This window comes from Sphingomonas sp. (assembly GCF_019635515.1).
Classification (GTDB): Bacteria; Pseudomonadota; Alphaproteobacteria; order Sphingomonadales; family Sphingomonadaceae; genus Sphingomonas.
Window position 1 is genome coordinate 666,975 of record NZ_JAHBZI010000002.1, and the last position, 83,026, is coordinate 750,000.

At 66.7% G+C, this 83,026-nt stretch carries 85 protein-coding genes and 1 tRNA gene (1 of these 86 running past the window's edge); 40 read left to right on the forward strand and 46 right to left on the reverse strand.

The annotated features are described in order from the left end of the window. The 4 genes from tsaB to KF730_RS15565 all read right to left on the reverse strand — a co-directional run. Nucleotides 1-21: the start of a tRNA (adenosine(37)-N6)-threonylcarbamoyltransferase complex dimerization subunit type 1 TsaB gene (gene tsaB, locus KF730_RS15550; RefSeq protein WP_294099912.1), read on the reverse strand. Its footprint begins 615 nt before the window's first position; only the first 21 of its 636 coding nucleotides appear in the window; the start codon lies at nt 19-21; its stop codon lies off the left edge, out of view. 1 nt (nt 22) lies between these two features. Next, nucleotides 23-616, reverse strand: coding sequence for a malonic semialdehyde reductase (locus tag KF730_RS15555; RefSeq protein WP_294098859.1), 594 nt, complete (start codon nt 614-616; stop codon nt 23-25). Next, complete coding sequence (locus KF730_RS15560; RefSeq protein ID WP_294098861.1) at nt 616-1,188, reverse strand: NifU family protein; 573 nt, start codon at nt 1,186-1,188, stop codon at nt 616-618. The genes KF730_RS15555 and KF730_RS15560 overlap by 1 nt, the downstream gene beginning before the upstream one ends. Nucleotides 1,189-1,298: 110 nt before the next feature. Next, the gene (locus KF730_RS15565; protein ID WP_294098863.1) at nt 1,299-2,876 is read right to left on the reverse strand and encodes a CpaF family protein; all 1,578 of its coding nucleotides are present in this window, start codon (nt 2,874-2,876) and stop codon (nt 1,299-1,301) included. A 117-nt stretch (nt 2,877-2,993) separates the two neighbouring features. On the opposite strand from KF730_RS15565, the gene xth reads away from it, so the two are divergent. Together xth and KF730_RS15575 are read left to right on the forward strand one after the other, a co-directional pair. After that, on the forward strand, nt 2,994-3,764 hold the full coding sequence (xth, locus tag KF730_RS15570; RefSeq protein ID WP_294098865.1) for an exodeoxyribonuclease III: 771 nt from the start codon (nt 2,994-2,996) through the stop codon (nt 3,762-3,764). 115 nt (nt 3,765-3,879) lie between these two features. Continuing rightward, the gene (locus tag KF730_RS15575) at nt 3,880-4,851 is read left to right on the forward strand and encodes a hypothetical protein (RefSeq protein WP_294098867.1); all 972 of its coding nucleotides are present in this window, start codon (nt 3,880-3,882) and stop codon (nt 4,849-4,851) included. A gap of 1 nt (nt 4,852) precedes the next feature. Here KF730_RS15575 and KF730_RS15580 read toward each other — a convergent pair whose 3' ends face one another. Next, nucleotides 4,853-5,386 carry a hypothetical protein gene (locus KF730_RS15580; RefSeq protein WP_294098869.1) on the reverse strand — a complete coding sequence of 178 codons (534 nt, stop codon included), beginning with the start codon at nt 5,384-5,386 and terminating at the stop codon, nt 4,853-4,855. Nucleotides 5,387-5,511: 125 nt separating this feature from the next. Here KF730_RS15580 and KF730_RS15585 point away from each other — a divergent pair, with 125 nt between their 5' ends. Beyond that, complete coding sequence (locus KF730_RS15585) at nt 5,512-5,937, forward strand: OmpA family protein (RefSeq protein ID WP_294098871.1); 426 nt, start codon at nt 5,512-5,514, stop codon at nt 5,935-5,937. On the opposite strand, the gene KF730_RS15590 is transcribed toward KF730_RS15585, so the two are convergent. Then, nucleotides 5,909-6,598, reverse strand: a complete 690-nt coding sequence (locus KF730_RS15590; RefSeq protein WP_294098873.1) for a hypothetical protein — start codon at nt 6,596-6,598, stop codon at nt 5,909-5,911. The genes KF730_RS15585 and KF730_RS15590 overlap by 29 nt on opposite strands. Before the next feature lie 148 nt (nt 6,599-6,746). Between KF730_RS15590 and KF730_RS15595 the strand changes: the two genes are divergently transcribed. Continuing rightward, the gene (locus tag KF730_RS15595; protein ID WP_294098875.1) at nt 6,747-7,448 is read left to right on the forward strand and encodes a BglII/BstYI family type II restriction endonuclease; all 702 of its coding nucleotides are present in this window, start codon (nt 6,747-6,749) and stop codon (nt 7,446-7,448) included. Between the two features lie 19 nt (nt 7,449-7,467). On the opposite strand, the gene KF730_RS15600 is transcribed toward KF730_RS15595, so the two are convergent. The 6 genes from KF730_RS15600 to KF730_RS15625 all read right to left on the reverse strand — a co-directional run bounded on the left by KF730_RS15600 (nt 7,468) and on the right by KF730_RS15625 (nt 10,417). Further along, nucleotides 7,468-8,121 (reverse strand): MT-A70 family methyltransferase, encoded by a 654-nt coding sequence (locus KF730_RS15600; RefSeq protein WP_294098877.1) that lies wholly within the window; start codon nt 8,119-8,121, stop codon nt 7,468-7,470. Between the two features lie 158 nt (nt 8,122-8,279). Further along, nucleotides 8,280-9,335, reverse strand: coding sequence for a ribonucleotide-diphosphate reductase subunit beta (locus KF730_RS15605; RefSeq protein WP_294098879.1), 1,056 nt, complete (start codon nt 9,333-9,335; stop codon nt 8,280-8,282). A 5-nt stretch (nt 9,336-9,340) separates the two neighbouring features. Further along, complete coding sequence (locus tag KF730_RS15610; RefSeq protein ID WP_294098881.1) at nt 9,341-9,547, reverse strand: hypothetical protein; 207 nt, start codon at nt 9,545-9,547, stop codon at nt 9,341-9,343. Continuing rightward, a complete protein-coding gene (locus KF730_RS15615) occupies nt 9,544-9,762 on the reverse strand; it encodes a hypothetical protein (protein ID WP_294098883.1) in 219 nt (72 codons plus the stop codon). The genes KF730_RS15610 and KF730_RS15615 overlap by 4 nt, the downstream gene beginning before the upstream one ends. Beyond that, complete coding sequence (locus tag KF730_RS15620; protein ID WP_294098885.1) at nt 9,759-10,094, reverse strand: hypothetical protein; 336 nt, start codon at nt 10,092-10,094, stop codon at nt 9,759-9,761. Before KF730_RS15620 ends, KF730_RS15615 begins: the two co-directional genes overlap by 4 nt. Beyond that, a complete protein-coding gene (locus tag KF730_RS15625; protein ID WP_294098887.1) occupies nt 10,091-10,417 on the reverse strand; it encodes a hypothetical protein in 327 nt (108 codons plus the stop codon). The genes KF730_RS15620 and KF730_RS15625 overlap by 4 nt, the downstream gene beginning before the upstream one ends. Before the next feature lie 56 nt (nt 10,418-10,473). On the opposite strand from KF730_RS15625, the gene KF730_RS15630 reads away from it, so the two are divergent. Next, complete coding sequence (locus KF730_RS15630) at nt 10,474-10,734, forward strand: DUF2171 domain-containing protein (protein WP_294098888.1); 261 nt, start codon at nt 10,474-10,476, stop codon at nt 10,732-10,734. Nucleotides 10,735-10,802: 68 nt separating this feature from the next. Here the strand turns inward: KF730_RS15630 and KF730_RS15635 are convergent, their stop codons facing one another. Together KF730_RS15635 and KF730_RS15640 are read right to left on the reverse strand one after the other, a co-directional pair. After that, nucleotides 10,803-11,270 (reverse strand): membrane protease subunit, encoded by a 468-nt coding sequence (locus tag KF730_RS15635; RefSeq protein ID WP_294098889.1) that lies wholly within the window; start codon nt 11,268-11,270, stop codon nt 10,803-10,805. Between the two features lie 69 nt (nt 11,271-11,339). Next, entirely contained in the window at nt 11,340-13,286 is a 1,947-nt protein-coding gene (locus tag KF730_RS15640; protein WP_294098891.1) for a ribonucleoside-diphosphate reductase subunit alpha, read from the reverse strand. A 518-nt stretch (nt 13,287-13,804) separates the two neighbouring features. Here KF730_RS15640 and KF730_RS15645 point away from each other — a divergent pair. Continuing rightward, nucleotides 13,805-15,391 carry an amidase gene (locus tag KF730_RS15645; protein WP_294098893.1) on the forward strand — a complete coding sequence of 529 codons (1,587 nt, stop codon included), beginning with the start codon at nt 13,805-13,807 and terminating at the stop codon, nt 15,389-15,391. Here KF730_RS15645 and KF730_RS15650 read toward each other — a convergent pair. Genes KF730_RS15650 through KF730_RS15660 form a run of 3 tightly spaced genes read right to left on the reverse strand, consistent with a single transcriptional unit; the run spans nt 15,384 to nt 17,129 of the window. After that, nucleotides 15,384-15,782 carry a DUF4345 domain-containing protein gene (locus tag KF730_RS15650; RefSeq protein ID WP_294098895.1) on the reverse strand — a complete coding sequence of 133 codons (399 nt, stop codon included), beginning with the start codon at nt 15,780-15,782 and terminating at the stop codon, nt 15,384-15,386. The genes KF730_RS15645 and KF730_RS15650 overlap by 8 nt on opposite strands. Next, complete coding sequence (locus KF730_RS15655) at nt 15,779-16,240, reverse strand: DUF2721 domain-containing protein (protein WP_294098897.1); 462 nt, start codon at nt 16,238-16,240, stop codon at nt 15,779-15,781. Before KF730_RS15655 ends, KF730_RS15650 begins: the two co-directional genes overlap by 4 nt. A gap of 4 nt (nt 16,241-16,244) precedes the next feature. Then, nucleotides 16,245-17,129, reverse strand: a complete 885-nt coding sequence (locus tag KF730_RS15660) for a hypothetical protein (protein ID WP_294098900.1) — start codon at nt 17,127-17,129, stop codon at nt 16,245-16,247. A 102-nt stretch (nt 17,130-17,231) separates the two neighbouring features. Here KF730_RS15660 and KF730_RS15665 point away from each other — a divergent pair, with 102 nt between their 5' ends. Continuing rightward, nucleotides 17,232-18,323, forward strand: a complete 1,092-nt coding sequence (locus KF730_RS15665) for a GNAT family N-acetyltransferase (RefSeq protein ID WP_294098902.1) — start codon at nt 17,232-17,234, stop codon at nt 18,321-18,323. 3 nt (nt 18,324-18,326) lie between these two features. On the opposite strand, the gene KF730_RS15670 is transcribed toward KF730_RS15665, so the two are convergent. Beyond that, nucleotides 18,327-18,728, reverse strand: coding sequence for a hypothetical protein (locus KF730_RS15670; RefSeq protein ID WP_294098903.1), 402 nt, complete (start codon nt 18,726-18,728; stop codon nt 18,327-18,329). Between the two features lie 173 nt (nt 18,729-18,901). Here KF730_RS15670 and KF730_RS15675 point away from each other — a divergent pair, with 173 nt between their 5' ends. Next, on the forward strand, nt 18,902-19,525 hold the full coding sequence (locus KF730_RS15675; RefSeq protein ID WP_294098904.1) for a hypothetical protein: 624 nt from the start codon (nt 18,902-18,904) through the stop codon (nt 19,523-19,525). Here the strand turns inward: KF730_RS15675 and KF730_RS17805 are convergent. Then, nucleotides 19,522-19,938 carry a helix-turn-helix domain-containing protein gene (locus tag KF730_RS17805; protein WP_365973946.1) on the reverse strand — a complete coding sequence of 139 codons (417 nt, stop codon included), beginning with the start codon at nt 19,936-19,938 and terminating at the stop codon, nt 19,522-19,524. The genes KF730_RS15675 and KF730_RS17805 overlap by 4 nt on opposite strands. Before the next feature lie 140 nt (nt 19,939-20,078). On the opposite strand from KF730_RS17805, the gene KF730_RS15685 reads away from it, so the two are divergent. Continuing rightward, the gene (locus KF730_RS15685; protein WP_294098908.1) at nt 20,079-20,537 is read left to right on the forward strand and encodes a DUF6265 family protein; all 459 of its coding nucleotides are present in this window, start codon (nt 20,079-20,081) and stop codon (nt 20,535-20,537) included. A gap of 45 nt (nt 20,538-20,582) precedes the next feature. Here the strand turns inward: KF730_RS15685 and KF730_RS15690 are convergent, their stop codons facing one another. The 6 genes from KF730_RS15690 to KF730_RS15715 all read right to left on the reverse strand — a co-directional run bounded on the left by KF730_RS15690 (nt 20,583) and on the right by KF730_RS15715 (nt 26,001). After that, nucleotides 20,583-20,840: an ATP synthase F1 subunit epsilon gene (locus tag KF730_RS15690; protein ID WP_294098910.1), complete on the reverse strand. Its 258-nt coding sequence runs from the start codon at nt 20,838-20,840 to the stop codon at nt 20,583-20,585. 1 nt (nt 20,841) lies between these two features. Next, a complete protein-coding gene (locus KF730_RS15695) occupies nt 20,842-21,366 on the reverse strand; it encodes a hypothetical protein (protein WP_294098915.1) in 525 nt (174 codons plus the stop codon). A 5-nt stretch (nt 21,367-21,371) separates the two neighbouring features. Continuing rightward, complete coding sequence (gene atpD, locus KF730_RS15700) at nt 21,372-22,907, reverse strand: F0F1 ATP synthase subunit beta (RefSeq protein ID WP_294098916.1); 1,536 nt, start codon at nt 22,905-22,907, stop codon at nt 21,372-21,374. A gap of 20 nt (nt 22,908-22,927) precedes the next feature. After that, nucleotides 22,928-23,818 (reverse strand): F0F1 ATP synthase subunit gamma, encoded by an 891-nt coding sequence (locus KF730_RS15705; RefSeq protein ID WP_294098920.1) that lies wholly within the window; start codon nt 23,816-23,818, stop codon nt 22,928-22,930. Between the two features lie 96 nt (nt 23,819-23,914). Then, the gene (gene atpA / locus KF730_RS15710) at nt 23,915-25,444 is read right to left on the reverse strand and encodes a F0F1 ATP synthase subunit alpha (protein WP_294098923.1); all 1,530 of its coding nucleotides are present in this window, start codon (nt 25,442-25,444) and stop codon (nt 23,915-23,917) included. 2 nt (nt 25,445-25,446) lie between these two features. After that, nucleotides 25,447-26,001, reverse strand: a complete 555-nt coding sequence (locus tag KF730_RS15715; RefSeq protein ID WP_294098925.1) for a F0F1 ATP synthase subunit delta — start codon at nt 25,999-26,001, stop codon at nt 25,447-25,449. Between the two features lie 220 nt (nt 26,002-26,221). Between KF730_RS15715 and KF730_RS15720 the strand changes: the two genes are divergently transcribed. The 3 genes from KF730_RS15720 to KF730_RS15730 are packed head-to-tail and all read left to right on the forward strand — an operon-like array spanning nt 26,222 to nt 28,050. Beyond that, the gene (locus KF730_RS15720) at nt 26,222-27,130 is read left to right on the forward strand and encodes a hypothetical protein (RefSeq protein WP_294098927.1); all 909 of its coding nucleotides are present in this window, start codon (nt 26,222-26,224) and stop codon (nt 27,128-27,130) included. A 10-nt stretch (nt 27,131-27,140) separates the two neighbouring features. Continuing rightward, complete coding sequence (locus KF730_RS15725) at nt 27,141-27,446, forward strand: hypothetical protein (protein WP_294098931.1); 306 nt, start codon at nt 27,141-27,143, stop codon at nt 27,444-27,446. Between the two features lie 22 nt (nt 27,447-27,468). Continuing rightward, a complete protein-coding gene (locus KF730_RS15730; RefSeq protein WP_294098933.1) occupies nt 27,469-28,050 on the forward strand; it encodes a hypothetical protein in 582 nt (193 codons plus the stop codon). A gap of 77 nt (nt 28,051-28,127) precedes the next feature. Here KF730_RS15730 and KF730_RS15735 read toward each other — a convergent pair whose 3' ends face one another. The 5 genes from KF730_RS15735 to KF730_RS15755 form a co-directional block, all read right to left on the reverse strand. After that, entirely contained in the window at nt 28,128-29,603 is a 1,476-nt protein-coding gene (locus tag KF730_RS15735) for a DEAD/DEAH box helicase (RefSeq protein WP_294098935.1), read from the reverse strand. Nucleotides 29,604-29,805: 202 nt separating this feature from the next. Beyond that, a complete protein-coding gene (locus tag KF730_RS15740; protein ID WP_294098936.1) occupies nt 29,806-30,312 on the reverse strand; it encodes a hypothetical protein in 507 nt (168 codons plus the stop codon). Then, nucleotides 30,309-30,710: a cupin domain-containing protein gene (locus KF730_RS15745; RefSeq protein WP_294098939.1), complete on the reverse strand. Its 402-nt coding sequence runs from the start codon at nt 30,708-30,710 to the stop codon at nt 30,309-30,311. Before KF730_RS15745 ends, KF730_RS15740 begins: the two co-directional genes overlap by 4 nt. A gap of 57 nt (nt 30,711-30,767) precedes the next feature. Beyond that, nucleotides 30,768-32,360, reverse strand: coding sequence for a glycoside hydrolase family 43 protein (locus KF730_RS15750; RefSeq protein ID WP_294098940.1), 1,593 nt, complete (start codon nt 32,358-32,360; stop codon nt 30,768-30,770). Continuing rightward, entirely contained in the window at nt 32,357-33,787 is a 1,431-nt protein-coding gene (locus tag KF730_RS15755) for an MFS transporter (RefSeq protein WP_294098941.1), read from the reverse strand. The genes KF730_RS15750 and KF730_RS15755 overlap by 4 nt, the downstream gene beginning before the upstream one ends. 451 nt (nt 33,788-34,238) lie before the next feature. On the opposite strand from KF730_RS15755, the gene ada reads away from it, so the two are divergent. Beyond that, on the forward strand, nt 34,239-35,276 hold the full coding sequence (gene ada / locus KF730_RS15760; RefSeq protein ID WP_294098943.1) for a bifunctional DNA-binding transcriptional regulator/O6-methylguanine-DNA methyltransferase Ada: 1,038 nt from the start codon (nt 34,239-34,241) through the stop codon (nt 35,274-35,276). 133 nt (nt 35,277-35,409) lie between these two features. Here the strand turns inward: ada and KF730_RS15765 are convergent, their stop codons facing one another. The 4 genes from KF730_RS15765 to KF730_RS15780 all read right to left on the reverse strand — a co-directional run bounded on the left by KF730_RS15765 (nt 35,410) and on the right by KF730_RS15780 (nt 42,426). Next, complete coding sequence (locus tag KF730_RS15765) at nt 35,410-36,942, reverse strand: serine protease (protein ID WP_294098945.1); 1,533 nt, start codon at nt 36,940-36,942, stop codon at nt 35,410-35,412. 79 nt (nt 36,943-37,021) lie between these two features. Beyond that, complete coding sequence (locus KF730_RS15770) at nt 37,022-38,584, reverse strand: hypothetical protein (RefSeq protein WP_294098948.1); 1,563 nt, start codon at nt 38,582-38,584, stop codon at nt 37,022-37,024. Between the two features lie 75 nt (nt 38,585-38,659). Further along, nucleotides 38,660-40,165, reverse strand: a complete 1,506-nt coding sequence (locus tag KF730_RS15775) for a hypothetical protein (RefSeq protein WP_294098950.1) — start codon at nt 40,163-40,165, stop codon at nt 38,660-38,662. 92 nt (nt 40,166-40,257) lie between these two features. Continuing rightward, nucleotides 40,258-42,426, reverse strand: a complete 2,169-nt coding sequence (locus KF730_RS15780) for a primosomal protein N' (RefSeq protein WP_294098952.1) — start codon at nt 42,424-42,426, stop codon at nt 40,258-40,260. Nucleotides 42,427-42,492: 66 nt separating this feature from the next. Between KF730_RS15780 and KF730_RS15785 the strand changes: the two genes are divergently transcribed. Beyond that, complete coding sequence (locus tag KF730_RS15785) at nt 42,493-42,927, forward strand: hypothetical protein (protein WP_294098954.1); 435 nt, start codon at nt 42,493-42,495, stop codon at nt 42,925-42,927. A gap of 293 nt (nt 42,928-43,220) precedes the next feature. On the opposite strand, the gene KF730_RS15790 is transcribed toward KF730_RS15785, so the two are convergent. Then, nucleotides 43,221-43,898, reverse strand: a complete 678-nt coding sequence (locus KF730_RS15790; protein WP_294098955.1) for a DUF2490 domain-containing protein — start codon at nt 43,896-43,898, stop codon at nt 43,221-43,223. Nucleotides 43,899-43,990: 92 nt separating this feature from the next. On the opposite strand from KF730_RS15790, the gene KF730_RS15795 reads away from it, so the two are divergent. The 3 genes from KF730_RS15795 to KF730_RS15805 are packed head-to-tail and all read left to right on the forward strand — an operon-like array spanning nt 43,991 to nt 45,976. Beyond that, on the forward strand, nt 43,991-44,392 hold the full coding sequence (locus tag KF730_RS15795) for a hypothetical protein (RefSeq protein ID WP_294098957.1): 402 nt from the start codon (nt 43,991-43,993) through the stop codon (nt 44,390-44,392). 38 nt (nt 44,393-44,430) lie between these two features. Continuing rightward, nucleotides 44,431-45,084, forward strand: coding sequence for a fructose-6-phosphate aldolase (gene fsa / locus KF730_RS15800; RefSeq protein WP_294098959.1), 654 nt, complete (start codon nt 44,431-44,433; stop codon nt 45,082-45,084). 4 nt (nt 45,085-45,088) lie between these two features. After that, on the forward strand, nt 45,089-45,976 hold the full coding sequence (locus tag KF730_RS15805; RefSeq protein WP_294099913.1) for a tyrosine recombinase XerC: 888 nt from the start codon (nt 45,089-45,091) through the stop codon (nt 45,974-45,976). Nucleotides 45,977-45,980: 4 nt separating this feature from the next. Here KF730_RS15805 and KF730_RS15810 read toward each other — a convergent pair whose 3' ends face one another. The 4 genes from KF730_RS15810 to rsmI are packed head-to-tail and all read right to left on the reverse strand — an operon-like array spanning nt 45,981 to nt 48,762. Continuing rightward, a complete protein-coding gene (locus KF730_RS15810; protein WP_294098960.1) occupies nt 45,981-46,565 on the reverse strand; it encodes a DedA family protein in 585 nt (194 codons plus the stop codon). 9 nt (nt 46,566-46,574) lie between these two features. Then, a complete protein-coding gene (gene gshB, locus KF730_RS15815; protein ID WP_294098962.1) occupies nt 46,575-47,531 on the reverse strand; it encodes a glutathione synthase in 957 nt (318 codons plus the stop codon). 44 nt (nt 47,532-47,575) lie between these two features. After that, a complete protein-coding gene (locus KF730_RS15820) occupies nt 47,576-47,929 on the reverse strand; it encodes a YraN family protein (protein WP_294098963.1) in 354 nt (117 codons plus the stop codon). Further along, on the reverse strand, nt 47,926-48,762 hold the full coding sequence (gene rsmI, locus KF730_RS15825; protein WP_294098965.1) for a 16S rRNA (cytidine(1402)-2'-O)-methyltransferase: 837 nt from the start codon (nt 48,760-48,762) through the stop codon (nt 47,926-47,928). The genes KF730_RS15820 and rsmI overlap by 4 nt, the downstream gene beginning before the upstream one ends. Nucleotides 48,763-48,773: 11 nt before the next feature. Here rsmI and KF730_RS15830 point away from each other — a divergent pair, with 11 nt between their 5' ends. Further along, nucleotides 48,774-49,982 (forward strand): penicillin-binding protein activator, encoded by a 1,209-nt coding sequence (locus KF730_RS15830; RefSeq protein WP_294098967.1) that lies wholly within the window; start codon nt 48,774-48,776, stop codon nt 49,980-49,982. Nucleotides 49,983-50,273: 291 nt separating this feature from the next. Here the strand turns inward: KF730_RS15830 and hemW are convergent, their stop codons facing one another. Continuing rightward, nucleotides 50,274-51,404: a radical SAM family heme chaperone HemW gene (gene hemW, locus KF730_RS15835; RefSeq protein WP_294098968.1), complete on the reverse strand. Its 1,131-nt coding sequence runs from the start codon at nt 51,402-51,404 to the stop codon at nt 50,274-50,276. Between the two features lie 158 nt (nt 51,405-51,562). After that, nucleotides 51,563-51,636 (reverse strand) — tRNA-Gly (locus KF730_RS15840). 347 nt (nt 51,637-51,983) lie between these two features. Between KF730_RS15840 and trxB the strand changes: the two genes are divergently transcribed. The 3 genes from trxB to KF730_RS15855 are packed head-to-tail and all read left to right on the forward strand — an operon-like array spanning nt 51,984 to nt 55,152. Next, nucleotides 51,984-52,937, forward strand: a complete 954-nt coding sequence (gene trxB, locus KF730_RS15845) for a thioredoxin-disulfide reductase (RefSeq protein WP_294098970.1) — start codon at nt 51,984-51,986, stop codon at nt 52,935-52,937. 38 nt (nt 52,938-52,975) lie between these two features. Further along, nucleotides 52,976-54,325, forward strand: coding sequence for an NCS2 family permease (locus KF730_RS15850; protein ID WP_294098972.1), 1,350 nt, complete (start codon nt 52,976-52,978; stop codon nt 54,323-54,325). After that, nucleotides 54,322-55,152: a 5'-methylthioadenosine/S-adenosylhomocysteine nucleosidase gene (locus KF730_RS15855; RefSeq protein WP_294098974.1), complete on the forward strand. Its 831-nt coding sequence runs from the start codon at nt 54,322-54,324 to the stop codon at nt 55,150-55,152. Before KF730_RS15850 ends, KF730_RS15855 begins: the two co-directional genes overlap by 4 nt. Nucleotides 55,153-55,246: 94 nt before the next feature. Here KF730_RS15855 and KF730_RS15860 read toward each other — a convergent pair whose 3' ends face one another. Then, entirely contained in the window at nt 55,247-55,738 is a 492-nt protein-coding gene (locus KF730_RS15860) for an ureidoglycolate lyase (RefSeq protein WP_294098976.1), read from the reverse strand. Nucleotides 55,739-55,811: 73 nt separating this feature from the next. Here KF730_RS15860 and puuE point away from each other — a divergent pair, with 73 nt between their 5' ends. Genes puuE through guaD form a run of 10 tightly spaced genes read left to right on the forward strand, consistent with a single transcriptional unit; the run spans nt 55,812 to nt 66,325 of the window. Further along, on the forward strand, nt 55,812-56,729 hold the full coding sequence (puuE, locus tag KF730_RS15865; RefSeq protein ID WP_294098979.1) for an allantoinase PuuE: 918 nt from the start codon (nt 55,812-55,814) through the stop codon (nt 56,727-56,729). Then, nucleotides 56,726-57,721 (forward strand): allantoicase, encoded by a 996-nt coding sequence (gene alc, locus KF730_RS15870; protein WP_294098981.1) that lies wholly within the window; start codon nt 56,726-56,728, stop codon nt 57,719-57,721. The genes puuE and alc overlap by 4 nt, the downstream gene beginning before the upstream one ends. Next, a complete protein-coding gene (gene uraD, locus KF730_RS15875) occupies nt 57,718-58,143 on the forward strand; it encodes a 2-oxo-4-hydroxy-4-carboxy-5-ureidoimidazoline decarboxylase (protein ID WP_294098983.1) in 426 nt (141 codons plus the stop codon). Before alc ends, uraD begins: the two co-directional genes overlap by 4 nt. Further along, entirely contained in the window at nt 58,140-59,072 is a 933-nt protein-coding gene (locus tag KF730_RS15880; RefSeq protein WP_294098985.1) for a GIY-YIG nuclease family protein, read from the forward strand. Before uraD ends, KF730_RS15880 begins: the two co-directional genes overlap by 4 nt. Beyond that, on the forward strand, nt 59,069-59,404 hold the full coding sequence (uraH, locus tag KF730_RS15885; protein ID WP_294098988.1) for a hydroxyisourate hydrolase: 336 nt from the start codon (nt 59,069-59,071) through the stop codon (nt 59,402-59,404). Before KF730_RS15880 ends, uraH begins: the two co-directional genes overlap by 4 nt. Then, nucleotides 59,404-60,582, forward strand: coding sequence for a urate hydroxylase PuuD (locus tag KF730_RS15890; RefSeq protein WP_294098991.1), 1,179 nt, complete (start codon nt 59,404-59,406; stop codon nt 60,580-60,582). The genes uraH and KF730_RS15890 overlap by 1 nt, the downstream gene beginning before the upstream one ends. Continuing rightward, nucleotides 60,579-61,898: an FAD binding domain-containing protein gene (locus tag KF730_RS15895; RefSeq protein WP_294098994.1), complete on the forward strand. Its 1,320-nt coding sequence runs from the start codon at nt 60,579-60,581 to the stop codon at nt 61,896-61,898. The genes KF730_RS15890 and KF730_RS15895 overlap by 4 nt, the downstream gene beginning before the upstream one ends. Beyond that, nucleotides 61,891-64,164, forward strand: coding sequence for a xanthine dehydrogenase molybdopterin binding subunit (gene xdhB / locus KF730_RS15900; protein ID WP_294098996.1), 2,274 nt, complete (start codon nt 61,891-61,893; stop codon nt 64,162-64,164). Before KF730_RS15895 ends, xdhB begins: the two co-directional genes overlap by 8 nt. Further along, nucleotides 64,161-65,084: a xanthine dehydrogenase accessory protein XdhC gene (gene xdhC, locus KF730_RS15905; protein ID WP_294098997.1), complete on the forward strand. Its 924-nt coding sequence runs from the start codon at nt 64,161-64,163 to the stop codon at nt 65,082-65,084. Before xdhB ends, xdhC begins: the two co-directional genes overlap by 4 nt. Beyond that, the gene (gene guaD / locus KF730_RS15910; RefSeq protein ID WP_294099002.1) at nt 65,081-66,325 is read left to right on the forward strand and encodes a guanine deaminase; all 1,245 of its coding nucleotides are present in this window, start codon (nt 65,081-65,083) and stop codon (nt 66,323-66,325) included. Before xdhC ends, guaD begins: the two co-directional genes overlap by 4 nt. Here guaD and KF730_RS15915 read toward each other — a convergent pair. From KF730_RS15915 to KF730_RS15930, 4 genes are all read right to left on the reverse strand, one after another. Further along, nucleotides 66,322-67,014 carry an HAD family hydrolase gene (locus KF730_RS15915; protein WP_294099005.1) on the reverse strand — a complete coding sequence of 231 codons (693 nt, stop codon included), beginning with the start codon at nt 67,012-67,014 and terminating at the stop codon, nt 66,322-66,324. The two genes, guaD and KF730_RS15915, sit on opposite strands and share 4 nt — an antisense overlap. Before the next feature lie 190 nt (nt 67,015-67,204). Then, on the reverse strand, nt 67,205-67,798 hold the full coding sequence (locus KF730_RS15920) for a porin family protein (protein WP_294099010.1): 594 nt from the start codon (nt 67,796-67,798) through the stop codon (nt 67,205-67,207). A 379-nt stretch (nt 67,799-68,177) separates the two neighbouring features. Next, nucleotides 68,178-68,993, reverse strand: a complete 816-nt coding sequence (locus tag KF730_RS15925) for a response regulator (protein WP_294099013.1) — start codon at nt 68,991-68,993, stop codon at nt 68,178-68,180. Then, nucleotides 68,990-73,486, reverse strand: a complete 4,497-nt coding sequence (locus KF730_RS15930) for a GAF domain-containing protein (protein WP_294099016.1) — start codon at nt 73,484-73,486, stop codon at nt 68,990-68,992. The genes KF730_RS15925 and KF730_RS15930 overlap by 4 nt, the downstream gene beginning before the upstream one ends. Before the next feature lie 158 nt (nt 73,487-73,644). Between KF730_RS15930 and KF730_RS15935 the strand changes: the two genes are divergently transcribed. The 9 genes from KF730_RS15935 to KF730_RS15975 all read left to right on the forward strand — a co-directional run bounded on the left by KF730_RS15935 (nt 73,645) and on the right by KF730_RS15975 (nt 82,999). Further along, nucleotides 73,645-74,307, forward strand: coding sequence for a LysR family substrate-binding domain-containing protein (locus KF730_RS15935; RefSeq protein ID WP_294099019.1), 663 nt, complete (start codon nt 73,645-73,647; stop codon nt 74,305-74,307). Nucleotides 74,308-74,347: 40 nt separating this feature from the next. Beyond that, the gene (locus KF730_RS15940; protein WP_294099022.1) at nt 74,348-74,941 is read left to right on the forward strand and encodes an NAD(P)H-dependent oxidoreductase; all 594 of its coding nucleotides are present in this window, start codon (nt 74,348-74,350) and stop codon (nt 74,939-74,941) included. Further along, nucleotides 74,938-75,765 carry a CoA ester lyase gene (locus KF730_RS15945; protein ID WP_294099023.1) on the forward strand — a complete coding sequence of 276 codons (828 nt, stop codon included), beginning with the start codon at nt 74,938-74,940 and terminating at the stop codon, nt 75,763-75,765. Before KF730_RS15940 ends, KF730_RS15945 begins: the two co-directional genes overlap by 4 nt. A gap of 51 nt (nt 75,766-75,816) precedes the next feature. Then, nucleotides 75,817-77,037 carry a histidine--tRNA ligase gene (gene hisS / locus KF730_RS15950; RefSeq protein ID WP_294099024.1) on the forward strand — a complete coding sequence of 407 codons (1,221 nt, stop codon included), beginning with the start codon at nt 75,817-75,819 and terminating at the stop codon, nt 77,035-77,037. Then, the gene (gene prfA, locus KF730_RS15955) at nt 77,034-78,104 is read left to right on the forward strand and encodes a peptide chain release factor 1 (RefSeq protein WP_294099025.1); all 1,071 of its coding nucleotides are present in this window, start codon (nt 77,034-77,036) and stop codon (nt 78,102-78,104) included. Before hisS ends, prfA begins: the two co-directional genes overlap by 4 nt. Beyond that, nucleotides 78,101-78,913 carry a peptide chain release factor N(5)-glutamine methyltransferase gene (gene prmC / locus KF730_RS15960; protein WP_294099028.1) on the forward strand — a complete coding sequence of 271 codons (813 nt, stop codon included), beginning with the start codon at nt 78,101-78,103 and terminating at the stop codon, nt 78,911-78,913. The genes prfA and prmC overlap by 4 nt, the downstream gene beginning before the upstream one ends. A 265-nt stretch (nt 78,914-79,178) precedes the next feature. Beyond that, on the forward strand, nt 79,179-79,979 hold the full coding sequence (locus tag KF730_RS15965) for a DUF4167 domain-containing protein (RefSeq protein WP_294099032.1): 801 nt from the start codon (nt 79,179-79,181) through the stop codon (nt 79,977-79,979). 72 nt (nt 79,980-80,051) lie between these two features. Beyond that, complete coding sequence (locus KF730_RS15970; protein WP_294099035.1) at nt 80,052-81,455, forward strand: DUF4139 domain-containing protein; 1,404 nt, start codon at nt 80,052-80,054, stop codon at nt 81,453-81,455. A 5-nt stretch (nt 81,456-81,460) separates the two neighbouring features. Further along, nucleotides 81,461-82,999, forward strand: a complete 1,539-nt coding sequence (locus tag KF730_RS15975; RefSeq protein ID WP_294099038.1) for a hypothetical protein — start codon at nt 81,461-81,463, stop codon at nt 82,997-82,999. Nucleotides 83,000-83,026 lie beyond the last annotated feature (27 nt).

Here is an 83,026-nt window from a genome sequence, read left to right on the forward strand (position 1 = left end):
GATGACGAGCGTGCGGGACAGTTCAGAGGACCCGGTTGAACTGCTCGAATTCGGGACGGGGAAGCCGCTCGAAGATGGTGCCAGGATCGGCGTGCCCGATCGTCGAAATGAAGTTCGACCGGACATTGGGCTGATCGGCGAAGAAGGCCGCGTCGACCTTGGCGTTGTCGAAGCCCGACATCGGGCCGGTATCGAAGCCCAGCGCGCGGGCGGCCATGATGAAATAAGCGCCCTGGAGCGAGGAATTGCGGAAAGCGTGGGTGTAACGGATCTCTTCGGTCGGGAACCAGTCCTTGGCGGTCGGCGCATGCGGGAAGAGCCAGGGAAGCTGCTCGTTGAAGGCGAGGTCCATGCCGATGATCACGGCGGCGGGCGCCTTGCGGATCTTGGCGCCGTTGGTGCCGCTCGACAGCTCGGCGAGCCTGTCCTTGCCCTCCTCGCTGGTGATCCAGATGAAACGCGCCGGCTGCTGGTTGGCCGAGGTCGGCCCCATCTTGAGCAGGTCATAGATCGCGCGGATATCGGCCTCGGTGACCGGGTCGTCGGTATAGCCATTGGCGGTGCGCGCGGTGCGGAACAGCCGGTCGAGGGCTTCGTCGTTGAGGGGCGTCGCCATTATACTGCTCTCACTTCGGTTACTTCGGGAACATAGTGCTTGAGCAGCTGCTCGATGCCGTTCTTGAGCGTCGCGCTCGACGACGGGCACCCGGCGCAGGCGCCCTGCATCTGCAGATAGACCTTGCCCTGGTCGAAGCCGCGATAGACGATGTCGCCGCCATCATTGGCGACCGCCGGACGGATGCGCGTCTCGATCAGTTCCTTGATCTGCTCGACGATCTCGGCGTCCTCCGGATTGTCGCCGAAATCCTGATCCTCGCCGGGCACGGTGAAGCCGGCGGCGGGGGCATGGAACAGCGGCATGTTGGCGCTGAAATGATCGAGCAATAGCCCAAGCACATCGGGCTTAAGGCCCTGCCATTCGACGCCGGGCGCGGCGGTGACCGAAATGAAATCGCGCCCGAAGAACACGCCGGTGACGTCGCCGAGGCCGAACAGGGCATTGGCGAGCGGCGATGCCTCGGCCTCCTCGGGGGTCGCGAAGTCGCGCGTCCCGGCATCCATCACGGTGCGGCCGGGAAGGAATTTGAGCGTCGCCGGATTGGGCGTGGGTTCGGTCTCGATCAGCATGTGCGCCATGTGGCGCTTGGGAGGCCGCGGATCAAGCGGCGGGCATGGTTTGATCCATATCGTGGGAGCGGGCTGGCGCCGTCACCAGTTCAGCGAAGCGGAATCCGGCTCTAGAGACATGCCTCGAGCATCGCCTGATCGAAGCCATATTGCTTGGCCTTGTCGAGCGTATAGGGGCGCAGACCCATCGAACGATATTCGCCGATGATCTTGCCGTCGGAGGATTCGTCGAGATATTCGAACTTGAACAGCTCCTGCGTCACGATGACGGGGCCTTCCATGCCGATGACTTCGGTGATGTTGGTGATGCGGCGCGAGCCGTCGCGCAGGCGCTTGACCTGGATGATCAGATCGACCGAATCGGCGATCTGCCGCGAGATCGCTTCCTTGGGCACCTTGATGTCCGACATCATCACCATGTTCTCCATACGCGCCAGCGCCTCGCGCGGCGAATTGGAGTGGAGCGTGCACATCGAGCCATCGTGACCGGTGTTCATCGCCGAGAGCATGTCGAAGCACTCGGCGCCGCGGATTTCGCCGAGGATGATGCGGTCCGGGCGCATACGCAGCGCGTTCTTGACGAGGTCGCGGATGGTGATCTCGCCCTGCCCTTCGAGGTTGGGCGGGCGGGTTTCGAGCGGCAGCCAGTGCGGCTGCTGCAGGCGAAGTTCGGCGGCGTCCTCGATCGTCAGCACGCGCTCGCCCGGGTCGATCATCTTCGACAAGGCGTTGAGCATCGTGGTCTTGCCCGAGCCGGTACCGCCCGAGATGACGATGTTGAAGCGGCTGGCGCCAGCGATCTTGAGCATCGTCGCCATCTTGACCGACATCGATCCGCCCGAGGCCATCATGTCGAGCGTGATCGGCTTGGCCGAGAATTTACGAATCGAGATCGCGGTGCCGCGCAGCGACAGCGGCGGCACGATGACGTTGACGCGGGAACCGTCCTTGAGGCGGGCATCGGCCAGCGGCGTGGTCTGATCGACGCGGCGGCCGACCGAGTTGCAGATGCGCTGCGCGATCTGGAACAGATGCTCCTCGTCGCGGAACGAGATGTTGGCGAGTTCGAGCTTGCCCTTGCGTTCGATGAAGGTCTGCTCGGGGCCGTTGACCATGATGTCCGAGATCGCCGGATCGCTGAGCAGCTCTTCCAAGGGTCCGAGTCCGAGCAGCTCGTCGACCAGCACCTTTTCGAGCGCGAACTGTTCGCGGCGGTTGAGGGTCAGCTTCAGCTCGGCAAGGACTTCGCCGATGATCGGGCGGAATTCCTCGGCCAGCTCATCCTTGCTGAGCGTGGCGGCGGCCTCGGGGTCGACGCGTTCGAGCAGGCGCGGCAGCACCTGTTCCTTGATGCGGTGAATCGAGGCTTCGAAGCCTTCGACGCGGCTGTTGCCGGCGTCGCCGGAAGTCGCCTGCCGCTCGGCGAGGCGCTGGAGCGCGTCGCTGGCGGCGAGGCTGCCGCCGGCGGGATCGCGCTCGGCCATCATCGGATCGGCCGGAGGCGGCGGGCTGGCGCCACCACCGGGAAGCGGCACGCTGCCGATCGGCGGGAATTGCTCGCCGCCCGAGGGCATGGGATCGGTCGGACGCGGCGCGGAACCGCTGCTCTGCATCGGGCGCGCGACGCCGAACGCCGGGCGTCCGCCCGTACCGCCTCCCAATCCGCTGCGTCGTCCGAAAGCGCTCACGTAAGACCTTGCCTATCCCTGGTGAACGAAAGGGTTAGCGGCCAAGCCTTGAGAATTGCCTAACCACATCCGCAAATCATTTCCGGAACCTAATCGAGCGCCAGAGCATCAACCGGCGTGAAGATCGCGACCTATAATGTGAACGGCGTCAACGGGCGGTTGCCGGTGCTGCTGCGCTGGCTGGCCGAGGCGCGGCCCGATGTGGTGTGCCTGCAGGAGCTGAAGGCGCCTGAGGAGAAATTCCCCGAGGCGGCGATCCGCGACGCCGGCTATGGCGCGGTGTGGCACGGCCAGAAGAGCTGGAACGGCGTCGCGATCCTCGCGCGCGGCTGCGATCCGGTCGAGACGCGGCGCGGGCTGCCCGGCGATCCCGAGGATCTGCACAGCCGCTATATCGAAGCGGCGGTGAACGGCGTGCTGGTCGGCGGGCTGTACCTGCCCAACGGCAATCCCCGGCCAGGGCCGAAATTCGACTACAAGCTGCGCTGGATGGAGCGGCTGATCCTCCATGCCGAAGGGCTGATCGGCATGGACGCGCCGGTGGTGCTGGCGGGCGACTATAATGTGATGCCGACCGATCTCGACGTCTACAAACCCGAACGCTGGCGCGACGATGCGTTGTTCGCGCCCGAAGCGCGCGCGGCCTGGTTCCGGCTGCTTGATCAGGGCTGGTGCGATGCGCTCCGCCACCTTCATCCCGGCGAGACGATATACACCTTCTGGGACTATTTCCGGAACGCCTTCGCCCGCGATGCCGGGCTGCGCATCGATCACCTGTTGCTCAACGCGCCGGCGGCCAAGCGGCTGAGGGACGCCCAGGTCGACCGCTTCGCGCGCGGCTGGGAAAAGACCAGCGACCACGCGCCGGTATGGATCGCGCTCGACTAACCGCCCGCTCCCGTTGGCGGCCGCGCGTCAACCGTTCATCGGCGGTTCGGCGACGAGGCGGCAGACATGCGGCGCTCGGGCGGCAAGCCAGAGCGGGCGTCGAAGGAATGAACCAATGCGCGACTGCATGAAACGGCGGATGCTCTACGCGGCATCGCAGACCTATCAGCCCCGGATGGAAGTGGAGCAGCGCCGCGTCGGCTGGATCGAGCAGCCGGTGGTGATCGCCCGCGGCATCGATCTGGCGCTGGTCGGCCGCGTCAACGAAGGCGTGGTCGTCGCCTTTCGCGGATCGCTGCCGCCCTTCTTCGGCACCGGCAATGATGACTGGAACGTGGTGCTCGACTGGCTCAACGACTCGCTGTCGCTGTGCGTCGAGGATCCGTTATATGGCGGTGGGGTCCATCTCGGCTTTTCGGACTCGCTGCGGCGGCTGTGGGGCGACCTCGACGGCAAGCCCGGCGTGCACACCGCGGTGCAGGCGATGCTCGACCAGAATTTGCTCGACCGGCGCTCGCGGCGGCATTTGTTCGTGACCGGGCACAGCAAGGGCGGCGCGCTCGCCAACCTGTTCGCGGTGCGCGCGGCGCGGCAGACGCGGTGGGACGATCTGCAGATCAGCGTCGCGACGATCGCCGCCGCCAAGGCGGGCAATTCGCGGTTCGCCAAAGCCTATGCCGAGAGCCGGATCGCCTGCCTGCGCTACGAGCTCGACGGCGATCCGGTGCCGCACCTGCCGCCGGGGCCGCAGGCGCCGGGCTTCGTCCGCAGCCTTGCCCGGGCGCTGTTTCCCAAGCTCGCCACCGCCGATTATCAGCCGGTCGGCGAGCGCGTCACCACCGGTTCGGTGCGGCGCGAGCTCCAGGCACATCGTCCTTGGGCCGGGGCGCGCAAGACGCGGCGGCTGGCGGGGCTGCTGCGCCCGCGCGGCTTCAGCCTCTATGGGCTGCTGCCGGCGCCGGTGGCGGCACATGCGATCTGCCCGGGCAGCGGCTACGACCGGCTGATCTGCCATGGCGAAGCCGCGTGCGATCATGGCCGCGTCCGCGAGATCCGCGTGACCGGCGGGCTCAAGCTGCGCGCTTAGCCTATTTGGCGCCGGCCAGCGCCTTCAGGTGCGCATCGGATTCGATGAACTGGGCATAGGCGACGAACCAGTTGCCGGCGGTGTTCACGTCCTCAGGCGTGAGCTTCTCGGCGGCGAGGATCGCGCCGATGCGCTGGCCGAGCGCGGCATGGCGCGCCGCATCGAGCTTCGGTCCGCCCTCCAGCGTCAGCCCCATCTGATCGTCCTGGCTGAGCTTGCCGAACAGCGCCTCGAGCCGGGCGCCGTCATAGGGCTTGGGCAGCTGCGCCTCGAGCGTCACCATCGCCGCATAGGTGGCGTTGTGGACGATGTGCCAGTCGCGCGCCTCGTCGCTCCATTTCCATCTGGCGGCGCATGCGGCGGCAGGCGCTTGGGCGATCGCCTGCACCGCCTGCATTTCGCCGGTGATGAAGCGCTCGGCGAGATCGATGCGCTTGTCCGGCGCCAGCGCCTCGATGACGCAGCCGCGCTCGGCGGCGGCGGGATCCTGCGCGGTCTGGAGAAGCGCGGCGGCGAGCGTTAGCGTAAGCGGCATCGCGCGAACCTAGCCGAGGCGCGGGCGGCGCGGAAGGTGGGCGGGTTTCCCGGCGGCTGCGCGCGATTGACTCCCGCAGGCCCCGCCATCACCCATGCGCGGCAACGAAACGATCGGGAGGGCATATGTGCAAGTTCCTGGGACTGGCGGCGATCGCCGCGGGCACGCTCGCCCTTGCGCAGCCGGCGGCGGCGCAGGACTGCAAGGCGGGGCCATTCACGATCTATTTCGAGTTCGACAGGAATTCGATCACGCCGGCGGGCGCGGCGATCCTCGACCAGGCCGCCGCTGCGTACAAGGCGTGCGGCCGGGCCGAGATCACCATCGCCGGGCATACCGACCGCAGGGGCGACGAAAGCTATAATATCGGCGTGTCGCAGCGCATGGCCAGCAATGTCCGCGCCTATCTGGCGGGGCGCGGCGTGCCGGACGGGGCGATGACCACCGCAGCCTATGGCGAGAGCCGCCGCGCGGTGGAGACCACCGACGGCGTCAGCGAACCGCGCAACCGCCGCGTGGAGGTCAGCTTCGGGCCGGGAAGCGGCTGGTAAGCGCATCGCCGCCACCCGCTCCAGCCGCGAGCTGGGGATCGGCGGCATCCTTGCGCTGTTCCCACGGGGCGGCGAAGCGGCGCGGATCGAGCCGGGCGAGCAGCCATGTCAGCAATTTGTCGCTGGGCAGGCGCTTCTCGACCATCAGCTCGCCGCGATGCCAGACCTGTTCGGTGCGGCCATTGATCGCGCGATCGAAGGCGAGCGCGGAAAGCCGCCCGACGGCAAGCTGATCCGCCGTATCCCAGGCGGCGGCGAATTCGGGCGAGCGCATCCGCAGGCGATAGGCCGAGCGCGCCGAGAGGCGCGCATCGGCGGCGGCGAGATGGACCGAACCGGTTTCGGCGAGGCTGGCGAGGAACAGCCGCTGGCGCTCCGCGCTCCAGCCGGCGAGGCGCTTGCGGCTGCTGGTGAGGGGGACGCCGTCGAACGGCTCCGCGGCGATTGCCGGTTCGGCATCGTCGACAAGGGTGCCGGCGGCGGCGGCGGGCGGCAACAGGTCGGCTGGATAAGGGGATGGGCGATCGGCGGTGACGACCAGCGACAGGCTTGGCCCGCCCTCCTCGTCCGCGACCTCCGCGATCGCGTCCTGCCGGTCGCTCGCGGCGGTCCAGGCGTCGAGCTCCTCGTTCGTCATTTCCTTGGAGGAATAATAGGGCATGGGATCTGCTCCTGTCGGTGGAAGGAGCGGGGCCAGTTATAGGGGTTTCGCGGTGTAGGACAGCGGGAATTTGCGGGGCGATGTGCTTGAAGGGAGTGCGTCAACGATAGGTCTTGGACTTCATTGGGCGATCCTACATAAACCGGCCATGTTCGAGACTTTTACCTATGATCTTCCGACTGTCCTTCCTCCAGAGGCAAGAGACCATTGGGCCTTCATGGAATCGAATTCTGCAGCGGCAGTGATGCAGGCCGTGTGTCCGCAGGAATGGGCAGATATCGTCAGTGTTCTCTCAACCTATCGTCTTGATCCAGGCTCTTGGCTCAAAGCTGGTGGCAACCGGGGCGACATTGCCGAGCAGATCGATGAGCAATTCGCCCAACGAGGTTGGTGTGAGACGAGGCTGGATCTTGAGACCAAGGGCATTTTATATCTTAAAGGCGGCGAAAAACTTGGAGAGCTGCCACCGGTTTACCAAGAGGGTTACTTGGTAGATAACTTTAAGAACCGCATCGTTTTAGATGTCGAATGGAATGCAAAAGATGGTAATCTCGATAGAGATCTTGCGTCTTATCGATCGTGGTACGAAGCTGGCGTTATTTCCGCTGGCGTGATCATTACGAAAGATCGGCCAGCACTCCTTAAATTGGCACGAAAACTTTGGTCGGACTATCAGGCGACGCTCGATAAAGAAGCTCAAAACCCCAGGCTGCCGATCGACCTGACGACCTCTACAGTGACAGCGTTCGACAAAGCGAAATTGAGAGTTCGTAGAGGTGTGATGGGTTCATGCCCGGTATTAATCGTCGCCGCGACTGAGGCGACCTGGAACGGCCAACCTTATATCTAATCGGAAGTACGGCAGTCGCTTACTCTGCGGCGATATCTGCTGCGCTGTTATAGCCATAGGTATCCCAAGTTGGCCTATAGCTCTCGTCGGCTTGGTTGCCCCACACTGTCCAGCCTTTGCGCGCGCCCCGGCTAAACATTTCGAGGCGAGGCCCCCAACTACAATCTTCGATAAGTTTGTACTGTTCGTCGGGCTTGCGGCTGTGTTCGCGCTTACGAGTCTGGAGCATGTTGACCTGACTGCGACCGGGAGCAAGCGTGCGCGCGTTCTTGCCGCGAACGCCGAACAGCAAGAGTTCGGTGACGTTACGGAAATAGAAGCCTACTCCGCGCCCGTCTGATCCGCCGTCCTTGCGTATCTTATGCCAGACAATATTCGAAATGTAACGGAAGCCCCAAGCCTCCATCACCTTCATGCCTTCAGGTAAAAGGGCGTTTGGTACCCAGAGATATAAATGTGACGGATCGGCTGCGACCTCCGCGACGGGGAGCGCACAGATTTCATCAAGCGTCATCGTACCGTAGCGATTGAGTCGCTTGTGCTCGGGAGCCACTTTCCCAGTGCGGTTTTGAAACTGCCAAGGCGGATCGGCGAGGATGGTGCCGAATTTCTGATCTTGGCCGAGGCTCAGCAGATCGATGTTCGGCGACACATGTCCGATAGGATCCAGCATAACCGTTTCCTCGCAAAGCGCAGGTGAGAACAAAACAGGATCCTTATGTGGCGACTCAACAGCCGTCAAGTAACTAACTTGACGGCCGCTAGCGCCCTTCGACCTGATGGCAAGGCGGGCGTTGCGAGCGGTCAGTCTGGGCGCTCGCGGTAACCGCCTCACTCCGCCGCAATCCCCGCCTTTGCGAACATATCCGTGCCCTCGGCGACGTCCTCATTCGCCACCGGCCCGGCCTTGGCCTTTTGCCGCTTGTCGAACGAATCCCACACCTCGTTCCAGTTCCCCCGCGTCGCGCCCTTCGAATATTCGGTCGCGCGCTGTTCGAAGAAGTTGGCGTGCTCGACGCCGTTGAGCAGCGGGGCGAGCCAGGGCAGCGGGTGTTCGTCGATCATGTAGATCGGCTTGAAGCCGAGCTGGCCGAGGCGCCAATCGGCGATGTAGCGGATATACTTCTTGATCTCCTTCGGCGTCATGCCGGGGACCGGGCCCTGCTCGAAGGCGAGGTCGATGAACGCGTCCTCAAGGCGGACGGTGGTCTGGCAGACGTCCATGATGTCCTCGCGCACCGCCTTGGTCAGGCAGTCGCGCTCCTTCACGAAGGTGTGGAACAGCTTGATGATGCCTTCGCAGTGGAGGCTCTCGTCGCGGACCGACCACGAGACGATCTGGCCCATGCCCTTCATCTTGTTGAAGCGCGGGAAGTTCATCAGCATCGCGAAGCTGGCGAAGAGCTGGAGTCCCTCGGTGAAGCCGCCGAACATGGCGAGGGTGCGGGCGATATCCTCGTCGGTATCGACGGTGAAGCGCTGCAGATAGTCGTGCTTGTCCTTCATTTCGGCATATTCGAGGAACATGCCATATTCGCTCTCGGGCATGCCGATCGTGTCGAGCAGGTGGCTGTAGGCGGCGATGTGCACCGTCTCCATGTTGGAGAAGGCGGCGAGCATCATCTTGATCTCGGTCGGCTTGAAGACGCGGCCATATTTCTCGTGGTAGCAATCCTGCACCTCGACATCGGCCTGGGTGAAGAAGCGGAAGATCTGGGTGAGCAGATTGCGCTCCTGATCGGTGAGCTTCTGCGCCCAGTCGCGGCAATCCTCGCCGAGCGGCACTTCCTCCGGCATCCAGTGGATCTGCTGCTGGCGCTTCCAGAACTCATAGGCCCAGGGATATTCGAACGGCTTGTATTGCTTGCGGGCTTCGGTGAGGGACATTGGGGCTACTCCGAGACGAACTGGGTGAGGTTTAGGACGGCGATCGAGACGCCGAGAACGATGAGGAAGGCGCCGAATCCGCGAATGACGCGCGGATCGGTGACAGGGGCAGTGCCCTTGCCGAGATAGATTTGGGGACGCAGCATTATATGCGCGCCCCATGCGATGCAGGCGCAGATGCCGAGCAACGCGAGTGCGGCGCCGGTGCTCATGCCGCGCTCGCCATCGTCGCGACCGCCGCGAAGCCGCCGAGAAACAGGCCCAGCGCGAACAGCATCATGCCGGCGATGCGCAGCGCATAGGTGGTCGCCTCCGCGTCGGGCAGGCGCAGGGCGCGGCGGGTCAACGACGGGCGGACCAATGTGGTCAGGCCGGCAATCCCGGCGGCGGTGGCGACACCGGCCATCAAGGCGAGGCTGCGGGTCACCGGGCGAGCCAGTGCAGCAGCGGCACACCGACCGAAACCGCGATCAGCAGCAGGATATTGTGGCGAAGCGCCCGGATGAAGTGGCGGGCGATTTCCGGCGGCGACGACGGTGTGTCGGTGTAGAGCGCGTCGAGCCGTGACACTTCCGCCTGATATTGCGGGGAGTCGATGCCGAAAGCGGTGGCGGCGCGCCGGGCGAGGCGGTGGCGGCGCTGCTGGAGCAGCCGCGGCGCGACGGCGCGGTCGAGCAGCACCCACGCCGCCAGCAAGCCGGCCCAGACGGCGGCGGAGGCGAGCGCGCTGGCCAGGATCAAGGCGAAGCGGTCGCTCATTCGTGATCGATGGTCCGGCCGCGCGGCTCGCGCACCACGCGCTCGCGATAGATCACCTTGCGCCCGCGATTGGCGCCGACGCCGAACACGCAGATGCCGAGAAAATAGCCGAAATCATACCAGCCGCCATTATTGGGCACGGCATAGACCGCGATATCCGGCACGATCAGCGACAAGCCCCAGGCGACCGGGAAGATGAAGCCGTGCCACAGCCCGAACAGGAAGCCGGGCGCGCCGGGCTGGACGGCCTCTGGGCTCTGGGTGGCGCAGGCGGCGAGCACGAGCAGCGCGGCGACAGCGAGAAGGGCGCGGGCGCGGCTCATGCAGCGATTCCGGTGGCTGCGCGTTGAGCGGCCGGACCCCAGACAGGAGATTTGAGATGGCCGATACCAGCAACATCCGCGAGCATATGGAAGTCATCGGCGCCGACGGCGTCCATGTCGGCACCGTCGACAAGATCGAGGGCGACCGCATCAAGCTCACCAAGAAGGACAGCGGCGCCGATATCGAAGGTGCGGAGGGCCGCCATGCCGGGCACCACCACTACATCTCGACCGGCCTGATCGCTGGTGTCGAGGGCGACAAGGTGCGGCTCAGCGCCAACGCCGATGTCGCGGTGACTTTCGAGGAGGAAGCCTGAGCACGCCATTTCCCGACCGGATGCGGTTTCCGCGTCCGGTCCGAGGCGATCGGGATGGCATGCGTGCATCATTCCGCCGCCGGCTTTACAGGTACGAGACGACGGGATTCGGTGACGGGTAGACCGGCCTCGGTGGGTACGTAAATCAACGATGCCCGGCTCGATTCAAGCGCCTGAATCTGCAGGTAGCGCAAATAGCCTTCGGGGCCGCCGAGGCTGTTCTGCAATATCGCGTTGGCCTGCGCGGCGCCCTTCGCGCGAATAACCTCGGCCTCCGCCAGCTGGATCGCGCTTTCCTTCTTGGCGCGCGCCTCCAATATCGCCACCTGTCTCGACGACTGGGCTTCGGCGAGCGCCGCTTCGCCCGCCAACCGCTGCGAATAGACACGGTATTGCGGATAGCCGAACAGCGCGATGACCAAGGCAACCGCGCCAACGACGATCGCTATCAGCGTGCATCCCGTCCTTTGATCCATGCTTCCATCCTCGCCGCCCAGCGGCGGCTTCGACCGCTGCTCCTTCAGCCACACCGTCATGCCTGGTGGCTTCATTACCCAAGCCGCCCGCTATGACGCATCCCCGGATTGCTCAGCCGAGCCACCACCTCACTGGCATGCCAGACATTCGTCGTAATCGCGCGATTCCACCTCGAACCTGGGCGCGTCGATGGTGTTGTCGGCTTCGACCCCGCCCGCGAAGCCGGCGCGCTGCACCGATTTGCTCCGGAGATAATAGAGCGACTTGATGCCCAGTTCCCAGGCGCGGAAGTGGAGCATCAGCAGGTCCCACTTCTCGACATCGGCGGGGATGAACAGGTTCAGCGACTGGGCCTGATCGATATAGGGCGTGCGATCGCCGGCCAGCTCGAGGATCCAGCGCTGGTCGATCTCGAAGCTGGTCTTGAAGCAGTCCTTTTCCTCCTGGCTGAGGAAATCGAGATGCTGGACCGAGCCGCCCTGCTCGAGGATCGAGTTCCAGACATTGTCCGAATCCTTCGACTTCTCCTGCAGCAGCTTCTGGAGATACGGGTTCTTGACCGACCACGAGCCGCTCAGCGTCTTGTGGGTGTAGATGTTGGCGGGGATCGGCTCGATACAGGCCGAGGCGCCACCGCAGATGATGCTGATCGACGCGGTCGGCGCGATCGCCATCTTGCAGCTGAAGCGCTCCATCACGCCCATCTCGGCGGCGTCGGGGCAGGGGCCGCGCTCGATCGCGAGCTGCATCGAGGCTTCGTCGACCTGGGCGCGGATGTGACGGAACATGCGCAGATTGGCGCTCTTGGCCATCGCCCCTTCGAACGGCAGCCCGCGCGCCTGGAGATAGGAGTGGAAGCCCATCACGCCGAGGCCGACGCTGCGCTCGCGCATCGCCGAATAGGCGGCCTTCTCCATGCCGGGCTCGGCGCGGTCGATATAATCCTGGAGGACATTGTCGAGGAAGCGCATCACGTCCTCGATAAAGCCCTTCTCGTCCTTCCACTGGTCCCAGGTCTCGAAGTTGAGCGACGACAGGCAGCAGACCGCGGTGCGCTCGTTGCCGAGATGGTCCTTGCCGGTCGGCAGGGTGATTTCCGAGCAGAGGTTCGAGGTCGAAACCTTGAGGCCCAGATCGCGGTGATGCTTGGGCATGTTGTCGTTCACGTGATCGGCGAAGACGATGTACGGCTCGCCGGTGGCGAGGCGGGTCTCGACCAGCTTCTGGAACAGGGCGCGGGCATCGACCTTGCCGCGCTCCGAACCGTCCTTGGGCGAGCGCAGCGTCCATTCGGCGCCGTCGCGCACCGCGTGCATGAAGGCGTCGGGGATCAGCACGCCATGGTGCAGATTGAGCGCCTTGCGGTTGAAGTCGCCCGAGGGTTTGCGGATTTCGAGGAACTCCTCGATCTCGGGGTGCGAGATGTCGAGATAGCAGGCGGCCGAACCGCGGCGCAGCGAACCCTGCGAGATCGCGAGCGTCAGGCTGTCCATCACCCGGACGAAGGGGATGATGCCGCTGGTCTTGCCGTTGAGGCCGACCGGCTCGCCGATGCCGCGGACATTGCCCCAATAGGTGCCGATGCCGCCGCCGCGCGAGGCGAGCCAGACATTCTCGTTCCAGGTGTCGACGATGCCATTCAGGCTGTCGGGCACCGAATTGAGGAAGCATGAGATCGGCAGGCCGCGCCCGGTGCCGCCATTCGAGAGAACCGGCGTGGCGGGCATGAACCACAGCTTGGAGATATAATCGTAGAGGCGCTGGGCGTGCGCCTGATCGTCGGCATAGGCCGAGGCGACGCGGACGAAGAGGTCCTGATAGGTTTCGCCCGGAAGCAGATAGCGATCGTTCAGCGTATCCTTGCCGAAATCGGTGAGCAGCGCATCGCGCGAATGATCGACCTCGACCGCGAACAGCTGGACATCGACGGTCTTCGAATCCTTCTTCGCCTTGGCCGGCTTCGCCGCCTGGGCGGCGTCTTCGGGAGCCTTCGCGGCCTGATTCAGCTCCGCCTTGGCGGCGGCTGGCGCTTCGGTGACGCTTTCACTCACGCTTTCGGTGTCCCTGAATTCCATCTCGTACAAGCCCCTACTGCCCTTCACGCGCCTCCATCACGGGGAAGCTCCGGCCGACTCGGGGGCGGGCGCCAAATCTAGCATCGGCGCGATGATCAAACGAGAACAAAAGATGTCCACGCTTACGAAGCCAGGCACAGCATGACCCGTTCCGCATATAGCTATGCGGCGCTGGTTATACCAGTGCTTGAGCTTGCCCCTCAGTGCAACCACTACAGATTGTGCCAAAGCGGGTCCGGGCACAAGATGGTAAATGGTTAATGACGGACTCAACTCGTCGCTAAAATGACTCGTCTCATGGTGCCCGAAATCGTGCTGCGATGCCGCGACGCGTGGACCTTCCTAGGGTTCTTGAAAGGCAAGAGGGGAAATGCGGAACCGAAAATATTTTCCGTCGATGTGAATCCTGTGGACACAATTTGTGGGGTTCGGCTGCGGCGCCGAACATCGCGGCGGATGCGACCATTGTGGGTATCGAGTACGGGCCCTAGCCTCGCTCCGAACGGATGGAGGCGGGGATGCGGCGATTGATCTTGGCGGTGGCGCTGATGGCGGGCACGCCGGTGGCGGCACAGGATGCGCGGCAAGTTAAGGGCGACGCGATCTGGGTGTTCGAGAAGTCGATCGATCAACTGCGCGCCAGGCTCGATGCCGGTGATATGACCAGCGAGCGGCTGGTGCGCGGCTATCTTTACCGGATCGACGAGATCGACCCCAGGCTGCACGCGGTGATCGCGGTCAGCCCCGATGCGATCGCGGCCGCGCGGGCGAGCGACGCGCGGCGCAAGGCGGGCAAGCCGCTCGGGCCGCTCGACGGCGTGCCGGTGCTGATCAAGGACAATATCGAGACGCGCGAATTGCCGACCACGGCGGGGAGCCTCGCGCTCAAGGACAATATGACCAGGCGGGACGCGCCGGTGGTGGCGCTGCTGCGCGCGCAGGGTGCGGTGATCCTCGGCAAGACCAATCTGAGCGAATGGGCCAATATCCGCTCGAACAATTCGATGAGCGGGTGGAGCGCGGTCGGCGGGCTGGTGCGCAACGCCTATGTCCATGATCGGAGCGCGTGCGGATCGTCGAGCGGATCGGGCGCCGCGGTGGCGCAGGGCCTTGCCGCGGTCGCGCTCGGGACCGAGACCGATGGTTCGGTGGTGTGCCCGTCCGCGATGAACGGGCTGGTGGGATTGAAGCCGACGCTCGGGCTGGTCAGCCGCACGCATGTCGTGCCGATCAGCCATAGCCAGGATACGCCGGGGCCGATGGCACGCACGGTAAAGGATACCGCGTTGCTATTTTCCGCGATGATCAGCAGCGACCCCGCCGATGCCGCGACCAAGGACGCGGACAAATATCGCCGTGACTATGCCGCGGGGCTTTCCGCCGACGCGCTCAGGGGCATGCGGGTCGGCTATTGGAAGCCGGAGATGGCGGCGGACCTCGCCAGGCGATTCGACCAGGCGCTCGATGAACTGCGCGCGGCGGGAGCGGTGCTGGTCGAAGTGAAGATGCCCAAGCTGGACGGGATCGGCGAGGCCGAGAGCCTGGTGCTCTATACCGAGCTCAAGGCCGATCTCGCGACCTATCTGGCGACCACCCCGGCGACGGTGAAGGTGCGCACGCTGGCCGATGTGATCGCGTTCAACCTCGCCAATGCCGAGGCCGAGATGCCGTTTTTCGGGCAGGAGACGTTCCTGAAGGCCGAGCAGACCAAGGGGCTCGACGATCCCGAATATAAAGCGGCGCGCGCCAAATCCCTGCGGCAGGCGCGCGCCGAGGGGATCGACGCGATGCTCAAGGCGGGGAATGTCCAGCTGCTGGTCTCGCCGACCTATGGCACGCCGTGGCTCAACGATCCCGCGCATGGCGACCAGTTCCAGGGGCCTTCGGCGAGCGAGCTGCCCGCGATCTCGGGCTATCCGCATCTGACCGTGCCGATGGGGCTGGTGAGCGGGCTGCCCGCCGGGCTCTCCTTTATCGGACCGGCATATTCGGACGGGCTGCTGCTGAGCGCCGGCTATGCCTATGAGCAGGCGACGCATGCCCGGCGGATGCCGCTGGGGCTGGAGACGCTGCAGGTCGATCTGGGGCCGCGCTCGATCAAGTGAAGCGGCGAGCGAGGCGCGCCTGCCAGAGGACGACCAGCGGCACCACGCCGAGCTCGATGCCGAGGCCGATCTTGTGGCCGAGCGTAGGCGCCCCCACGATCCCCCAGGAAAGCGCGCGCATCAGCCCGCCGGTGATGACCAGGATGCTCAGCAGGCGGAGCCTTGCGCCGTTGCGCTCGATACCGGGAATGCAGCTGGCATAGCAGCAGAGCATGGCGAGGAAGATGCCGTTCAAATACCGGAAATGGCTGTCGAGATCGCGGGTCGGCACGCTCTCATGATCGAGGAATCCGGGTCCTGATACGGCCCCCGAAAATGCCGCGAACAAAGGCAAAGCCAGCATGATCGACATCACCGCCTGAAGCAGCTGCTTCTCACGGTGGTGGCTCACTTCTCGTCGAGCTCGAGCAATTCCTCGCGGATGTGGATCGCGCCCAGCGAGATGCGCACCTCGATCAGGAAATAGATCAGCCCGGCCATCAGCAGCAGCATCGACAGGATGAAGGTCGCCGCGACCCACAGCCCGACATGGAGATTGGCGAGGCGCGAGACGAACATCAGCGCGACGACGACGCAGATCACCAATGCGCTCATCGTGCACAGGAAGATCGCGTTGTTGATCACCGAGATGCGCCGGTCGATGATTCGCAGCTCCCAGACGTGGCGGTCATGCTCGGGACCGGTCGAGCGCGGATGGAGCTGTTCGATCTGGCGGGCGCGATCGACGATGCGCGACAGCCGCCCGACCATGACGTTGAGGAAGGCGCCGATGCCCGCGAGCAGGAAAACCGGCGCGATCGCCGCCTGGATCGTCTCGGAGACGGTGGAGAGATAGGGGCTGGGGAACATGGCCCTAGCGGATATAGCCGGTGTCGCGCAGGAACCAGCGCAAAGCGGATTCGAAATCGGGGAAGACGATCTCCTGGCCGTCGGGACATTCGCCATCGACCGGCGCGACCTTGCACGATCGCGGCAGGAAAAATTCCTGCGGCGGGGCGGCCATCGCCACCGCCTCCTTGATCGCCGCATCGAACCGGCCGAGCCGGGCGGAGGCGGCGACATAGGTGGCGCAGGCGCCGTTGCGGTCGTCATTCTCCTTGTCGGCGCAGATCTTGCGCGTTTCCTCGGCGGTCTCCTCGAACAGGCCGGTGAAGCCGTCGCGCCCCGAAACATCGACTATCTTGCCGCCGGTCACATTGAAGATCTGGGGCGGCGCATAGCTGCCGGCATAGGATGAGAAGGCATAGTTGAAGCGATCGTCCTTGAAGACGAAATCGACGATATCGTCGCCGTCCTGATCCTCCGGAAAGGCGCGGATGCCTTCGCCGTCGAGCAGCGGGAACTTGACCAGCTGGAGCTGGCCTCCGAAGGGCACCGCCGCCCAGAGCTGGGCGCAGCAATGCGCGCCGCCCGTATAGGTCTGGAACAGGACCGAAGGCGCGGGATCGCCGCTGGCGAGCTTGCCGATCGCGACTTGGCGATCGAAGACGATGTTGGCGAAATCCTCCTCGCTGAGCGTGAACGGCGCATAGCCGGGCATGCGGATCGCGGCGCTGACCGTGACGAGGCCGGCATCGTCGGCCTGCGGCTTGGCGGTGAGCGTCACCTGGACATCGTCGTCGCTGATGCGGTGGGTGAGCTTGTCCGCCGCGAAGCCGATATTGGCGAAGGTCTGCGCGAATGCCGGCGCGGCGAGCGACAGAGAGGCCGCGAGGCCGATGGCGAATGTTCGGATCAAGTCGGTTCTCCCTTGCCGCCCACGCTCGCGTGTCCGCCCCGGTCTGGCAAGCCGATTCGGGCCTCCACCGCTTGGTAACGCCTTTTCGTTACACTGGCGGCCATGTCGAAACCGATGCCGCTCGATCAGTTCACGCGCCTGCCGCCGGCGCACGCCGTCGATTGTGTCGATGGATTGGCCGGGGCGATCGACGCCGTCGCCGGCCGCGCGGCGCCGACCCACCGCTTCCTGCGCTATGGCTGGTTCGCCGCCGCGTTGAAGGCCTATGGCGGCTCGGCGCGGACGCTGATGGTGTCGCGCGAGGGCGAGCCGGTGGCCGCCTTGCCGCTGGTGCCGAAGGGGCCGGACTGGCTGGGGCTGGCCGAAGTGCCGGGCTGCTATTGGCCGTTCCGCAGCTTTCCGGTGCGCGAGGATGCCGGGGCGGAGGCGGTGGAGGCGCTGCTGCCGCGGCTCGGCCGTGAGGTTCGCGCGCTGCGGGTCGGGCCGGTCTATGACGGCGATCCCGGGCTGGAGATTTTGAAAGAGGCCGCGCGGGCCAAAGGCTGGGCGGTGCTCGACCGGTTCGTGGCGGATTCCTATCTGCTCGATATGAAGGCGGCGCAAAGCGAGGAAGGCGGCTGGCCGCGCAACTCGACGCTGCGCAAGAACCGGTTTCACGAGAAGCATCTCGGCGGGCATGGCGCGCTCGACTGGGATTTCGTGACCGGCGAAGCCTGGAGCGAGGCCGCGTTCGACGCGCTGGCGGCGGTCGAGGAGAAAAGCTGGATCGCGGCGCGGACCGATGGCTCGGACGCCAAGTTCACCCAGACCGGCCACGGCGCCTTCTGGCGCGCGGCGGCGGCCGACCCGGTCATCGCGGATATGATGTGGGCGGCGGTGCTGCGCGTCGAGGGCGCGCCGGCGGCGTTTTCGTTCGATATCAATGCGGGCGCGTTGAAATACGCGATCGCCAACAGCTACGATCCGGCTTTCGCCAAGCATTCGCCGGGGAAATTGCTCTATTACCGCAACCTCGTCCGCGCGCTCGAGGACTGCATCACCCAGGTCGATTGGGGCGCGGGGGACAGCGGCTACAAGGGCGTGATCGGAGCCGCCAAGGGCCCGGCGATCCGCGACTGGCTGTTCGTGCGGCCGGGCCTCTCGGCGGCGGCGGCGAAGCTGTTTGGGGGCGTGTGGCGCAAGAGCGGGCAGTGACGCTCAGATCTTGTAGAAATTGACCTTCATGCGGCGCCCGGTGTTGCCGATCGCCATGGAGCCGCCCCAACTGCTGCTGTTGGTCCGATCGAGCTTGAACTCGTCGGGATAATAGCCCGGGGTGCCCGTCGTGACCGTGCAGCTTATGCTGAGTGCGGTTCCGGTCTGCTGGCCGGTGCACTTCTGCCGTGCCGAAAAGGGTTGGATCACCTCCCCGGGCTTCCAGTGCGGCTCGACCGCGACGATGCTGATCGTATAGGCGCCGCCGCCGATATGCTTGGCGCTGGCGACGCCGTGGACGTAATAATAGCCGCCCCCGTTGCGGGCCATGACCTCTCCGCCGAGGGTCCAGGTTCCGGCGAAGTCGCCAGGGCCGGAGGCCGGCGCCGGCGTGGTCTGAGCCAAGGCCGTTTCCGCCGCCAGAACCAACGTCAGTGCAACCGCTAAATCAGCCACGCGCATCATCTGTCTCCCAGGCTACAGGTTAACCCAAGCGCAGTGCCGCAGCAAATTGCGGGCGTTTGGCGCAAGCGCCGACAATAGGATAGACTAGCCGCTTCTCTGAGGGAGGCCGTATCATGGACCGCCGCAACCTGATCGCCGCATTCACCGGAACCGCGGCCTTGGCGGCATGCCGGGCAAGCGCGCTGGCGCCCGATGTGCGCGCCGACCTCTATGATTGCGAAGGGTGCGAGGGCGCGCGCGAGCGGCCGGCGGCTGCGATGGCGGCGACGGCGCGGATCGATCGCCCCGGCGAACCGGGCGAGCGGCTCGACGTGACCGGGCGCGTGCTCGGGCTGGACGGCAAGCCGGGGCGTGGCGTGGTCCTCTATGCCTATCATACCAATGCCGAGGGGCTGTATGCGGGCGGGACGCCGGAGACCGAATGGAGTCGCCGCCACGGACGGCTGCGCGGCTGGGTCAAGACCGGGCCGGACGGCGTCTATCGTTTCGAGACGATCAAGCCCGCGCCCTACCCCGATCGTTCGCTGCCCGCGCATATTCACCTGACCGTGCTCGAGCCGGGCCGGCGGGCCTATTGGATCGACGATATCGTGTTCGACGACGATCCCCTGGTCGATGCGAAATACCGCGCCGCGCGGGAGAATCGCGGCGGCACCGGCATCGTTCGCCTGGGACGGACGGCAGCGGGGCGGCTGCTGGCAACCCGCCACATCCTGCTCGAACCGCACCCGGCCTAGATAAACGGCCCCCTGGCACGGCGGCGGGCGCCGCTGGGCGGGACACCCGCGAGCGCGCGGAAGTCGCGGGCCATATGCGCCTGATCGGCATAGCCCTGCGCGGCGGCGGCATCGGCGGGCGAATCTTTGCCATGGATCGCGCCGATCGCGTCGCGGAAGCGCAGCAGCCGCAGATAGGAGCGCGGGGGCAGCCCGATATGCGCGGCGAACCAGCGCTGGAGCTGGCGGTGCGACAGGCCCGCGGCTTCGCGATCCGGGCGACGCTGGTGCCGCTGAGGATGGCGCGGGCGATGGGCGGTGGCGGCTTGCTCGCCAGCGCGGCTTCGAGATTGGCGGCGATATCCCCCCTGGTGAGCGCGGCGAATTCGGGTGGCGCTTCGATCCAGTCGGCGGCATTGGCCGACAAGGTCCAGATCGCGGCGATCAGCCCGTCCAGAGCGGGCGGCACGGGATGCTCGGCATAATCCACATGCGCGGGATTGGCATGTCGCGTCGGTTCAAGCCAGCTTCATGCGAAGGCGGATATCCCAGCTCAAATCAGGGGAGGAACGACATGACCACGACCCGCATCGCCTTCGCATTCGCCTGCTTCGTGTTCGCGGCGCCCGCTTCGGCGCAGGATGCCGGGCTGGGCTGGCTGGCCGGCAATTGGTGTACCGAGAGGCAGGAAGGCACCGGCGTTCAGCAGACGTGCGAGGAATGGAAGCCGATGGCCGATGGCGTGATGCAGGGCCGGACCGTCTATTGGCACGAGCGCTTCTTCAACGCCGAGCGGATGCGGATCACCGTCGAACCGGCGCGGCTGGTCTATCATGCCGAACCCGCCAAGCAGGCGCCGGCGGATTTCTATGCGGTGAAGGTGGAGGGGCAGTCGGTGCGCTTCGAGAATCGCGCGCACGATTATCCGCAAGTGGTGCGCTACTGGCGGGAGGGCGATGTGCTGATGGCGGAGATTTCGCTGGCGGATGGCAGCAAGCCGAACCGCTGGACGTATCGGCGCAAGGCGAAATGAGCGTTTTCCGTCATCCCGGCTTTCGCCGGGATGACGGTATCCGGATTACTCGGCGCGCTCGGCCAGCACGGTCAGGCCGCGCTCGTTGACCTCGGCGAAGCCGCCTTCGACACGGATCGTCTCGGGGGTCTCGTTCATCGAGGTCCGGTAGATCTCGATATTGCCGTCGCGGACGGTGCTCATCAGCGGGGCATGGCCCTGGAGTACGCCGAAATCGCCTTCGCTGCCGGGGACGACGACCATGTGGACGTCTTCCGAGCGGACCAGCTTCTCCGGGGTGACGAGTTCGAAGTGCAGAGCCATCTTATTGATCCATCACGAAAATTTGCGCCATGACCATCGGCGTCGGCGCGACATCGGCCTCGACGAGCTGGACATAGATGAACTGGCCTTCGACCGGCGCCTTGTAGGTCTCGACCTTGGCGCCGTTCTTGGGGCCGGTATTGGCGGGATCGGGCTTCAGATCGAAGCCCGCAAACGCCATGTTCTTGTGCAGCATGTCCCAAGCCGCGGCGCGGTTCGGGCCCATTACCATAACCTGGCAAATCTGGCCCTCGATCCCGCCGAACCCGAGCTCGCCATCGCCGCGCTTGGCGCCGACGACCTTGATCTCCCCGCGGGCATGCTGCCGCGTATCGATCGTCTCGGTGAAGCCGAAGTCCTTGAGAACCGGATTGCCGGTGATCGCGAACTGCCCGGCCAGATAGAGCGGGCAATAGCCGAACGCCAGATCGGCGGCGACCTCGGCGATCGGCTTGTCCGCGTTCTGCGCCGACACGGCTGGCGAGGCCAGCAGCGCGGCGGCGGCGAGAACGAGACGGCCGATCATGAGGCTCAGGCTTCCTCGGCCAGCTTGGCGGCCTTGGCGATGGCGCCGTCGATGCCGCCGACCATGTAGAAGGCCGCTTCCGGCAGGTGATCATATTCGCCGTTCACCACCGCCTTGAACGACTTGATGGTGTCTTCGATCTGGACGAACTCGCCCGAGATGCCGGTGAAGACCTCGGCGACGTGGAACGGCTGACTGAGGAAACGCTGGATCTTGCGCGCGCGCGAGACGGTCAGCTTATCCTCTTCCGAAAGCTCGTCCATGCCGAGGATGGCGATGATGTCCTGCAGCGACTTGTACTTCTGCAGCGTCGCCTGAACGGCGCGGGCAGTGTCGTAATGCTCCTGGCCGACGACGCGCGGTTCGAGCACGCGCGAGGTCGAATCGAGCGGATCGACGGCCGGATAGATGCCCAGCTCCGAGATGGCGCGGTTGAGCACGGTCGTCGCGTCCAGGTGGGCGAACGACGTGGCCGGCGCCGGATCGGTAAGATCGTCGGCGGGAACGTAGACGGCCTGCACCGAGGTGATCGAACCCTTGTTGGTCGAGGTGATGCGCTCCTGCAGCGCGCCCATGTCAGTGCTGAGCGTCGGCTGATAGCCCACGGCCGAAGGAATACGGCCGAGCAGCGCCGACACCTCGGCGCCCGCCTGGGTGAAGCGGAAGATGTTGTCGACGAAGAACAGCACGTCCTGACCTTCGACGTCGCGGAAATATTCGGCGATGGTCAGGCCCGACAGCGCGACGCGGGCGCGGGCCCCCGGCGGCTCGTTCATCTGGCCGTATACGAGCGCGACCTTCGAGCCCTCGGAGATGGCGTTGCCGTCCTTGTCCTTGGCGATAACACCGGCGTCGAGGAACTCGTGATAGAGATCGTTGCCCTCACGGGTACGCTCGCCGACGCCCGCGAACACCGAGGTGCCGCCATGGCCCTTGGCGATGTTGTTGATCAGCTCCTGGATAAGCACGGTCTTGCCGACGCCGGCGCCGCCGAACAGGCCGATCTTGCCGCCCTTGGCGTAGGGCGCGAGCAGATCGATGACCTTGATGCCGGTGACGAGGATCGAGCTCTCGGTCGACTGATCGACGAACAGCGGGGCCTCGGCGTGGATCGGGGCGCTGGTCTCGGCGCCTACGGGTCCGCGCTCGTCGATCGGCTCGCCGACGACGTTGAGGATGCGGCCGAGCGTCTTGGGGCCGACGGGGACGCGGATCTGCGAGCCGGTGTCGGTGACGCTCTGGCCGCGGGTCAGGCCCTCGGTCGAATCCATCGCGATGGTGCGGACGGTGTTCTCGCCGAGATGCTGGGCGACCTCGAGGACGAGGCGGTTGCCGTTATTGTCGGTCTCGAGCGCCGAGAGAATGGCGGGCAGGACGCCGCCATCGAACGACACGTCGACGACCGCGCCGATGACCTGGCTGATGCGGCCGACATTGTTGGTCGTGGCCGGGGCGGCCGAGGTCGGCGCCTTGGTGGCGGCGGGCGCCTTGGGCGCGCGCTTGGCGGCGGGCTTCTTGGTCGTCGGGGCTGCGGATGCCATCGGTTCTTCCTCGCTTCGGATTACTTGAGCGCTTCGGCGCCGGAGATGATTTCAACCAGCTCGGTCGTGATCGCGGCCTGGCGCTGGCGGTTGTAGACGGTGTTGAGTCGCTTGATCAGATCGCCCGCGTTGCGCGTGGCGTTGTCCATCGCGGTCATCTTGCTGCCCTGCTCCGACGCGGCGTTCTCGCGCATCGCGCGGTAGAGCTGCACGGCGACGTTGCTGGGGAGCAGGTCGGCGAGAATCGATTCCTCGTCGGGCTCATAGGTGATCGCCGCACCCGAGGACGTGACGTCACCAGTGGCGCCGGCCACGGGTGGCGCGACGGGGATGATCTGCTGCGCGGTCGGCTCCTGCGTCAGGACCGACTTGAAGTGCGAATAGAACAAGGTCGCGACATCGAACTCGCCAGCATCGAAGCGGGCGATGATATCGTCGGCGTAGCCGCGGGCATCGGCGAAGGTCAGCTTGCCGAGATCGTTGGGCTCGATGCCGTGGATCATGTTGGCGCGGAATTCGCGGTTGAGCACGGCCCGGCCCTTGCGGCCGATCGTGTAGATCTTGACCGTCTTGCCGGTGGCGGCGAGGTCGCGGGCATGCTTGCGGGCGAGGCGGGCGATATTGGTGTTGAACGCGCCGGCCAGACCCTTGTCACTGGTCGCGACGACGAGCAGGTGGACCTGATCCTTGCCGGTGCCGGCGAGCAGCTTGGGGCTGCTCTCGCTGACGGTCACCTTGCTGGCGAGCGACGCCACGACGCTTTCGAGGCGCTGGGCATAGGGACGGCCAGCCTCCGCCGCTTCCTGCGCACGGCGCAGCTTGGCGGCGGCGACCATCTTCATCGCCTTGGTGATCTTCTGGGTCGACTTGACCGAGTTGATCCGGACCTTGAGTGCCTTGAGAGAGGCCATCTTCTTCCTTCTCGTGCTCCTGCGAAAGCAGGAGCCCAGGGTTATCCAGCGAGCCGCCTGCGGCTCTGGGCCCCTGCTTTCGCAGGGGCACTGAAATTACGCGAACGTCTTGGCGAACGCTTCGAGCGCGTCCTTGAGCTCGGCGCGGGTGTCGTCCTTGAGGTCCTTGCTCTCGCGGATCGCGCTGAGGATGCCGGCGTGGTTGGCGCGCATATCGGCGAGCATCGCCGCTTCGTAACGCACCACATCCTGCACCGCGACCGCGTCGAGGAAGCCCTGCGTGCCGGCGAAGATCGACACCGTCTGCTCCTCGAAGGGCAGCGGGCTGAACTGCGGCTGCTTGAGCAGCTCGGTCAGGCGGGCGCCGCGGTTGAGCAGGCGCTGGGTCGAGGCGTCGAGATCCGAACCGAACTGCGCGAACGCCGCCATCTCGCGATACTGGGCGAGGTCGAGCTTGATCGAGCCCGAGACCTTCTTCATCGCCTTGGTCTGCGCGGCCGAGCCGACGCGGCTGACCGACAGGCCGACGTTGATCGCCGGACGGATGCCGGCGTTGAACAGGTCGGTCTCGAGGAAGATCTGGCCGTCGGTGATCGAGATCACGTTGGTCGGGATATAGGCCGACACGTCGCCCGCCTGCGTCTCGATGATCGGCAGCGCGGTCAGCGAGCCGCCACCCATCGCGTCCGACATCTTGGCGGCGCGCTCGAGCAGGCGGCTGTGGAGATAGAAGACGTCGCCGGGATAGGCTTCGCGGCCCGGCGGACGGCGCAGCAGCAGCGACATCTGGCGATAGGCGACCGCCTGCTTCGAAAGATCGTCGAACACGATCAGCGCGTGCATGCCGTTGTCACGGAAATATTCGCCCATCGCGGTGCCGGTATAGGGCGCGAGGAACTGCAGCGGCGCTGGCTCCGACGCGGTCGCGGCGACGACGATCGAATATTCCATCGCGCCATTCTCTTCGAGCGTGCGCACCAGCTGGGCGACGGTCGAGCGCTTCTGGCCGACGGCGACATAGACGCAGTAGAGCTTCTTCGACTCGTCCTTGCCGGCGTTGACGCCCTTCTGGTTGATGAAGGTGTCGATGGCGACGGCCGACTTGCCGGTCTGGCGATCGCCGATGATCAGCTCGCGCTGGCCGCGGCCGACGGGGACGAGCGCGTCGATGGCCTTGAGGCCCGACTGCATCGGCTCCGAGACCGACTGGCGCGGGATGATGCCCGGCGCCTTGACCTCGACGCGGCTGCGCTGGTCGGTGACGATCGGGCCCTTGCCGTCGATCGGGTTGCCGAGACCGTCGACAACGCGGCCGAGCAGGCCCTTGCCGACGGGAACGTCGACGATGGTGCCGGTGCGCTTGACGGTGTCGCCTTCCTTGATCTCGGCGTCCGAGCCGAAGATCACGACGCCGACATTGTCGGCCTCGAGGTTGAGCGCCATGCCCTGGATGCCGTTGGCGAACTCGACCATCTCGCCGGCCTGGACATTGTCCAGCCCGTGGATGCGCGCGATGCCGTCACCGACGCTGAGCACCTGGCCGGTCTCCGAGACCTGGGCCTCGGTGCCGAAATTGGCGATCTGGTCCTTGATGACCTTCGAGATTTCTGCGGCGCGGATGTCCATTTTCAGCCTTTCATCGCATTCGCGAGGGAGTTCAGTCGGGTTTTGATCGACGAATCGATCATCTGGCTGCCGATCTTCACGACCAGCCCGCCAAGGAGCGAGGGATCGACCGAGAGGTCGACCGAAACGTCACGGCCGATGCGGGTGCGCAGCTGTGCTTTCAGCGCGTCGACCTGATCGGTGGTGAGGGGGTGCGCCGAAATGACCTGCGCGCTGGTCTCGCCGCGATGCGCGGCGGCCAGCTGGCCGAACGCGCGGATGATCGCGGGAAGCTGGCTCAGCCGACGATTGTCGGCGAGGACGCCGAGGAACTTGGCGGTGGTCGCGTCGAGCTTGAGGCTGGCGGCGACGGCGGCAACCGCCCTGGCGGCGGCGCCGCGCGCGACGAGCGGGCTCGCCGTCAGCGCCTTGAAATCCGCCGATTCGTCGAGCGCCTGGCGGACCGCGCCAAGGCTGGCCTCCACCTGGGGCAGCGATTTCGAATCGCGTGCCAGCTCGAACAGAGCGGTAGCGTAGCGTCCGCTTAGGCTGGCCTGAATACCGCCGGAATTCTCCACGCGATCGAGTTCCTCTTGGAGGGGTCTGAAATGTCGTCCCATACGAAAAAGGGGCACGCCCGAGAGGCAGCCCCGATGGGTCGCGGCGCGGTTAGCATTGCGGATGCTGCGATGCAACCCGACTCCTTGGGGAACCGGGCGCCGCCCAGGAAACACGCGGCTGGACATTGCGGCGGCGTAATGTTTGTGTGCGTGCCGAAACCAGACGGGGGGCGATCCGATGGCAAATCGAAAGATGTGGGCGGTGGCGGCGTTGGCCATCGCGGTGGCGGCGGGCGTGGCCCAGGCCGAGGTGCTGCGGGTGACGGGCGAATTCCCGGCGCGATTCCGCGAGGCGAGCCTGCTCCATTCGCTGTCGATCGACCGTTTCGACGGGCAGGATGGCATCGCCCTGGCCAATGCCATCGAACGGCGGATGGGCAGCACCCATTTCGAGCTGATGGGCGGGCGCGCCGGGCGCCACAATGCCGATGCGTCGCTTTCCGGCGCGGTGACGACGGGCGTCGAGGAGAATCCCTTCAAGAAGAAGGAGAAGCGCTGCGTCGAGAAGGACAAGGACGACAAGTGCCTCAAGGAGGCCGAGGTCGATGTGCGGTGCCGCAGCCGCATCATCAACCTGCGCGCCGATCTGCGGATGGTGCGCAACGAGGATGGCCGCGTGGTCTATTCGGAGAGCAAGCCGTTTCGCGAGGAGACCAGCTGGTGCGAGGGGCAGAATCCGTTCCGCAGCGTCGAGGACAGCGTCATCGCGGGGATCCAGCAGATCGCCAACGACGTGCGCTACGATATCGCGCCGAGCGTCCAGACCTATGACATCCGCGTGCGCGAGAGCACCAAGGGGCTGTCGAAGGACGCGGCCAAGCGCTTCAAGGATCTGGTCAAGCTGACCAAGCGCGATCCGCGCGGCGCGTGCGCGGGCTGGGAAGCGATGCTGGCCGAGGGGCCGCATCCCTCGATATTGTTCAATGTCGGGCTCTGCGCCGAGCAGCGCGGCGATTACGACGGCGCGGTGGCGCTGTACCGCCAGTCGTCGCAATATGGCGCGAGCGAGGGCGGCGAGGGGGCGAGCCGGGCGTCGCGGCTGATCGCCGGCCGCGAGGATGCGACGGCCCGCGCGCGGCGGAATTGAGGGGTCCGACATGATTGCGATGACCTTGGCGCTGGCCGCCATGCCCGCGCAGCAATGCCCGAAGATCGAGATCCACGCCTCGCATTTCGGCGGCACCTCGGGATACATGATCCTGGAAGTGTCGGCGGTGCCCGATCCGCAAAATGTCGAGATGATCCTGTGGGAGGTTTCGGCGGGCAGGGTCACCAAACAGGAGGGGCTGGGAGCGACGATCGAGGCGCCCAAGGGCACTCGGATCACGGCCAAAGTCGAGCTGGCCGGGATGACGCCCGAAAGTTGCGACCCGACCGCCTCAACCACGTTCGAGATGCCATAGGCCAGTTGCCGGGAGAGACGCGATGTTCGGAATCATGCTTTTGTTCGCCACGCCGGCGATCGCGCCGGCGCAGGACCAGTGCCCGCATGTCGTGGTCAGTTCGGGTGCGCAGCCGGGCGGCAGGATCACCTATACCGGCATGGTCGATGGCGGCGATCCCGATGCCTCGGCGACCTTCAACTGGACGATCTCGGCCGGCACCATCGTGTCGGGCCAGGGCACGCCGGCGATCGAGGTGGAGGCCGAGCCTAATGAATTCGTGACCGCGACGCTGGATGTCGGCGGCTATGACCGGTCCTGCGCGACCTCGCAGAGCGCGACCGAGGAAGCGCAGCCCGCCGACACATCGGATTGTCCGTTGCTGATGCTGGTGACCGATTCGCCGGCGCGCGGAAAGGGTATCTTCGGCGCGCAATTGTTTCCCGAATTCTCCGGCGCAAAATGGAGGTGGAGCATTTCCGAAGGGAAGATCGTGCGGGGGCAGGGCACCGGCCGGATCGATATCGAAGCCGCGCCGGGCAGGACCGTGACCGGCACCATCACGGTGGAAGGCGCACCCGCGCAGTGCAAGCTTGCGGAGACGCAGGCGCTGCGGATCAAATAGCCGCCCCGCGCCGGGCAACCAGACGAAAAGGCCGGAGCTTTCGCCCCGGCCTTTTCTGTCTTCACGATGCGCGAGCCTTAGCGCGGGCGGTTGCCGCCCTGGCCGGCGCGCGCCGGGCGGGCATGCCACTTGCTTTTCGGGCGCGCGTAATTGCGAGGCTTTTCGCCCTGCGGCGCGCCGTCGCGGCGTTCGAAGCTGCCCCCGTCGCGGCGTTCGAAATTGCCGCCCTCACGCCGCGGCTGATCCGCGCGCGGGCCGCCTTCGCGGCGGGGCTGATCGCCGCGTGCCGGATTGGGGCGCGGACCGCGCTGCGAGGCATGCTGCCCATTCGGCTTCTGGAAGGCGCGGCCGTTGCGGCCGTTCTGCTCGTCGCGGCTCATCGGCACCGGCGAGCGGCTCGCCTTGATCCTGGCCGATTCCGCCAGGAAGCCCTCGGGAAGCGGCACGACGGTGATCTTCTGACGGGTCAGCTTCTCGATATCGCGCAGATAGGGCTTCTCGTCATCGGCGCAGAAGCTGATGGCGAGGCCGGTGGCGCCGGCGCGCGCGGTGCGGCCGATGCGATGGACATATTGGTCCGGCACGTTCGGCAGCTCGAAATTGAAGACATGGCTGACGCCCGACACGTCGATGCCGCGCGCGGCGATGTCGGTGGCGACGAGGATCTTGACCTTGCCGGCCTTGAACTCGCCGAGCGCGCGCTCGCGCTGCGGCTGCGACTTGTTGCCGTGGATCGCGTTCGAGGCGATGCCGCTGCCGGCGAGCAGCTTCACGACGCGGTCGGCGCCATGCTTGGTGCGGGTGAAGATCAGGGCGCGGTCGATCGCGGGATCGCGCAGCATGATCGTCAGCAGCGACTGCTTCTCGGCCTGCTGGACGTGCGTCACGCGCTGCTCGACGCGTTCGGCGGTGGTCGCCTCGGGCGTGACCTTCACTTCGACGGGGTTCTTGATGAACTGGCCGGCGAGTTCGCGGATCGTCTTGGGCATCGTCGCCGAGAAGAACAGGGTCTGGCGCTTGGCCGGCAGCTCGCGGACGATCCGCTTGAGCGCGTGGATGAAGCCCAGATCCATCATCTGATCGGCCTCGTCGAGAACGAGGATCTCGATGCCGAGCATGATCGCATAGCATTGGTCGAGCAGATCGACGAGGCGGCCGGGCGTTGCGACGAGGATATCGACGCCGCGGGCGAGATCGGTCTTGTTCTTGTGGACGGAGGTGCCGCCGAAGCAGGTCATCACGCTGAGGCGCGTGCCCTTCGCGTAATGGCGGGCGCTCTCGGCGATCTGGCTGGCGAGCTCACGCGTCGGCGCGAGGACGAGCATCCGGCAGCCGCGCGGCTGGGCGCGCTTGCCCGACGCGACGAGACGGTCGATCGAGGGCAGCATGAACGCGGCGGTCTTGCCGGTGCCGGTCTGGGCGATGCCGAGCAGGTCGCGGCCTTCGAGCAGCGACGGGATCGACTGTTCCTGGATCGGGGTGGCCTTGCTGTAGCCCTTGGCTTCAAGCGCGGCGAGAACGGTCTGCGAGAGACCGAGCTGGTTGAATTGCATTATGAACCTTCATGAATCGGCTCGGCGCGCAGCATGACGGGCGCGCGAAAGCGGGGTCAAAAAATGACGACCCGCGTGATAAGGGAAGCCGGAGAATATGGACCGAGGCAGAGCCGGAGCTTGGCCGCTCCATCACGCTGCATGATGCCTCGATGCCGGGGATATGGCAGGAAAGCTTACTTATGTCAAGGTTAGGGGCCGCTCAGCCGCCGCAGCCGGACGACTTGGCCGAGCCGGCGGCTTGTCGGCCATTGGCAAAACGCAACGAGAGCTCCTTCAGCGCGCGTCCTGCAATTTCGTCGTTCCGCGTTGCTGAGATTTGGCCGTACAGTGTCTCCGCCTCCGAAAATTCGGTTGGCGAGCAAAAGGCGTCTTCCCCCACATAAGGGATATAGCGGGCACCATATCCCAAGGTTACGCACGTGCCGCTTTCGGTGCAGCGCTTGCGCGGGGTCAGACCTGCGCAGGCATATGCAAACTCCTGACCGAAACCATTTTCCGCCGCTTGTTTTTCGAAATCACTCCAGCATGCCTTGGCGCCCGATCCTGCGGTTTTCCGTGCGCAGTTGCACGATTTCTCGGCGAGGCGCTGCAGCTTGGGGATGTTCGGCCTCGCTACATAAAAGCGCACTGCCGCCATTGGGAGCGCGATCGCGGCGACCGCGATCAGGCAGACTATCGCCGTCAGCGCGGGCGAGAGTTCCTTCACGGCAATGGTTTCCCATCCTCGCCGACCGGCACGCGGAGTGGCTTGCCCTGATCGATGACGAAGGCGCTGACGACGCGCGCGGTCTCCGGGCCGACGCTCCTGGCCGCGTGCGGGGTGCCGCGCGGGATCAGCGTGCTGTCTCCGGCGTGCTTGATCATGACCTGATCGCCGATGCGGAATTCGATACTGCCCTGGACGATATAGGCCATCTCGACGCCGGGATGGACATGGAGCGGCACGCCTTCGCCGGGCTTGTAGATGCCGCCACGCAACTGGACCTGGGTGGGGCCGGCGCCGGCGAGGATGTCGTATCTGAGGTCAGGCGGCGGAGGGAGGCTGTCCTGCCCGAGCAACGGCGTGGCGGCGAGCAGGAGCGGGGTGGGGAGGAGGATGCGCATGGGGCGAGGGTGGCTTGGTTACGTTACGCACACAACCATTCTTCGCCGGGATGACGGTTAGGGGGTAAATTCCCGCTCGCGATAGTCGAACCAGTCGAAATCGGCGTGGCGGCCGGCGCCGCTCATGTCCTGGCAGGCGATGCCGATGAACGCGCCGGTGAAATTGGGCTGGCCCGGCGCGCTGGCTTCGTCGGAGAGGATCGAGGCGTCGAACTGTCCGGGGAGCCAGCGCCATTCGCCGTCCGTGCGCCAGGCGAAGCGGAGGCGTTCGTAATCGACCTCGCAGCGCAATTCGATGCGGCCTGTGGGGATCGCGACGGGCGTGGTGAAGGCGTCGGCCTGCGGGCTGTCGGGGAGGGCGGACATCACGCGGAGGTGGCGGCCGATCTCTTCGTCATGGCTGACATGGAGGTAGTGGAATTTGGCGGCGTTGTAATAGGCGACGAGGCCGGCGGCCTGCTGGAAATGCAGCGGTTCGAAGTCCATCGCGGTGGTCGCGGTATAGCAGAACGCCTGTTGGCGACGGGCGACCAGCGACTGGACGAACAGGCTGCCGATCGTCTCGCGGCCATGGAGGCGGAGATGGCCGGGGCGGGCGGACAGGCTGAAGATCCGGCCGGGCTCGGGGGTGCGGAGCCATTGGAAATCGATCGGCAGCTCCGGCCGGTCGAACTCGTCGCGCTGGTGGGTATCGGCCTTGGGTGCGGCTTCGACGCTAGGCAGCCCCGAGCCGTCGAGGGTGTAGAGCCAGCCGTCATCATCCCAGCGCATGCGCTGGAGCGCGGTCTCGCGGCCCAGCACGCAGCGGCCGCGATTGGGCAGCGGTCGGCCGCATAGATAGGCCAGATAGGGTGTCCCGTCGGGTGTCTCGACCAGATCGGCATGGCCGGCGCGCTGGAGGGGCGCGTCGGGGCGGGTCCGCGCGCTGAGGATATAGGTGTCGGGATGGAGCTCGTAGGGGCCGGTCAGCGCACGCGCGCGGGCCATGGTCACGGCGTGGTTCCAGCCGGTGCCGCCCTCGGCGGTGAGCAGGTAATAATAGCCGCCGCGCCGATAGAGGTGCGGGGCCTCGGTGAGCCCGAGCGGCGTGCCGGGGAAGATGTTGACGCGCTCGCCGATCAGCTTTTGCTCGGCGGGGCTGTATTCCTGGAGGACGATGCCGGCGAAGCGGTTGCGGCCGGGGCGGTGGTCCCAGAGCTGGTTGACCAGATATTTGCGGCCGTCTTCGTCATGGAATAGCGAGGGATCGAAGCCCGAGCTGTTGAGGTGGATCGGATCGGACCAGTCGCCGTCCACGGTGTCGCAGGTGACGAGGTAATTGTGGAAGTCGCGGAGTGATGCCCCCGATGCGCCGCCGGTGGTGGTGCGGCCATAGCGCTTCACATCGGTGTAGATGAGGTGGAAGCGCTCGCCGTCATGGCTCAGGCACGGCGCCCATACCCCGCAGCTATCGGGGTCGCCGCGCATGTCGAGCTGGCTGGCGCGGTTGAGGGGTCTTGCGATCAGCGTCCAGTTCTCGAGATCGCGGCTGTGATGGATCTGGACGCCGGGAAACCATTCGAAGGTCGAAGTGGCGATGTAATAATCCTCGCCGACGCGCACGATCGAGGGATCGGGATTGAAGCCGGGAAGGATCGGATTGCGGATCATGCGGCTTTCCGGGCGCGAAGTTCGATGGCCAGGCCCAGCACGAGCAGCAGCAATCCGAAGCCGAAGCCGACATAGCCCGCCACCCCGACCGTGCCGATGCCGTGCCAGCCGAGATAGGCCGCGGTCGCGCCGCCGAGCACGATCGGGATGATGCCGCTCTCGCGTTGCGCCACGCCGGGCTTGACCACCATCGTCCACAGGATCGCGGCGGCGATCAGGTCCATCACCGCCAGCGCGACGAAGAAGGGCGTGTAGCCGATCTGCGTAACCAGCGCGCCGATCAGCAGCGTGAAGATCATCACGCCAAGGTTCGCCATCGTCCCGGCCATGCCGGCGACGGTGCCCATCTCGTTCTTGCGGAACAGATCGGTGGCGAGGGTGATGCAGGTGACCGACAGCGTCTGGTGCGCGAAGGCGCCGATGCTGAGCAGGGCCACCGCCATATACGGGCTGGTGACGCTGCCGACGAAAAGCATGCTGGTCATCAGCGCCGCGCCGAGGGTGAAGGTCCAGCGGCGGGCGTCGATCAGGGCGATGCCGCGGCGCTCGAGCCAGACCACCACTGCCGGGCCGAACAGGCAGCCGAGATCGGCGGCGATGAAGGGCAGGATCACCGCGATCGCGAGCTCCTTGAGGTCGAAGCCACGAACCTCGCTGAGATAGAGCGGCAGCCAGAAGGTCAGCGTCGCCCAAGTCGGGTCGGCGAGGAAGCGGGGCAAGGCGATGCCCCAGAAATTGCGGCGGCCGAGCAGCGACAGCACCGGCGGCTTGTCGCCCGCCGCCTGGATATGCGCTTCCTGACCAGATTGGATCAGCTTCAGTTCCTCGGGCGAAAGCTCGGGATGCGCTTCGGGCGCGCGATAGTAACGCAGCCACAGCAGCACCCACAGCAACGCCAGACCGGCGGCGATGTAGAAGGCGGCGCGCCAGTCCCACCATACGATCGAGATCGCGACCAGCGGCCCGGCCAGCGCGATCCCCGCCGAGGCGCCGAGATTGTAGATGCCGCCGGCGAAGCCGCGCTCCTTCGCCGGAAACCATTCGGAGACGACCTTGAGGCCCAGCGTGTGCGAGGTGCCTTCGGCGAAGCCCAGGGCGCCGCGCAGCGCCGCCAGTCCCTGCCAATTGACCACCCAGCCATGCGCCGCGATCAGCACCGCCCAGGCGGTGGCGAAGATCGCCATGCCGGTGCGCAGGCCGATGCGGTCGAGAATATAGCCGACCACCGGCTGCATCATGATGAAGCCCTGAAACACGCCGGTGACCCAGCTATATTGCTCCTTGGTCATCGGCACGTCTGCCTTGAAGGCGTCGGTGGCGACGGCGACGCCGAGGGTCTGGCGGACAAGATAGTTGATGATCGTGCCGAGCATCACGATGGCGATGATCCACCAGCGGAGTGCCCGCGTGCGTTGCCAGAAGGTCATGGCCTCTCCCCTCGGACGTCTTTGGTCCGTTAGCGCTAACAGTGCGGGGAAGCGGCGCGGAGGGCAAGGGGAATTGTCGGCGTTTGCGTCCGACCTTGTCATCCCGGACTTGTTCCGGGATCCATCGTGCCGCGCGCGATGGCCTGGAACCGCTCGCTTCATATCAAGCCGCCTGGTGGGCCCAGGAACAAGTCGGTGCTTATCCCGCTCGAACATGTGCGGTTCCCCGGCGGAGGCCGGGGCCCAGTTGGGGGACGGATATTGGCGAGTGCAGCACTTCGTTACGGCGACCTCTCCACCTGGGCCCCGGCCTTCGCCGGGGAACCACAGGAGACACATGCTCGAATGGGATAAATACTGAACAAGTTCGGGGTGACAATTTGCGTTGCGAATGATGTTTGAACGCAAAGCGCGGGATGCCGCGCTTCCACCGCGCGCCTATATCCCTCCCATGAGCAACGACCCCATCAGCGACGATATCGCCTGGGCGGCCTTCGAGGCGCGTGACCGCGGCTTTGACGGGCGGGTGATCGGGGCGGTGACCACCACCGGCATTTACTGCAAGCCGAGCTGCCCGGCGCGGCGCCCGAAGCGCGAGCATGTCGTGTTTTACGCCGATGCCGAAGCGGCGCGTGCAGCCGGCTACCGCGCCTGCATGCGCTGCAAGCCCGACGAGGTCGGGCGCGACCGGATCGCGGTGGCGCGGGCAGTGGCGCTGATCGAGGCGGCGGAGGAGAGCGTGTCGCTCGATGAAGTCGCGGCGGCGGTCGGTTATGCGCCGCACCATTTCCACCGGCTGTTCAAGCGCGCGACCGGCGTGACCCCGGCGGCCTATGCGCGCGGGATAAAGGCGCGGCGCGCGGCGCGGGCGCTGGCCAGCGAGGAGCGCGTTACCGATGCGATCTACGAGGCCGGCTATTCGGCGCCGAGCCGTTTCTACGAGACCGCCAATGCCCGGCTGGGGATGACTCCGAGCGTATGGAAACGCGGCGGGGCCGGGGTGACGATCCGCTGGACCGTCGCCGAGACCAGCCTTGGCCCGCTGCTGATCGCGGCGACCGACAAGGGGCTGTGCCGGGTCGCGTTCGATGAGGACAGCTTGAGCCTGGCGCGGCGCTTTCCGGCGGCCGAGATCGTGGCCGGCGGCGCGGCGCTGGCGGCGCTCGCGGCCCGGGTGGTGTCCGAGGTCGAATCGCCCGGGCGCGATACCGATCTGCCGGTCGATGTGCAGGGCACGGCGTTTCAGGAAGCGGTGTGGAATGCGCTCAGGGCGATCCCGGCGGGCGAGACGCTCAGCTATGCGCAGCTGGCGGCGGCGGCGGGCAATCCAGGCGCGGTGCGCGCGGCGGGAACCGCGTGTGGGACCAATCCAGTAGCTGTGGTGGTGCCATGCCACCGGGTGCAACGGGCGGATGGCGGCATCGGCGGCTATGCCTGGGGCCCAGACCGCAAACGGGCGCTGCTAAAGCGCGAAGGTGTGGAGGACTGAAAAATCCTCTCCCTTTCGGGAGAGGAGAGCCGCGTAGCGGCGAAGGTGAGGGTTAGGTCGAAACGATCAGTTACCAGCCGTTTCGACCTAACCCTCACCCCGACCCTCTCCCAAGGGGAGAGGGAGAAGAGAGTTACTTCACGGCCGGCGGACCCTCGGCGCCCGCAGTGCAGCGATACACCAGCTTCTCGTTATAGACCGCTGGCAGCGCGGCGCGGATCGCCTGTTGCTGGGTGGCCAGCTCGGCGCGCTTGGCCTGGTCCGGCGAGCAGGTCTTGAGCGGCACGCCCTTCCGCAGCCCGCGCGCCTTGGCCATCTGCTCGGACGACAGCAGATAGCGGGTGTGGGTATAGGTGCTGGTGCCGGGATCATAGTCGAGCACCGAGACGGTCTGCTCCTGATCGGGGACGAGGATGCGCTGCCAGTGTCCGCTCGCCTCGGCATATTGGGTGCGGCCGTTGATGCAGCCGTCCTCGCCGAGATCGAGATCGACCTTGTCGGTGGCGGTGACGGTCACGCGGCTGCGCTCGGGCACCAGCGTGCAGACCAGGCGGCCTTTCGCGGCCTCGCCGGGCAGCGTGCCGCCGCCGAGCTTGGGGACCGGCATCACCTTGGATTCGTCGAAGCTCGGGCGGCTGAAGAACAAAGCGATGGCGCCGAGCATCAATATGCCGCCGCCGGCCGCCACCCAGATCGCCTCGCGCTGGCGGTCGCGCGACAGCAACAGCCCGCCGCCGCCCAGCGCCAGCGCGCCGAAGACCAGCAGCAGGGCCGCGCCGGCCATATAATTCTCGCGCGTCGATTCGTTGCGGTTGCGCGCCTGGGCGATGGCGTCCTGGCGTTCGGACTCGGTCCTGGCGGCATTGCTGCGGGCCAGCGCCTCGGCATCGGCGCGCGCCTTTTCGTCGGCGTCGCGCTCCTGCGCCATCTGCTCCTCGACGCTGGTGCACGGCACGGCGACCTGGCCGACCGGCTGTTTGGCTTCGGCGAGGAAGGCGGCCAGTTCCTTGCCCGAGATCGCGAAGGCGAAGGTCGCGTCGCCCTCGTCGGCGCGGGTGATCGCCGAATTGACCCCGAGCACGCGGCCGCAGCGATCGAGCAGCGGGCCGCCCGAATTGCCGCGGGCGATATTGGCGGTGTGAAGCAGCACGCTCGTGCCCTGCAGCGTACGCATGCCGGCGAACCCGCCCTGCGAGCGCACCGGCGATTGCGGCCGGATGAAATCGCCCGCCGAGCGGACGGTCGCCATATCGACATTGCCCGGATAGCCGAGCGCGAACAACGCCTCGCCGTCCGAAGGCGCGCCGGTGTAGAGCGTGAGCGCGGGCAGGCGGGCGCCGGTGAACTCGATCAGCGCGAGATCGCGACTGGTGTCGATCTTGATCAGCTTGCCCTGGAACGACTTGTCGCCCTCGCTCGGCACGACGCCGATCACGACATTGTCGGGATAGCGTTGCGCGAGATCGACGACGTGCGCGTTGGTGACGATCCGGTTGGGCGCGACCGCGAAGCCGCTGCCATGACCGAAGCCGACCACCTCGTCGCCGACCACCGCGATGGTGACGATGCGGACGACGCCGCGGCCCGAGGCCGAGATATCGTCGGCGCGCGCGGGGGAGGCGCCCCAGACCAGCACCAGCGCCACCAGCATCAGCAACCGCCGCATCATAACTCCGCCCTACGCAAAATCGAGGCGCAGAGCTTTCGGGCAAAACCGCGCGCCGTTCAAGCGCCCGTGGCTATTGTCATTGGGCGCCGTCTTCCGCCGGCTTGCCGGCCTTTTCCAGCAAGCGATTCAGCATCTCACGCGCAGTCTCGTGCGTCGCAATGCCGGCCAGTGCCTGCTTCTCGCGCGCCTTGTCTTCCTTTTCCCGTTCGGCATCCGTTTTTGTCTTGTCGGGCAATTGCAGCGCAGCGACCCGGATCGTGTTGATCGCATCCTGGATCATGCCGCGCTGTTCATAGTCCTTAGCGAGCTGGTAGCGCAGCTCGTCGTCCTGCGGCACGAGCTCGACCGCGCGAAACAGTCCTGCCTGGGCGCTGCGCGGCGGCGCCACGCCCTGGAGAACGAAGGTGTCGTAAAAGGCCTTGAAGACCTGAGGGTCGTCCTGGGTGAGCTTGGCGGCGGCGATGATCGGCGCCCGTGCGGCCGACCATGCGGCCGCGTCGGTCGATTTGGCAGCAACCAGTGCACGCGCTTTGCGGAGCCCATCGAAGGCCAGCGCCTTCGGATCGTTGGGAGCCACCGCGATCCAGCGATCGACGGCGTCGTTCAGCTCGGCGTCGTTCCCGACCATATACGCGCCCTCGGCACGGAGTTGCAGCGCGAAGGGGTCGTTGGCAAACGGCGCGGCGTCGCGCCGGAGCCGCTCGAAAAAGCGTTCGCCGTCTGCCTTGGGAATGCCGGAGGACAGGCGAATGTCGTAGAGCATCAGCGCCTGACGTGCGGGCGAGAGCGACGATATTTCGACATCGCCGAGGCTGACCGGCTTGAAGGTGATCGCGCGGCCGGGAAGCGCGTTGCGCCGCTTGCTATAGGCCTGAAGCTCGTTGTCGAGCTTGTCGAGATCGCCGAAAGCCGTGGTCGCGGCTTCGGCGAAGGATTTGCCCTGGTTGATCAGCAGCAGGTATTTCTCCAGCTGACCATCGCGCTTCCCGCCGAAGTGCAGATAATGGGTAAGCAGCCACCCTTCGGCATAGAGGATGTGCACGTCTTCGCCGAGCGCGCTATAGTCGCGGGCCTCGAGCAGCTTGCGCACCGGATACCATTGCGTGGTGGCGAAGGAGATATAGCGGCTGGCCGAAGCGTCGCCCATCCGGACGGTCAGGCTGTTATCCTTGATGTCGGTGGTGCCGATGAAATCCGCAAACCCCTCGACATACCAGAGCGGATAGGTCGCATTGAAATACTGGAACATGAAATGATGGGTGAGCTCGTGGAAGAGCACCAGCCGCGACGAGAAGCCCTGGCCCGCATAGCTTTCGGTGCTGATCACCGTGTAGGGGCCGCGGGCGGTGGCGCTGTAATAGCCCGCGACTCCGCGGCTGGGATGCGGCATGGTCTTCTGGACGGCGTCGAAGCTGTCGACGACGTAGATTTTCACCTTGATCGTCTTGGGCTCGTTCGCCAGTCCAGTCATCGCGCTTTGCGTCAGGTGGAGTTTCTCCAGGCGCATCGCCATCGCGCGCAGGCGTTCGTCACCGATCTCGCCATAGACGATAAAGTGGTTCGATTCCGCCTTCTTCCATTCGGCCTGCGCGACCGTCGGAAGCAGCAGCGCAAACGCCAGTATCATCTTGCGAAACATGTCGATTCCTCCCCCCCCCGTCGAGTCCGACCTGTATATCCTTTGGCCATGCCGCGGCAAGCGGCCCGGCGGACGTCACTTCGCGTCGGGCGTGTCGGTGTCGTCGGCCGGCTTGCCCTGAAGCTCGGCGAGCGCCGTCTCGGCCTTGCCGGCGTCGATCAGCGTGATCAGCTTCTGCGCGCGTTCGGCAAGTGCGGGAGAGTGCGGCTGGAAGGCGAGCGGGGCTAGCAGCACGCGTGCCGACGGCGCCTGACCTTCGCGGAGATACAGCGCCGCCCCGAGGAAGCGCAGGCCGCGATCCTGCGGCGCGAGTTCGAGCGCGCGCACCAGACCGTTACGGGCGGCCTGACTCGGCGCCTCGCGCGCGTCGCCGAAGCTCAGATAATAGCGGATCAGCGGACGGGGGTTATCGGGATCGAGCCGATTGGCGGCGATGATCGTCTGGCGGATCGCGGCCCAGCGGGCCTTGTCCCGATCTCCGGACTTGCGCGCGGCGAGCGACTGGGCCTGCGCCTTGAACAGATAGCCGTCCATCGCCTTGGGATCGGCGGCGATGGCGCGGCTGGCCGCTGCCTCACCGCCGGCGAAATCGCCGGCGTCGAGCGCGGCGCCGGCGAGGACGATCTGCGCGGCGGCGTCGTTCGGATAGGGCTCGGCCGCCTTGCGGGCATCGGCATAGACCGCCGCCGCTTCCTTGGCGCCGACACCGGCCTTGGAGCGGATGCGGACCTTCATCATCGCCGCCTCGCCGGCGCCAAGCTCGCGGATCGAAACATCGCCGATCGCCAGCGGGCCGGGCAGGCGATTGATCGCGAACTTGCCGAGCTTGTAGCGCTCCAGCTCCCTGTCGAGCGCGCGCAGGTCGCCGAACGCGGCGGTTGCCGCCGTCATCGGCTCGGTGCCGGCATTGATCGCGGCGACATATTTGCCGAGCTGGCCGGCGCGCGCCGGTTGGCCGATCATCAGATAATGGGTGAGCAGCCAGCCGCGTCCGTACAGCGCGTCACGCTGCTCGCCCTTCAGCTTGAACCCGTCGGCGACAAGCAATTTGTCGATCGGCAGCAGATTGCCGCGCATCAGCCCGACGCCGCGATAGAGCGGCGCCTCGCCGAAGGTTATTCCGCCATCCTTGTTGAACAGGGCGGTGGCGTGGAATTCGGCGAAGCCTTCGATGAACCATGCCGGAAGCGCCGAATTGGGCCACATCGCGCTCATGAAATGGTGGCCATATTCATGGAGCAGGATCGCCAGCGGCTTGAGGGCGATGTCGCTACTGTCGCCAGTGGTGCGCGGGATCACCGCCAGCGAGTTGCCGGCGCGGGGCGAATAGAAACCCGCGACCATCCGGTCGCCGATCAGGGCCGCGACATCGTCGCTATCGTCGACGACATAGACGGTGACCCGCGCCGAAGGGCCGACGGGTTCGTCGTGCAGACCACGCAGCACGCGCATGCCCTTGTCGAAGCGTTCGAGATGGGTGGCGAATTCGCGGAGCCGCTCGACGCTCTGCTGCGAATAGATCACGAAATGCGGAGTGCTCGCCTCGCGCCAATCGCCCTGCGCGGCCAGCGGCGTCAGCATGGCAAGCAATAGCAAGACGAAGCGCATCGAATCCCCCGGTCCTGCGGATGCTAATTGCGCTCGGCGTCTCGGGATAGCGCCAAAATGGACGTTCAGACGAAGCTGTAGGGATCGACGTCGACGGCGACGCGGACCTTCGGGCCCCAGCTCAGGCCGCCCAGCCATTCGCGGATCATGTCCTGCACGTCGAAGGCGCGGCGGGCATGGATCAGCAGGCGGAAGCGGTGGCGGCCGCGCAGCATCGCCAGCGGGGCGGGGGCGGGGCCGTAGACATGCATCTCGTCGCGCCGCGGGGCGGTGCGGCCGATCATCCGCGCGATTTCCTCGGCGGCGGCCTTGTCTTCGGAACTGACGATGATCGCGGCATAGCGGCCATAGGGCGGGGCGCCGGCGTCGCGGCGCGCCTCGGTCTCGGCGGCGTAGAAGCTGTCGGCGTCGCCGGAGACCAGCGCCCGCATCACCTGTGCGTCGGGGGCGTGGGTCTGGATATAGACGGTGCCGGGCTTCTCGCCGCGCCCGGCGCGCCCCGAGACCTGCATGATCTGCTGGAAGGTCCGCTCGGAAGCGCGCAGGTCGCCGCCGTCGAGCCCGAGATCGGCATCGACCACGCCGACCAGCGTGAGGTTGGGGAAATGATAGCCCTTGGTCACCAGCTGGGTGCCGATGACGATATCGATATCGCCATGCTCCATGCGGCTGACGAACTCGGCCGCGCGGGCCGGGGACCAGATCGTGTCCGAAGTGACCACGGCGGTGCGCGCCTCCGGGAAGATCGCCGCGACCTCATCGGCGATGCGCTCGACGCCGGGGCCGCAGGCGACCAGCGTGTCCTCGGACTTGCACTCCGGGCAGATCTCCGGCGTCGCCTCGACATGCCCGCAATGGTGGCAGGAAAGGCGGCGGATCAGCCGGTGCTCGACCATCCATGCCGTGCAGTTCGGACATTGGAAGCGGTGCCCGCAATGGCGGCACAGCGTCAGCGGGGCATAGCCGCGGCGGTTGAGGAACAGCAAGGATTGCTCGCCGCGTTCGAGCGTTTCCTCTAGCGCCTTGACCAGCCGCGGCGACAGCCAGCGGCCGCGCTCGGGCGGTTCCTGGATCAGGTCGATCGCTTCGATCCGCGGCATCTCGGCGGTGCCGAAGCGGATCGGCAGCTTGAGCTCCTCATAGCGGCCGAGCTCGACCTGGTGGCGGGTCTCGATCGCCGGCGTCGCGCTGGCGAGGATCACGGTGCATTCCTCGAAGAAACCGCGCATCACCGCCACGTCGCGGGCGTGGTAATGGACGCCCTCTTCCTGCTTGAAGCTGGTCTCGTGCGCCTCGTCGACGACGATCAGGCCGAGGTTCGGATAGGGCAGGAACAGCGCCGAGCGCGCGCCGACGGTGACCATCGCCTCGCCGCTGGCGATCGCCCGCCACGCCCGCCGCCGCTGTGAGGTGCGCAGCCCCGAATGCCAGGCGACCGGTTCGCAGCCGAAGCGCTTGGCGAAGCGGGTCAGGAACGGTTCGGTCAGCGCGATTTCGGGGAGCAGCACCAGCGTCTGCTTGCCCGAAGCCAAGGCCGCGGCGACGGCTTCGAAATAGACTTCGGTCTTGCCCGAACCGGTGACGCCGTCGAGCAGGAAGGTCTGGAACGCCCCGGCGCCGACCGATTGGCGCAGGATGCTGGCGGCATCGGCTTGCTCGGGCGACAGGTCGGGCGGGCCGAAATGCGGATCGGGCAGCGGATAGGGCGTGTCGGTATCGACCACCACCGCCTCGATCGCGCCGGCCTTGACCAGTCCGCGGATCACCCCTTCCGAAACATCGGCGATCGTCGCCAGCTCGCGGACCAGTCCCTGGCGGTCGCCGATGCGTTCGAGCGCCTGTTCGCGCTGGGGCGTGAGGCGATCGGGGACGATGCCGGTGGCGCGATATTCGGTGATCGTCGGCGCCGCCTCGAACGCCGCCGAGGTCCGCAGCGCCATCGCCAGCACCGCGGCCGGCGGGCTGAGATAATAGTTGGCGGTCCATTCGACGAGGCGGCGGACGGGGGCCGGGATAGGCGGCGCGTCGGATACGCCGAGCAACGGCCGCAGGCGATTGTCGCCGACCTCCGCGTCCGAAGGCATGCGCTCGGCTTCCCACACCACCCCGGCGAGCTGGCGCGGGCCCAGGGGCGCGACGACGATCGAGCCCGGCTTGACCTGCATGCCTTGGGGCACACGGTAGTCGAGCGGGCCGAGCGCGGAATTCATGACGAGGACACGGGCACGGGTCATCGCCGCCTCATATGGGGATTTGTGAGCGAAGCGGAATCCCGTATCGTCGGCCGAGGAGGATTCCATATGTTGCTTGTGGCCCTGATGCTCGCCCAGACCGTACCGCAATGCCCGGCGACCGATGTCAACCTGCCGGCGCCGCTCGCGGCATGGACGGCGCCGGGCGACGGGTTGAGCCCGGGCAAGGCGATGTGGCTGAGGGCTGGTGACCCCGCGAAGCTCGCCTGGCCGGTCGCCAACCCCAAACCGGGCAAAGCCAGCGTGATCGCATTCCGCGTCGATACGCCGGGTACCTATGGCGTGGCGCTGGATAAGGGCGGCTGGATCGACCTCTATCCGATAAAGGGCAAGACACCGCTCAAGTCGGTGCGCCACGGGCATGGCCCCGAATGCTCGTCGATCCGCAAGATCGTCTGGTTCGATCTGAAGCCGGCGACCTATCGGCTGACGGTCACCGGTCTGCAGGCCGATACGGTGAAGGCGATGCTCGTTCGCGAATAGGACGGGCGGGCGTTGGCGCTCCCCTCGCCCGGCTTGCAATGTAGGATTTGGCCTGCTTGGGTCCGGTGGCCGGATCGCCCCGGCCGCTCTTTGAACCGCTGAATATCGATGGCATGTCGCCTTGGTGTCGCGCATGTGGCGCGCACCTGTCGCGTTGGTGTCGCCTGCCTGTCGCGTATGTGACGCCCGCCTGTCGCGTCCGTGTCGCGAAACCGTCGCGTCGCCGCAACCGCCTCAGAGCGCGCGAATGTTGCGTACCCCGAAAACACTAAACTTCCTCAACATTCGCGGCCCTAATCGCCGCTGCCACTGAAGCTGGCGACGTTGAACGCCAGGGTGAAGGTCGCGGCATGGTCCATCTGGTCGCGGCGGCCGTCGCGGCCGAAGCGATACTGGTTGAGATAGCCGATCTCGCCGCGGACCTTGCCGATCAGCGGCAGCGAAATCCCCACCGCGTTGCGCATGCGCTCATATCCGCCCCTCTGGCCCCAGGACGTGGTGTTGACGTTCCAGAAATGCTCCTGTGTGGCGAACAGCTTGAGCCCGGAATCGTTGAGCGGCGTGTCGAAGGCCAGCCGCGGGCGTACCCGCAGGCCGACCGCGCCGCCAAGGCTGTTGAAGCGCTGCTCGGTGCGCAGCCTTCCCGAAAAGCCCGAGCCGAGGGGCACCAGGATCATCTGGCGCAGCCGCTCTTCATTGGGCAGGCGCACGCCTTTGTTCCAGTCCTCGACATGACGATAGCCGATCGACAGCTCGATGCCGCTTTCGGTCGTGTGCGTGAACAATGCCCCAGCCTCGGCGTGCGCGAAGCCCTCGGCGCGGTCGCTGAAGCGACCGATGCCTTCCAGCGTCACCTTCTCGCGGTCGCCGATCGCGATCGTGCCGTTGGTCTGGAGCCAGAGCTGCTCGTCCTCCTGCTGCGCGGCGGCGGGTGCGGCGATCAGCAGGAGCGGGAAAAGATAGCGGAACATTCGGCCCTCCTAGACCGGATCGCGTCGCGTTTGTTGCAAAAGTGTAATAGAACATTTAGAGAACACGGAGACTTGAATGAGGGAGAGGCCCGATGATCTTGAGCGTGATGGCGCTGGCGATGGCGGCGCAGCCTTGTACGAAATCGGCGGAATTGCCGCGCGAGCTTTCCGGATGGGCGCGCGCAGGCGAGGGCCTCGACACCCGTCACGCGACCCTGCTCAGCCCGCGCGGCGGACGGATCGAGACGCGGGTGACGATCCGCAAGGCGGGCATTTTCGGCATCGCGATCGACCGCGAAGGCTGGATCGATGTCGCGCCGGCGCGCGGCAAGCCGCTGCGGATGGCGTCGGAGAATCGCGGGCCGCGCTGCTCGGGGATCCGCAAGATCGTCCGCTACCGGTTGCGGCCGGGCGCGTATCGCGTCACCGTCGCCAGGCTCGACGGCAAGCAGGTGCGGCTGATGCTGGTGCATGGTTTGCCCGCGCGGCGCTAAATGGGTAGGCGGTGGGCAAAGAAGCCACGGAGCCCCAAATGAAGTTCTTCGCCGACACCGCCGACACCGCCGACATTCGTGACCTGGCCGAAACCGGGCTGCTCGACGGCGTCACGACCAATCCGTCGCTGATCCACAAGGCGGGCCGCGATTTCCTCGAAGTGGTCAGGGAGATTTGCGGGATCGTCGACGGGCCGGTCTCGGCCGAAGTCGTCGCGCTCGATCATGCCGGGATGATGCGCGAGGCCGAGATCCTGCGGAAGATCGCCGACAATGTCGCGGTCAAGGTGCCGCTGACGATCGACGGGCTCAAGACCTGCAAGGCGCTGACCAATGACGGCACGATGGTCAACGTCACGCTCTGCTTCTCGCCCAACCAGGCGCTGCTCGCGGCCAAGGCCGGCGCGACCTTCGTCTCGCCCTTCGTCGGCCGGCACGACGATAACGGCTTCGACGGGATGGAACTGATCGCCGATATCCGGACGATTTACGACAATTACGACTTCGACACCGAGATCCTGGTCGCCAGCGTCCGCCACCCGATCCATGTGCTCGAAAGCGCCAAGATCGGTGCCGACGTGATGACCGCGCCGCCGGCGGTGATCCGCCAGCTGGTCAAGCATGTCCTGACCGACAAGGGCATCGAAGGCTTCCTCGCCGATTGGGCGAAGACCGGGCAGAAGATCGGGTGAGCTGATCAAATCCCTTCCGCTCCTCTACGCCCAGCACCTCGCCCGCGACCGGCGGCGTTCGGCGCATACCGTGCGGGCCTATGAAGCGACGGCGGTGCGGCTGGTGGCGTTCCTGCAAGGGCATTGGGGCGGCGAGGTCACGCGCGAAGCGCTCGCGGCGATCACCGCCGCCGATCTGCGCGCCTTCCTCGCCGCCCGCCGCAACGACGGGATCGGCAACGCCTCCGCCGCGCGCGAGCTTTCGGCGGTGCGCGGGTTCCTGAAATTCGTGGGTGAGGAGGGTGCCGAATTGCCCCGCCTGCGCGGGCCGCGCGTCAAGAAGGGCGTGCCGCGGCCGATCGCGCCGCACGAGGCGGTGGCGCTGGCCGAACTGGCGTCCGAAGAAGCCAGCGCGCCGTGGATCGCCGCGCGCGACTGGGCGGTGCTGTTGCTGCTCTATGGCGCGGGGCTTCGCATCGGCGAAGCGGTGGGCCTGACCGGCGCGGTGCTGCCGCTCGGCGCGACGCTGCGCGTGACCGGCAAGCGCGGCAAGACCCGGATCGTGCCGTTGCTGCCGCAGGTTCGCGATGCGATCGAAGCCTATGCCAGGAGCAATCCTTGGCCGGCATCCGCCAACGCGCCGCTGTTTCGCGGGGCCAAGGGCGGACCGCTGCCGCCCGGCGCGATCCGCAAATCGGTGCGCTCGGCCCGCACGGCGTTGGGGCTATCTGAGCGGACCACTCCCCACGCGCTGCGTCACAGCTTCGCGACACATTTGCTCGGGCGCGGCGCCGATCTGCGCGCGTTGCAAGAGCTGCTCGGCCATGCCAGCCTCAGCTCGACCCAGATCTACACCGCGGTCGATGCCGCGCATCTGCTCGATGTCTATCGCAACGCCCATCCCCGGGCGTGATCGTTCAGCTGCGCGATTTCCAGGTCAGGACGCGCCACAGATAGATGGCGACGAGCACGACGATGATGCCGATCACGATCGGTGCGATCCAATGCTCGATCGTATCGAAATTGGTGCCGAGCCAGAAGCCGACGCCGACCAGGATCAGGTTCCACACCAGACTGCCCAGCGTCGTGTAGATCACGAAGGTCCAGAACGGCATGCGCATCAGGCCGGCGGGGATCGAAATCACCGTGCGGCCGATCGGCATGAAGCGGAAGATGAAAACGGTTATGCCGCCATGTTTGAGGAAGAAGGCGTGCATCTTCTCGATGTCGCGCCACTCCATCGTCAGCCAGCGGCCCCAGCGATCGACGAACGGCCGCAGCCGCTCATAGCCGAAGCGCCGGCCGATCTCGAACCAGAAGAGGTTGCCGACAATGCAGCCGAAAGTGCCGACCAGCACCAACAGCAGGAAATTGAATTCCCCCTGCGCCGCGGCGATGCCTGCCACTCCCATGATCACTTCGGACGGAACGGGCGGAATCACATTTTCCAGCACCATCAGCAGGAAGATGCCGAAATACCCCCAGGCCAGCCAATCGATCACGTAAGTGGCTCAGCTCCGCTCGGCGACGCGGCGTTCGATCGCTTGCCAGATGACGGCGCCGGTGTCGGTGCCGTTGAAGCGGTCGATCGCGACGATGCCGGTGGGAGAAGTGACGTTGATCTCGGTCAGCCATTCGCCGCCGATCACGTCGATGCCGACGAACAGCAGTCCGCGCCGCCTGAGCTCTGGCCCCATCGCCTCGCAGATTTCCCGCTCGCGCGGGGTCAGCTCGGTCTTGGCCGCCGAGCCCCCCACCGCGAGGTTCGAACGGATCTCCCCTTCACCGGGAATCCGGTTGATCGCGCCGGCGACCTCGCCATCGACCAGCACGATGCGCTTGTCGCCTTCGGCCACCGAGGGGAGAAACGCCTGCACCATGTGCGGCTCGCGATAGGCTGTGTTGAACACTTCGATCAGCGCCGAGAGGTTGGCGCCATCCGACCCGACCTTGAAGATCGCCTTGCCGCCATTGCCGTGGAGCGGCTTGATGACGATCTCGCCATGCTCGGCGAGGAAGGCGCGGGCTTCGTCGAGGCTGCGGGTGATCAGCGTTGGTGGCATGAAGCGCGCATAATCGAGGACGAAGACCTTCTCGGGCGCGTTGCGGACGCTGGCGGGGTCGTTGACCACCAGGGTCTTGTCAGCGATCCGCTCGAGCAGATGGGTGGCGGTGATATAGCCGAGGTCGAAGGGCGGATCCTGGCGCATCAGCACGACATCGGCCTCTTCGCCAAGATCGAGATTGACGGGTTCGCCGAACTTGAAGTGATCGCCCTGCACCCGCTGGACCGTCACCGGATGGGCTTTCGCCCAGACCCGGCCGTCGCGGTAATTGAGGTCTTCGGCGGCATAGTGGAATATCCGGTGCCCGCGCGCCTGCGCCGACAGCATCAGCGCGAATGTCGAATCGCCGGCGATGTTGATCGCATCCAGCGGGTCCATCTGCACGGCGACGGTAAGCGGCATCGATTGCTCCTTGTGGAGCCTCTTAGGTGACTTATTCGAATAAGTCACCCTATCCAGGCGTTCTCGATATGGCGAGGGAGCGACTTCGGGGCAATGAGGATCACGTCGATACGCACATCATCGTTCGGCCCGGCATAGCGCGGCATCAGTACTTCTGCCGCACGTGCCACGCGGGAAAGCCGGCGCTCGTCGATGGCGAAGTCGAGATCGGCCGATGTCGCGCGGGTCTTCACTTCGACGAATGCGATAAGGTTTCCCTTGCGCGCGACGAGATCGACTTCGCCCGCCGGGGTGCGGACGCGGCGATCGAGGATGCGCCAACCCTTGAGCCACAGCCACCACGCGGCGCGGCGCTCTCCGTCGCGACCGCTCAGCTCGGCGGCGCGGCGATCCCTCATTCGCCCTTCATCGCCATCGCGCGGGCATATAGCGCCTTGCGGTCCAGCCCGAACTTCCTGGCGACTTCGCCCACCGCTTTCGAGGCGGGCAGGCGGGTCAGCGCCTCGGCCAGCGCGGCGTCGGCATCCTCGGCGCTGGCGGGTGGAGCCTCGCCGGGCGGCGCGACGATGATGACGATCTCGCCCTTGGGCGGCGCCTCGGCATAGCGTTCGGCAAGCCGGGTCAGCGATCCGGTCACGCATTCTTCGAATCGCTTGGTGATCTCGCGCGCCACCGCTGCTTCGCGGTCGCCCAGACCATCGGCCAGCGCGGCGAGGCAGGCGGAGAGGCGCGGGCCCGATTCGTAAAGGACCAGCGTCGCGCGCACGCCGGCGATCTCGGCGATCGATTCGGCACGAGCCTGTTGCTTGCTGGGCAGGAAGCCGAGGAACAGGAAACGGTCGGTCGGCAGGCCCGCCAGCGTCAGCGCGGCGATCGCGGCGCAGGGGCCCGGGATCGTCGTCACCGCATGCCCGGCGGCGCGAGCGTCGCGGACCAGCTTGAAGCCGGGGTCGGAGATCAGGGGCGTGCCCGCGTCCGAGACCAGGGCCACCACTTCGCTGCTCATCCGTGCGATCAGCCCGGGGCGGACCGCATCGGCGTTGTGGTCGTGATAGGGCGTCATTTTGCCCTTGGCCCCCAAGTGACGAAAAAGTCCGGCTGTCACCCGGCTGTCCTCGACAGCGACCACATCCGCGTTCAGGAGTATCTGCGAAGCGCGCGGAGAAAGATCGCCGAGATTGCCGATAGGCGTGGCGACGATGTAGAGGCCGGGCGAAAGTACAGAGTCCATCGGGGAGAGTCATGGCAGACCGCGCAGCAAATCCGCAACGGAAGCTTTCGAAGGTCATGCGCTTTGCGGCGCTGGGTCTGGCGGCATTGGTCGCCGCCTGCTCGAGCGGACCACGAATCATTCCCGAGGCCGAGCGCCCGCCGGTGGTCGAAGTGCCAAAGCCGGTCGCGCCGCGCCCGATCACCAACGCGCTGCCGCAGGATGTCGAGCGCCACCGCGTCGCGCTGCTGGTGCCGCTGACTGGGCCCAACGCCGGAGTCGGCAAGAGCCTGACCAACGCCACCCAGCTCGCCATTCTCGACACCAAGAGCGATGTGATCCGGATCACGACGTACGATACGGCGGCGGGCGGCGCGGCCAATGCCGCGAATCAGGCGATCGCCGATGGCAACACGCTGATCCTGGGGCCGCTGCTGGCCGAGGATGCTCGCGAAGTCGCGCCGATCGCACGACGTGCCCGCGTGCCGGTGCTGAGCTTCTCCAACGACACCAGCGTCGCCGGCAACGGCACCTATCTGCTTGGCTATTCGCCGGCCCAATCGATCGAGCGCGTCGTCGATTACGCCAAGTCCGCCGGAATCACCCAGTTCGCCGGGCTGATCCCGACCGGGCTCTATGGCGAGCGCGCGTCGACGGCGATGCTCCGGGCGGTGGAGGCCAATGGCGGCAGGGTGCTGGCGATGGAGACCTTCGACAGCCGCCCGGGATCGATGACCAGCGCGATCACCAAGCTGGGACGCGTGCCCTATCAGGCGATCCTGATCGCCGGTTCGGGCAACAGCGCGGTGGCGGCGGTGCCGGTGATCCGGCGCTCGCCCGGCGGCAAGACCGCGCGGATCCTCGGCACCGAATTGTGGAACACCGATTCGGGCATCGGCGCCAACGCCGTTCTCAATGGCGCCTGGTTCGCGAGCGTGCCCGACAATTATTACCGTCAATACGCCACCAAATATCGCGCCCGCTTCGGCGCCGCGCCGTACCGCATGTCGACGCTCGGCTATGACGCGGTGCTGCTGACGATCCGCATCGCCCGCGACTGGCGTCCCGGCACGATCTTCCCCGAAGCGCGGTTGAGCGAGCGCGAGGGCTTTTCCGGCCTCGACGGCGCGTTCCGTTTCGGCCGCGATGGCGTCGCCGAGCGGGCGCTGGAGGTGCAGGAAGTGCGTGGCGGAACGACGGTGACGGTCTCGACCGCGCCGCCGAACTTCAAGGGCAACTAGGCCGGGCGCCGCAGCCGCGAATGTTGAGGAAGTTTAGTGTTTTCGGGGTACGCAACATTCGCGCGCTCTGAGGCGGTTGCGACGACGCGACGGTTTCGCGACACGGACGCGACAGGCGGGCGTCACATACGCGACAGGCAGGCGACACCGACGCGACAGGTGTGCGCCCCATGCGCGACACCAAGGCGACATGCCATCGATATTCAGCGGTTCTAAGAGCGGCCGGGGCGATCCGGCCACCGAACCCAAGCAGGCCAAATCCTACATTGCAAGCCCGCATAGCCGGACACTCTAGGCGGCCACGACCTCGCGCAGGATCGCCTCGAGCACCGGCATGCCGGCATCGGTGACGCGCAGCCGCGCGCCTTCGCGGGCGATCAGGCCAAGCGCGATCACGCGCTCGAGCGCCGCGGCGTCGATCGGCGCATCGGGGATGCGGGCGAGGTCCACGCCTTCGGCCAGGCGCAACCCCATGACCAGCGCTTCGACCGCGCGGTCGTGCCCGGGCAGCGCGTCCTCGATCTGGGTGCCGTGGCCGTTGCGCTCGACCGCCGACATCCAGTTTTCGGGCTTTTTGTGCCGCACCGTCGCATGGCCGGTGCGGCGGCCATGCGCGCCGGGGCCGATGCCGGCATAATCGCCATAGCGCCAATAGGTCAGATTGTGGCGGCTCTCCGCGCCGGGGCGGGCATGGTTGGAGACTTCATAGGCGGGCAGGCCCGCGGCGGCGGTCAGCGCCCGGGTCGCCTCGAACAGATCGGCGGCGGCATCGGGATCGAACGCGGCGAGTTCGCCCTTCTCGAACAGGGTGGCGAAGCGCGTGCCGGGCTCGATGGTCAGCTGGTAGAGCGAGAGATGCTCGGTGCCGAACGAAAGCGCGCGGGCGAGCTCGGCTTCCCATTGCGCCTGGGTCTGTCCGGGGCGGGCGTAGATCAGGTCGAAGCTGACGCGCCCGAAATGGCGCTGCGCGGTGTCGAGCGCGCCGAGTCCCTCGGTCACGTCATGCGCGCGGCCGAGGAAGCGCAGCGCCTGATCGTCGAGCGCCTGCAGCCCCAGCGACACGCGGTTGACCCCCGCCGCCGCCAGGTCGGCGAAGCGCGCCGCCTCCACCGACGAGGGATTGGCCTCGAGCGTGATCTCCACGCCCGGCTCAAGGCCCCAGGCCCGCTCCGCCGCGTCGATCACCGCCGCGACCGTCTCGGGCGGCATCAGCGAAGGCGTGCCGCCGCCGAAGAAGATCGAGCCGAGCGTGCGGCCCGGCAGCAACCCCGCCTCATGCGCCAGGTCGGCGAGCATCGCCGCGCGCCACGCCTCCTGATCGACGCGCTCGCGGACATGGCTGTTGAAGTCGCAATAGGGGCATTTGGACACGCAGAACGGCCAGTGGACGTATAGCGCGAGCGGGGGAGTTTGGCCGGTCATGGGTTGGATGCGGGTTGAGCCGATTCGGGTGTGGGGCCAATGCGATTTGGCCTGTCGCGGCCCGGCAACGCCGTGCCGTCGGTCCTCGCGAAGCGCGAGGCCGGCCGAGCTTCCGCTGAAGTACCGAATCCAGCGTGGCTGAATTCGGCACGGAAGCGTGGAGCGGGTAACGGGAATCGAACCCGTGTATTCAGCTTGGAAGGCTGCTGCACTACCATTGTGCTATACCCGCGAGCCGGGTGCCCCCTGCCACAGGCAGCGGCAGAGCGTCAATCCGCGCGACGTCGCGATTGTCGTCGTCAGCCTGAGTGGCATGGCCGTGGAGCATGTCATCGTGCACGGCCCAGTGGATACCGGCGCAGCGTGCGAATCGGCGCGGACCGAGGGCAGGCTGCCGTCCTAGCGGTCGATCGGGATGCGCACCGCGTCGCGGATGAAGGCGTGGGTCATGCGCAACTTCTTCTGTGGATTACCGGGCGAAGACAAGCGCCGGCGGGTTGTTGCGCCTTGCGCCCGCCACTACCTTCCAGCCGAATCGAAGGGGCCTTCGCCCCGCATCCCGTCAGGCGGAAATCACCCATGCGTCACGTTCAGCTGCTCATCCTCGGCTCGGGCCCGGCCGGCTACACCGCCGCCGTCTATGCCGCGCGCGCCAATCTCAAGCCGGTGCTGGTCGCCGGCATCGCCCATGGCGGCCAGCTGATGACGACCACCGATGTCGACAATTGGCCGGCGGACGCGATGGGCGTGCAGGGACCGGAGCTGATGCAGCGGTTCCAGCAGCATGCCGAGCGCTTCGGCACCGAGATGATCTATGATCATATCCATACCGCCAGGCTCGGCCAGCGCCCGTTCGTGCTGGAGGGGGATGCCGACACCTACACCTGCGACGCGCTGATCATCTGCACTGGCGCATCGGCGATGTATCTCGGGCTCGACAGCGAGCAGAGCTTCATGGGCAAGGGCGTCTCCGCCTGCGCGACCTGCGACGGCTTCTTCTATCGGGGCAAGCCGGTGGCGGTGGTCGGCGGCGGCAATACCGCGCTGGAGGAAGCGCTCTACCTTTCCAACATCGCCAGCCATGTGACGATGGTCCACCGCCGCGACAAGTTCCGCGGCGAGAAGATCCTGCAGGACAAGGTCGCCGAGAAGGTCAAGGCCGGCAAGATCACGATCCGCTGGAACACCACGCTCGACGAGGTGCTGGGCGATGCCAGTGGCGTCACCGGCATGCGGCTGAAGAGCGTCGAGACCGGCGCGACCGACGATGTCGCGCTGCATGGCGTGTTCATCGCCATCGGCCACAAGCCGAACACCGATCTGTTCGTGGGCCAGCTCGACATGGAGCATGGCTATATCGTCACCCATGGCGGGCGCGGGCATCAGCAGACCGAGACCAGCATCACCGGCGTGTTCGCGGCGGGCGATGTCCAGGACCAGATCTACCGCCAGGCGGTGACCAGCGCGGCGACCGGATGCCAGGCGGCGCTCGACGCCGAACGCTATCTCGACGGTCTCGACGCGATGGCCTGAGCCGCTATGCTCCCCGGATTGATGGGTCGGGGGGGCACATGGATAGCGACAAGACCAGCCTGCTGGCCAATGTTCTGGAAACCCGTTTCGAGCTGCGCGCGCGCGGCAGCGATGTCCGCACCGAGATATTGGCGGGCGTCACCACCTTCCTGACGATGGCCTACATCATCATCGTCAACCCGGCGATCCTGGGGCAGGCGGGCATGCCGGTCGCGGCGGTGGCGGCGGCGACCTGCCTCGCCGCCGGGTTCGCCAGCATCCTGATGGGGCTGACCGCGAACATGCCGCTGGCGCTGGCGCCGGGCATGGGACTCAACGCCTATTTCAGCTTCACCGTGGTGCAGGCGATGGGCGTGCCGTGGCCGGTTGCGCTGGGCTGCGTGTTCATCTCGGGGGTGGCGTTCCTGTTGCTGACGCTGGTGGGCGTGCGGCAATTGATCATCGCCGCGATCCCGACGCATCTGTTCGCCGCGGTGGCGGGCGGGATCGGGCTGTTCATCGGCTTTATCGGGCTGAAGAATGCGGGAATCGTCGTGTCGAGCCCGGCGACTTCGGTGGCGCTGGGCGATCTGCATGCGCCCGGTGCGGCTTTGGCCTTGTTCGGGCTGGCGCTGGTCGCGGCGCTGAGCGCATGGAAGGTGCGCGGGGCGATATTGATCGCGATCGTCGTGACCACCCTGGCGGGATGGATGTTCGGGCAGGTGGCGTTCAAGCCTGAACCCTATGATCTGGGCGCGATCGGCCAGACCTTCGGGCAAATCGACCTGGTCGGCGTGTTCGGTCTTTCGGGGAGCCATGGGCTGGGGTTGTTCGAGATATTGTTCGTGTTCCTGTTCGTCGATCTGTTCGACAATATCGGCACCTTGGTGGGCGTCACGCGGCGCGCCGGATTGATCGGCGAGGACGGCAAGATTCCCAAGCTCAACCGCATCCTCTTCACCGATTCGATCGCGACGATGTTCGGCAGCCTTGCCGGGACCAGCACGGTCACCTCCTATGTCGAGAGCGCATCGGGCGTGCAGGCGGGCGGGCGCACCGGGCTGACCGCCATCGTGACGGGCGTGCTGTTCCTGGCGGCGATGCTGGTGGCGCCATACGCCCAGCTGGTGCCGCTGGCCGCGACCGCGCCGGCGCTGATCCTGGTCGGCGCGCTGATGATGGCGCCGCTGGTGGATATCGACTGGGACGTGCCCGAAATCGCGATTCCCGCCTTCCTGACCGTGGCAATGATTCCGCTGACCTTCTCGATCGCCAACGGTCTCGCCTTCGGCATCACCGCGCATGCCGCGCTCAAGCTGCTCAAGGGCCGGATCACCCGGACCGACTGGCTGCTGCTGGCGCTGGCCCTGCTGTTCGTCGCGCGCTTCGCCTGGCTGGCGGCGGGGTGAGCCCGCGCACCGCGATCCTCACCGCCTTCCCGCCCGAATGGGACGCGCTGGCGCACCGGATCGGGCAGCCCGAAACCACGGCGATCAACGGCATGCCGCTGGTGCTCGGCTGGCTCGCGGACAAGCCGGTGGCGCTGATGCTGAGCGGCATTTCGATGGTCAACGCGGCGATGAACACCCAGGCGCTGCTGGAGCGGCACGCAATCTCCGCGATCGTCTTTTCGGGAATCGCCGGTGGCGTCGATCCGGCACTCAGGGTCGGCGATGTCAGCGTGCCGGAGCGCTGGGGGCAGAATATGGAGGTCGCGTTCGCGCGGGAAATCCCCGGCGGGTATGCGCCGCCGACGGGCATTCCCGGCGGGACCGATCTGCCGGGGCACGGCGCCTGGTTTCCGCGCGACGTGGTGATTGGCAGGGTGGACGAGGCGGTGGCCGAGCGGCGCTGGTTTCCGGTCGATGCCGCGATGCTGGCGGTGGCGAAAAGGCTTGAGGTGGTGCTGGAGCGGTGCCTGTCGGTTGATCATTGCCTCGATCACACGCCGCAGCTGATCGTCGGCGGCACCGGCATGAGCGGATCGGCATTCGTCGATAACGCCGCCTATCGCGACTATCTGGCCGCCACCTTCGGCGCGCGCGTCGTCGATATGGAGAGCGCGGCGGTGGCGCAGGTGGCCTGGGCCAATCGCGTGCCCTTCCTCGCCTTTCGCAGCGTTTCCGATCTGGCGGGCGGCGATGCCGGGCCGAACGAGATGCTGACCTTCATGGGGCTGGCTGCGGGCAATGCGGCGGCGGTGGTGACGGCGTTCGTCGCGGCGCTGCCGGACTAAGGGTGCCATGTTCCCCTGCGAAAGCAGGGGTCCAGGATCACAAAGGATTCGCTTGAGACCCTGGGCTCCTGATTTCGCAGGAGAGCCATTGGTTCTAGAGGATCACGCGGATCTGGTCGGCGGGGGCGAGTTCGACTTCCTCGCAATTGTCGCCGGGGCCGGAGCGGTCGATGACAAGGAAATCGCTTTCCTCCAGCACCAGCAGGAAATGGTGCCACGTGCCTTTGCTATATTGCACGCCCTGATGCGGCTCCGCCTGAAACACGCGGATGCTGGCGGGATTGAGATGGCCGGGAGGCGCGACGGCGACCAGATAGGGCTTGCCGCTGAGTGGCACGAACGCTTGGCTGCCGAGCGGGTGTCGCTCGAAGGTCTTGAGTTCGAGCGCGGCGAGCGGCCTGGCGCGGAAAATGCTGATCGCGGCCGTTCCGCCGCCATCGTTTACGTCGGTCTCGGCGAGACAGTCGTAGCGGATCGCATGGCCCTGGTTGATCTCGATGCGCGTCGCCGCATCCGATGCCTCGATCACATGACCGAACGGCGCGAACGCCTCGGCGGTCAGCGGTTCGGGCTTCAGCGTGCGCATCGTCGCATCGCATTTGCGGGCTTGTGCGGGGCGGTGCTCGGTTCCATCGTGCCGCGTTTGATAGGCGGTGCATTTGAACGACGCTAGCTACCCACGCGATCTCATCGGCTATGGGCCGAACCCGCCGCACGCGGCATGGCCCGGCGGCGCGCGGATCGCGGTGCAGATCGTGCTCAATTACGAGGAAGGCGCCGAGGCCAATATACTCGATGGCGATCCCGCGTCGGAGATATTCCTGTCCGACATCGCCAATGCTCAGCCCGTGATGGGCGCGCGGCACATGAGCATGGAGCAGATCTACGAATATGGCTCGCGCGCCGGGGTGTGGCGGCTGCTGCGGCTGTTCGAGCGCTACGATGTGCCGGTCACCATCTTCGGCGTGGCGCTGGCGATGCGGCGCAATCCGGCGGTGGTCGATGCGTTCCTGAAGGCCGGTCACGAGATCGCCTCGCATGGCTGGCGCTGGATCAATTATCAGCACGTGCCCGAGGAGCAGGAGCGCGCCGATATGCAGCGCGCGATCGAGGTGCATCGCCAACTGACCGGCGAGCGCCCGCTCGGCTGGTATACCGGGCGGACCGGGCCCAACACGCGGGCGTTGGTCGCGGAGGAAGGCGGCTTCCTCTACGACGCCGACGATTATTCTGACGATCTGCCCTTCTGGACGCAAGCGGCGGGCAAGCCGCATCTGATCGTGCCCTATTCGCTGGAGACCAACGACATGCGCTTCGCCAGCGCCAACATGCATACCGGCGACCAGTTCTTCGAATATCTGCGCGACAGCTTCGATGTGCTCTATGCCGAGGGTGACACGAGCCCGAAGATGATGTCGGTCGGGCTGCATTGCCGATTGGCCGGGCGGCCCGGCAAGATGGCCGGGTTGGAGCGCTTCCTCAAATATGCGAGCGGACACCAGGACGTGTGGTTCGCCCGCCGCATCGATATCGCCCGTCACTGGCGCGCCACGCATCCTTTCAAGGTTTCCGAATGAGCATCTTCGACGATCTGCGCAGCCAATATGTCAATCTCGCTCAGCCGCGCCTGGGCGCCGAGGTCGTGTATGCGACCGACGATTTCTTCGCCGACAAGGCGCGCCTGATCGATCCCGCCGCGCCGGTTTTCATCCCGGGCAAGTATGACGATAACGGCAAGTGGATGGACGGCTGGGAGAGCCGCCGCAAGCGGGTGCCCGGGCATGACTGGTGCGTGATCCGGCTGGGCGCGGCGGGCTTGGTCGCGGGCTTCGAGATCGACACGTCGCACTTCACCGGCAACTACCCGCCCGGCGCCGAGATCGAGGTCTGCCGCAGCGACGAACGAGTGCCGGGCGACGACGCCGGCTGGATCAAGGTCACCGGGCGGCTGGCGCTCAAGGGCGACGACCGCATCTATGTGCCGATCACCCACAACACGCCCGTCACGCATATCCGCCTGCACATATTTCCCGATGGCGGCGTCGCGCGCCTCAGGGTGTGGGGGCGGATCGCCAAGGATTGGTCGGCGGTCGATGCCGATGTGGCGCTCGACCTGTTGGCGATGGAGCATGGCGGGCGCGGGATCATCGCCAATGACGAGCATTATGGCAGTCCCGAAAACCTGACCGCACCGGGGCGTGGGGTGAATATGGGCGATGGCTGGGAAACCCGGCGGCGCCGCGAGCCGGGGCATGACTATGCGGTGCTCGAACTCGGCACGGCAGGAGTGATCGAGGAGATCACCGTCGATACCGCCCACTTCAAGGGCAATTACCCCGACCGCTGCTTCATCCAGGCCGCGCCGGTCGCGACCGGCGCGCCCGAGGAAATCGCCGCCGCGTCGGAAAGCTGGCCGGTGCTGCTGCCCGAAGTGAAGCTCGCGGCGGACACGGTGCATGTCTTCCGTGACGAGATCGCCGATCTCGGGTCGGTGCGCTTCGTGCGATTGAACATCATCCCCGATGGCGGAGTCAGCCGCTTGCGGATGGTCGGGCGGATCGTCCGGTGAGCGCGCTGTTCGAGCATAGCCCCTGGGTCGAGGAGCGCGCGGCGTCGCGCAGCCATGCCGATCTGATGGCGGCGATGTATGCCGCGTCGAGCGAGGAGCAGCTCGCCCTGATCCGCGCGCATCCCGAGCTGGCGGGCAAGGCGGCGGTTGATGGCACGCTGACCCAAGCCAGCGCCGCCGAACAGGCCAGCGCTGGCCTCGACCGGCTGACCCGAGCCGAGTTCGAGCGCTTCCATACGCTCAATGCAGCGTATCGGGAGAAGTTCGGCATGCCCTTCATCATCTGCGTGCGGCTGACCGACAAGGCGGGCATCCTCGCCGCGATGGAGCATCGGCTGGGCAACGACCGCGACACCGAGATCGCCACCGCGCTTGAGCAGATCGGCGAGATTGTCCGGTTACGGCTGGAGGCCGAGGCATGAGCGAAGCAGGCACGGAGATGTTCGGCCGAACGATCCAGCTCTTTCTGGTGGATGGTACTGCGACTGGCCTTCGTAAGGCGACGATCCATGGCTGGACCGGGCTGATCTTTGTTGCCACCAGCGCAACATTTGCGGCGCTGACCGCTCGTCTGGAACTTGATCGAACAGGGATCTATATTCTCTGGGGTCCGGATATCGAAGCGACGGGGGGAATCCGCGCCTATATCGGATCGGCCAATAGTGTTCGCGAACGCGTCAAGCAGAGTGCGCAGCAACGCGATTTCTGGGAGACTGCCATCGCGGTCACGACCAGCGATGATGACCTGTCAAAGGGGCATGTCGAATATCTCGAAGCGCGACTGATCGAGTTGGCGCTCGCAGCCAATCGCGTGGCGCTCGACAACGGCACCAGTCCTGCCGGACTGCGCCGGCGGCTTCCTGAAGCCGATCAGGCAAATATGGAACAGTTTCTAGCCAATCTGAAAATTATGTTGCCCGTTGTTGGGCTTGACCTGCTCAAGCCACAACCTCGCGCTGTGGCACGGGCTGCCACCCCGATAGCGCAACGAACCGCGCTCGAAACGGTGTTTGAGATTCGGCACAAGACGGGGGTGACCGCCAAGGCGGTTGAGGAGGACGGAGAGTTCATCGTTCTTGAGGGATCGCAAGCACTGAAAGATACTGGCTACGTTCAGCTCAGCTACGGCGATTTGAAGCAAAGCCTTATCGCTACCGGTGTGCTGCAGCCGACCATTGACGGTAAATATGTTTTTGCAAAACCCTATAGCTTCAAAAGCCCTTCCGCGGCCGCAGCCGTAGTTCTTGACCGCAACAGCAACGGTAGAATTGAGTGGAAAGTTGAGGGCGAACGCCGGACCTATCACGATTGGCAGCAAGGACGCGCCGCATCTCTTGGAGCGCGCGAATGAACACGCTTTCCACCCATGTCCTCGACACGATGCACGGCCGCCCCGCCGCTGGCCTCGCGCTGACGCTGAGCGGCGCGCAGGGCGAGATCGCGCGCGGCGTCACCAATCAGGATGGCCGCTGCCCCGATCTGCTGCCGGAGGCGCTGGCGGCGGGGCGCTACGCGCTGCGCTTCTCGGTCGCCGCTTACTTTCGCGCGCAGGGGGTCGATCTGCCCGATCCGCCCTTTCTCGACGAAGTGACGATAGACTTCGGCATGGCCGATGATGGCGGCCATTATCATGTGCCGCTGCTGGTCTCGCCGTTCAGCTACTCGACCTACCGGGGCAGTTGATGGGCGGGTTCGATCTTTGGGAGTGGCTCAACCTCGCGATCCGCTGGCTGCATCTGACCGCCGGCATCGCCTGGATCGGCGCGTCCTTTCATTTCATTGGCCTGGACCTTCGCCTCAAAAAGCCGCGCAAGGGCGACGCCTCGGGTGAAGATTGGGCGGTGCATGGCGGCGGTTTCTACCACAGCCAGAAATATATGGTCGCCCCCGCCGAGATGCCCGAGACGCTCCACTGGTCCAAATGGGAAGCCTATTGGACGTGGATCAGCGGTTTCTCGCTGCTGGTGCTGGTCTATTATGTCGGCGCGAAGAGCTTCCTGATCGATCCCGAAAAGGTCGCGCTGAGCCCGGCGGCGGGGATCGCGATCGGGCTGGCGTCGCTGGCGTCGGGCTGGGTGATCTACGATCTGCTGTGCCGCTCGTCGCTGCGATCGAGCAACCTGGTGCTCGGCATCTGCTGGTTCCTGTGCCTGCTCTTCGCGGCCTATGCGCTCAACAGCGTCTTCACCGCGCGCGGCGCCTATCTCCATGTCGGCGCGATCATCGGCACGGTGATGGTCGGCAACGTCTTCTTCGTGATCATCCCCAATCAGAAGAAGGTGGTCGCCGATCTTGTCGCCGGGCGCACGCCCGATCCGGCACTTGGCGCGGCTGCCAAGCAGCGCTCGCTCCACAATAATTACATGACGCTGCCGGTGCTGTTCATCATGATCAGCCACCATTATCCGATGACCTATGGCGCCGAGCGGCCGTGGCTGGTGCTGGCGCTGCTCGGGCTGACCGGGGTAGCCGTGCGTCATGTCTTCAACCTGCGGCACCGCGCGCAATCGACGACCCATGCGATCGCGGTGGCGGCGCTGATGGCGCTGGTCAGCGTCACCTATGTGTCGATGGAGAAGGGCGGCGGGGTGGCGGCGCAGGCGGTGCCCTTTGCCGAGGTCCAGCCGCTGATCGCCAGACATTGCGCGGGGTGCCACAGCGCCAAGCCGACGCATCCCGGATTCCCGGTCGCGCCTCTCGGCCTCAAGCTCGACAGCTATGCGCAGGCCAAGGCGGCGGCCCCGCGGATCAAGGCGATGGCAGTCGATTCCGAGATCATGCCGCTGGGCAATGACACCGCCATGACCAAGGAGGAGCGCGCCAAGCTGGGCGCGTGGATCGCATCGGGAACGCCGCAATGATCCGCTTCCTGCTCGACGGCGAGGTGATCGAGGCGGAGGTCGAGGCGACTGACAGCGTCCTCGATCTGCTGCGCTACAAGCTGCGCCGGACGGGCACCAAGGAAGGCTGCGCCGAAGGCGATTGCGGGGCGTGCACGGTGCTGCTCGGGGACGAGAGCGGGTGGCGGGCGGTGAATTCCTGTATCCTGTTCGCGCCGATGCTCGACGGCAAGGTGCTGCGGACGGTCGAGAGCCTGGGCGGCGATCATCCGGTGCAGCGTGAGATGATCGCGCGGCACGGCTCGCAATGCGGCTTCTGCACGCCGGGGATCGTGATGTCGCTGGTCGGGCGCAGCATCGGCGCGAGCGGGACCGAAGGCGTTCCGGTCGGCGATGTGCTGGCGGGCAATCTGTGCCGCTGCACCGGCTATGGCCCGATCCTGGAAGCGGGCGAGGCGGTGGGCGTGCGGGCGCAGGAAGAGCGGTTGGAACTGCCGGCGCGGGCATGGCCCAATCCGGCGACTGCCGACGAACTGGCCGAGCTGCTGCTGGCGAACCCCGAGACGCGGATCGTCGCGGGCGCGACCGATGTCGGGCTATGGGTGACCAAGCAGCACCGCGAGCTCGGGCCGACGGTGTTCATCGGCGACATCGCCGATCTGCGCGGGATCGAGGAAGGTGACGAGGCGCTGACCCTCGGTGCGGCGGTGCGCTACTCGGAGGCGCGGTTGGCGCTGACCCGGCTGCACCCCGAGCTGGGCGAGCTGGTGCGGCGGATCGGCGGGGTGCAGGTGCGCAATGCCGGCACGATCGGCGGCAATATCGCCAATGGCTCGCCGATCGGCGACATGCCGCCGGCGCTGATCGCGTTGGGCGCGGAGCTGACGCTGCGGCACGGGCGCGCGCGGCGGACGATCCCGCTCGAAAGCTTCTTCATCGCCTATGGCAAGCAGGATCGCTTGGCCGGCGAATTCGTCGAGAGCGTGCGGATTCCGCGCCCTTCGCCCGATACGCTGGTGCGGATCTCCAAGCTCTCCAAACGCTTCGACAGCGATATCTCGACGCTGTGCGGGGCCTTCGCGATCACGATTGCCGAGGGCGTGGTGAGGGAGGCGCGGATCGCGTTCGGCGGGATGGCGGGCACGCCGCTGCGTGCCGCCGGATGCGAGGCGGCGCTGACCGGTAAGCCGTGGAACGCCGAAACCGTCGAAGCGGCGGCGCTGGCGCTCGCTACCGATTATACGCCGCTCGACGATCTGCGCGGCTCGGCCGCCTATCGCCGCACCGCCGCCGCCAATCTGTTGCGGCGCATCTGGGCGGAGCGGCAGGATGGCTGAGGTGCATAGGCCCCATCCGCATGACAGCGCCGCGCTGCACGTCGCGGGTGCCGCCACCTATGTCGATGATCTGCCCGAGCCGCCGGACCTGCTCCACCTCGCCTTCGGTCATGCGCGTGACGGCCATGCGACGCTGCTCGGCCTCGATCTGGACGCGGTGAAAGCCTGCCCCGGCGTGGTCGCGGTGTTCACCGCCGCCGATATTCCCGGCGAGAATAATGTCGGTCCGGTCCAGCATGACGACCGGCTGCTCGCGGACGGCGAGATCCTCTATCCCGGCCAGCCGCTGTTCCTCGTCGCCGCCACCAGCACGCGCGCGGCGCGGCGAGCGGCGCGGCTGGCGAAGGTCGCGGCCGAGCCGCGCCCGGCGCTGGTCACCATTGCCGATGCGCTGGCGGCGGGATCGCAGATCGAGGCCAGCCAGTTCATGGGGCGTGGCGATGCCGATGCCGCGATCCGTGCGGCACCGCGCCGGGTCACCGGCAGGTTCGAAATGGGCGGGCAGGAGCATTTCTATCTTGAGGGTCAGGCCGCGCTGGCGACGCCGGGCGAGCAGGGCCAGATCCATATCCTTTGCTCGACCCAGCACCCCAGCGAGGTCCAGCATCTCGTCGCGCACCTGCTCGGCCGCGATCATGCCGATATTACCGTCGAGATTCGCCGGATGGGCGGCGCGTTCGGCGGCAAGGAGACCCAGGCCGCGCCGTTCGCGGCGGCGTGCGCTTTGGTCACGGCGAAGACCGGACGCCCCGCCAAGTTCCGGGCCGATCGCGACGACGACATGGCCTTTACCGGCAAGCGCCACGATTTCACCGCCCATTACGATGTCGGCTGCGACGAGGAAGGCCGCATCCAGGGCATCCGCATCGAGCTCGCGTCGCGCTGCGGCGCCACCACCGATCTGTCGCCGGCGATCAACGATCGGGCGATGTTCCATGCCGACAATTGCTATTTCCTGCCGGCGGTCGAGATCGTCAGCCACCGGCTCAAGACGCATACCTGCTCGAACACCGCCTTTCGCGGGTTCGGCGGCCCGCAGGGGATGATCGTGATCGAGCGGGCGATGGACGCGATCGCCGCAGCGCTGGGCCGCGATTCGCTCGAAGTGCGCCGCGCCAATCTCTATGGGCCGGGCCGCGACGTCACGCCCTATGACATGACCGTCGAGGACAATGTCGCGCCGGAGATCATCGCCGAACTGGCCGAGCGCACCGACTATGCCGGGCGGCGGGCGGCGGTGGCGGCGTTCAACGCCTCGCACGCTGTCCGCAAGCGCGGCCTTGCGCTGACGCCGGTCAAGTTCGGGATCAGCTTCACCACCACCCATCTCAACCAGGCGGGCGCGCTGGTGCTGGTCTATGCCGATGGCTCGATCCAGCTCAACCATGGCGGCACCGAGATGGGGCAGGGGCTGCACATCAAGGTGGCGCAGGTGGTGGCGGACCTGTTCGCGGTGCCGATCGCCAAGGTGCGCGTCACCGCGACGCGGACCGACAAAGTGCCCAACACTTCGGCGACCGCGGCATCTTCGGGCGCCGATATGAACGGTATGGCGGCGTTCAACGCGGCGATGACCATCCGCGAGCGGATGGCGGCATTCGCCGTGGAGCAGTTGGGCGGCGAGGCGGAATTCACGGCCGATGGCGTGGTGGCGGGCGGGCGGACCATCCCCTTCGCCGATTTCTGCCGCATGGCGCATATGGGCCGGGTGTCGCTATCGGCGACCGGCTTCTACGCGACGCCCAAAATCCATTACGACCGCGCCAGCCATAGCGGGCGGCCGTTCCTTTACTTCGCCTATGGCGCGGCGCTGAGCGAAGTCGAGATCGACACGCTGACCGGCGAGAACCGCGTGGTCTCGGTCGATATCCTCCACGATGTCGGCCGCTCGCTGAATCCGGCGATCGATCTTGGGCAGATCGAAGGCGGCTTCATCCAGGCGATGGGCTGGCTGACCACCGAGGAACTGGTGTTCGACGACCGGGGGCGGCTGCTGACCCATGCCCCCTCGACCTACAAGATTCCCACCGCCAACGACCGGCCCGAGATGCGGATCGCGATCTGGGAAGCGGGCCGCAATCACGAGGCGACGATCCACCGCTCCAAGGCGGTGGGCGAGCCGCCGTTCATGCTGGCGATCTCGGTCTTCTCGGCGCTGACCGAGGCGGTGGCGGCAGCGGCGCCGGGCAAGGGCTTCCCCCAGCTGGATGCGCCCGCCACGCCCGAGCGCATCCTGGCGGCGGTCGAGGAACTGCGCGGGCGATGAGTTGGGCTGGTTTTGCGCGTGCCGCCCTGGCGGCGGAGCCGGTGGCTCTGGTCACCGTCCTTGCCACCGAAGGCTCGGCGCCGCGCGGGCCGGGCGCGCGGATGGTGGTAACCGCCGGCTGCCAGCACGGCACGATCGGTGGCGGTGCGCTCGAGCATCAGGCGGCGGCGCAAGCGCGCGCGATCCTTGGCCTGCCGCCGGGAAGCTGGCGGGTGCAGGATTATCCGCTTGGGCCGCTGCTCGGCCAATGCTGTGGCGGGCGGGTTCGGCTGCTGGTCGAGCGGCTGGCGGAGGTCATTGAGGAACCTGCGATCATCACTTTAGGAGGCACTATCCAACGTATCCGGCTTCCCGGCGAAGGCCGGGACCCAGCATCGGAGGTTTCCCAACTGGACCCCGGCGTTCGCCGGGGAGCCATTTCGGCAAGGGGGCCATTGCCAGTTTCAGGGAACTCGTTCGCAGAGCCTACTGAAACCGACGCCATGCCGCTGTTCCTGTTCGGCGCAGGCCATGTCGGGCAGGCGATCGCCGCGCGGGCGCAGGGCCTGCCGCTGCATCTGGCCTGGTTCGATACGCGGCCCGAAGCCGCAGAGACGCCGGGGGTGGTTCTGGCCAATGAGGATGAGATGGTCGCTTGCGCAGGCGAAGCGCCCGCCGATGCGGCGGTGGTGATTCTTACCCATGACCATGGGCTCGATTACCGCCTCACCGAAGCGGCGCTCGGCAGCCCGGCGCATTTTGTCGGGCTGATCGGTTCGCAGACCAAGCGCGCGCGATTCGTGTCGCGGCTAGACAAGGCTGGTATCGATGCGGGCCGGCTGACCTGCCCGATCGGGCTGGCCGGGATCGATGGCAAGGAGCCCGAGGTGATCGCCATCGCCACCCTCGCGCAATTGCTGACGCTGAGGCAGGCGGCATGAAGGCGTTTCGCGGCGAGATATTGAGCGTGCCGGAAGAGGGCGATGTCCGCCACTATCCGGACGGGCTGCTGTTGGTCGAAGATGGGATCGTCACGTCGTGCGGGCCCTATGCCGATCCCGGCGTCCCCGTTGAAAAGCTCGATGGGATCACCGTCCCCGGCTTCATCGATTCGCACATCCATTATCCGCAGACCGAGCGGATCGCCTCGCATGGCGAGCAATTGCTGCAATGGCTTGAGCGGCACATTTTTCCGGCGGAGCAGGCATTCGCCGACATGGATCACGCGGCGGCGATCGCGGCGTTCTTCCTCGACGAATTGCTGCGCAACGGCACGACCAGCGCGCTGGTGTTCGCGACGGTGCACACGCAATCGGTCGATGCCCTGTTCGAAGCGGCGCTGACGCGCGACATGCGGATCGTATCGGGCAAGGTGCTGATGGATCTCGGCCCGCCGGGCCTGCGCGACACGCCGGAAAGCGGCCGTGCGGACAGCGAGGCGCTGATCGCCAGATGGCGGGGCAAGGGCCGGCTCGGTTATGCGGTGACGCCGCGTTTCGCGCTGACCTCCAGCGACGAGCAGCTGGCCGAGGCGAGCGCATTGCTGGCGGCGCATCCCGATGTGCTGATGCACACGCATCTCTCCGAGAACCAGGGCGAGATCGCTGTGGTCGCCGAGCGTTTTCCCGACGCGGCCGACTATCTCGATGTCTATGACCGCTTCGGACTGGTCGGCCCGCGATCGGTGTTCGCGCATTGCGTGCATATGAGCGAGCGGGCGATGGAGCGGATGGCCGAAGCGGGGGCGGGGATTGCCTTTTGCCCGACCAGCAACCTGTTCCTCGGCTCCGGCCTGTTCGATCTGGCGCAGCGCGACCGGCACGGCGTCAAGCTCGGCATGGGGACCGATATCGGCGCGGGGACGAGTTTCTCGCTGCTCCATACGCTCGGCGAGGCGTACAAGGTCTGCCAGTTGCGCGGGGTTTCGCTCGATCCCTTCCGGGCGCTGCATCTGGCGACGGCGGGGAGCGCGCGGGTGATGGGCATCGCCGACAAGGTGGGGGCGCTGCTGCCGGGTCAGGAGGCCGACTTCGTGGTGCTCGATCCCGCCGCGACACCGCTGCTGGCACGGCGGACCAAGGGCGCGTCGATCCACGACAAGCTGTTCGCGCTGCAGGTATTGGGCGACGACCGGGCGGTGGCCGCGACCTATCTGCGCGGCAAGCTGGCATATGCGCGCTAGGCGATCGCGTCGATCCAGCCGGGTAATTCGGCGAGGCTGGTGAGCTGACGGAGACGCGGATGCTCGGGTGCGTCGGCCGCCTCGTGCGACCAGACCAGCTCGTGCGGCACGAACGCGGCCCAGGCGCCGGATGCAAGCGCGGGGAGGATATCCGAGCGCATCGAATCGCCGGCCATCAACGCGCGATCGGCCGGTACGCCGTGCGCGGCGAAGACGCGGGTGAAGGTCTCGGGCCGCTTGTCGCTGACGATCTCTATGCCTGCGAAGCGCTCGCCCAGCCCGGAGGCGGCGAGCTTGCTTTCCTGGTGGAGCAGATCGCCCTTGGTGACGAGAACCAAGGGAGCGCGCTCGGCCAGCGCTTCCAGCGTTTCTTCCACGCCCGGCAGCAGTTCGACCGGATGCGCGAGCAATTGGCGGCCCGCGGCGAGGATCTCGGGAATGGCATTGCGCGGCAGTGCGTCGCCGCAAATCTCGATCGCGGCTTCGATCATCGAGAGTGTGAAGCCCTTGGCACCATAGCCATAGGTGGGAAGGTTGCGGCTCTCGATCGCGTTGAGGCGGGTGCGGACGGCATCGCTCCCGGCAAAGGGCGCGAGCATCCGGTGCAGCGCGTCTTCGGCGGCCTCGAAATGGCGCATATTGTGCCAGAGCGTATCGTCGGCATCGAGGCAGATCAGTTGAATCGGCATGGACGCGGTCTTAGCGCGCGCGGCGGGAAGCGACAGGTCAAACCGTCGCGTTCCAGACGCTGAGCATGACCAGCAGCGGGAAACCCGCCAGCACGATGGTCAGGAAGTTCCTGAGCATGGTGGTTCTCCGAAAAGGGGTGGGGCGACGCCGAGTAAACGCCGCCCCACCCGGGGATACTGAGCGAGGGGCTCAGAAGCGGTAGCCGATGCCGACCAGCGCCTGGTGACGCGACACGTCGTTGCCGTAGTCGGTGTAGCGATATTCGGCCTTGGCGTAGATCTTGTCGGTGATCATGTGCTCGATGCCCGCGCCGATGCGCCAGCCGTCTTCGTTGCTGCGCACGTTGGTCACGGTGTTGCCCGTCGTGCCGCCGATCACGGCGCGGACATTGTACTGGCTGTTGGCGTAGCCGCCCTTCGCATAGAGGAAGGTCTTGTCGCCGATCTTGGCGCCGGCGCGCAGCGAGACGCCCAGGTCGCGGCCGGTGGTGATGCGGTAGCTGCTGGTGCCGGCCGCATAGCGGTTATCGCCCGAGGCGAGGAAACCGGCATCGGCTTCCAGACCGACGCGGAAGGTGTTGCCGAGCGCGATGTCGTAGCCGATCGCGCCGCCGAGGCGGACGCCGTCGAGCGTGTTCGGGGTCGCCGCGACGCCGTCATCGGCGTTGGTCGAATCATAGCCGGCATTCACTTCGACGCGGGGGCCGGTGAAGTCCTGGGCGCTCGCCTGCTGGGCGAACGAAAGCGCCGAGACGCCGGCGAGGAGGAAAAGAACGGTACGCATAATTGGCATTCCCTGAATTGTCCGGTCGATGCCGGGGTGTGTGAGCGGCCGGAAGCGACCGTCTGGGGCTCGGTTAGGCGGCGGATTCGCGGGCGGCACGCGCCCCGCGACCGGCGCGACGAAGCTGCGGCGAGACCGTTTCGGCGCCGCGACGAAGCGACGAAAACGCGGTGCGATCAGGGGTTCGCGAGAGCGGAAAACGAAACGGCCACCCGGACGGGTCGTCCGGGTGGCCGCTATGTGGGCGCCGTCTTCTAGGGGGCGACGGGCGCTCGTGCGCCGCCAAGGCCGGGGGATGGCTCGGCGGCGTGCGAACCCTATGCGCGCATTTGCGGAGAGTGTCCCCAGCACTGCGACTAGGGTGCGACGAAGCTGCGGTTTACAGCTTCAGCCGGTGGCGGACCTCGCTCCAGTGGCGCGGGCCGACGCGGACGACCGCGCCCGACTTCATCTCCAGCGCCATGTGCCGCCCGATCGCGCTGACGCGCTGGACCGATGCGGGGCGGACGAAGGCCGAGCGATGGACACGGATCATGTGCCGGGGATCGAGCCCGTCCTCCAGCGCCGACATGGTCACCCGGATCATGTGGCTGCGCTCGGGCGTGTGGAGCAGGGCGTAATCCTTGGCCGCCTCGATCCACTCGATCGTGTCGACCGGCACGCGGATCTGCCCGCGCGTGGTGGGGATCCAGAATTCCTCATGATAGTCGCCGCGCAGCGCCGGGGTTTCGCCCTCGTCGTCCTCATCTTCGAAATCCGCCCGATCGGCGCGGGCGAGGACTGTCGGCGCCTCGGCAAAGGCATTCAGCCGGCGCAACACCGACCGGATGCGCGCGAGCAATTCGCGCGGCTCGAACGGCTTCATGACGTAATCGTCGGCGCCGAGTTCGAGGCCGACGACGCGGTCGATGACGTCGCGGCGCGCGGTCAGCATGACGATACCGAGACTTTCGTATCTGGCACGCAGCCGCCGGGCGATGCTGAAGCCATCCTCTTCGGGCATGGTCACATCGAGGACGACCAGCGCGGGCACGCGGCGCAGCAGCAGCGTATCGAGCTCTGCGCCGCCGCCAGCCTCGCCGACTTCGACGCCCTGCTCGCGCAGATAGGCGGCGATCGGCTCGCGCAGATCCTCCTCGTCATCGACCATGATGATATAGGGGGCGGGGGCGGTCTGATCGGGAGCGGTGGTCATGCGAGGTCCATCTGCTGAAGAAAGTGATGCACGGCATCGGGCATGAAGGGCTTTTCGAGCACCGGGCGATCGACGGCCTCAAGGAAGCGCGCCGCGGCGGTGCCGAGCGTGTCGCCGGTGGCGAAGGCCATGCGGCTTTCGAGATCGGGACGCTCGGCCTTGAGCCAGGCGTGGAGTTGCGGGCCATCGATGCCGGGCATGCGCAGGTCGCTGACGATCAGATCATAGTCGCCCTTGGCCAGCCGCTTCCGGGCCTCGGCGCCGCCGACCGCGATATCGCAGGCGAAACCTTCGATCGACAGGAAGTCGGCGAGCGATTCGGCGATTTCCCGCTCGTCGTCGATCACCAGCGCGCGGCGCAGCGGCGCTTCCATTCGCGCCGGGGCAGCCTCGGCCAGCTCGGGTGCGCCCTGCGCGGGGTCGACCGGAAGGGTCAGGCGGAAATGCGCGCCCCGCTTGGCGGGCAGCAGTTCGAGCTTGCCGCCATGCGCCTCGGCCAGCCCCTGCGAGAAGCTGAGGCCGACACCGGTGCCCTCGCCCTGCGGTTTGGTGGTGTAGAAGGGTTCGAAGATGCGGCGGCGCATATCGTCGGGAATGCCTGGGCCATTGTCGATCACCTCGAGGATCACCGTGCCGGCGGTCTCGCCCTCGGCGGTGCGCAGGATCAGCCTGCGGTCGGGCGGGGCGGTGTCGCCCATCGCCTGTTGGGCGTTGACCAGCAGGTTGATGATGATCTGGTGGAGCTGATCCGAATCCGCCGAGATGGTCGGCAGCGCCGCGGCCAGCTCGCGCGTCGCGGCGATGCCGTCGGTGCGTAGCCCATATTCGGCCAGGTCGTAGGCCGCCATCGCCACCGCGTTGAGATCGACCGGCTCGCGCTCGGGGCGCTTCTGGCGGGCCATCGCCAGGAAGGTCTGGACGATGCGCGCGCAGCGATCGGCGGCCTTGCGGATCTTCTGGGCGCGTTCGGCAAGCTCGCCGCCCTGCGACTGGCGCTCCATCATCACCGCCTGGGCGACGACGATCGACAGCGGATTGTTGAGCTCATGGCTGACCCCGGCGAGCAGCGATCCGAGCGCGGAGAGCTTCTCGGTCTGGTAGAGCGTCTCGCGCGAGCGGGCCAAAGCGGCCTCGGCGCGCTTGCGCTCGGTCAGGTCGAGCGTGAAGCCGCCGGTGCGGGCGACGCCGGCGCCGGTGATCGGGAAGACCATCGAGAGGACGTGCCCGTCATTGCCGAGGATCTCGCCGATCTCGATTTCGGCGCTGGCGACTTCGCCTTGCAGCGCCAGCGCTTCGAGGCGCTTGACCTCGGCGGTGATGCGCGGCGGGAACACCTCGTCGGCGTCGGCGCCCTGAACTTCCTCGCGGGCGCGGCCGACGCCGCGCGCGAACTCGGGATTGACGCGGACATAGCGGCCATCGGCGTCCTTGAGGTGCATCGCCACGGGCGCGTTCTCCAGGAACGCGGATAGCTGCGCCTCGCTTTCGGCCAGCCGCTCTTCCGAATGGGCGCGTTCGAGCACGGCGAGCGTGCGGTCGGCAAGATCGCGGACAAGATCGACTTCGCCGTCGCTCCAGCGGCGCGGGCTGCTCTGCTGGACCGACAGCACGCCGACGATCTCCCCGCCGCGCATCATCGGCAGCGTCAGCACCGCATGGATGTTGAGACTGTCGAACAGCGGCTTGTTGCTCGCGTCGAAGCGCGGATCGGTGGCGGTGTCGTCGACGCGCACCGGCAGGCCGCTCGAATGCGCCGCCGCCAGCTTGTCGCCGAGCACGCTCAGCGGATAGCGCTCATGCGTCGCGTTGAGCACGCCCTCGGTCCATTCCTGGAGCACGCGCAATTCCTGGCCCTGATGGCTGGTCTCGGCGAAATTGGTGCGCATGACGCCGAGATGCTCGCCCAGCGCCGCCAGCGTCTCGCCAAGGATCTCGCGAGCGTTGGTACGGTCGCGGATGCGGTCGTTCCACGCGATCAGGAACGCCTGGTTGCGCTCGCGCTCCTGCAACGTGGCCTCGGCATGGGCGCGTTCGAGCACGACCCAGGCGCGCTCGGCAATGTCGCGCATCAGCTGCAATTCGCTCGGCCGCCACTGCCGCGGATTCCTGTCATGAACCGAGAGGATCGAGCGCATCTGCCCGTCCCGCACCAGCGGCACGCTGATGAAGGCGCGGATGCTGGTGTCGCGGTAGCGCCTGGCGGCGGCCGCGTCGACGCGGGGATCGTCGATCACATCGTCATAGCAGACGAGATCGCCGCTCACCCATTCCTTGTCGACCGACGCGCTGATGCTGCCAAGCGTGATCCTGGCGCCGAGATTGCTGGAGACGCCGTCGCGCCATTCGCCCTCGACGGTGAAGACGCGGCCTTCGGCGTCGCTTTCCGAATAGGTGGCGCGGGCGATGCCTAGATGGGCACCGAGCCGTTCGAGCGTGGTGGCGATGATCGCCTGCGGGCTGGTCTCGCGGCGGACCTTGTCGCTCCACGCGATCAGGAACGCCTGATTGCGCTCGCGTTCCTGCAATGCGGTCTGGACGCGGGCGCGCTCGAGCGCGACCCAGGTACGCTCGGCGATGTCGCGCATCAGCTGGATTTCGCCGTCTCGCCAGCCGCGCGGCGCGCTCTGCTGGATCGACAGCGCCGAGCGCATCTGTCCGCCCTGCACCAGCGGCACCGAGATGAATGCGCTGATCTGCGCGCCGAGATAGCGCTCGCTCGCGGCCGTTTCCAGGCGCGGATCGTGCGCGACATCGTCGTAGCGAATGACTTCGCCGATGGTCCATTCGCGGTCGACCGCCGCGCCGACATTCTCGAGGAAGAAGCTGTTGCCGCGGATCGAGGAGACCGATGCGTCCCGCCATTCGCCGGTGACGGTGAAGCGCCGGCCGGTGGTGTCGCATTCGGCATAGGTGGTGCGGGTGGCGCCGAGATGGTTGCCGAGCCATTCGAGCGTGGTGCCCATGATCGCATCGGGGCAGGTTGCGCCGCGCACCCGGTCACTCCAGTCGATCAGGAACGCCTGATGCCGCTCGCGCTCGGCCAGCTCGGCCTGGGCACGGGCGCGCTCAAGGCTGACCCAGGTGCGCTCGGCGATATCGCGGAGCAGCTGGATTTCGCTATCGCGCCAGTGCCGCGCCGCATTGTGCTGGACCGACAATGCCGAGCGGACACGGCCATTTTCGATCAGCGGCACGCTGACGAACGCCTGGATCTGCGCGCCGAGATAGGCGGGGACGTAATCGGGCTCGACGCGCGGATCGCTGACGACATCGTCGTAGCGGACGATCGCGCCGGCCAGCCATTCGCGCTCGACCGTCTCGCCGACATCGTCGAGCGAGAATTGGGTGTTGGTGATGCTGTTGACCTGCTCATCGCGCCATTCGCCGAGGATCGAGAAGATCCGCCCGCTCGCATCACTCTCCGAATAAGTGGCGCGGGTGATGCCAAGATGGCGCCCGAGCCATTCGAGCGTCACCGCCATGATCGCCTGCGGGCTGGTTTCGCCGCGCACCCGGTCGCCCCAGTCGATGACGAACGCCTGGTGGCGCTCGCGCTCCTGTAGCTGGGCCTCGGCGCGGGCGCGGGCAAGCGCGGCCCAGACCCGCTCGGCCAGTTCCTCGGCCAGTTCGATCTCGTCCGCGCTCCAGTGGCGGCTATCGGTATCGAGGACCGCCAGCATCGCCACCGGCTTGCCTTCCTTGACGATCGGCACGTTGATGCTCGAGCGCACGCCCATGAGATTGGCGGCGCGTTGCACGGGATCGTCGCCGGCGCGGCCGAGCATGCGATTGTCGGCGACGACGCGGCTTTCGCTCCACGAATAGCGCTCGGCGAGGCTGGTGAACGCCTGGATCAGGCTGAAGCGCGCTGAGGGGTTGGACTGCTCGACCCCGTCGGCGGCGTGGAACGCCTCCAGCGTCTCGGGATCGCCGCCGACCGTCTCGCCGTAGAGGAAATGCGGGATTTGCATGTGCTCGGCGAGCAGTTTGGCGAGGACGGTGAGGATCGCGGCGGGCTCGGTCAGGTCGCGCGACTGATCGTGAAAGGCGCGCAGCACCGCCTGGCGGCGGTCGTGCGCGTGGCGGTCGCTCAGATCGATCTGGACGCCGCACCAACGCGCGATCGCGCCATGATCGTCGCGGATCGGCACCGCCTTGCTGAGATAGGGCTTGTAGACCCCGTCGCGCCCGCGCATGCGCAGATGCACCGCCGCCATCTCGCCCTCTGCGCGCATCCGGTCCCACAGCGCGATGGCGACCGGCAGATCTTCGGGATGGACGACGCCGCGGGGATCGCCGCGCTCGGCCGAGGTGCCGTCGAACATGTCGTGCCATTGCTGATTCGCCCAGATCAGCCGGCCATTGTCGCCGCCGACCCAGCACAGGCCCTGGATGTTCTCGGCGAGATGACGGAACTGCTCCTCGCTCTCGCGCGGCGTCAGCGCGTCGAGCGACTCTAGTCCGGCAAATGGCTCGCGCGCCCGGTCCCGCATCCGATGGATCCCCTCGCCGCCATTCGTAGCGAAAAGTCGTTACGCTGCTAAGGGGCGGTTTGTCGGCCCGGTCGCGGCACCCCGCACGTTCGTCGCAGTTTCGTCGCATCCGTCGCAAGGCGTGACGCGTGCCCGCGCGAATGCCGCATCCCCTGGTCATGCGCAGCGCAACCGCCGGGTCCGGCACGATTACCGCCGGCACGGGCGAGAAACAGCATGATCTGGCCGTCGGCTGCTTCGCGTCGATATGCCGCGACCGGCTGGCCGACGAATTGCTCGAATTCTCGCGGGTGTGCCCGAAGGTCGATATCGGCGTGCACGAAATGGGGCGCGGCGCTCTGCTCGCGTCGCTGCGACGGGGCGATCTGTCGCTGGCGGTGCTGCCGGGCGGCGACGAGCCGGGCACGCGTTCGCAGGAGGTGTGGCACGATCGGGTGATGGTCGCGGTGCCGCACGGCCACAGGCTCGCCGCCGCCAAGGCCGCGGTGCTTCCGTCCGATCTGCGCGATCAGCCCGTCCTCGTCTCGCGCCAGCAATATGGCAGCGACATGCACCGCTTCCTCGCGGGGATGATCCTGCCCGCCGGCGCGGCGCTCGACGCCACCATCGTCGATGTCGGGCCGGCGCGGCTGGTCGATCGGGTCGCGGCGGGCGCGGGGGTGACGCTGATCTGCGAGAGCCATGTCGCGCATCTCGCCGCCGATGTGACCGTGCTGCCCGTCTTCGCCAATGGCGCGCGCTTCCCGGTGCGCGCCTATTGGACCGATGCCGAGCCCGAATGGCCGCTTTCGGCGCTGATCGGCAGTTTGACGCACCGCTAACCTCTGGCGCTTGGCTTCGGTTCGGGGCAACAGGGGCACCATGCAGACCGAAAGCAAGGCCCCCCTTATCGTTGGGCTGGGCGGCACCGTCGCCGTCGCCAGCTCGTCCGAGCGGATCACCCGCAAGATCCTCGAGGCGTGCGAGGAGCGCGGCGCGCGCACCCGGCTGTTCGCGGGACCCGAGCTCGATTTCCCGACCTATGGCACCAGCGACGAGCGCTGCGACAATGCCCGTGAACTCGTCGCGGCGCTGCGCGAGGCGGGCGGGGTGGTGATCGTCTCGCCGGGCTATCACGGCACGATCTCGGGGATGCTCAAGAACGCGCTCGATTATGTGCAGGACATGGCCAAGGACGAACGGCCCTATTTCGACGGCCGCGCGGTGGGCCTGGCGGCGGTGGCGGCCGGCTGGCAGGCGACGGGCAGCACGCTGGCGACGCTCAGGGCCATCGCCCATGCCCTGCGCGGCTGGCCGACGCCGCTGGGCGTGACCATCAATTCGCTCAAGCCGGTCTTTGATATGGAGGGTCATTTCGCCGATGCGGCGGTTCGCGGACAGGTTGCGGCGATGGCGGACCAGCTGATGGAGTTCGCCAATATGCGCGCGCTGGCGCGGGAGCATGCCGGCAAATGAGGCTGCGCTCGCTGCTGTTCGTACCCGGTGACCGGCCGGAGCGCTTCGCCAAGGCCGAGGCGAGCGGCGCGGACGCGCTGATCCTCGATCTGGAGGATTCGGTGAGCCCGGAGAAGAAGCCCGAGGCACGCGCGGCGGTGGCGGCATGGCTGGCGGGCGCGCAGGGCACGACCTGCCTGGTGCGGGTAAACCCGATCGACAGCGAGCATGTCCGCGCCGATCTCGACGCGGCAAAGGGCGCGGACGGGATCGTGCTGCCCAAGGCCGAGGGCGCGGCTTCGGTCAGGGCGCTGCTGGCGATGGGCGATTGCCCGCCGGTCCTGCCGATCGCCACCGAGACGGCGGCGGCGGTGTTCCAGCTCGGCAGCTATCGCGAGGTCGCGGCGCATCTGCTCGGGCTGACCTGGGGTGCCGAAGACCTGCCCGCGGCGATCGGCGCGGTATCGTCGCGCGAGGCCGATGGCGGCTATACACCGCCTTATCAGATGGTCCGGGCGCTGACCCTGTTCGGGGCGCATGCCGCGGGGGTGGCGCCGATCGAGACGGTCTATCCGGACATCGCCGATGCCGAGGGCCTCGCCGCCTATGTCGCGCGCGGCCGCCGCGACGGATTCACCGGCATGATGGCGATCCACCCGGCGCAGGTGGCGGCGATCAACGCCGGGTTTTCGCCGAGCGAGGCGGAGATCGAGCATGCCCGCGCGATCGTCCAGGCCTTTGCCGACAATCCCGGTGCGGGGGCGCTCAAGCTGGGCGGCAAGATGATCGATCGGCCGCATCTGAAGCAGGCCGAGGCGCTGTTGGCGCGGGCACCTTGCGGATAACTGTTCTACCGCGTTGCAGCGTTCCGCGAATCTGCTAGGTACCCCGCCCCAATGGCACGTATCGAAACGCCCAAGCGGATCCGGGGTACCCAGGACATATTCGGCGAGGAGCAGCGGCGGTTCGCCGCGGTCCTCGACGCATTCGATCGCGTGCGCCGTCTGTACTGTTTCCAGCGCGTCGAAATCCCGGTGTTCGAGGCGACCGGCGTGTTCGCGCGCTCGATGGGCGAGACCAGCGATGTCGTCTCGAAGGAGATGTACACCTTCGAGGACAAGGGCGGCGACCTGATCACGCTCAGGCCCGAATTCACCGCCGGCATCTGCCGCGCGTTCATCACCGAGGGCTGGCAGCAGCACGCGCCGATGAAGCTGGTCACTTCGGGGCCGGTGTTCCGCTACGAGCGGCCGCAAAAGGGGCGTTTCCGCCAGTTCCACCAATTGGACGCCGAGATCATCGGCGCGGCCGAGCCGGCGGCGGACGTCGAATTGCTGGTGCTGGCCGATCAACTGCTGCGCGAGCTGGGGATTGCGGACGGGGTGACGCTGCAGCTCAACACGCTCGGCGATGCCGAGACGCGCGATGCGTGGCGGGCGGCGCTGGTGGCGCATTTCGAGCAGCATCGCGGCGAACTGTCCGAGGACAGCGTGACGCGGCTCGACAAGAACCCGCTGCGGATCCTCGATTCGAAGGATCCGCGCGACCGCCCGATCGCCGACAGCGCGCCGGGGATCGACAAGTTTTTGACCGAAGAGGCGGCGGCCTTCTTCAAGGCGGTGACTGACGGGCTCGACGCGGCGGGGGTCAAGTGGACGCGAAACGACCGGCTGGTGCGCGGACTCGATTACTACCGCCACACCGCGTTCGAGTTTGTCACCGACCGGCTCGGCGCGCAGGGAACGGTGCTCGCCGGCGGGCGCTATGACGGGCTGATCGGCAATCTGGGCGGGCCGGAGACGGCTGGCGTGGGTTGGGCGGCTGGGGTTGAGCGGCTGGCGATGTTGATTGCGGAGCCTTCTGTCGAGGCAATGCAGGTCGCCGTGGTCGTGGAGGCGGTTGGTCACGAGAATGCGGCAACGGCGCTGCTCGCCGATATTCGCCGCGCCGGGGTGCGTGCCGAATTGTTCGCCGCGGGCAGCCCCAAGAAGCGATACGAGCGCGCGTTGAAGGCGGGCCCGGCGATGACGGTGTCGTTCCAGGAGCAAACCGTCAGCCCGCGCGTGCTGCGCGCCAATGAGGTCGATGCGGAGCTGGTGACGGGGTTGATCAAATGAACATCCCCCCCGATCGCATCGCCGCCATCGAAGCGCGCCGCGACGAGTTGCAGGCGCAGATGGCGACCGGCGACCTGCCCGGCGACAAGTTCGTCGCGGTCTCCAAGGAATATGCCGAGCTGGAGCCGGTCGCCAAGGCGGCGGGCGAGGTGCGGCGGCTGCGCGCCGAGGCGGAATCGCTGCAGGCGATGACGCAGGACGGCGATGACGAACTGCGCCAGATGGCGTCCGAGGAGCTGCACGAGAATGCGCTCGCGCTCGAACAGGCCGAGCGGGCGCTGGCGCTGTCGCTGCTGCCGCGCGATGCCGCTGACGAGCGCGCGGCGATGCTCGAAATCCGCGCCGGCACCGGTGGCGACGAGGCGGCGTTGTTCGCGGGCGACCTGTTCCGCATGTACCAGAAATATGCCGAATCTCAGGGGTGGAAGGTCGAGCTGATCTCGTCCTCGGCATCGGACGCCGGCGGGTTCAAGGAAGCCATCGCCTCGGTCGCCGGCAAGGGCGTGTTCGCCAAGCTGAAGTTCGAGAGCGGGGTCCACCGTGTCCAGCGCGTGCCGGCGACCGAGACCCAGGGGCGCATCCATACCTCGGCGGCGACGGTGGCGGTGCTGCCCGAAGCCGAGGAGGTCGATGTCAGGATCGAGGACAAGGACCTGCGCATCGATATCTATCGCGCGTCGGGCCCGGGCGGGCAGGGGGTCAACACCACCGACTCCGCCGTGCGCATCACCCATTTGCCGACCGGGCTGGTGGTGATCCAGCAGGACGAGCGATCGCAGCACAAGAACCGCGCCAAGGCGATGCAGGTGCTGCGCACGCGGCTGTACGAACAGGAGCGCGAGCGGCTGCACAATGAGCGGGCTGGCGCGCGATCGTCGATGGTGGGATCGGGCGACCGTTCGGAGCGCATCCGCACCTATAATTTCCCGCAGGGGCGTGTGACCGACCACCGCATCAACCTGACGCTGCACCGCCTGCCCGAGATCGTGGCGGGGGAGATGGACGAGCTGATCGGCGCGCTGGTGGCGCAGGACGAGGCCGACCGGCTGGCGCAGCTGGATTCATGATCCGCGCGGCGCTCGCTGCCGCGACCCAGCGTCTTGCCGAAATCAGCGATACCCCTCGTCTCGATGCCGAGCTGCTGATGGCGCACGCGCTGGGAGTGGCGCGCGACGATCTGCTGATGCGGCATATCGAGGCGTCGGCGCCTGACGGGTTCGAGGCTCTGGTCGCGCGGCGGCTGGCGCACGAGCCGGTGGCCTATATCACCGGCAGCCGCGGCTTCTGGTCGATCGATCTCGCGGTGGGGCCGGGGGTGCTGATCCCGCGGCCCGACAGCGAGGCGCTGATCGAAGCGGCGATTGCGCATTTCGGTGCGGGCGCGCCGGCGGCGGTGCTCGATCTCGGCACGGGGCCGGGAACGCTGCTGCTCGCGGCGCTCGACCATTGGCCGGAGGCGCGAGGGCTGGGAGTGGACCGGTCCGCGGTGGCGCTCGGCTATGCGCGGGACAATGCCGCGCGGCTGGGCATGGCGGATCGCGTGGCGTGGCGGCTCGGCGACTGGGCCGGGGGTATCGAGGAGCGGTTCGACCTTATCCTCTGCAATCCGCCCTATATCGGCACCGAGGAGGCGATCGGCGAGGATGTGCGGCGCTTCGAACCGGCGTCGGCACTGTTCGCCGGTGCGGACGGGCTCGACGATTATCGCCGCGTCATTCCCCAGCTTCGCGGCCTGCTCGCGCCGGGCGGGTGCGCGGTGCTGGAGATCGGCTGGACCCAGGCCGGGGCGGTATCGCGACTTGCCCTGGACCAGGGTTTTTCGCTGCGGGTGCGAAACGACCTTGGCGGGCGTCCCAGAGCGGTGCTGCTGACTTGAATCTCCCTGTGTACAACCCATATTTGTGCTTGGAGTTTGGTGTTGCGCCCGCTAAGACAGCGACGGGGCAGGGTAGCTTTCGCAAACAAAGCCACTGAACGAATGGGCGGCGACGCTCAGCTCCACTCCATAGTCATGCGAGCTGCTGCAGTCCGGCAGCCGTGACACGCGGATGCGCCGGGCGAGGCGCCTTCGCACAGGTAAACTGCATCCGGGACCCGAAATTGGACCGACGGACAGCTTGGTAAGACAGGACAGACAGACCTTGATGAACAATCGTCAGGCTAATAACGGCCGCCGTCGCGGCCGTGGCGGTCAGCAGCGCACCGGTGGCAATTCCGGCCAGCGCGACAATGGTAACCGCATTGACAATCGCGCCCGCGGCAACGCCGCGCAGCTGCTCGAGAAATACAAGAATCTCGCAGCCGACGCCCAGCGGCAGGGCGACCGCGTCAACGCCGAATATTATCTCCAGTTCGCCGATCATTATTTCCGCGTGCTGAGCGAGAGCCGTTCACGCTTCGAAGAGCAGAATCCCCAGGCCCGCCGTCCGCAGGAAGCGAACGACGACCAGGACGACGACTTCGATTACGAGGCCGATGGCAACCGCGGCGGCGAGGAGCGCCAGCAGCGCGACTATCGTGAGCCCCGCGAAGCCCGTGGCGATCGCGAAGATCGCGGCAATCGCGACGATCGTGGCAACCGCGACGCTGGCCGCGAAGAGCGTGGTGCCCGCGACGACCGCGAGCCGCGCCGCAACGGTCGCGCCAATGGCTATGCCAATGGTCATGGCAGCGAAGGCGAGCCGGGCACGCAGGAAAGCCTTGGCGAGGAGCGCGCCGAGCGTCAGGAGCGTCCCGAACGTCAGGAACGTGCCGAGCGTCCGCGCCGCGCCGCCCGTCCGCGCCGCGAGGAAGCCGCCGAGGGTGATCATGGCATCGACGCCGCGGTGCTGCCGCCGGCATTCGGCGCCGACCTGTCGGCCGAGCCGCAGGCCGAAGCGCCCGAGAAGAAGCCCCGCCGCCGCCGCGCCCGCAGCGACGACAGTGAAGCTCCGATCGCCTGATAGCTCGCGAAGGGCCTAGCCCTTCCATATCAACCTGCTAGCATCCTCCCTGACCACAGTCGGGAGGATGCTATGCGTTTGGCCGCACTCGTTCTGGCGGGCTTGTCCGCGACACTCCCCCTTGCCGCGCAGGCGCAGACCGCCGCCGCTGCCGACCCTGACGCCACCGCGCAGGGCGATGTCGCCGTCACCATCTACAACAACGATCTGGCGCTGGTGCAGGACAAGCGCACGCTGACGCTGCCCAATGGCCGCACCCGCCAGGAATTCCCCGATGTCTCGGCGGGCATCCGCCCGGAGACGGTGACGCTGAGCGGCGCCGGCATCAATATCGTCGAGCAGAATTTCGACTTCGACCTGCTGACGCCCGACAAATTGATGAGCAAGGCGGTGGGCCGCAACGTCACGCTGATCGGCAAGGATGGCCAGCCGCGCGAGACCGCCAGGGTGCTCGCCAACAATGGCGGGACGATCCTCCAGGTCGGCGACCGTATCGAGATCCTCGACCGGATGAACGCGCGTGTCGTCTTCTCCTCGCTGCCGCCGAACCTGCGCGCGCGGCCGACCTTGTCGGTGACGCTCGACAGCGCCAGCGCCGGGGCGCGGCCGGTGACGCTCAACTATCTGTCGCGCGGGCTCGGCTGGAAGGCCGATTATGTCGCCTTGTTCGACGAGGCCGCCGGCAAGATCGACGTGCAGGGCTGGATCACGCTGACCAACAACAGCGGCACCACCTTCAGCAAGGCGAGCACCCTGCTGGTCGCCGGTGCGGTCGGCGGCAATGACAATGGCCGGCCGCGTTACTACCGCCCGCCGCCCCCGCCGCCGGGCAATGCCGCCGGGACCGAGAGCGCCAGCCGCGAGCGGCTCGGCGACTTCTATGTCTATCCGCTGGCCGAGCGGACGACGATCGCCAACGCCCAGCAGAAGCAGGTGAGCTTCCTCGACGTCAGCGGCGCTCCCGCCAACAAGGCCTATTTCTATCGCAACAACTGGCTGGGCCGCAGCGACGAGGCGCAGAGCGTGGACACCGTGCTGCGCTTCTCGTCGTCGCGCGAGGGTGGCCTCGGCGATGCGCTGCCGGCGGGCACGGTGCGCGTCTATATGCGCGATGCGCGCGGGCAGCCGCAGTTCATCGGCGAGAGCAATATCGATCACACCCCGATGGGATCGCGCCTCGCGCTCAAGACCGGCGAGGCGTTCGACGTGAAGGTGCAGCCGACCGTCGAGAAGCGCGAGAAGCTGGGCGACAGCAAATGGCGCACGACGATGCGCTACCGGCTGACCAACGCCCGCGACGCGGCGGTGACGGTCGAGCTGGCCCAGGCCGGGCTCGACAGCTGGTGGAAGGATACCCGCATCGAGAGCGAATCCCAACCAAGCGACCGCAGCGATGCCGATCAGGCGCTGTGGAAAGTCGCGGTGCCGGCGAATGGCGAGACGATCGTCACCGCCGTCTTCATCACGCGCTACTAAGGCGGATGCGCGTGCTCCGCGCATTGCTGGTGCTGGCCGCGGCATGGCTTGCGGCCGACGCGGCGTGCGCGCAGACGGTGACCTCGGAAAAGCCCGACAGCGTCTCGGTCTCGATCTACCGCGCGACCGATCGCGGCGCCGACGATCCGATCGAGCTGCAATGGCTCGGCGGCTATGCGCTGATCACCGAGACGCGGACCGTGACCATCCCGCAGGGCCGCGCCGTGATCCGCTTCGAAGGCGTGGCGGGACGCATCCTGCCCGAAAGCGTGATCGTCACCGGGCTGCCCGAAGGGGTGCGCGAGAAGAATATGGACGCCGATCTGCTGTCCGAAGCCAGCCTGTATGCGCGCAGCCTCAACCGGCCGGTGACGATCCGCCGGACCGTGGACGGCAAGCAGATCGAGGAGCGGGCGATCATCCGCTCCGGCGCGGACGGCGCGGCGATCTTCGAAACCGCGCAGGGTTTCTTCGCGGCGGATTGCCGCCGGCCCGAGGAGATCGTCTATGATCGCGTGCCGGCGGGCCTGTCCGCCAAGCCGACGCTGTCGGTCGAGACCGAGAGCCCGCGTTCGGGGCGGGTGCGGCTGACGCTGTCCTATCTCGCCTGGGGCTATGACTGGCAGGCCAATTACGTCGCGACGATGCACCCCGGCGGCAAGACCGCCGATCTGTTCGCCTGGGTGACGCTCGCCAATGGCGACGTGACGAGCTTCGACAATGCCGAGGCGATGGTGATCGCCGGGCGGCCCAATCGCGAGGATTATGACGAGCCGGAAGCGCCCGAGGCGGAACCGCTGAGCTTTCGGTGCCTGGCGCTGCCGGCGCCAGAAATCTCGGTAACCGTACTACCCGCGCCCGAGCTTGAGGCGAGGGGCATCAATACGGTCGCCGAAGCTTTGCAGCGGGTCTCCGCCGATGGGATTGGTGACATCATCGTCACCGGATCGCTGGTGCGGCAGGAAAATCTCGGTGATTTCAAGCTCTACCGGATTCCACACAACACGACGGTCGCGTCGCTGAGCCAGAAGCAGGTGGCGTTGCTCGATCAGCCTTCGGTTCCGGTCGAGGTGGTCTATCGCAGCCGCGTCTATGATGACGAGTTGCGGGACGAGGATCGGCCGGTCGAGCTGGTGCTGCGCGCGCAGAACAGGAAGGAGAAGGGGCTCGGGCTGCCGCTGCCCCAGGGGTCGGTCGCGGTATTCGAGCCGCAGGGCGGGCAGCGGCTGCTGATCGGCGAGGGCGCGATCACCGACAAGGCGATCGGCGAGGAAGTCGAGGTCGAGATGAGCGCGGCGACTCAGGTCGGCGCGACGATCGAGGCGGGCGAGAGCGGACGCGGCTGGGAAGAGCATCTGCTCCAGGTGTCGAACGCCAATCCCTATCCGGTGCGCTACGAGGCCGAGCTGGAGGTCAGCGATTCCTACAGGCTGGGCAAGGCATCGGCGCGGCTGATCCGGCGCAAGAGCCGCGACGTCTGGATCGTCGAAGTGCCCGCCAACGGCACCGCGCAGCTGCGCTATCGGCTGAAGCATGTCGATTAGCCCGTGCAATCGCGTGCGTTTCGTGGG

Coding starts and splice junctions, on each gene's coding strand:
- KF730_RS15555 (WP_294098859.1), bottom strand. CDS start 616: ATGGCGACGCCCCTCAACGACGAAGCCCTCGACCGGCTGTTCCGCACC.
- KF730_RS15560 (WP_294098861.1), bottom strand. CDS start 1,188: ATGCTGATCGAGACCGAACCCACGCCCAATCCGGCGACGCTCAAATTC.
- KF730_RS15575 (WP_294098867.1), top strand. CDS start 3,880: ATGCGCGACTGCATGAAACGGCGGATGCTCTACGCGGCATCGCAGACC.
- KF730_RS15580 (WP_294098869.1), bottom strand. CDS start 5,386: ATGCCGCTTACGCTAACGCTCGCCGCCGCGCTTCTCCAGACCGCGCAG.
- KF730_RS15585 (WP_294098871.1), top strand. CDS start 5,512: ATGTGCAAGTTCCTGGGACTGGCGGCGATCGCCGCGGGCACGCTCGCC.
- KF730_RS15590 (WP_294098873.1), bottom strand. CDS start 6,598: ATGCCCTATTATTCCTCCAAGGAAATGACGAACGAGGAGCTCGACGCC.
- KF730_RS15595 (WP_294098875.1), top strand. CDS start 6,747: ATGTTCGAGACTTTTACCTATGATCTTCCGACTGTCCTTCCTCCAGAG.
- KF730_RS15600 (WP_294098877.1), bottom strand. CDS start 8,121: ATGCTGGATCCTATCGGACATGTGTCGCCGAACATCGATCTGCTGAGC.
- KF730_RS15605 (WP_294098879.1), bottom strand. CDS start 9,335: ATGTCCCTCACCGAAGCCCGCAAGCAATACAAGCCGTTCGAATATCCC.
- KF730_RS15610 (WP_294098881.1), bottom strand. CDS start 9,547: ATGAGCACCGGCGCCGCACTCGCGTTGCTCGGCATCTGCGCCTGCATC.
- KF730_RS15620 (WP_294098885.1), bottom strand. CDS start 10,094: ATGAGCGACCGCTTCGCCTTGATCCTGGCCAGCGCGCTCGCCTCCGCC.
- KF730_RS15625 (WP_294098887.1), bottom strand. CDS start 10,417: ATGAGCCGCGCCCGCGCCCTTCTCGCTGTCGCCGCGCTGCTCGTGCTC.
- KF730_RS15630 (WP_294098888.1), top strand. CDS start 10,474: ATGGCCGATACCAGCAACATCCGCGAGCATATGGAAGTCATCGGCGCC.
- KF730_RS15635 (WP_294098889.1), bottom strand. CDS start 11,270: ATGACGGTGTGGCTGAAGGAGCAGCGGTCGAAGCCGCCGCTGGGCGGC.
- KF730_RS15640 (WP_294098891.1), bottom strand. CDS start 13,286: ATGGAATTCAGGGACACCGAAAGCGTGAGTGAAAGCGTCACCGAAGCG.
- KF730_RS15645 (WP_294098893.1), top strand. CDS start 13,805: ATGCGGCGATTGATCTTGGCGGTGGCGCTGATGGCGGGCACGCCGGTG.
- KF730_RS15655 (WP_294098897.1), bottom strand. CDS start 16,240: ATGTTCCCCAGCCCCTATCTCTCCACCGTCTCCGAGACGATCCAGGCG.
- KF730_RS15665 (WP_294098902.1), top strand. CDS start 17,232: ATGTCGAAACCGATGCCGCTCGATCAGTTCACGCGCCTGCCGCCGGCG.
- KF730_RS15675 (WP_294098904.1), top strand. CDS start 18,902: ATGGACCGCCGCAACCTGATCGCCGCATTCACCGGAACCGCGGCCTTG.
- KF730_RS15685 (WP_294098908.1), top strand. CDS start 20,079: ATGACCACGACCCGCATCGCCTTCGCATTCGCCTGCTTCGTGTTCGCG.
- KF730_RS15690 (WP_294098910.1), bottom strand. CDS start 20,840: ATGGCTCTGCACTTCGAACTCGTCACCCCGGAGAAGCTGGTCCGCTCG.
- KF730_RS15695 (WP_294098915.1), bottom strand. CDS start 21,366: ATGATCGGCCGTCTCGTTCTCGCCGCCGCCGCGCTGCTGGCCTCGCCA.
- atpD (WP_294098916.1), bottom strand. CDS start 22,907: ATGGCATCCGCAGCCCCGACGACCAAGAAGCCCGCCGCCAAGCGCGCG.
- KF730_RS15705 (WP_294098920.1), bottom strand. CDS start 23,818: ATGGCCTCTCTCAAGGCACTCAAGGTCCGGATCAACTCGGTCAAGTCG.
- atpA (WP_294098923.1), bottom strand. CDS start 25,444: ATGGACATCCGCGCCGCAGAAATCTCGAAGGTCATCAAGGACCAGATC.
- KF730_RS15720 (WP_294098927.1), top strand. CDS start 26,222: ATGGCAAATCGAAAGATGTGGGCGGTGGCGGCGTTGGCCATCGCGGTG.
- KF730_RS15725 (WP_294098931.1), top strand. CDS start 27,141: ATGATTGCGATGACCTTGGCGCTGGCCGCCATGCCCGCGCAGCAATGC.
- KF730_RS15730 (WP_294098933.1), top strand. CDS start 27,469: ATGTTCGGAATCATGCTTTTGTTCGCCACGCCGGCGATCGCGCCGGCG.
- KF730_RS15735 (WP_294098935.1), bottom strand. CDS start 29,603: ATGCAATTCAACCAGCTCGGTCTCTCGCAGACCGTTCTCGCCGCGCTT.
- KF730_RS15745 (WP_294098939.1), bottom strand. CDS start 30,710: ATGCGCATCCTCCTCCCCACCCCGCTCCTGCTCGCCGCCACGCCGTTG.
- KF730_RS15750 (WP_294098940.1), bottom strand. CDS start 32,360: ATGATCCGCAATCCGATCCTTCCCGGCTTCAATCCCGATCCCTCGATC.
- KF730_RS15755 (WP_294098941.1), bottom strand. CDS start 33,787: ATGACCTTCTGGCAACGCACGCGGGCACTCCGCTGGTGGATCATCGCC.
- ada (WP_294098943.1), top strand. CDS start 34,239: ATGAGCAACGACCCCATCAGCGACGATATCGCCTGGGCGGCCTTCGAG.
- KF730_RS15765 (WP_294098945.1), bottom strand. CDS start 36,942: ATGCGGCGGTTGCTGATGCTGGTGGCGCTGGTGCTGGTCTGGGGCGCC.
- KF730_RS15770 (WP_294098948.1), bottom strand. CDS start 38,584: ATGTTTCGCAAGATGATACTGGCGTTTGCGCTGCTGCTTCCGACGGTC.
- KF730_RS15775 (WP_294098950.1), bottom strand. CDS start 40,165: ATGCTGACGCCGCTGGCCGCGCAGGGCGATTGGCGCGAGGCGAGCACT.
- KF730_RS15780 (WP_294098952.1), bottom strand. CDS start 42,426: ATGACCCGTGCCCGTGTCCTCGTCATGAATTCCGCGCTCGGCCCGCTC.
- KF730_RS15785 (WP_294098954.1), top strand. CDS start 42,493: ATGTTGCTTGTGGCCCTGATGCTCGCCCAGACCGTACCGCAATGCCCG.
- KF730_RS15790 (WP_294098955.1), bottom strand. CDS start 43,898: ATGTTCCGCTATCTTTTCCCGCTCCTGCTGATCGCCGCACCCGCCGCC.
- KF730_RS15795 (WP_294098957.1), top strand. CDS start 43,991: ATGATCTTGAGCGTGATGGCGCTGGCGATGGCGGCGCAGCCTTGTACG.
- fsa (WP_294098959.1), top strand. CDS start 44,431: ATGAAGTTCTTCGCCGACACCGCCGACACCGCCGACATTCGTGACCTG.
- gshB (WP_294098962.1), bottom strand. CDS start 47,531: ATGCCGCTTACCGTCGCCGTGCAGATGGACCCGCTGGATGCGATCAAC.
- KF730_RS15820 (WP_294098963.1), bottom strand. CDS start 47,929: ATGAGGGATCGCCGCGCCGCCGAGCTGAGCGGTCGCGACGGAGAGCGC.
- rsmI (WP_294098965.1), bottom strand. CDS start 48,762: ATGGACTCTGTACTTTCGCCCGGCCTCTACATCGTCGCCACGCCTATC.
- KF730_RS15830 (WP_294098967.1), top strand. CDS start 48,774: ATGGCAGACCGCGCAGCAAATCCGCAACGGAAGCTTTCGAAGGTCATG.
- hemW (WP_294098968.1), bottom strand. CDS start 51,404: ATGACCGGCCAAACTCCCCCGCTCGCGCTATACGTCCACTGGCCGTTC.
- trxB (WP_294098970.1), top strand. CDS start 51,984: ATGCGTCACGTTCAGCTGCTCATCCTCGGCTCGGGCCCGGCCGGCTAC.
- KF730_RS15850 (WP_294098972.1), top strand. CDS start 52,976: ATGGATAGCGACAAGACCAGCCTGCTGGCCAATGTTCTGGAAACCCGT.
- KF730_RS15860 (WP_294098976.1), bottom strand. CDS start 55,738: ATGCGCACGCTGAAGCCCGAACCGCTGACCGCCGAGGCGTTCGCGCCG.
- alc (WP_294098981.1), top strand. CDS start 56,726: ATGAGCATCTTCGACGATCTGCGCAGCCAATATGTCAATCTCGCTCAG.
- KF730_RS15880 (WP_294098985.1), top strand. CDS start 58,140: ATGAGCGAAGCAGGCACGGAGATGTTCGGCCGAACGATCCAGCTCTTT.
- uraH (WP_294098988.1), top strand. CDS start 59,069: ATGAACACGCTTTCCACCCATGTCCTCGACACGATGCACGGCCGCCCC.
- KF730_RS15890 (WP_294098991.1), top strand. CDS start 59,404: ATGGGCGGGTTCGATCTTTGGGAGTGGCTCAACCTCGCGATCCGCTGG.
- KF730_RS15895 (WP_294098994.1), top strand. CDS start 60,579: ATGATCCGCTTCCTGCTCGACGGCGAGGTGATCGAGGCGGAGGTCGAG.
- xdhB (WP_294098996.1), top strand. CDS start 61,891: ATGGCTGAGGTGCATAGGCCCCATCCGCATGACAGCGCCGCGCTGCAC.
- xdhC (WP_294098997.1), top strand. CDS start 64,161: ATGAGTTGGGCTGGTTTTGCGCGTGCCGCCCTGGCGGCGGAGCCGGTG.
- guaD (WP_294099002.1), top strand. CDS start 65,081: ATGAAGGCGTTTCGCGGCGAGATATTGAGCGTGCCGGAAGAGGGCGAT.
- KF730_RS15915 (WP_294099005.1), bottom strand. CDS start 67,014: ATGCCGATTCAACTGATCTGCCTCGATGCCGACGATACGCTCTGGCAC.
- KF730_RS15920 (WP_294099010.1), bottom strand. CDS start 67,798: ATGCGTACCGTTCTTTTCCTCCTCGCCGGCGTCTCGGCGCTTTCGTTC.
- KF730_RS15925 (WP_294099013.1), bottom strand. CDS start 68,993: ATGACCACCGCTCCCGATCAGACCGCCCCCGCCCCCTATATCATCATG.
- KF730_RS15930 (WP_294099016.1), bottom strand. CDS start 73,486: ATGCGGGACCGGGCGCGCGAGCCATTTGCCGGACTAGAGTCGCTCGAC.
- KF730_RS15935 (WP_294099019.1), top strand. CDS start 73,645: ATGCGCAGCGCAACCGCCGGGTCCGGCACGATTACCGCCGGCACGGGC.
- KF730_RS15940 (WP_294099022.1), top strand. CDS start 74,348: ATGCAGACCGAAAGCAAGGCCCCCCTTATCGTTGGGCTGGGCGGCACC.
- KF730_RS15945 (WP_294099023.1), top strand. CDS start 74,938: ATGAGGCTGCGCTCGCTGCTGTTCGTACCCGGTGACCGGCCGGAGCGC.
- hisS (WP_294099024.1), top strand. CDS start 75,817: ATGGCACGTATCGAAACGCCCAAGCGGATCCGGGGTACCCAGGACATA.
- prfA (WP_294099025.1), top strand. CDS start 77,034: ATGAACATCCCCCCCGATCGCATCGCCGCCATCGAAGCGCGCCGCGAC.
- prmC (WP_294099028.1), top strand. CDS start 78,101: ATGATCCGCGCGGCGCTCGCTGCCGCGACCCAGCGTCTTGCCGAAATC.
- KF730_RS15970 (WP_294099035.1), top strand. CDS start 80,052: ATGCGTTTGGCCGCACTCGTTCTGGCGGGCTTGTCCGCGACACTCCCC.
- KF730_RS15975 (WP_294099038.1), top strand. CDS start 81,461: ATGCGCGTGCTCCGCGCATTGCTGGTGCTGGCCGCGGCATGGCTTGCG.